The sequence below is a fragment of the Buchananella sp. 14KM1171 genome, from assembly GCF_041380365.1.
Classification (GTDB): domain Bacteria; phylum Actinomycetota; class Actinomycetes; order Actinomycetales; family Actinomycetaceae; genus Buchananella; species Buchananella felis.
The window spans coordinates 230,685-346,027 of the sequence record NZ_CP159981.1 but is presented as its reverse complement, the minus strand read 5'-3'; the positions used below and the strand labels follow the sequence as shown (position 1 = coordinate 346,027).

Here is a 115,343-nt window from a genome sequence, read left to right as displayed (position 1 = left end):
CTTCGTCATCATGAGCTACTACGCCGTGGTGATCGCCTGGGCCGGCTCATACGCCTGGTTCTCCTTCAAGCTGGCCTGGGGCAAGGACGCCGCCGGATTCTTCTTCGGCAAGTACCTGCACATCGCAGAAGCCCCCGGCATCTCCGCCAGCCCCGTCTGGCAGGTCCTGGTTCCGCTAGTGGCCGTGTGGGGCATCGCCCTGTTCATCATCGGCCGCGGCGTCGTCAGCGGACTGGAAAAGGCCAACAAGGTCTTCCTGCCGGTCCTGGTCATCCTGTTCGGCGCCCTGGTGGTGCGCGCCCTGTTCCTGCCCGGCGCGGTGCAGGGCCTGACCGCCTTCTTCACCCCCAACTGGTCCGCCCTGGCAGACCCCAACGTGTGGATGGCCGCCTTCGCGCAGATCTTCTACTCCCTGTCCATCGGCTTTGGCATCATGCTCACCTACGCCAGCTACCTCAAGCGCCGCTCCAACCTGGGCGGCACCGGCCTGGTGGCTGCCTTCGCCAACTCCTCCTTCGAGATCCTGGCCGGCGTGGGCGTGTTCGCCGCCCTCGGCTTCATGGCCCACCAGCAGGGCGTGGGCGTCGGTGACCTGGAGGGCATCGCCGGCGTGGGCCTGTCCTTCGTCACCTTCCCGACCATCATCGCCATGATGCCCGCAGGCGCCCTGTTCGGCGTGCTGTTCTTCTCCTCCCTGTTCCTGGCCGGCCTGACCTCCCTGGTCTCCCTAATCCAGGTGGTCGCCGCCGCGCTGCAGGAGAAGTTCGGCCTGAACAACGTCAAGGCCGCCTTCACCGCCGGCCTGCCCGCCGCGCTCCTGTCCGTCACCCTGTTCGCCACCACCACCGGCCTGTACTCCCTGGACATCGTGGACAAGCACATCAACGAGATCGGCATCGTGTTCATCGCGATCGTGGCGATGGTCTACATGAGCTTCTTCGCCCGCAAGCTGCCCGAGCTGCGCATGTCCATCAACGTGGTCTCCTCCGTCTCCATCGGCCGCTGGTGGCCGGTCCTGGTGGGCGGATTGATCCCCGCCGTGCTGGCCTACATGCTCTCCTCCACCCTGTGGGGCCTGATCACCGAGGCCTACGAGGGCTACCCGTGGTGGATGCTGGGCACCCTCGGCTTTGGCTGCATCGCCTTCGCGTTCGTGCTCACCGCAGTCTTCGCTAACCTGCCGTGGCGCAACGACGTCGACAGCTACAAGCCGCTTGACCTGCCCGGTACCGTGCCGCCGCGCCCGAACGGCAAGAACGGCACCCTGACCGCCGCTACCTCTAAGGAGAACTGACATGCCGGTTAACGCGATCCTGTTGATGCTGGCCGCCTTCGCCGTGGTGTGGGGAGGGCTCGTAGCCTCCATCGTGGTGCTGCTCTACAAGCCCCAGCCCATCGACGTCTACGAAGAGGACGGCGAGCAGGCCCACCTGCTGCCCGGCTACTAAACCAGCCGCCCCAACTGGGTGCCGCTGCGTGAAGCAGCCCTTTGACCGTGGCCGACGCTCCACCCGCCGCTCTTAACCGAGTAGGTGGGTGGAGCGTCGGCCGCCTTAACAAAAAAAGGGGCCGCGACTTTTGGAACTGGCGAGAGCGCTGGCTAGAGTTGGCGCGGACTAAAAGGAGAAAAAGTGACCAAGCTCGTTGCCTTCGACCTGGATGACACCCTGGCCCCCTCCAAGCAGGCGCTGCCCGCCCCGATGGGCAAAGCCCTGCAGGACCTGCTGGACGTGGCGGAGGTGTGCATCATCTCCGGCGGCCAGATGGGCCAGTTCGAGTCCCAGGTGCTGTCCAACCTGACGCTCTCCGACGCCCAGGCGCGTCGGCTCCACCTCATGCCCACCTGCGGCACCCGCTACTACACGTGGGACGGCACCGAGTTCGCGCTGCGCTACGCCCACGACCTCACCGAGGAAGAGAGCGCCAACGCCTGCCGCGCCCTGGAGGAGCAGGCCCGCGCCCTGGGGCTGTGGGAGGAACAGACCTGGGGAGACATCCTGGAAAACCGCGGCTCCCAGATCACCTTCTCCGCGCTGGGCCAGGAGGCCCCGCTAGAGGCCAAGAAGGCGTGGGACCCCACCGGTGAGAAGAAGGAGAAGCTGCGCGCCGCCGTGGCCAAGCTGCTGCCCACCCTGGAGGTGCGCTCCGGCGGCTCCACCAGCGTGGACATCACCAAGAAGGGCGTGGACAAGGCCTACGGCATGGAGCGCCTGGCCGCCGAGACCGGCATCGGGCTAGACGAAATGCTGTTCGTGGGCGACCGCCTGGACGAGGGCGGCAACGACTACCCGGTCAAGGCCCTGGGGGTGGACTGCGTCGCGGTCGAGGGCTGGGAGGACACCGTCAAGGTGGTGGGCGACTTCGTGGCCGCGCGCGCCTAGCCCGCAGCCGGCCGCCCCAGCGCGGCGAGCGCCTGGAGCCACCACGCCTGCGGGGGCACGGTCAGGGTCAGGCGCTCGACCACCACGCCGCGCCAATCCACCAGGAGCACGGTAGGGGTGCGCGCAACCCCGAAGACCTCGCCTACCGCGAGGGCACGGGACACGTCCACCTCCACCAGATCAGGCGCCCCCGCTGGGGTAGTGCCCAGGTGCTTCAGGGCCAGTTGCAGGCGCAGCTTGATCGCCCGGCACGGCGCGCACACGGGCGAGGTGAAAGCGAGCACGGTGCCGGCGGCGGGCCAGTCTCCCTGCGCGCCTATCCAGGCGCGCTGAAGCTGCGTCCCAACGGCGGGCGGGGTGGGCGGCAACGCGTTACTCACGCCGCGAGAGTCTACGGGCCGCGTCCATGCCTGGGCGCGGCCAGGTGGGAGACTATGGCAATGCTCATCACCCTGACCGACGCCAACGACCCGCGCCTGCACGACTACGTCGGCCTCACCGACGTCGCCCTGCGCACCAAGACTGAGGAACCCGCCGGGCTCTACATGGCGGAGTCCACCAACGTCATCCAGCGCGCCGTGGCCGCCGGCCACCGCCCCCGCTCCATCCTGATGGCGCCGCGCTGGCTAGAAACCATGCGCCCCACCCTGCAGGCCGTGGGCGGCGGAGACCCCGACGGCGGGGAGGTGCCGGTCTTCCTGGCAGAGGAGGACCTGCTGCAAAGAATCACCGGCTTCCACCTGCACCGCGGTGCTCTGGCCGCCATGCACCGCCCCGAGCTGCCCGACGTCGCCGAGCTGTTGGACGGCGTCGCGGACCGCGCGGCGGGCAGGCCGCTGCGCGTGGCGATCCTAGAGGCGCTGGTGGACCACACCAACGTCGGCGCCGCCTTCCGCTCCGCCGCCGCACTGGGGGTGGACGCCGTGCTGGTCACCCCCACCTGTGCAGACCCCCTCTACCGGCGCAGCGTGCGCGTCTCCATGGGCACCGTCTTCCAGGTGCCCTGGACCCGCATCCCGCACTGGCCGGACCTGGCCGCGCTGCACCAGCGCGGATACACCGTGGCCGCGCTGGCCCTGAGCGACGACTCCGTCAGCCTGGACGAGTTCGTCACCACCCCGGAGTGCGGACAGGGCAACGTGGCCCTGGTGTTGGGCGCGGAGGGAGACGGCCTGGCCCCGCGCACCATCGCCGCCTGCGACCGCGTGGTGCGCATCCCAATGGCCGGGGGAGTCGACTCCCTCAACGTGGCAGCCGCAGCGGCGGTGGCGTTCTGGGCCACGCGCGCAGCCCGGGGCTAGGTCGCCGCGCAGTTCGGGCTTAGGTCACCCGAGCGGCCCGGGGCTTGGCCACCGCGTAGGGCCGCCAGCCTAGGCCGCCTGGACGGACCGCCAGCCTAGGCCGCCAACTGCTGCGCCGCCGCGATCGAGAGGCAGGCAGCGCCGGTGAGAACCAGCCTGTCGCCTCCTGTTGGCCGGGTCGCCCTGCGGCGAATACTGGCGCCCGGCCCAGTCAGTCCCACCACAGGCGCCAGGCGGGGGTGTAGGGCGGCCAGGGCGGCAGCACCCGCGCGATCTCATCGGGTGGAGCCAGGGCGTCCAGCTCCAGGTCCCGGCTCAGGCGCCGCCACAGCGCGTTGCAGTCACACTCGCCCCGGTGGTCGCGGTGCACCGTGGCGTCGGTGTAGCCGGGCACCAGGATCGCGTCGATGCTGATGCGCTCGTCGCTGCGCTGCGGACCGATGCCGTAGCCGCACAGGCTCACCCCGTCGTGCTTCACCGCCGCCCGCAGTAACGCCCCCAGCGTGGGGGCCAGGTTCTGCCTGTCCGCCAGCTGGGCGGGCGGCAGGTTGGCCAAGAGGAAGGACGCGGCCGGCCCGCCCAGGCCCAGCAGGGGCACAAAGTCCGTGGTCGGGGCGCCGTCCTTCACCCACCGGTCGGGGGCGTCGTCCAAATGGGGCGCGGGCGTGAAGGCCGCCAGCTCCTCCCACAGGCCGGCGCGAACGCTCCACCCCGGCGGACCGTAGGGCCCCTCGGGCGCGGCGGGGGAGGGCACCTGGCCCGTCGAAGCAGCGGACGGGCAGTAGGCAAGCGTGGACATCTTCTCTCTCCTTTCGACCCACCCACCATCCCCGTGGGCCGCTGCACGCAGCCAGGGCCCGTGCGCAGGGGGCAGCACTCGGCGTTATGCACAGCTTGGCCGCCGCCGGGCAATCCCCAGGTCGCCACCTGCGCGCTCGCGGCGTGCCTGGTGCACCAAGCGCCAGGTGGTGGGGGAAGAAACGCCCCAAGTCCCACTAGGCTTGTCCTCATGATCTACCGGGCGCTTTTCAACCTAGTCTTTGCCAAGCAGGATCCGGAGGAGGTGCACGTCAGGGCCGTGAAGGCCTTGTCCATGGCGGGTAACTGCCGGGCCACTGCCGCCGTCATGCGGGCGCTGTTTGGCCGTCGCGTGGATAGCACCCTCACCCGCGCCCACCTGGAGCACAAGAGCCCCTTCGCCCGCCCCGTGCCCGGCATCCTGGGTCTGGCCGCCGGCATGGACAAGGACGCCACCGCCGTGCTGGGCATGGACGCCCTGGGCTTCGGTTTTGTGGAGGTAGGCACCTTCACCGCCCTGGCCCAGCCGGGCAACCCCAAGCCGCGCCTGTTCCGCCTCATTGAGGAGCGCGGGATCATCAACCGGATGGGCTTCAACAACCACGGTGCCGCCGCCGCCGGCGAGCGCCTGCGCAAGCTGCGCAGCACCAAGGCCGGGCGGGCCGTGTTCGTGGGGGCCAACATCGGTAAGTCCAAGGTGACCCCGCTTGAGGACGCCGTGGCCGACTACGTCACCTCCGCCCGCCACGTGGCCCGCTGGGCCGATTACCTGGTGGTCAACGTCTCCTCCCCGAACACCCCCGGCCTGCGCGACCTGCAGAACGTCGAATCGCTGCGGCCGATTCTCGCTGCGGTGCAGCAGGCCGCCGACGTTGCCGCCGGCCGCCACGTCCCGTTGTTTGTGAAGATCGCGCCGGATTTGGCTCCCGAGGACCTGGAGGCAGTGGCCCAGCTGGTGCTGGAGCTGGACCTGGCGGGCGTGGTGGCGACCAACACCACGATCGACCACGACCAGCGCCACGGCGCCGGTGGCCTGTCCGGGGCGCCGCTGACGGAGAAGTCCTTGGCGGTGGTGCGCTCGCTGCGTGCCGCGCTGGGGCCGGACAAGACCATCATCGGCGTGGGCGGGATCAGCACGGTGGCGCAGGCCGAGCGGATGCTGGAGGCCGGCTCCAACTACCTCCAGGCATACAGCGCCTTCATCTACGAAGGCCCGGCCTGGCCCGGCCGCATGAACCGCGCGCTGGCGCGCCTGGGCTACGCCGGCTGAGCGTTCCGGGGCCCGGGAGGGCCAGCAGGGCGGATCGAAGCGGCCCTAATGCTTCAAATTCGTACGGCCTAGACCTTATGCAGCCGACCTAGACCTTGCGTGGCGTTCTCCGGTCTAGGTCGGCTGCACAAGGTCTAGGTCGAGCGGTTTAGCTCAGGGGAGGGTGGCCGGCCTCGGGCCCGGGGGCCAGGAGTTTGTGGGCCCGATCAGTGGGGCGTGGATGGCCCCATGGGCGGGCTTGTAATCGGGGCCGGGGGCTATTTCAGGTAGTGGAGCTCTCCGCGCGTGGTGACTGCCACGCGGGTGCCCGCCGGCAAGGCCCGCGCCTCCCCGGCCCTACGCACCGTGACCGTGACGCGCGCACCGCTCGCGGGATGCGGCTGCGCCGCATCGGCTCGCTGCGCCGCCGCGCCGGCTTGCCGGCGCGGCTCCAGTTCCACAGTCACCAGCTGGGAGTGACCCAGGAACCGGGTGGAGACCACGTGCCCGGTGGCACCGGCAAGCCCAGCCGAACCGGCAAGGCCGAAAGCCGCAGTGGCGTCGGTGGCCCCGCAGGCGGCAGCCGCCTGGGCAGCGCCGGCTGCGGGGGACTCCTGCCGGCCCGCGCTCTCCCGCTCAGGGCCCGAAGCGCCTGCAGCCCCCGACGGGGCGAGCACGGTCAGTTCCAGCTGCTCCGGGCGCGCCACGACCAGCGGCGGGTTCGCGTCGTCCCCCGGGGCGGGCCGGCTCGCTCCCGTCTCGGCGAGGCCCGCTCCGCTGCGACCCGCGCAGCTCTGGCCCGCCTCTTCCCGGGCGGCCGCAGGCGTAGCGGAGGCGGGCGGAACGTCGGCCAACTGCCCAGCCGGCAGCACGTTCGCCTCACCCACAAATGCGGCCACCCACGCATCGGCAGGGGCGCAGTAAAGCTCGCGGGGAGTGCCCACCTGGACCAGGTGACCGTCGCGCAACACCGCCACAGTGTCGGAACAGGAAAGCGCCTCCTCCTGGTCGTGCGTGATCAGCAGCGTGGGCAGGTTCTGCTGGCGCAGGATCGCAAACACCTCCTCGCGCAGCCGCGACCGCAACGAGGGATCCAGCGCGCTAAAGGGCTCGTCCAACAACAGCAGTCGCGGCTGGGGCGCCAACGCCCGCGCGAGCGCCACCCGCTGCTGCTGCCCGCCAGAGAGCTGGTGCGGTAGGCGCCCCTCCAAACCCTCCAGGCCCATCAACCGCACCATCTCCAGCACACGCGGGTGGGAGGCGGCGCGGCGGCGGCTCACCCCCCTAAGCCCGTAGGCGATATTGGCCGCCACGGTCAGGTGGGAGAACAAGGCGCCCTCCTGCGGCACCAAGCCCACGCGGCGCTTGTCCACCGGCACCCCCGTGATGTCGGCGCCATCCATCAACACCTCGCCCGCGAAGGGCGTGTGCAGGCCCGCCAGCACACGCAACAGAGTCGTCTTGCCACTGCCGGAGGCGCCCAGCACCGTCGTGACCTGCCCGGAGGCGATCTCCAGGTCCAGGCCGTGCAAAACCGGCCTGCCCTGAACGTACTGGGCGCTGAGATTGCGAACTTGGACCGTCACGGCAGATCAATCCTCCGAGCGAGCATGAGGGACGGGATGATGCCCACCAGCATGAGGGCAAGACCGGCGGGGGCGGCGGCGCCGTACGCGCCAAGCGAGCTGGAGTTCCACAACTCCGTGGCCAGCGTGTGCGTCCCCGTCGGGCGCAACATGAGCGTGACCGGCAGCTCCTTCATCACCGCCGTCGCCACCAACAACCAGCCCGCGCCGATGGCGGGCAGGGCCTGCGGCAGGCAGACGCGCCGCCACACGCGCAGCTTGGAATCGCCCAGCGTGCGCGCGGCCTCCTCAGCGCCCACCGGCACCTGCTGGAAGCCCGCGCGCACGGCCCCCACCCCCTTGGGCAGGTAGAGCAGCACGTAGGCCACCACCAGCGCGCCCATGGTCTGGTACGCCCCCGGCGCCGCCTGCAGGGTCAGAGAGACCATCGCCAACGCCAGCACCACCCCGGGCAGGGCGTGCGCGGAGAACGTTGCCATCTCCAGGAACGTGACCGTGCGGGCCCGCACACGGGCCGCTATATAGGCCAGCGGCAGCCCCACCGCAGCGGCCAGCGTGGCCGCCGCGAAGCCGAAGACCAGGGTGGTCAGGGCGGCGTCGGCCAGCCGGGACCAATCCGTCTCATACCGCGTGTTCTTCAGAGAACGAAACAGCAGCGCACCGATCGGGGCGGCCACCGACGCCACCGCCACGGTAGACAGGCCGGCGCACGCCAGCGCCGTCAGCGGCCCAGACAGGCGCGAGCGCGCGGCAGCGTAACCCGCAGAGACGGCCCGGTGATGGCGGGTACGAAACAAGTTCTCCAGCAACACCAGGAGCGCGGCGATCAGCGTGATCACCACGCCCATCACAGCGGGAGCGAAGCGGGACGAGCCCGCCGTGATCAGCGCGAACACGCCCGTGGTGAGCGTGTCGTAACGCATCATCGCCGGCGCGCCGAAGTCCGCCAGCGTGTAGAGAGCCACGATCACGCTCCCGGCCGCCGTGGCGGGCAGCACCTGCGGGAGAGTGATGGTGAGGAACACGTAGGCGCGCGAACGGCCCAGCGAGCGGGCCACGTCGGCCAGGCCGTGGTCCGCCTGCGAAAACGCCGCCATGGTCGGCACGGTGACAAAGGGGGCGGAGGACGCGATCAACACGATCGCCAACGGCCAAAACCCGTGCTGGTGCGGGAACACCGAGCGCCACGCGAAAGTAGCCACGAAACTGGGCACTGCCAGCGGCAGGCACGCCAACACCACCCACAACCTCGGGGCGGGCAGGCGCAGGCGCGTCACCGCCCAGGCCGTCAGCACACCCAGCACCGCCGCGCCCGCGCACACCACCACAACCAGGTCCACCGTGTTGGTCAGCAGCATCCACATGCGCGGGCGCGCCAACACCGCCCAGGCGGCCTGCGGGCCGCCCGAAAACGCCCGGCGGATCAGGTAGTAGAGCGGCAGCACCGCGACGGCAGCAACAAGAAAGCACGCCACGACCAGGCCAGCGGGCAGATCCCGCAGCCGGCGCGAGCGCGCACTACTCAAATCGCGTGAAGACATCTCTCACCCGTAAACAAAGGGGCGTCGTGAGTGCGCGCGGCACCCACGACGCCCCTAAAGCTACCTAGCAGACGGTCAGATTAGCCCAACCTTGGTCAGCAGCTCGACGGTCTTGTCCAGGGAGGACAGGTCCGCCAGGGACACGTCCGGCTGGCCCAGGTCCTTCAGCGCCGGCACGTTCTTGGGGCCCTCCATGCCCGCCACCAGCGGGTACTCGAAGGTCTTGGTCAGGAAGTACTCCTGGCCCTTGGCCGAGAGCAGGTAGTTCACGAACTCCTTGGCCTGGGCGTTGTCAGCGGCGCCCTTCAGGATGCCGACACCGGTGACGTTCACCAGAGCGGAAACGGAGCCCGGCTCACCGAACTTCAGCTGCGCGCGCAGGGTGGTGGGGTCCTGCTCGGAGCGGGCCCAGTAGTAGTGGTTGATCAGACCCAGGGAGACGGTGCCGGCGTTGACGGCCTCCAGGATCTCACCGTTCTTCTCGAAGATCTGCGGCTCGTTGGCCAGCAGGTCGGTCAGCCACTTCTCGGCCTTCTCCTCACCCTCCATGACGCGCATGGCGGTGACGAAGGACTGGAAAGAAGCGTTAGTGGGGGCGATACCAACCTTGCCCTTCCACTTCGGGTCGGTCAGGTCGAAGACGCTGGCCGGCACCTCGTCAGCCTTCAGGGTCTGGCTGTCGTAGGCGATGACGCGGGCGCGGCCGGTCAGGCCCACCCAGGAGCCGTCCTTGGAGGTGTACTTCGGGTCCACCAGGGAGGTGACGTCAGCCGGCAGGGCGGCAAACATGTCAGCGCCGGCCACCAGGCCCAGCGCGCCAGCGTCCTGGGACAGGAAGACCTGAGCCGGGGTCTTGTCACCCTCCTCCAGCAGCTGGGCGGCCAACTCGGAGGTGCCAGCGTAGCGAACGTCCACGTCGATGCCGGTGTCAGCGGTGAACTGCTCCAGCAGCGGGCCGATCAGCTTCTCGTTACGGCCCGAGTAGACCACCAGTGGGCCGTCGGCCTCAGCGGTGGTCTCGGCGGGGGCGCTAGCGGTGGTCTCGGTAGCGGAGGGGGCAGCGGACTGCTGCGGCTTGGCCGCGTCGCCAGTGCTGCAGGCGCTCAGGCCAAGGGCGGCCGCAGCGGCAACGGCTGCAGTGGCAATCTTGCGGATATGCATGGAATTACTCCTCTGTTGTGGGCTGTGCCCAATGGAGATAGCGGCGTGAGGGGGAGCGCTAGGGGAGGCGCTCGCACGTCGCTATTAGCCGAGCCTTAAGTCCCGGCAAAATGAAAAGGGTAGCCTTGCCTAAAGCTGGGCGCAACGGGTGGGAGGGTTTTGTGGCCTTCTTCAAAGAAGGCGGGTGGATGGTCCCGAGGGGGGCGGGTGGATGGTCCCGAGGGGGCGCCGGCGCAGCGTCGTCCATCCCGGATTGGCGGCAGCAACGCGCGTCCAGGTTCTGCGCGTCGGGGTTGGTTCGGCGGCTCGTGCCGACCTGGCCGCTCCTCGATTCGCCGAAACTTGTCCAAACCTCACGAGACTTGTCCTTAGCGGGGTGGCTAATGACAAGTCTCAGCGCGGTTTGACAAGTTTCGGCGGGGGAACTGGGTGACGCGGCCCCTGCCCGGCAAAGCCGGGCCGAAGAATCAGGACGGGAACTCGCCGCGACCCACCTGCGGACGCGGAGAACGCAGCGGCCGCAGCAGGAAGGAACGCGAGAACGCGTAGAAGAACACGCGCTGCTTCTTCTCCGGACCGAACTTCTTCAACACCCGGCGGCCGGCCTGGATGCCAACGATGATCGAGTCCAGCAAAGCAAAGACGAAGATGCCGTAGATCGCGCCCAGGATGCTGACCGCCATGTTCGGGTTGGAGTTGCCGAGCACCAGCATCGCCACCATCAGGATCAGCATCAGCGGCAGGGAGAACTCGCCCAGGCACCAGCGGGCGTCAACGAAGTCACGCACGTAGCGCCTGACCGGGCCCTTGTCCCGCACCGGCAGGTAACGCTCGTCGCCGGAAAGCAGCGCCTCCTGCTGGCGCGCGTAAATCTCCCGGCGGGCCTGCTTGCTCGCGGCCTTGGCGGCCTTGCGGTCCTTGGGCACCAGCGGGCGGCGGTTGCGCGCCTCCTGCTCGCGACGCTTGGGCGTGGGGCGGCCCTTACCGACGGGCTTGGGGGAGTCGGCGGCCGGTTCGTGTGCGTTCTTGGACTTAACCACCGCACCAGATTAGACGATTCGTCAGGCGCGGGGCCGGGACGTTCGCCAGCGCGGCGCCGGCGTGGGGGAGGGCCGGGAGGGTAACCGGCGCCGGCGCGGGGGAGGGCCAGGCGGCCGCGTGGTCGAGCGTCGACCCAGCGGACAACCGGCCCGGGGCCGGGCACGCGGCGTGGGCGCGCACGGCCTGCCTGGGTCTAATCTGGCGGCATGGAGAAGTTGCTTGCCGCCGTTGACGCGCGTTTTGAGGAAAACCTGCAGGCGCTGGAGGATTTCATTCGGATTCCCTCGGTGTCTTCGCCCACTTTCGACCAGTCCACGCTGGATGAGTCCGCCGCGTGGGTGGCCGCCCGCCTGGAGGAGGCCGGGTTGAAGCCCACGGTGTCGCGCGGGAAGAACCCGGACGGCACCCCGGGGCGCCCGGCCGTGACCGCCAGCCTGCCCGCCGCGCCCGGTAAGCCCACCGTGCTGCTCTACGCCCACCACGACGTCCAGCCCGGCGGCGACCCGGCCACCTGGAGCCACGCCGGTGGCCCCTTCGAGCCGGAGCGTAGGAACGGGCGCCTGTACGGGCGCGGCAGTGCGGACGACGGCGCCGGGCTGCTGGCCCACATCGGCGCCCTGAAGGCCCTCAACGACGTCTATGGCACGGAGCACGGAGTGGGCATCCGCGTCTTCATCGAGGGGGAGGAGGAGTCCGGTTCGCCGTCCTTCGATGACTTCCTGGCGACCAACCGCGAGGAGCTATCTGCGGACGTGATCGTGGTGGCGGACTCCGCGAACTGGAAGACCGACGTGCCCGCCCTGACCACCACCCTGCGTGGCGTGGTGGACTGCGAGGTGGAGCTGCGCGTGGCCGGCGGGGCAATGCACTCCGGCATGTACGGCGGCCCGATCCTGGACGCGGTGACCCTGATGGCCCGCCTGATCGCCACGCTCCACGACGAGCAGGGCAACGTGGCGGTGCCCGGCATGGTGGCCAAGGAGGACTCCGACGTCGACTACACGGAGGCCGAGCTGCGTGAGGCCACCGGCCTGGTGGAGGGCTACCAGCTGGCCGGCACCGGCACCCTGGCGGCGCGCATCTGGACCAAGCCGGCCATCTCCGTGATCGGCCTGGACGCCACGAGCGTGGCCAACGCCTCCAACACGATCGCCCCCGTGTGCCGCGCGGCCATTTCCATGCGCGTGGCGCCCGGCCAGGACACGCAGGCCGCGATGGACGCCCTGACCGACCACCTGGTTTCTCACGCCCCCTTCGGCGCGCAGGTGACGGTTAAGCCGGGCGACCAGGGCGCGGCCTTTGACGCCTCCGCGTGCGCGGGCAAGGCCGGCGAGGTCAAGCGCTGGGCGCTGGAGCAGGCATTCGGCAAGGAGCCGGTCAACACCGGCATCGGCGGTTCCATCCCGTTCATCTCCACCTTCGCTGAGGTCTACCCGGAGGCGGAGATCCTGGTGACCGGCGTGGAGGACCCGTACTCCAAGGCCCACAGCGAGGACGAGTCGGTGGACATCGAGTCCCTGCGCAAGGTGATCGGCGCCGAGGTCCTGTTCCTGGCCCGCCTTGGCGGACTGGTCTGATGCGGGTTCACCTGCACGCCATTGCGAGCAGTGCGGCGGCGGCTGCCGAGGTAGCCGCCGCCGCAGCGCAGGGTTGGGGGAGCGTTGCACTGGATACGGTGACGACCTCTTGGGCGGCGGCCACCTGGCCTAGCCCCGCCCAGCCCGGCGCCTACCTGGCCGACGCCGGCTCCGGTGGCGGCCCCGCATTGGGCGGTGGCGGGCAGGCCATCTCGCTGACCCCGCGCGGCCCCGCCCCCGTCCCGCGCCTAGAGGAGGACGTGGAGCTGGTGGTGGCCGTGACCCCCCTGGTGGACCACAACACCGGCGGCCCCCTGGACCCGAGCAACCTCACCGCGCTCGCGGCCGCCGCTGCAGAGCTCGCGGTGCCGCTCGTGGTGATCGCCGGCAGGTGCGAGGCCGCCCGGCGCGAGTACGCCTCCGTGCCGATCCACCACGTCCTTTCGCTTTCGGTGGACGACGTTCGCCCCGCCGACGGCAAGGAGGACGACGTTTCGCCCGCCGCAGCGCTGCAAGCGGCCGCGCGCATTGCCCGCACCTGGTCCACCGGCGAGCGCGTTCAGGCGTGACCGGGCCGAGCGGGTGCCAGCAGATGCCCCCGCCAAGGTGAACGCGTAGGATTGCGGCGGGCTTAAACCCCAGCAGAATCTTCAGGAGAAAACATGACTACTTCCGGCGCCCCCGCGCACGACGTGACGCTCACCCCCGTGGCCACCGAGAAGGTGCGTTCCCTGCTGGAGCAGGAGGGCCGCGACGACCTGCGTCTGCGCGTGGCAGTTCAGCCGGGCGGCTGTTCTGGCCTGATCTACCAGCTCTACTTCGACGAGCGCGTCCAGGATGGCGACGCGATCGTGGACTTCGACGGCGTCGAGGTGGTTGTTGACCGGATGAGCGTGCCCTACCTGGCGGGCGCCACGATCGACTTCGCTGACACGATCGAGAAGCAGGGCTTCACCATCGACAACCCCAACGCCAAGGGTTCTTGCGCCTGCGGCGACTCCTTCAACTGATTCCGGCTCCCTCAGGCCATTACTCCCAGCCGCGCAACGTAGCGCATTCCTGAACGGAGAAGAACGTGCGTTCTCGCATTTCCATCGTGATGGCGGCGGCCGCCGCCCTGGCCCTCGGGGCCTGTTCGGCAGAAAAGCCTGCCGAGACTCCCGCTGCGGAGGCTTCCGCGCTGCCTGACACCGTCCTGTGCTCGACCTCCGAGGAGGTCCTTGACCTGAAGACGTGGCAGAAGGCCGAGCCGACCGTCGCCGATGCCCCGGTGGCCGGTGGCGCCGCCACCGTCTCTGGTGGCTCGGGCCAGTGCCCGATCATCAAGTACAACCAGGAGCAGGCCCCGGCCGAGCTCACGGTTGACGTGATCGCCAAGGGCGAGGGCCCCGAGGTGAAGGAAGGCGACTGGGTCACCGCCGACTACTACGGCCAGGTGTGGAACGGTGACGTGTTCGACACCTCCTTCGACCGCTCCGGCCCCTCTCGCTTCGAGCTGGTCAGCGGCGCCGGCCGTGGTGTTATCCAGGGCTGGGTGACCGGCCTGGCCGGCACCCACGTGGGTGACCGCGTGGTCGTGTCCATCCCGGCCGAGCTGGGCTACGGCGAGAGCTCCCCGAGCGAGAAGATCCCGCCGAACTCCACCCTGGTCTTCGTGGTGGACATCGTGCAGTCCCAGAACCCGGACGAGCTGCTGTCCGCCTCCAAGGGGGCCACCGAGTCCGGTAACACCGACGACCTGCCGGTGCACGTGGACGGCGAGCTGGGTGGCGAGCCTGCCCTGCGCTTCGACGAGGGCGCGCAGGCCCCGGCCGAGCCGCTGCTGCGCGTGCTGGCCGACGGTACTGGCGCCGAGGTGGGCGAGGCCGACACTGCGGTCCTGTCCATCGTGCAGGCCTCCTACGACGGCACCGAGCTGCACAACTCCTGGAAGCTGCGCGACCTGAGCGCCACCGTCCCGCTGGCGCAGAACCACCTGCTCAAGGACCTGGTGGGCAAGAAGGTGGGCACCCGCTTCCTCCTGCTGCAGCCCGACGACGGCGTGAACGGCCCGTCCGCTGCGGTGGCGGAGATCGCCGCGATCGTCACCACCAGCCGCTGAGCTGAGCTGACCGCAGTCCCCACGCCCGGCTAGGGGGTGGGCGGCTCGAAAGACCAGACGGGTGGCTCCCGGTTCTTTGAACCGGGAGCCACCCGTTCGCTTTCCCGGCGCGCACGCCGCCGGCCCTCCACAGATGAGGTGGTTGGACTGGAAGCGGGGGCGGGCCCACCGGCCCGCCCCCGCTTCCAGTCGCCTAAATCAGGCCACCACGAGGCGGGCCTCACGGGCGCGCTCGAAGCGGGCGGCAACGTCGTCCCAGTTGACGATGTTCCAGAAGGCGGCCACGTAGTCGGCCTTCACGTTGCGGTAGTCCAGGTAGAAGGCGTGCTCCCACATGTCCAGCATCAGCAGCGGCTGGGTGGCCACCGGGACGTTGCCCTGCTGGTCGGTCAGCTGGAACACCACCAGCTTGCCGGAGATCGCGTCCAGGGCCAGCACGCCCCAGCCCGAGCCCTGCAGGCCCAGCGCTGCGGCCGCGAAGTGCTTCTTGAACGCCTCGAAGGAGCCGAAGTCGGCCACGATCTGGTCGGCCAGCGCACCGGCCGGGGCGCCGGAGGACTCCGGGGTCAGGTTCTGCCAGAAGATGGAGTGGTTGGTGTGACCACCCAGGTGGAAGGCCAGGTTCTTGGAGTGCAGGTTCACGGCCGCGAAGTCGCCGGCGGCGCGCGCCTCCTCCAGCTTGGCCAGGGCCGCGTTCGCGCCATCCACGTAGGCCTGGTGGTGCTTGGTGTGGTGCAGCTCCATGATGGTGGCGGAGATGTGGGGCTCCAGCGCCGAGTAGTCGTAGGGCAGCGCGGGCAGGGTGTAGACAGACATGGCAATCCTTGTCACTAGTGAGGCGGACGAACGTCCTATGCCTGCCAACCTAGCAAGCCGCCAGTAGGCGCGCCGAGTTCAGCACGGCGTTTCGCTGTGGGAGAGGGCGGCCAAACCTGCCCGCCCCGGGCGGCGCGCGCAATCGCGTGGAGGGCCATTTAGGATAGGGCGGGTATGCCGCAACGGCGCTCGACGGAAGGACCACCATGACCACGCAGCCCGAGTCCGTGAACCTGCTGATCTTTAGCGACGACGTCACGGTGCGCGAAGCGATCATCACCGCTGTTGGTCGCCGCGCCGGCAAGGGCCTGCCCACGGTGGAGTGGACCCAGTGCGCCACCGCAGACGGCGTGCGCCTGGCGCTGGCGGAGAAGGAATTCGCCGTCCTGGTGCTGGACGCGGAGTCCCCGAAGCTGGGCGGCATGGGCCTGGCCAAGGAACTGAACCAGGAGCTGGACAACTGCCCGCCGGTGCTGCTGCTGGTGGCACGCCAGCAGGACGAGTGGCTGGGCCAGTGGTCCGGCGCGGCCGCAATCGTCTCTGAGCCTTTCGACTCCATCGAGATGCAGGAGACCATCGCCGCGTTGCTGCGCCAGCGCCTGGGCCTGTAATGGGGGCGGCCCCGGAGCCCACCACGTGGCCCCAGGTCCTCTCCACGCTTACCAGCGGCGGGGATCTGCCGGCCGGGCACGCCGCTTGGGCGATGGACCAGGTGATGAGCGGCTCCGCCTCCCCGGTGCAGCTGACGGCCTTCCTGATCTCCCACTTCGCCAAGGGCCCCACCTCCGCCGAGGTGCGGGAGATGGCCGACGTCATGCTGGATCACGCCATGACCCTGGACGTGGGCACCACCGAGGTCGTTGACCTAGTGGGCACGGGCGGTGACGGTGCTTTGTCCGTGAACATCTCCACGATGGCGGCGCTAGTGGTGGCTGGGCTTGGCATCCCAGTGATCAAACACGGCAACCGGGCCTCCACCTCCGCCTGTGGCAGCGCCGACGTGCTGGCCCACCTGGGCGTGGACCTGGCCGATTCCCCGCGCGAGGTGGCCAAGATTTTTGCCGCTACCGGCATGGGTTTCTGCTTCGCCAACGTATTCCATCCGGCGATGCGCCACGTGGCGCCCGTGCGCCGCGAGCTGGGCGTGCCCACCGTTTTCAACGTGCTGGGGCCGCTGACCAACCCGGCCCGGCCGCGCGCCGGCGCCGTGGGCTGCGCGCGCGAGTACTTCGCGCCGATCATGGCGGGCGTGTACGCCTCGCGCGGCCAGGACGTGATGGTCTTTAGGGCCCGCAACGGGCTGGACGAGCTCACCACCGCCGCCGTGAACGACATCTGGTTCGCCACCGGTGGCCGCGTGGAGCGGTACGAGCTGGACGCCGTGGCCGACCTCGGCCTGCGCCCCTGGACCGTGGCCGACCTGCGTGGCGGCGACCCCTCGGTGAACGCCGGCGTGATGCGCGCCCTGCTGGAGAACGCCGACGACGCCTCGCCGGCCGTCCACGAAACGGTACTGCTCAATGCTGCGGCCGCTGTGGTTGCCTTCGGCACCCTGCCCGGGACGCGCGCGCAGGACGGCGACCTGGTGGAGCGGATGCGCGCCGCCTACGCCCTGGCGCAGGAAGCCCTCAGCGCAGGCAAGGCCCTGGCGGTGCTGGAGAACTGGGTGCGCCTGAGCCAGGAGAGCTGAGCCCGGCGAGGCGGGTTTGGGTGACGTAGGCCCGCCGCACGGGCATGGCCGGCACGGGCCTGGGCGGAGTGGTCCCGCCGCAGTGGGGCCGGGCGGCGTGGGCGCGGCGCGCGCGGCTGCCCCGCTACTCGAGGTGCTCGGGGCGGTAGCTGACCAGCTCCGGGTAGCGCGTGGCCGCCTGCAGCGGCCACGCGAGGGGCACCTGCGCGTCGACCTCGAACAAACGGGTGCCGGGGGAGTGGAGCCAGTTGCTGATCAGCGTGGACTCCTCATCCGTTGCCGCCCCACCCAGCTTCGTGGGCGCCGGCACGTACTCCGCGCGGGCCAGCAGGTCCGCCACCGTCGGGCGCGGGTCCGCCCCCGGCTCGCTCACGGCCACCCCGGCCAGCCTGCCGTAGCGGATCACCGCGAGCTCCCAGCCCCCTGCCTGCCGTCTGGCCCCCGCCACGATCTGCGCGCTGGCCAGCAGCGGGCGCAGCCGCTGGGAGCGCTCGGTCCCGCGCACGAACGCCCCCAGGCGGCGCGCCACCAGTCCGGCCTCCTCGAAGCGCAGCTGCTCGCTCAACGCGCCGATCCTTTCCTGCAGCGGGGCCACGATCACGTCCATCTGGTCCGCGAGGGCCGCCGCGACCTGCGCCTCCACGCGCGCGGTCTCGCCCGCCGGGCCACCGGGCGGGCTCTGGCTCGGGGCGGGCGCGCACGGCGCCGTGCAGCGCCCCAGCTCGAACAGGGGGCACGGGCGCCGCTCCGGGGCGGCGGCCAGGGGCAGGCGCTCTGTGCAGCGGCGCAGGGGCAGAACGTCGTGCACTGCCTCCTGGGCGCGCGTCGCGGCGGCGCGGGAGGAGAACGGACCGATGCAAAGGCCGGCGCGCTCCGGTGGGACGGTGGTGGTCACCTTCAGGCGCGGGTGGGGCTCGTCGGTGAGGGCAAGCCAGGGGCGGGCGGCCGGCTGGCGCGAGCGCCTGTTGTAGGGCGGGTCCAGTTCCTTAATCAGGCGCAGCTCGCGCACCTGCGCCTCCAGCACCGTGGCGCACTCGATCGCCTCCACCCGCGCCGCGAGCTCCAGCATCTCTCCCATCCGGGAGCGGCCCTCCGCAGCCGTGAAGTAAGAGCGCACCCGCCTGGCCAGGTCCGTCGCCACCCCCACGTAGAGCGGGGCGTCCCGCTTGTCCCGAAAGACGTACACCCCGCTGGCGTGCGGCAGGCCGGCGGCCAGGCCGGCCTTGCGGCGCCGGCGCGGCTCCACCCGCTGGGCGGCGGTGGGCAGGTCGCACAGGTGGCTCACGCCCAGCGGGGCCAGGCGCTCCAGCAGGCCGTGCAGCACGTCCACGGTCGCGCGGGCGTCGTCCAATGCGCGGTGGGTGGGCTCCACCTGGGTGGAGAAGAACCGCGCCAGGGAGGCCAGGCGGTGGTTGGGCACCTCGCCAGGGGTGAAGGCACGCCGGGAGAGCGCCAGGGTGTCCACGATCAGCGGGGCGGGCCACTCGTAGCCGTGCGTCTGCGCAGCCGCCTTCAAAAAGCCGGCATCGAAGCTCGCGTTGTGCGCCACGAACACCGTCTCCCGCGCCCCGAAACCGGCGAACTCGAAGAAGGCCGGCAGCACCGACTCGATCCGGGGCGCGCCCACCACCATCGCGGTGGTGATGCCGGTGAGCACGGTGATCTGGGGCGGCACCGGCACCCCCGGGTTCACCAGCGTGCCGAACTCCCCGATCACCTGCCCGCCGCGCACCTTGACCGCGCCGATCTCCGTGATGCCCGCGCGCGCCGGCGAGGTGCCGGTGGTCTCCAGGTCCACCACCACGAAGGTGACCTCGCTCAACGGCACGTCCAGGTCAGTCAGCGCCAGCTGCTGCTCGCTGGCGCCGGGGGAGAAGCTCAGCTCGAAGGGGTCGCGCACCTAGACCACGGCGCCGTCGTTGTCAGGATCGTTGAGCCCGCGCGGGCGCCCGTCCGGCCCGAACGGGTCGCGATCCCCGCCCCCGGTTGCGCCCGCGCCGCTGCCGCCCCTGCGCCGCCCGCCGCCAAAGAGGCGCCTCAACCAGCCGGCCCCCTTGCTGCCGGCGCGGCGGCCCGGCCCGGCAGCGAGTTCGTCGTTGAACGCGTCGGTGAGCGAACCGGTGCGCGGATCGTAGCTGGAGGCGTCGAAATCGGGCTCCAGCGGCTCGGCCAGCGCGTAGTCGCGCGGACCGGCTACGGGCCGCCCGGCGGAACCAACCGCCCCCGCGCGGCCCGCCCCCACCCGGAAGTCGGGGTCGTCTCGCAACTGAGAGACGATGTCCTCAAACTCGCTATTACGTCCCTTGCTTCCCATACCTGCACCTTAGACTTGGGCACGTTCATTTGGAAAAGCTGGAAGGCCCGCGCCCGTGCTATACCGGATTTTGCGCTACACCCTTGGACCGATCCTGCGGCTGTGCTACCGCGTCGAGATCGAGGGGGCGAACAACGTTCCCCGCGAGGGGGCAGTGGTCCTGGCCTCCAACCACCTGGCCGTGGTGGACTCCTTCTTCACCCCGCTGGCGCTGCCGCGCAACGTCCACTTCCTGGGCAAGGCGGAGTACTTCACCGGCAAGGGAGTCAAGGGCGCGTTCGTGCGTTGGTTCATGAAGGGCGTGGGCACCATCCCCGTCAACCGCTCCGGTGGGCGGGCCGCAGAGGCCGCCCTGGAGGCCGGGCTGAAGACCCTGGACGAGGGCAAGATCTTCGGCATCTACCCCGAGGGCACGCGCAGCCCCGACGGCCGCCTCTACAAGGGCCGCACCGGCGCCGCCCGCCTCGCCATCATCTCGGGCGCCCCGCTGGTGCCGATGGCCGTGATCGACACCCACAAGGCCCAGCCCATGGGCAAGGTCATCCCCAAGCTCGGCGCCCGCATCGGGGTGAAGTTCGGTGAGCCGCTGGACTTCTCCCACCTGCGGGACAAGGCCAACGACCGCGACACGCTGCGCCAGGTCACCGACCAGATCATCACCGCCATCCAGGAACTCTCCGGCCAGGAGTACGTGGACGTCTACGCCTCCGTGGTCAAGGCCCAACTGGCCGCCGAACAGCGCCAGGCGCAGGAAGGCGAGCAGGCAGGCCAGTAAAGGGTCCGCCCCCGCTCGTCCCGTCTAGCCCCCACAGCCCTGGCCGGGCCGCCGCCCGGTGCGCCTACCGCGCGGCCGGGCGGAACGTCGTGCCTCCCACACCTCTTGATGGCCGACGCTGCCGCAGCGGCCGGGCGGAACGTCGGCCCCGAAAAGGCCAAGCGTCCCAAACGTCCCTCCCGCAAAGACCTAAGCACCCACTAAACTTGTGCGAGTATGCGTGCCTTCTTCCCCGAAGGCCCTCACCCCAACCATCGGAAGGTTTCCCATGACGGTTCGTCGTGTTGCCCTGCTGACCGCAGGCGGCTTTGCCCCGTGCCTGTCCTCCGCCGTCGGCTCGCTGATCGAGCGCTACAACGAGATCGCCCCCGAGGTGGAGATCATCGCCTACGAGTACGGCTACCACGGCCTGCTCACCGGCACCAAGATCGTCATCGACGAGGAAGGCCGCAAGAACGCCCGCGTGCTGCAGGAGTTCGGTGGCTCCCCGATCGGTAACTCCCGCGTCAAGCTCACCAACGCCAAGAACCTGGTTGAGCGCGGCCTGGTCAAGGAAGGCGAGAACCCGCTAGAGGTTGCCGCCGAGCAGCTGCGCCGCGACGGCGTGGACGTGCTCCACACCATCGGTGGCGACGACACCAACACCACCGCTGCGGACCTGGCCGCCTACCTGGCCGAGAACGACTACAAGCTCACCGTGGTCGGCCTGCCCAAGACCATCGACAACGACGTGGTGCCGATCCGCCAGTCCCTGGGTGCCTGGACCGCCGCCGAGGAGGCCGCGGACTACGCCAAGAACATCATCGGTGAGCACCGCTCCAACCCGCGCATGCTGATCGTGCACGAGGTCATGGGTCGCAACTGCGGCTGGCTCACCGCCGCCGCCTCCGCCGAGTACCGCCGCTGGCTGGACACCGTGGAGTGGGCGCCGTCCCTGGGCCTGTCCCGCGAGCGCTGGGACATCGACGCCGTGTTCGTCCCCGAGATGAAGATCGACCTGGAGGAGGAGGCCGTTCGCCTCAAGGCCGCCATGGACGCCAAGGGCAACGTCAACATCTTCCTGTCCGAGGGCGCCGGCGTCCGCGAGATCATCGCGGAGATGGAGGCCGCTGGTGAGGAGGTGCAGCGCGACCCGTTCGGTCACGTCAAGCTGGACACCATCAACCCCGGCCAGTGGTTCGCCAAGCAGTTCGCCGCCCGCATCGGCGCGGAGAAGGTCATGGTGCAGAAGTCCGGCTACTTCTCCCGCTCCGCCGCCGCCAACGTGCGCGACCGCCTGCTGATCAAGTCCATGTGTGACCTGGCCGTGCAGTGCGCCTTCGAGGGCGTGCCCGGCGTGATCGGCCACGACGAGGAGGACGGCGACCGCCTGAAGGCGATCCCGTTCCCGCGGATCGCCGGTGGCAAGCCCTTCGACATCGAGCAGGACTGGTTCAAGGCCATGATGGCTGAGATCGGTCAGCCGCTCGAGGCCGCCGACGAGCCCGCCGGTCACTGAGCCCGCTCCAAAAGGCTGGGAGGCCGCCCCCATTTCGTGTGGGGGCGGCCTCCCGCTCTGTTTGCGGCCGGGCAGAGGGCGGGGCCGCCTGGAGCGGAAGGCGGGTGGGGCGTCGGCGGTGCTGGTCCAAAGGGGAGGCGTTAGCGCGGCAGGGCGGCGGGCGGGGCGTCGGCTCCCCAAACCGGTCGGGCGAAGAGCGGCGGCGACGTTCGCAACGTGGGCGCGCCGGTGCCACGACTTGCGGTCTTTACTATGCTTGAAAAGGTGACTGAAGACGTGCTTTCCCCGATCCCGGACACCTGGCGAACCCTGCCCGCAGCGCAGCAGCCGGCCTATCCGGACGCGGCGCGCCTAGCGGAGGTGACCGCCGACCTGCGCTCGCGCCCGCCGCTGGTGTTCGCCGGCGAGGTGGACATGCTGCAAACGCGCCTGGCCGCCGCCGGGCGCGGGGAGGCGTTCGTGCTCACCGGTGGCGACTGCGCCGAAACCTTCGCCGAGTCCACCGCAGACCACCTGCGGCTCAAGATCCAGACGATCCTGCAGATGGCGGTCGTGCTCACCTACGGCGCGTCCGTGCCCGTGGTGAAGATGGGCCGCGTGGCGGGCCAGTACGCCAAGCCGCGCAGCGCGGACGACGAGACGCGCGACGGCGTGACCCTGCCGTCCTACCGGGGCGACGCCGTCAACGGACACCCCTTCACCGCAGACGCGCGCGTACCGGACCCGGCACGCCTGATGGAGGCCTACCAGCGCTCGGCCACGAGCTTCAACTTGATCCGCGCCTTCACCATGGGTGGATACGCTGACATGCGTCATGTGCACCAGTGGAACCGTGGCTTCATGGAAAACCCCGCCTACAAGCGCTACGAGGAACTGGCGGCGGAGATCGACCGGGCCATCCGCTTCATGGAGGCCGCCGGCGTGGACTTCGACGCCATGCGCACCGTGGACTTCTACTCCTCCCACGAGGCGCTGCTGCTGGAGTACGAGGCCGCGATGACCCGCATCGACTCGCGCTCCGGGGAGCCCTACAACACCTCCGCCCACTTCCTGTGGATCGGGGAGCGCACGCGCGACGTGAACGGGGCACACGTGGAGATGCTCTCCCACGTTCGCAACCCCGTGGGCGTGAAGATCGGCCCCACCGTCACCAAGGAAGAGCTGTTCGCCCTCATGGACAAGCTCAACCCGCGCGGCGAGGAGGGACGCCTGACCTTCATTACCCGCATGGGAGCAAGCAGGATCCGCGAGGCCCTGCCGCCGCTGATCGAGGCCGTGAAGGCCGATGGGCGTCCGGTGGTGTGGGTGACCGACCCGATGCACGGCAACACAATCAACTCCTCCTCCGGCTACAAGACCCGCAACTTCGACACGATTCTGGACGAGGTGGCCGGGTTCTTCGAATCCCACCGGGAGGCGGGCACCGTGCCTGCAGGCATCCACGTGGAGCTCACCGGCGACGACGTCACCGAGGTGATCGGCGGGGCGGAGGAGATCGACGACTCCACGCTGGCGCGTCGCTACGAGACCCTGGTTGACCCGCGGCTAAACCACCAGCAGAGCCTGGAGATGGCCTTCTCCGTGGCCCAGATGCTGCGCAAGGCCTAAGCGGCCTGGGCTTTCCTGGGGCCGGGGCTGGGCGCGCGGGAGGATCCCCCTCCCGCGCGCCCGACCTGCCCCGCACAGCCGCGTCACGATAGGCTTGATGAAGCTAAGGAGGTGTCCAAATGACTGCAAGGAACGACGCGCCGTCCTCGGCATACCTGCTTCGCAACCCGCGCAACGGCATCGACCTGAGTTCGGCGTTTCCGAAGAAGTCTGATGCCCGAGAGAGGTTCGTGGAGCTCCGCCTGAAGCGGATTGCGGCGATGCGCCCGGCCGCCGCCGACAATCGCGCGCGTTAGGCATTGTCGAATGCAGGGGGCGGAGAAGACCGCGTTCGTTCGCCTGGTGACCGAGCTGCAACAGACAGACGAGGTGGTCATCTACTGCGGTGCCGGCGTCACACTCTCGCACACCGGCGTGAGCTGGAACGACCTTCTGCTGCGAGTAGCGCAGCATGCCAGAGCGCAGATCCTGTCCGCCGCATGTGACGGCGACGAGGACTGTTTACGCGAGCTTGGCGAGGGCGTAGAAGAGTTCGTCTATAGCAGCTCGAACAGTGCCGAGGCCTCAGCGTCAGCAATCATGAACTTAGCTGCAGCGGACGAGGCCTCCGTTGGGCCCGCAGTCTCGCAGGCACTGTATTTCTCGACGGGGTGGCAGGTAGGACGCCTAGTTGATGACGTGTGCTTCCTGATCCTGAGCCTCCAGCAGCTTGGAAAAGCGGTGCGGATACTCACCACGAATTTCGACACCTTTATCGAAGACCGTCTGGGCAGCCTGATCGACGCGCTGCGAGCAAACGGGGTGGACCCGCTGCCGGCCGTGTGTAGACGCGTGTACGGCGCAAAGACGGCTGGGGGCGATTCCAGCCGTGAAGCCGTTCGAACCTGCCCTATGGGCCGGGCCAGTGACGGAGTCACGCCAATCGTGGTGGAGTACCTCCACGGTCGGGTAGACGAGGCCGGCTCGGTAGAAGGCGGGTTGGTACTCTCCGAACGTTCCTACCAGGCCACTCAGAGCCAGACGCAGGAGCTGCTCACCGGTGCGTTCGGTGACGCCGTCACGCTAATCCTTGGCTCCTCATTAACGGACGCCCCGTTGCTGCGCTCGCTTTGTAACGTGGAGCGCGACAGCGCATACGGAAGGTTCGCTGTAGTGCGGCGTGCCCCTAAGCCGGGCGCGCAGAAAATGGCCCAGGCCCGCGCCAGACACCTGGACTTGTCCCTTATCGAAGTCGCTACCTACGCCGACGTGGCTCGGGTTGTGCGTGACGCTGAGTACGCCTTGATGAATCTAGGGGCGGGCAGCGGCGAGAACTCCGAAAGGCAGTTGGCGCGTTGGCGCGCACTGGGGGAACCGAGCGAGGCTGCAAGAGCACGGCTGCTGGAACAGATGAGGGATGTGATTCGCTCCCTCAAGCAGTCCGGCGTGATCGGAAACGAGCTGCTAAAACTCGAGGCATGGGTGCTGCGCTCGTTCCGCGGCGAAGACGCGCTGGAGCGGGTGTTGGACACTGTTTCCGGGGATGTGGAGTGCGAGTACAGGCGCCTGGAGCCGATAGAAAACCCGCGTGAAGCCGTGGCAGCGGTGAGGGCTTTGCGCGACGGGCGCCCGCTGGTTGTGTCGCTTGACGATCTCGGGTTCGACGACGAGGGGGTGTCAAGATGGAGGTCCATTTGTGCAGTTCCTTGCTGGTACTCCCTAGACGAGACGAGCGATACCCCAATCACCGTGGTGGTGACCCTGGCCTCCACGGGGAAGAACAGCGAAGTTGATGACAGCGGGCTCTTTGACCGTGCCAACTCTGCTAACACTGCGGCCGAGCGCTTTCAGCAGGTCGCCCGTGCAGCCGCGAGTGAAGAAAATTCACAAACCTTACGAGAACGAGCGCTGGACACGGAGGCCGAATCCTTCCTGTGGCACCTGACGCCAGCTGGCAAGGCGGACCTCTACTACGCTCTCTTCGACCTGGGCGTGGAGATTGCAGGCGCCTACTGGGCAGGTGAGTAGCCCCGACCCAGCTTGGGCGATTGAGCTGCCGCAGGTAGATCCATGGGGGCTGCCCAAATTGGGGAGTGAGGCGCGCTGGAGGGCATGCGGGAGAGCGGATGGGAATACGACGCGGTATGAAGCGTGGCTATAGTCCCGGTTAAGCAGGCCTGAACCGTCGGGGCGATTGGCGGTGAATATCGCCACGATTCGCGGCGCGGTTTAGCTGGTTCCAACCAAGTGCGCCGCCGAGACTTGTTGGAATTTGAAGAAAAGTCGGGCTGGGTCGGTAAAGCCCCGGCCTTCGGGCAGTAAAGCCGGGGCGTGCCTAAACTGACCCGCCGGCTGTGGGGCCGGCAGGTTTGCCGACTATATGCGGCTTGGATGTTTGAACTTCATAAGGACTACACGACCCATGCGAACTGCTTCGAGTAGCAGAAAACTCCCGCGCGCTATTCTCTTAGCGCTGCTTTTGCCTCTCGTGCTTGTAGTACAGCTGATCCTGGTGCCCGCATTCGCTGCGGCGGAAGAAGCTGACGGCCCGGCGACTGGCACCGCCGATACCCAGGCCGGTGCCCAGGCCGGCGATCAGGCCGGCGATGAGGCCGGTACCCCGGCCGGTGATCAGACAGGTGCCCAGACCGGCGATCAGGCAGGTGCCCAGACCGGCGATCAGCCGGGTACTCAGGCGTTCACCCTTGCGATTACCACTCCGACCGCTCACGCAGAGGGCACCGCACCGGTGCTTGAGTACAAGAGTGGAGAGACCATCACCGGCCTGGCCGTGATGACGGTGTCTGGCCGGGAGGTGAATATCCCGGGCGGAAAGCTGACGCTCAAGCTGCCCAAGCAGGCCCCTTATATCTCCCTGACCGGGTTCACGGACTCCAACCTGGCGGCTAGCAATCGGCGCTACGAGGACGAGCAGAACTGGTACATGGAGTACACCTACGGCTCGCTAAACGGCGCCACGTGGCTAGAGGCGCCCTTCGTGTTTAAGTTCAACAACGGAACCACCCCGGACGGAACCAGTACCACGGCCACCCTCACCCTGAGCAGCGCGGACGGGCAGGAGCTGGCCACCACGCAGACGACGTTCGTGGCGCGGGCCAAGGCGGAGTACGGATTCGAAAAGATTTCGGTTGGCGGGCGCCAGTTGCAGACGCCGGACGGCAACACCGAGATGGTCGCCTACGCCGAGTTCTTTGCGGTGGACGCCTCCACCGCCACCCACACCCCGGCGCAGGGTACCCCCGTGCGCTTCTATTTCAACGTGCTCCGGCCGTCGAACATCGGAGGGTCGGAGGTGTTCGGCCGCATCGACCCGACCACGATCCGCCTAGAGGACACACTGGCCGAGGGCGTGGAGTTGGCTCCCAGCTCGATCGAGCGAGGCTGGGCGATGGAGGGTAGGACGGCCGTTTTCGAGGCTCCCATCTCGAAGTTCTACTCTAACTATCGCTCCTACTACACCTACGTGGACCTGCTCTACAAGAATGTCCCGGTGCGGGAGGCGGACGGCGCCCCCAAGTGGCACAAGAACGTGGCGCGCGGCATCGTCAATCCGGGGCTCGACGGGGAGGCCCAGGCGGGCAGCGACAACGGCTGGGTCGTCTTCGAACCCAAGACCGTGGACTACGGCAAACAGCTGCGGGTCTCTAAGAGCTCCCGCCCGTATTCGTTCGTATACGACGACGGCAACATCTGGCACCCCGGCATGGTTGCGGGTTCGACGGAGAAGAACCGGATCCAATTCCACCTGGAGTGGAGCCAGAACAACGACGGCGACCTTCTCACGGGAACCAGGAATGGTGGCGAGAAGACGATCGTCACTGAGGTCTCGGATTACGACCTGGATCCGCGCGCTTACTTCACGGGCTTCACCCTGGAAGGAGCGAGCAATGCTAAGTCGAATGTCTCTGAGTACCACCCCACCACAACCGAGCTGAAGAAGGCCGCGAAGATCCTGTACGGCGTGAAGGAGAGCGGGGAGCGGGTGGAGTTGGCCCGGGACTTCTCCACCTACCAGCGCATCGAGATCAACGACGTGGAACGCCAGTTCGTTCGACTGACGCTGGAGTTCCCCGATGGCCTCGCGTTCGACAACGGAAGAATAGATGCGAAGGTAACCGCAGACCTGCTTCCCTCCGAGCTGGAGAAGTGGGGCAGAGGCGAGTACAAGGAACGCCAGAGCTATGTGAACAGGGCAGAAATGGTTGGTCACAACCCCCTCACCAAGGGTATTGCCCGCTCCACCGATACATCAGTTGTGTACGTGGGACCGGTTTCCCCTGCGATCAACGGCTCCTCTGGGAACAGCTACCGCGGTATCACGTATCGCCGTTGCGACGGCTACGAGGCGGGGGTCAGTGACGTCAAGTCCTGCCCTATGGTGATGCGATTCCAAGACCTGTTCACCCCCATTGGGGATTGGCCGGTCGCCGGGCGCACGCTAAAGAACTTCAGGCGCGTGGTCATGCTGCCGGAAGGGGTCGAGTTCGATCGAATCCAATCGTTGACGATCGGGGGTGAACCCGCAGATAAGTCCGTGGTCAAGCCGCGCATGGACTACAACTACAACGACACCGGCAAGACCGCGCTGATCCTCGAGTTCGGTGACCTGCACGTGCCGATGCTGTGGCACTACAACAACGCCACCTACGTCTCTTACTTCTTGCGGGTCACGGACCAGATCAACCCCGGTAATCACCCGATCATGTCGTACGCGGTGTGGGATAACAACGACAAGGCAGGCGTGCTGGCCGGTGGGATGAATTACCGGTATTGGGACGCACTAGACGTGGATAGGGACGGCAACACGAACGAGGTGTTCTTGCAGACCTACCACGGGGTTAACGTCGTCCCGCCGGCGGAGGTTTCTTCCCGCAAGCACGTGTCGGTGGACGGGCGCGCGTGGACTAAGGCGTCACCGAACCTGGACCTGGGTTCTGATTTCTACTTCCGCCAGTCTGTGCGCAACGGCGGCCTGACTCCGTTGTCGCAGCTGACGGTGATCGACGTTTTGCCGCACCTGAACGATCACGCGATCGTGGCCAACGAGGACGGGCAATACCCGGCGCGGACCTGGAAGCGCACGAATGCGGCCGGCGAGGTGGAGGTCGTGGAGCACTCCGCATTCGCCACGCCGTTGGTGGAGCCGCTCAGCGCGGTGCCGGCGAACGCGGCGGTGTTGGAGCGCTTCGATGCGTTCTACTCTCTCACGCCGCAGGGCGCGGACCTGGCTTCGGTGCGGGACGCGCAGTGGCTGACCGAGCAGGAGGTTGGGGAGCGCTGGGAGCAGGTGACCGCCATCCGGTTGGTGATGAAGGCCGGCCAGAGGCTCGGCGCGAACGAGCAGGTGGAGTTTGTTTCCAAGCACAAGGTGCCCTACTCGGAGCAGACCAGGAAGCTCGCGGCGCAGTCGGCTGCGGTGAATTCGCTGGCGGCCTCGACGAATGGCACGAACTTTGCCGAGGGCAATCCGGCGGTCGTGAACGCGGCTACATACGTCGCCTCGGGTGTTCTGTTCGTGGACGATGACAAGGACGGTGTGATTGACCCCGGCGAGGGGCACGTCAAGGGCAAGACCGTGTCCCTGGTGAATTCCGACGGTAGCCCGGCCACGCACCCGGATGGAACGCCGGTGGCCCCGGTGACGCTCGCTGCGGACGGCTCCTATCGTTTCGAGGTCTACAAGCGTGGCTCCTACAAGGTGGAGTTCACCAGGCCCGCGTTGAAGGAGTTCGGCCCGGCGGGCGCGGGAGCTGACGCGAGCGTCTCTCACGTGGACAGGGCTCAGACCGAGAAGGCGTTGAGCGCCGAGTTCGTGCTCGATCCGTTCCACGCCACCGCAGTGCGCAACGCGGGCCTGGTCTCCCAGTCCCGTGAGGTCGTGGTGAGGAAGGTGGACGGAGCCGGTGCGCCGTTGGCGGGGGCGACGTTCACCCTGACGCCGTTGGATCGAGTGGGCGGGGAGTTGACTGCCCGCTCCGAGGCCGACGGCCGCGCCGTGTTTGCGGGCGTTGACTTTGGTCGCTATACGCTGACCGAGACGGTGGCGCCGCAGGGCTACCAGGCGGCCGCCCCGCAGGAGATCACTGTTTCCGCCGACTCTCCTTACGCGCCGGGCGCCCAGGCCGCGTACGTGGAGGTGGTCAACCAGCCGATCACTGGCACGGTGACGGTGAGGAAGACCGAGGCCGGTGACCAAGGGACCAGCTTGGCCGACGCTACCTTCGGCCTATTCGCCGTGGATGGCGCCGGTGTGGTGGCCGACGTTGCCGCTTACACCGCGCAGTCGCAGGCCGATGGCGTGGCTACCTTCACGGGTGTGCGTTTTGGGAAGTACGAGCTGCGTGAGACCGTGGCGCCGGTGGGTTACCAGCTTTCGACCGCGACCAAGGAGGTTGTGGTTTCCACGCAGGGTGAGACGGTTGCGGTGGGTGACTGGGAGAATGCCCCGATTACGAGCACGGTGACGGTGACCAAGGTGGATGCTGATGATGCGACTAAGAAGCTGGCTGGTGTGGTCTTTGCGTTGCGTCAGTCGGGGAAGAACGTTTACCGGGCCACCACGGATGGTGATGGTGTGGCCACGTTTGCGGGTGTGCGCTACGGCGTGTATGAGCTGGTGGAGGTCTCCACGCTGGAGAACTACGTGCTTGACACTGCGTTTAAGGAGAGTGTGAGGGTTTCTGCCCAGGGCCAGAGTGTGGATGTGGGTAGCGTGACCAACGCGGTTAAGCGGGCCGATGTGGTGGGGGTGAAGAAGGACCAGGCTGGTGTGCCGTTGTCGGGGGCGGTCTTTGAGCTGCGCCAGGCGGGCAAGGTGGTTGCTAGTGCGACTTCTGGTGTGGATGGTGTTGTGCGTTTTGGTGCGGTGCCGTGGGGGGAGTATGAGTTGGTGGAGACCAAGGCTCCTGCCGGGTACAAGCTCAACGCGCGTGCCGTTGTGGTCAGTGTGAAGCAAAGTGGTGGCCAGGTGAGCCTGGATGACATCGTTAACGTCAAGGAAGAGCCTGCCACCCCGCCCACGCCGACCCAGACCCCGTCGCTGACGCCGAGCCAGACTCCGTCGCAGACCCCGAGTGAAACTCCGTCCGAGACTCCGTCGGGCACGCCGACTCCGTCTGAGACGCCGTCGCAGACGCCGACGCCTTCGCAGCCGGGCCAGCCCACGGCACCGCCGGCGTCGTCGTCGCCGACTCCGTCTGCGGCTCCGGCCCCGGGGCGCACGGGCAAGCTGGCCAAGACCGGTAGCGACGCCGCCCAAGTCCTGCCCTGGGCCCTGGCGCTCCTGCTAGCCGGCGCGGCGCTGCAGGTTGCTCGCCGCCGCAGCTAACTCAAAAGCGAGCAGTGGGGCCGGGGGAGGCGGTGACGCCTCACCCGGCCCCGCACGTTGAGTAGCAGAGCCAGGCAGGGCGCCTTGGAGCAGCCAGCCTTCGCGAACCTCGACGTTTGGCTCTTCAACTCGACGAATGCGGTTGAAACTAGACGTTCGTGAAGCCCTAAACGTCTAGTTTCGGGTGCGAACGTCTAGATCCAAGAGCGTTCGTCTAGTTTCGGTTGCGAACGTCTAGATTCGGTACAGGCTGGTCTAGGGAGTATCCACTGCAACCCCTGAGAGAGGCGAACGTCGCGTCGGCAGCGGTAGTCCGATCCGCTCAGAGCCGGAGAAGCAGCCACTCGACCTACCGAAAGCCACCTGCCAGGCCAGCTTCGAGAAGCCACCGGCCGGGCTGCCCGACAAGGCCCACGGACAGCGAGAAAGCCCACGGACAGCGATCGCTTAGACCGCAGACGGCGAGCGCTTAGACCACGGAGAGCGTCACGGTGCTGCCCTGACTTTTGACACCGTTAGTGACCCATTTTGTTGGTGAGGCTGGCCAGGATGTTGGCGGCTTGGCCTTGGGGTTGGCTGGTGGCTGTGAGTTCGTGTCCGTTGATGTTGATGGTGACGTCAATGACGGGCCTGAGGGCCTGGATGATCTTCTTGATGGACAGGCCGGTTCGGGTCTGTAGGTGGCGGGCTATGGCCAGGGCAGCGGTTACCACGGTCAGGTGAGCCTGGATGGATTGGTGGGTGTGGTGGAAGACCGGGCGGGCGCGTAGATCGTGTTTGGACATGCGAAAGGACTGTTCCACCTTCCACAGATCGTGGTAGTCAGCCACAATTTCGGCCGCGCTCATGGCCTGGGCTGGGATGTTGGTGACATAGCCCTTAAGCCCGACTAGACGCCGCGCCCTGGCCAGGGCCTTTTCATCCAGGCCCCTTCCTTGGGAGCTAGTGGTGACGAACCTGGCTGAGCGCATAGCTTTTTCCCCAGCAACGATGGCTCTAGCCCGGTTCTCCTGGAGAGTAAGGGTCTTGTTGTCCCTGGCGGCACGCTTTGATGAGTAGACCCAGATCGCCCGCCACGAGCCCGGGTGTGTTTGTGGGTGCCAGACCGGTTCGGCCTTGAGGCGCTGATCGCGTTCTTGTTTGCCGGCGTGGCGTGGGGTGATGGTCTCAATGATCTGCCCATCAGTGAAGTAGTCCCCGTGCCAGAAGAAATGCGCTTGGAGGTCCAGGGGCGCTTTGGTCTGCCTGGCCCCGACAATGAAGCCGTAGCCAGCCTCGTTGAGGGCTTGCAAGTTAGCCCGAGAGAGCATGCCAGCATCAGCTACCACCACCAGGTTTTCCACCCCAGCGCGTTGCTTGAAGGCCTCGATGGTAGGGATGAGGGTATGGGTTTCGCACTTGTTGCCCTCCCAACAGGAGGCCTCTAGGGGAAAACCGTTGCGGTCTACCAGCAGGCCGACCAGGATCTGGGGATCGACGCGGCGTTCCTTGGAGTAACCGACCTTGCGTAGCGCGTCTTCTTCCTCGACTTCGAAGTACAAGGTAGTCACGTCGTACAACACCAAGGACACATCCCCATACGCCAGGCAATGCGCCAAAGCCGCGCGAGCCAAAGCGCAGCGGTAATCACGCTCCACACAACGGGCCAGGGCACGAAAGTGGGTGCGTGAGTCAAAGGATTCCAGCCCCAGGCTGGTCAACATTGCTGCTATAGCGCTCTTGCTGGTGGGTTCGATCAGCCGGGCCAGGACAATCTGTTTGAAGGCCTCATCGCCTACCGCTTGGTCAAAGCCAAGATCCCGCCAAGCATCGCAAAGGATCTGCCACAACAAGCCGCTACGGTGGCCAACCACGCGCGCTGCGCTACTGGCCGCCTGCCGGTAGTCCTCCAGGCCACCCGGCGCGGAGTCTGCCCACCCCGATGAAAGGTCCAGGTCTAGCTCGAGCTGGCCAGGATGGAGCTTTTCCCGTGCGATCTGGACCAAGGCAGCAAGCTCGCCAGGCGTACGAGCCGAACCAATGTGCTCAACAATCCTGTTACGCCGGCCTTCCTTGATCACGATCTGCACAGCCGTGGCCCCCGAGGCAGTACGCACTTGACGGATGAACGGGCTCACAAACCCTCATCATAGCCACCCCCTTAGTGACCCAAACCAACCCCCACACCCGCAGAAAATCAACGAAAACCCGACCCAAACCACCCAGCTCCATACCAAGTGTCAAAAGTCAGGTCAGAGCCGGAGAAGCAGCCACTCGACCTACCGAAAGCCACCTGCCAGGCCAGCTTCGAGAAGCCACCGGCCGGGCTGCCCGACAAGGCCCACGGACAGCGAGAAAGCCCACGGACAGCGATCGCTTAGACCGCAGACGGCGAGCGCTTAGACCACGGAGAGCGTCACGGTGCTGCCGATCGGCACCTCTGTGCCGGCCCCCGGGTTTGAGGAGCGCACGGTGCCGAAGTAGCCATCCAGCACGTTCTCGCGGACCGGGACCAGCCCGAGGCCGGTGAGGATCGCGGCGGCCTCGTGGTACTGCTTGCCGATCAACGCCGGGATGGCCACCATCTGCGGCCCCTTCGAGACCACTAGGGTGACGGTGGTGCCGGGCACCACGCGGGTGCCGGCCTCCACGGACTGGGAGATCACGTTTCCGGCCTCGACCTCGCTGGAGAACTCCTCCGTCACCTCCACGGTGAACCGGGCGTTCTCTAGCGCCTGCGTGGCCGCCTCCCGGGTGGTGCCAGCCACGGCGGGAACCGGGATCGGTTCGGGCCCCTTGGAGACCACTAGGTCTACCAGGGAGCTGTGGTCCACCTTTTCGCCTTGGGCGGGGGAGGTGGAGATGACGCTGCCGGCGTCCACGTCCTCTGAGAACTCTTCGGTCACCTGGCCCACTTCGAGGCGAGCTTGCCCCAGGGCGGCTATCGCGCCGTCCTTGGTCAACCCGGCCAGCTGGGGTACCACTACCTGTTCGATCCCCAGGGAGACCACTAGCTCGATCGCGGTGCCGCGTTTGATCCGTTCGCCCGCCGACGGTGCGGAGGAGATCACGTGATCGCGGGCAACGTCGTCGCTGTGCATTTCCTTGACGTTCACGGCGAAGCCCTCGAACTCGAGGGCGCTGCGCGCGTCAGTGACCGGGAGGTTCACCACCCGGGGCACCACGGAGTAGGAGCCTGGCCCCACCTTCATGTACCAGTTCCAGCCGATCGCGGTGCCGGCGGCCAGGAGGACCACCAGCAGCAGGGAGACCAGCCAGCCCCGGTTCTTCTTCTTTTGCACCTTGCCGGTGTTGGCGGCCAGTACGGCCGGGCTGGGGGACTCCACGTGGACGGTGATGGCGCCGGAGCGGCCGTCGTCGCTGGGCTCGCCGCTCGCGCCGCCGACGGGCGGCACCACGGTGGCCCGGCGCGCCAGGACGTCGGCGGGAAGACTCGCACGGACCGCACGCACCTTTTCCAGGGCCGTGGCGGCGTCGGCGGGCCGGTCGTCCAGGGAGCGGGCGGTGAACTCGGCCACCAGCGCGTCCACCTCGGCGGGGATCCACTCGACGGCGGCAGAGGGAGCCGGGATCCCCTCGTTGACGTGCTTGTACGCCACCGCCATCGGGGTCTCGCCGTGCAGCGGCTGGCGTCCCACTAGTAGCTCGTAGAGCATCACGCCTACCGCGTAGATGTCGGTGCGGGCGTCGGCAAAGCTGTTCGTGATGAGTTCCGGGGCCAGGTAGGCCACGGTCCCGAAGATGGAGCCGGTGGTGGCGCCGGTGGCCTCGGTGACCGCGCGGGCCAGCCCGAAGTCGGCCACCTTCACCCCGCCCTCGCGGGGCAGGAGCACGTTCTCCGGCTTCATGTCCCGGTGCACCAGCCCGACGCGGTGCGCGGCGGAGAGCGCCGCCAGCACGTGCTCGGTGATGATGAGCGCCTGGGAGACGGTGAGCGAGCCGCGCTGGCGCAGGTGGGCGCGCAGGTTGGGGCCGTGGATGTACTCCATCGCCAGGTAGGACAGCTGCGAAGTGCCGCCCTGGTCGTACACGGCCACGATGCCGGAGTGGGTGAGTTTGGCGGCCGCGCGCGCCTCGCGGCGGAAGCGCGCCAGGAAGTCCCCCTGCTCCGCCAGGTGGGGGTGCATGATCTTCAGCGCCACGATGCGGTCTAGGCGCTGATCCAGAGCCTGGTAGACGGTGGCCATGCCGCCGCGGTCGATGCGCCGCTGGATCACATAGCGGCCCTCGATCTCCTGCCCGATCAGCGGGTCCCGGGCGGCCTCCTGGCTGCCGGCTGCAGCGTCGGACAGCCCGGAGTACTTGCGGGTCTCGGAGACGGGAATAGTGCCCAACCGCCCTTCCAGGGCCACTCCGCCAGCACCGCCAGCACCTCCCGCACCGCCAGCGTCACCGGCGGCGCCCTGCTCTGCCCCGTCGCCCGGCGTGCTCTTGCCGAGGTGGTCGGCCCCATTTCCGAGCTCGGTGGCGCCGGGGCGCGTGGAGGCACCGCCGGCGGGGCGGGCCGCGTCTGCGGGCATGCCGCCGCCCGGAGCCTGCTCAGGAGTCGAACTGCTGTTGGACCTATTAACCACGGTCGCACTTTACCTAGAAGTATGAGAACTTCCGTGGAGGCGCTACGGTTACGGCATGGATTTTGCTCTCCTGACCGTGCCCGAGGTTGCCGATCTTTGCCAGGTTCGCCTGCGCGACGTTCATTCCGCCCTGCGTGACCGCAGCCTGGCCGTGGTGGTGGGGGAGGACCGCGTCAAGCGGGTCCCGCGAGTCTTCTTGGACGAGTCCGTCACCCCGCCGGTGCCGCACAAGGCGCTGCGCGGCACGATCATGCTGCTGCTGGATGGTGGCATGAGCGATGCGGAGGCGGTGGACTGGCTGCTGACGGACAACGAGAGCCTGGAGACCGCCCCGGCCCAGGCGCTGGCCGACGGTCGCGTGCACGAGGTGCGCCGAGTGGCCGCCGCCCTGGCGTTCTAGTTTCAGGTACGACGCTGCCGCCGGGCCGCCCCGATCTCGGTGGCGGGCTTGCGGCCGGCCCTTTTCCCCGGAGCGGGCGCCGGGCTGGCCGGTGGGGTGGCGGGCTGCCTTTAGGCCTCCCGGTCCACCAGTTCGTGCGCCAGCGCGGCGAGGGCCAGGCGCACCGGCTCCTGCGGCAGGGCCTCGATCGCGGCCTCGTACTGGCCGCGCAGCTGGGCGATGCGCGCCTCCACCTGCTCCGCCGCCCCGGAGGCGGCGATGAGCGCCGTCGCGGCTGCCGTGTCCGCCTCACCGAGGGGTGCGCGCGCCAGCAGGGCGGCCAGCTCGGCGGCGTTCGCGGGGGAGAGGCTGGCGTGGGCGAGCTCGGCCAGCACGGTGCGCTTGCCCACCCGGACGTCGTCCCCGGCGGGCTTGCCGGTCACGGCCGGGTCGCCGAACACGCCCAGCAGGTCGTCGCGCAGTTGGAAGGCGATGCCCAGGGGCCGGCCCACCGCGCCCAGGGCCGCCACCAGCTCGGGCCCCGCCCCGCCCAGCGCGGCGCCGATCCGCAGCGGGTGCTCCACGGAGTAGCGGGCGGACTTGAACGTCAGGGCCCGCTCCAGGCTGGCCAGCGCGTCGGGCGCGCCGAGCGGCTGGGTCTGTGCCCGGGTGTCCAGGTATTGCCCGGCCTGCAGCTCCACGCTCATCGCGCTGAAAGCGGCCAGGGCGCGCTGCCCGGCTCCGATTCCACGCGGGCCGGCGGCAACGTCGTCCCCCTGCCGGTCTGCTAGCGCGGCGGCCGCAGCGAAGGTGCGGTGGGACTGCGCCAGCAGCAGGTCCCCCAGCAGCACGGCTGCGCTCAACCCGAACTGGGCGGCGCTGCCCACCCAGCCGCGCGCCGCGTGATCGTGGGCGGCCTGCACGTGGGTGGTGGGGTGGGTGCGGCGGGTGGCGGAGTCGTCCATGAGGTCGTCGTGCGCAAGAGCGGCAGCCTGGAACAGCTCGAGGGCGGCGCCGGCCTGGGCGCACGCCTGGCTGGCCGGGTCCCCGCCTGCGGCCCAGTAGCCCAGGGCCGCCAGCTCCGCCCGCTTGCGTTTGCCGCCGGCGAGCAGCACGGCGGCGTAATCCAGGAGCTCGGCGGCCTCCACCAGGTCAGCCAGCTCGGCCCGCCACTGCTCCTGCACGGCCAGGAGCGCGCCATCCCACTGTGGGCGCAGCGCACTGCCGGGAAATTCTTGCAACATGGCCCCCACCTTAGTGAGGTGAATTGGGTGGCGAAAGCTGCGTTAAGCTACCCGGAACCGGAAAAGTTGGGAGCCACCGTGTCCATCCTCCTCGCCTACCACGGCACCGATGAGTCCAACGCCGCCCTGGAGTCTGCCATCGAGTTGGCGCAGGCGCTGGGCAAATCCCTGGTGGTGCTGGTGGCGCGGCGGGAGTCCGCTGACGACCCCCGCACCGTGGAGGGCGCCGAGGACAAGCTGTGGGACCGCCTGGAGTGCGCCGCCATCAGCTTCTCCGTGCGTCACGCCCGCGCCGACCTGCAGATCGGTGACGACATCCTGGCCGCCGCCCACGAGCTCAAGCCCTCGATGGTCGTGATCGGCCTGCGTGGCCGCGCCCACGGCTCCTCCCTGGGGATGGGCGTGAACGCGGCGAAGGTGCTGCTGGAGGCGCCCGTGCCGGTGCTGACCGTCACCTCCCACTGAGCGGGCAGTCGGGGCGTCAACCGGCGGCGGGGACGCGGCGGTAGGTGCGTCGGTCCCCCCTTGGTGGCCCGTGCGATCGGCGGCGCCCAAGATTTTGCTAGTGATGGACGACGCTGCCCAACCGCCCAGCGAATCATTCCTCGCACTGTTGACAGGCCGGGTTGGGGCGGCGTATTGTGCGCAGCCTTGTATAATGTCTTGGCGTAGCTGGCCGGACATTTCCGACTCCCAAGGATTTCTCCGGCAGTGACGCCGGGGTGCGTGGGTCACGCGCCATCGTTGCAGAGTCGAAAGGCCTCGATTGACTACCGCGAAGTCGTCCCGCACGCCCAAGTCCAAGACCGCCGAAGCCGCCGTGGAGGCAGAGCAGACAGCCCCGGTGAAGAAGACGGCGGCCAAGAAGGCCCCGGCCGAGAAGAAGACCACCACGCGCGCCACTGCGGCGCGTGCCAAGAAGGCCGCTGCGGAGGCCGAGGCCGCCGAGGTGGTCGCGGAGGAGGCGGCGCCGGCCAAGAAGACGGCCGCGCGCAAGAGCGCTCCCAAGGCGGCGTCGGCCACCGCGAGCGAGAAGAAGACCACCACGCGCACCACTGCGGCGCGTGCCAAGAAGGCCGCTGCGGAGGCTGAGGCTGCCGAGGTGGTCGCGGAGGAGGCGGCGCCGGTCAAGAAGGCGGCTCCGCGCAAGAGCGCTCCCAAGGCGGCGTCGTCCACTGCGGGCGAGAAGAAGGCCACCACGCGCACCACTGCGGCGCGTGCCAAGAAGGCCGCCGCGCAGGCCGAGGTCGCCGAGGCTGCTGAGGTGGTTGCCGAGGAGGCAGCGCAGGCCAAGAAGGCACCCACCAAGAAGACCACCACGCGCGGCAAGAAGGCCGCAGCGGCGGACGAGGCCGCCCCGAAGCGGGGCCGCAAGAGCGCCGCCAAGGAGGCCGTGGAGGACGACGAAGACGAGGCGATCGAGCTGGACGAAGAGCTCAACGTGGAGGACGTGGACCTGGACCTCGAGGACGACGTCGAGGAAGAGGTGGACGAGTCCGCCGACGGCGAGAGCGGGGACGAGGCCGGCAAGGCCACCGGGCGCGGTCGACGCGGCGGCAAGGAGGAGAAGGAAGACGAGAAGGGCGGATTCGTCCTGTCCGACTCCGAGGCCGACGAGCCGGTCCAGACCGTCGTCACCGCCGGTGCCACCGCCGACCCGGTTAAGGACTACCTCAAGCAGATCGGCAAGGTGGCCCTACTGACCGCCGAGCAAGAGGTGGAGCTCGCCAAGCGCATCGAGGCCGGCCTGTACGCCGAGGAGAAGCTGAACAAGGAGCAGGACGTCCTGCCCTCCAAGCTGCGCCGCGAACTGCACTGGATCGCCCAGGACGGCAAGCAGGCCAAGGACCACCTGCTGGAGGCCAACCTGCGTCTGGTGGTCTCCCTGGCCAAGCGCTACACCGGCCGCGGCATGCTGTTCCTGGACCTCATCCAGGAAGGCAACCTGGGCCTGATTCGCGCCGTGGAGAAGTTCGACTACACCAAGGGCTACAAGTTCTCCACCTACGCCACCTGGTGGATCCGCCAGGCCATCACCCGCGCCATGGCGGACCAGGCGCGCACCATCCGCATCCCCGTCCACATGGTCGAGGTCATCAACAAGCTCGCCCGCGTGCAGCGCCAGATGCTGCAGGACCTGGGCCGCGAACCCACCCCGGAGGAGCTGGGCCTGGAGCTCGACATGCCGCCGGAGAAGGTCATCGAGGTGCAGAAGTACGGGCGCGAGCCCATCTCCCTGCACACCCCGCTGGGCGAGGACGGCGACAGCGAGTTCGGTGACCTCATCGAGGACTCCGAGGCCGTGGTGCCCGCCGACGCGGTCAGCTTCACCATGCTGCAGGAGCAGCTCACCCAGGTGCTGGAGACGCTCTCCGAGCGCGAGTCCGGCGTGGTCGCCATGCGCTTCGGCCTGCAGGACGGCCAGCCCAAGACCCTGGACGAGATCGGCAAGGTCTACGGCGTCACCCGTGAGCGCATCCGCCAGATCGAATCCAAGACCATGTCCAAGCTGCGCCACCCCTCCCGCAGCCAGGTGTTGCGCGACTACCTGGACTGATCCGGGGGCTACGGCTCGGGGCGGGCGGGGGTTTCCCGCCCGCCCCGGACCCGTTTTGGGGCAGCCCGCAGGCTTGCCGGGGAACAAAAAGGGGCTGGGCGGCTCGTTCGAGCCGCCCAGCCCCTTGGCGCGTTTGCGCGGGAAGCTTGCGGTTAGGAGACGGAGGTGAGCGAGCGGCTCAGGCGCTCGGTTTCGTCAACCTCGATTGCGCCCAGCTCCTCGAGCTTGGCCCCGTGCTTGCGGGCGTGGTGGGCGCAAAACAGCAGCTCGCCCTGCCCGAAACGGGCGCGAACGTATGCCTGCGCGCCGCAGGCGTCGCAGCGGTCCTCAGCAGTCAGAACGTTTTCCATGCCTCTATCTGAACACGCCCCAACCCTGCTTTCCTGCCAAAACCGGCCTTCTTCGCCCGGGGCGCAACCGGTGTGTTGCGTCCCCTAGACGCACGCCACGAAATCGGCGGCGGCGTGGGGCAGCGTCGTGCCCCTGCAGGCGTCGCGTTGCGGGCCGGCTGGCGGGGCGGGAGCGAAATGTTGGTGGGCCCATCTAACATGTCGGACGTGCCCAATGATTACAACGCTCGCCATCTTTCCGTCCTGGAGGGGCTGGAGGCCGTCCGCAAGCGCCCGGCCATGTACATCGGCTCCACCGATGACCGTGGCCTGATGCACTGCATCTGGGAGATCATCGACAACGCGGTGGACGAGGCCCTGGAGGGCCACGCCAAGACCATCAAGGTCACCGTGCACAAGGACGCCTCCATCGAGGTGAGCGACGACGGGCGTGGCATCCCCGTGGACATCGTGCCGGGTGTGGGCCTGTCCGGCGTCGAGGTGGTCTACACCAAGCTGCACGCGGGCGGAAAGTTCGGTGGCGGCTCCTACGGCTCCACCGGCGGCCTGCACGGCGTGGGCGCCTCCGTGGTCAACGCCCTGTCCGTGCGCGTGGACGTGGAGGTCACGCGCGCCAGCAAGGCGCACGCGATGAGCTTCCACCGGGGCGAGCCCGGCGTCTACGACGACGCCGCCGGGGTGAGCCCGGACAACGCCTTCACCCCCTTCGTGGAGAACTCCGAGCTGCGCATCGTCGGCAAGGCCAAGCGTGGCGTGACCGGCACCCGGGTGCGGTTCTGGCCCGACCCGCAGATCTTTGCCCACCCGGAGGCTGTTGACCTCAAGCGCCTGCTGGACCGCGCCCGCCAGACCTCCTTCCTGGTGCCCGGCCTGACCATCGTGGTGCGCGACGAGCGGCCCGGCGCGGCGGCCAGCCTGCGCCCGGTGAAGGCCACCGCCCCGGTGGTGGCCGGCCCCGCCGAGGACGACGAGCTGCTGGACGACGCTGCCGACGAGGCCGAGGAGAGCCCGGCCGGCGAGGCGGAGCAGGAGGCGACCGGCGAGGCGGGAGAGGCGGTGGCCGACGTTGCGCCTGCGTCCTTGCAAAAGAGCGGCGACTTCCTGGCCGCCGGTTCGGGGCGCGGCGGCGCGCTGGGGGCGGACCTGGACGATGACGACGAGGAGGACCTGTTCGCCGCCTTCTCCCGCCCGGTCGGCTTCGCCGCCGGTCCCGACGTGGTGGCCCTGCCCGCCGAATCCGCCGAGCCCGCCGCCGGTGACGCGGACGCGGGCGAAGTGGGCGACGCGGGTGGAGCGGAGGCGGGCGCGGCGCCGACCACCGTGGCCGAGGTGGACGAGCCCTACGAGGAGACCTTCCGCAACGACGGCGGCGTGGTGGACTTCGTGGACTACCTGGCCCCCGACTCCGCCGTGAGCGACACGCTGCGCCTGAAGGGCAGCGGCACGTTCGTGGAGCAGGTCCAGCAGCTCCACGACGGCAAGCTGCGCGCCGTGGACGTGGAGCGCACCTGCGAGGTGGAGTGCGCGGTGCGCTGGGGCGTCGGCTATGAGACGCACGTGCAGTCCTTCGTCAACATCGTGGTCACCCCCAAGGGCGGCACGCACCTGACCGGATTCGAGGCCGGCCTGGTCAAGGCCGTGCGCAAGCAGATCGACGCCCAGCCGCGCCGCTTCGGCATCAAGCCGAAGGACCCGCGCGTGGAGAAGGACGACATGCTGGCCGGCCTGACCGCCGTGGTCACCGTGCGCCTGGAGGAGCCGCAGTTCGAAGGCCAGACCAAGGAGGTCCTGGGCACGCCGCAGGTACGCGCGATCGTGACCAAGGTGGTTGCCGACGGGCTCTCGGAGTTCTTCGCCTCCACCAAGGGCGCCGCCAAGGCGCAGGCCGGGTCGGTGCTGGAGAAGATCGTGGGGGAGATGCGGGCGCGCGTCTCCGCCCGCACCCAAAAGGAGATCTCCCGGCGCAAGAACGCCCTGGAGAACTCCTCGCTGCCCACCAAGCTGGCCGACTGCCGCTCCAACGACGTCGCCTCCTCCGAGCTGTTCATCGTGGAGGGAGACTCCGCGCTCGGCACCGCCAAGCTGGCGCGCTCCTCCGACTACCAGGCGCTCTTGCCGATCCGAGGCAAGATCCTCAACGTCCAAAAGTCCAGCCAGGCGGACATGCTCTCCAACGCCGAGTGCGCCGCGATCATCCAGGTGATCGGCGCCGGCTCGGGCCGCTCCTTCGACCTGAGCCAGGCCCGCTACGGCAAGGTGATCCTGATGACGGACGCCGACGTGGACGGCGCCCACATCCGCACCCTGCTGCTCACGCTGTTCTTCCGCTACATGCGGCCACTGATCGAGGCCGGGCGGGTGTACGCGGCCGTCCCGCCGCTGCACCGCATCGAGGTCAACGGCGCGGGGCGCCGCAAGGGGGAGGTCATCTACACCTACTCCGAGGCGGAGCTGCACCGGCACCTGACGCGCCTGCGCAAGGCCGGGCGCACCTACAAGGAGCCGATCCAGCGCTACAAGGGCCTGGGTGAGATGGACGCGCACCAGCTGGCCGAGACCACGATGGAACCCGCCCACCGCACCCTGCGCCGCATCACCATCAAGGACGAGGAAGCGGTGCTGGCCGCAGAAAAGACCTTCGACCTACTGATGGGCTCCGCCGTGCCGCCGCGCCGTGACTTCATCATCGAGGGCGCCGCCGTGCTGGACCGCGACAGCATCGACGCCTAGCGTCGGCCGCCGCCGGTTGGCGGCCCGGAAAGAGCTGGGGCGAAAGTCCCCTAGAATCGGGGGCATGAATAGCGGCCTGCTTTCGGCTTTGGCAGCCCCCACCGAGGTCCAGCTGCCCCCGGCCCACCTGGGTCTGTCCTGGCGTACCCCCGCCCGGGCCGATCGCGCCCAGATGACCCGCCTGCTGGTGACCGGCCAGCTGGCCGACGCCCCGGTCAGGCCCGAGCCGATCACCACCGTGGACACCCTGCTGGAGGACCTGGCTGCGGGCCGCGCCGACGCCGTGGCCGGCTTCGACGAGGCCGGCACCCTGCGCGCCCTGGGCCAGGTCAGGACCGTGCCGGTCGAGGCCGGGCGGGCCCGGGCAGAGATCTCCGCTACCGTCTCGCCCTGCTGGCGCGGGCGCGGCATCGGCCGCGAGCTGATCGGTTGGCAGGACCAGCGTGCCCGCCAGCTGCTGGCCGAGCAGATCAAGGAGCACGACGACGTCACCAGCGCCGTGGTGGCCGTGTTCGTGGACGAGCACCAGGTGGATCGCCGCCGCCTCTACGCTGCGGCCGGTTTCGCCCCGGCCCGCACCTACGTCCGGCTGAGCCGCTCCCTGGAGCAGCCCGTGCCGGTGGAGCCCACCCCCACTGGTTTGCGCCTGGTGGCGTGGGACGACGTTGCGCTCGAGCGGATCGAGGCGGCGCACCGGGTCGCGTTCGGCACCCCCGGGGTGCCCGACCGCAACTACACCTCCCTGTGGCAGCGGGCGATTAGGACGGTGGAGCCGTCGCTGTCCCGCGTGGCCGTGTGCGAGGAGAGCGGTGAGGTGGCCGGCTACATCCTGCAGTCCCTGCTGCCGTGGACATGGCACGCGCTGGGCCGGCCGGAGTGCTTCACCTCCCTGCTGGGAGTCATGCCCGACTTCCGCCACCTGGGCACCGCGCGCGCCCTGCTCACCGCGGGCCTGACGGAGGCCGCCAGGCAGGGATTCGTGCAGGCGGCGCTGAACGCGGACACCGAGAACCTGACGGGGGCCACGAGCTTCTACGAGCGGTTGGGTTACGTGACTGAGCGACGCCGTAGCCTTTATCTGCTTGACTTGACTCAATGAGAAAAGCGCCCTTCTTCCCGCTTTCTGCCGGCGTGCAGGCATACGGCCTGACCTGGCGGCTGCTTGGCGAACCCGACGCGGTGGCCGTATCGCGCGTCGTTTCCGCCTGCGAGGAGGCCGACGATCCCGCCTACCGCACCTCGATGGCGGAGACGGAGCTGCTTTTCCACGTCGACAAGCACTGGGTTGCCCTGGGTGGCTTCGACGAGGGCGGGGTGCTGCGGGCCTTCGGGCACGTGGCGCTGCGCGGTTCTGCCCCGGTGGAGGCGCTGTGCACCGGCGGGGTGGAGCCCGCCTGGCGCGAGCGCGGCATCGGCCTGGCCAACCTGCGCTGGCAGGTGGGCGCCGCCCGCGAGCTGCTGGAGCGCTTCGCGCCCAGGGACAGCCACCGCATCGCGGTGCACGTGGACGACAACCACGTCCCCCTGGCCCAGCACCTGCTGGAGCTCGGCTACGCGGAGAACAAGCGCTTCCAGGAGTGGCGCTTCGAGCTGACCCACTCCATCCCGACCATGGGGCTGGGCCACTACCTGAGCGTCCACCCGTGGAGCGCGGAACTGGACGACATGGTGCGCCTGGCCTACAACGAGCTGGTGGCCTCCATGCCTGGCTCCAGCGCGGTCAACCGGGAGGAATGGGAGGAACTGAAGGCCGACTTCGAGCCCAGCTGGTCCTTCATCGCCCTGGACAAGTCCACCGACCGCGCCAAGGTGGCCGGCTTCCTGTTCGCCTCCCGCTACGAGCAGGACTGGCAGGCGCTGGGCTGGCGCGAGGGCTACATCGACTTCTTCGCGGTGTTGGCACCGTGGCGTGGCAGCGGGGCCGGGATCGCCATGATCTCCGCCGCCCTGAATCGTTTCAAGGCCGACGGGATGGAGAAGGCCGCCCTGGAGCTGGGCGCCGACTCGGTGCAGATGGCCGGCGCGCTGGCGGACATGGGCTTTGAGATCACCACCTCATCCACCCTCTACGTGATGGACCTGTAGGGCCACCTCCCGCGCTCTTCACTATCCCTCCCGGGGCGATTAAACCCTCCCCGTCGAAAAGTCGATGCGCGCTCAGCCGTCCATTTGGCAAAAGCTCATAAGATGACTCCATGAGCGCCATTCATCGTCGAATCGTGTTATCCACCTCCCGCCTAGCCTTCGCCTCCGCCCTGGCCCTCGTTTCCGTGGCGGGCGTGGCGGCCGCAGTAGAGGTGGCGCCGCCGGGAACGTCGTCCACCCAGGAAACCGCTCCCGCAGGAGAGGACGCCGCGCGGATCGAGGTGGCGCCGTGGGAAAGCGGGCCAAACTGGGAGTCTCACCTCAACCACCCCGCCAGCGTCAAGCGCGGGGCGATGCTGGAGATGACCGGCTCGTGCGGGCCGATTCCCGACCGGGGCGTGAAGAATAGGCACCACATCACGATCATGCCCACGACCTCCGGCGGCAAGGAGGAATTCACCATCTACCCGGAGTACGACAAGCAAACCGGCAACTTCACGGTCTCGCTGCCCGTACCGAAGGACGCCGTGCCGGGCGCGTACGAGGTCGTTCTTTGGTGCAACGACTACGACGCCATCTACACCGCCTACAAGGGGGAGATGAGCATCGTCCTCAACGAGGGGGAGACCTTCACGCCCCCGCAGCCGGCCGCCCTCGCCGTTACCCTCTCCGCCCAGCAGGGGCAGCCCGGCCAGAGCGTGCAGGTGAGCGGCCGCTGCCGCCCCGAGCCGATGCGCAGGCTACAGGTCTGGGCCGGCTTGTCCGGTGAGAACTGGAGCACCGGCAAGAGGTTCGAAATGGACCCGGCCACCGGCGAGTTCAGCGGCAGCTTCACCATCCACAAGGCGACCTCGCCGGGCAAGTACAAGGCGGCCCTTAGTTGCGGGAGCGGGGCCACCAGCGGCCTGGTGAAGTTCACCGAGTTCACGGTGGAGCCACTGCCCGGACTCGAGCAGGTCGCCGGCCGCCTGGCGGGCGGTGACCGCTACGCCACGGCCAAGGAAATCGCCGCGCTGGGGCAGTGGGGCCAGACGGTCGTGCTGGCCAGCGGCGAGGTTGCGGCCGACGCCCTGGCGGCCACGCCCCTGGCCGCGGCTCTGCGCGCCCCGATCGTGCTCAGCCCCACCGCCGCGCTGGACGCCTCGGCGCGCCAGGCGCTCACCGACGCCAAGGCGAAGGGGGCGACCCACGTGGTGATCGCGGGCGGCGCGGGCACGCTGCGCGCGCAGGCGGAGGAACAAGTGCGCGCGCTGGGGTATGAGGTAGAGCGCGTGGCCGGGCCAAACCGCTTCGCCACCGCCATCCTGCTGGCGCAGCGCACCAAGGCCGCCTACGCGGCCAAGGGGCAGACGGTGGGCGGCGTGTTCTTTGCCGACGGCACCGCCTACGCCGACGCCCTGGCGGCCGGCCCGGCCGCAGCTGCCCAGCGCGGGGTGCTGCTGCTGACCGACGGAGCAGCCATGCCCGCGGCGGTGGCGCAGGCGGCCGCCTCCTTCGGGCAGGTGTACGACGTCGCCATCGGCGGGGCGGCCGCCAAGGCCGCCGCGAGCCTCGACGTGGACAAGTACGTGGGCACGGACAGGCACGACACCGCCAAGCGCGTCTCGCTCCGGTTCATCGGGGAGCCGGCCGGCGCGATCATAGCCAGCGGTCGCGACTTCCCCGACGCGCTGGCCGCCGGGGCGCTGGCCGCGAACCTGGGCGCCTCCCTGCTGCTGACGGACGTCAACCAGCTGCCCGCGACCACCGAGGACTACCTGGCCAACAAGCAGCTCAACTGGATCCGCGTGGCCGGTGGCGAGAAGTCCGTCAGCTCGGCGGTCTACGAGGCCATCAGGCGCGCGATGCGCAAGTAGCCGGACTAGGGAGCGGATCGAAAGCCACGGTAGGGGCGGGGCGTCACGAAAGACGCCCCGCCCCCAACCGGTTGCTTGGAGCCCGCCAGCCTCCGGGCGGGGGCTCAGCCGATCGAGGTCACCACGCCCTGCGTGAGCGTCCCGGAGGCGTCGCGCCGCTCGTCCTCCGCCGGCAGCTCCAGGGGCTGGCCGGCCTGCCCCACCGCGCGCGCCGGGGCCACGCCGGCCCAGCCGAGCACCAGGCGGTCCTGGCCCTGCAGCAGCCGCTGCACCCGCACGCCCTGCGTGCCGCGCCCCTTGGACGGGTAGCGGTCCAGGGGGGTGACCTTGGTGGACAGCGGCTCGTTGCCCAGGCTCGTGGCGCCCCCGGCGGCGGTGACCACGGCAGCCGCACTCAGCAGCTCGCCGGGCACCACGCCGCCACCGATCACGGTGGCGCCCTCGCGCAGCGCCAGGCCGGCCATGCCGCCGGCGCTGCGGCCCTGCACGCGCACCTTCGTCGCCTCGAAGCGCAGCAGCTGGGAGTCGGAGGAGATCAGCACGAACTGGCTCTGGTCGTCGCACGTCCTGGCGAAGGCCACCGAGTCGCCCTCCTCCAGCGCGATGATCTCGAAGTGGTCGCTGCGGGCCGGGCCGTCGGCGGTGGAGACACGCTTGACCTTGCCGGCGCGCGTCACCAGGCCCAGGGGAGCGGCGTCCTCCGCCAGGCTCGCCAACGCCACCACCTGGCCCGCTGCCCCCTCCGGGGCCAGCAGCTGGGCCGGCATACCCCCGGCCAGGGAAACCGCGCCCTCGGTGCGCGGCAGCGCCGGAATCTCCACCACGTCGATCCGGGCCATCGTTCCATCGCTCATCACCAGGCCAACCCGGCCGCGGGTGGTGGCGGCAACGTCGGCCAACAACGCGTCGTGGGCACTACGGCCGCCCTCCCGGGTCATCGCCTCGGCGCCACTGACCCGCGCCAACAGGCCGGTGGTGGAAAGCAGCACGCGGCAGGGCTCGTCGGCTACCTCCAGCGGCGCCGCAGCGGCCGCCGGCGCCCCGCCGGGCAGGCCGGCCGCCCCGGACTCCTCCAACAACACCGTGCGGCGCGGGGTGGAGAAACGCTCCGCGGTGGCCGCCATCTCCTTGCTCACGGTGGCGCGCAAAACCCCGTCGTCAGACAGGATCTCCTCCAGCTGGGCGATCTCCCTCGCCAACTGGTCCGCCTCCGCCTCCAGCTCTAGGCGGGAGAACTTGGTCAGGCGGCGCAGGCGCAGGGCCAGGATGTGCTCGGCCTGCACCTCGGTCAGGTCAAAGACCTTCATCAAGCGGTCGCGGGCGCTGGCCGCGTCGTCGCTGGTGCGGATCACCGCGATGCACTCGTCGATGTCCGCCATGATCAGCAGCAGGCCGGCGATCAGGTGGGCGCGCTCGCGCTTGCGCTCGATCCGGTACCGCGAGCGGCGGCGCACCACCTCCAGGCGGTGCTCCACGAACACGCGCAGCAGCTCCAGCAGCCCCAGCGTGCGCGGCTGACCGTCCACCAGCGCCACGTTGTTCACCGCGAAGTTGTCCTCCAGCGGCGTGTGCTTGTAGAGCTGGGCCAGCACCGCCTCCGGGTTGAAACCGGCCTTGATCTCGATGACCAGGCGCATGCCCTTGGAGCGGTCGGTGTGGTCCTCCACCTTCGAGATACCCTCGAGCTTGCGGGCCTGCACGCCGTCCTTGATCTTCTCGATCACCCGCTCCGTGCCGACCAGGTAGGGCAGCTCGGAGACCACGATGCCGTACTTGCGGGCCGTGATCCGCTCGATGCGGGCCTTGGCGCGGGTCTTGAAGGCCCCCCTGCCCGTGCGAGCGGCCTCCCGCACCCCGTCCAGGCCCACGATCATGCCGCCGCCGGGCAGGTCCGGGCCGGGCACGAAGCGCTCGATCTCCTCGATGGTGGCCTCCGGGTGGGCCACCAGGTGGCGGGCGGCGGCCAGGACCTCGCCCAGGTTGTGCGGTGCCATGTTCGTGGCCATGCCCACGGCGATGCCGCTGGCGCCGTTGACCAGCAGCGCCGGGATGGCGGCCGGCAGCACCTCCGGCTGCAGGAACTGGTTGTCGTAGTTGGGCACCATGTTGACCACGTCCTCGCCCAGGTCCGCGATCATCGCCAGCGCCGCCGGTGCCAGGCGCGCCTCGGTGTAGCGGGGGGCGGCCGGGCCGTCGTCCAGCGAACCGAAGTTGCCGTGCCCGTCGATCATCGGCAGGCGCAGCGTGAACGGCTGGGCCATGCGCACCAGGGCGTCGTAGATCGCCGCGTCGCCGTGCGGGTGGAGCTTACCCATCACCTCACCCACCACGCGGGCGGACTTCACGTGCCCCTTCTCCGGGGTCAGGCCCATCACGCCCATCTGGTGCAGGATGCGCCGCTGCACGGGCTTGAGGCCGTCGCGGGCATCCGGCAGCGCGCGGGCGTAGATCACCGAGTAGGCGTACTCCAGGAACGAGGTCTCCATCTCGGTCGAGACGTCAATGTCGATGATCGTGGAGGCCTCGTCTTCAATCAGCATGCGCCAATTATCCGGGATGGGCGGCTCGTGGTGCCCACGCCCACGCCGAGGTGCGAGAATGGCCAAATGACGTCACACCTGGGCAGGTATCTGGAGGCCTACGAGTACTTCCCGGCGGCTGCCGCGCGCTTGCTGGAGATGAGCTTGGGCGGGGCCGACCCGCTGGCGATGCTGGTGCAGCGCTCCACGGTTATCGATGAGGAGGCGGTGCGCCGCCACGTCAACGCGTTGGCGCTGACCAAGCGGCACCTGGTGTTGATGCACATTGACGAGATCGACGACGCCCCCGGCTCGCTGGCGATTTCCAGCGAGGTGGTGCCGCTTTCTAACGTGGTGGCCACGCGCTTCAACTACGAGCTCTCTGACGCCGTCACGGGGCCGGGCGATATCCGCGAGGTGCTGATCTCGCTGGGGTGGAAGTCCACGCGCCAGTTCGAGTTCGGGCCGAAGTCCTGCGGGGACCCGTCTTGCGAGGCCGAGCACGGCCAGGGCGGCGTGATTCACAACGAGGACCTGGCGGTGCGGGTGACCCGCGAGGCCGACGGCCCGGAGGAGCTGGAGCGCACCGTGCAGTTCGCTGCCGAGCTGGCGCGCCTGTTGGCGGCGGCGGAGTAGCGGCGTGAGCGAGTTGTTTGCGCGCCGCCCCGCCGGTCAGCCGGTTGCCGGGATGGACGACGCTGCCGCCCCGGCCACCTCGCTGGAGCGCGGCGCCCCCTCCTTCGCGCTGGGAGACGTGCTGCCGGCGGCGGCGCGCGCCGTTGGGGTGGATCTACCCGGGGCGGACCAACTGCCGGGGGCCGGCGCCGTAGCGGCGGCGCTGGGGGACCTGGGGCGGGCCGAGGCGGCGATCGTGGTGATGATCGACGGCCTGGGCAGCCAGCAGTTGGCCAAGTACTCCGGGCACGTGCCCTTCCTGCGCAACGTGGCCCGGCGGGCGACGCTGACCACGTGCGCGCCCTCCACCACGGCGGCGGCGTTGACCCTGCTGGGCACCGGGGCGGCCGGGGGCAGCACCGGGATGCTGGGCTACACGGTGCGGGCGCAGGCCCCCGAGGTGGCGGGGGCGGCGGCGCCGCCCGGGGAGGTCTTGAACCTGCTCACCTTCGCCGACAGCGCGGTGGCTCCCCAGGACTACCAGGACCAGCCCACCCACTTCGAGCGTTACCGGGGCGCCACGGGCCGGGGGCTGCCCAGCATCGGGCTCGCCCGCTTCGCGGGCTCCGGGCTGACGCTGGCGGCGCTGCGCGGCAGCGACCACCACGGCCAGAACATCATGGCCGAGCGCGGGCGCACCGCCGCCCGCCTGGTGCGGCAGGGAGAGCGCCTGATCTACCTCTACTTCGGGGAGGTGGACAAGGCCGGCCACTACTACGGCTGGGGCAGCCCGCAGTGGCTGCGCGAGCTGGAGAACGTGGACCGCGTGCTAGCCAACCTCTCCGCCCAGGCTCCCCAGGCACTGCTGCTCATCACCGCAGACCACGGCATGATCAACTCGGGTAGCGCCGATCACGTGTTCGTCACCCCCGCCATGCGCCGGGACCTGGAGTGCATGGCCGGCGAGCCGCGCGTGGTGCACGCCTACGCTGCGGCCGGGCGCGCGGCGGAGCTGGAACGCTGCTGGCGCGAGGAGCTGGGGGAGAACGCCTGGGTGCTGGGGCGCCACGAGGCCGTGGAGCTGGGCCTGTTCGGGCAGGTCAGCGCACGCCGCCTGCCGCTACTGGGAGACGTGATCGCCTTCGCGCGCGGCAACACCACCATCCACGCCGAGGTCGGGGCGCGCACCACCACGATGGTGGGAGTGCACGGCAGCCTCACGCGGGCAGAACTGGAAGTCCCCCTGCTGGCGGTCGATCCCCGCTAGCGGCGCGAGCCGAAGACGATCTCATCCCACGTGGGGATCGAGCGCCGCGCGCCCCGCTTGGGCTTCTCCGCCTCCTCGGGCGCCGGGACGCTCACTGCGGCGGCGTCGGCGCCGCCCGGTTCGTCTCCCTGCGCGCCCCCTGCGCTCGCCCCCTCCTCGAAGAGGGTCGGCTCGGCGCTCACCTGCCCGCGCTTGTGGCCTCGCCCGCCCCGGCCCTTGCCACGCTCGTCGCGCTCGGCCTCGCCCCCGGCGGCAGCCTCCGCCTGGACGCCAGGCTGGGGGGCGTGCGCCTCGGTCTTGTCGGTGCGGGCCGATACTCCGCCGGTCAGGTAGGAGGGCAGGCCAGCGGGCACGTCGGCCCCCAGTCGCGGCGCGGTGGACAGGGCGCTCTCCTCGGAGCGGCGCGGCAGGGACAGGACGCGGGCCGCATCGAGCGGCTCGGCCGGCGGTGGGGGCGGCGGCGGAGGCGTGGTCTCACCCGCGCGCCTGCCGCGCGCCTGGTCCAGTTGGTCCAACAGCTCCAGGGAGACCCCCTGGGCGGGGGAGTGCAGGTGAGAAACGGTGGCGTGCCCCGGCTCGGGCGAACCGGCAGCGCCCTGCGCGCGGGAAGACCCGCCCGGGGCCGCCAAGCCGGCGCCGCCGGGGGCGTGGGCCTGGGCGGCGTGGGCGCGCAGACCGGCGGGCAGCGGACCGGGCGTGGAGGTCTCGGTCAGCCAGCGCGCCTGATCGTTTAGGCCCCGCACCGAACCGGTGGAAAGGTCAACGCTCCAGCGGGCCTCGCGCTCCTCGGCGGCCTGCACGAAGGTCACGAACACCTCCCACGGCTCGTTGCCGCGCCGGATAGCGTCCCACTGCAGCGAGCTCGGGTCCACGGCGCGCGCCGCCAAGCGGTCCACCACCAGGTCGCCCAGCGTGGGGGCGTCGGCGTCGTGGCCCACCCGGCAGTTCTGCGCCCGCTCCACGGCCCAGGCCTGCTCGCCGCGCACGGGGGCGGCGAACTTCTCTACCATCTCCACCGCCATGCCGGAGGCCTCGGCGACCTCGGCGGGGGTGGCGCCGGCGCGCAGCAGCGCCTGAATCTCCTTGGGGCGCATGGCCGTCCCCTGCGCGGGGACCAGGGCGGGGCGGGACCTGCGCACGGTGGCCCGCAGGGAATCGTCGATCTCGAGGGTGAAGCGCTCGCCCTCGGCGTTCACGAGCACCAGACGGTCACCGGTGCTGTCTACTCCCAGCAGCTCCAGTTCGATCAAGATTGCTCCCTCCTGCTGTGCGCCCCCTCAGACTGCCACGCTTTGCGGGCCAAATCGGTGCGCCACGCGCGCCCACGCGCTCATTGCGCCAGGCGGGCCGCACCCCGCGCCGCCCTATCCACAGGGCGCGGCGCGGCAATATACACAAACGCTGCCCGCCGTGGCGGTATCGCCCGCATCGAGCCTCGCGTCAGTGCTACTATGCCCGCGCCTGGACTGGAAGGGATGATCATGGCCACTGATTACGACGCCCCCCGCAAGAACGAAGACGACGTTTCGGAAGACTCGCTCGAAGAACTCAAGGCGCGCCGCAACGAGGCCGGTTCCTCGTCAGTTGACGAGGACGAAACCGAGGCCGCCGAGGGCTTTGAACTGCCCGGCGCAGACCTCTCCAACGAAGAACTGACCGTGCGCGTTCTACCGCGCCAGGTGGACGAGTTCACCTGCTCCCAGTGCTTCTTGGTGCACCACCGCAGCCAGCTCGCCTTCGAGGAGAACGGCCAGCCGGTGTGCCAGGAGTGCGCAGAGTAATTCGAAGCGAAACGGAAAAAAGAGGCCGCAATGGGTTGGTTCACGCGCAAGAAGGACGCAGACGTCACGCTCCAAAAGGAGGTACTGCCTGAGGAGCTGCAGGAGCGCCGCGAAGTGGTGAACAAGCCCGCTGCGGACAAGAAGCACGGCCCCTACGACATCTCCGAGCGAAAGATTCGCCCCGGCTACCTGGACATGGGGCCGCTGAAGATCATGCAGCTGCCGGGGGTGGCGCTGCGCCTGGACGTGGCGCCGGACCGGCAGACCGTGCTGGGCGTGAGCTATCCGCTCGGCAGCAGCGACCTGAACCTGGCGGTCTTTGCCGCGCCGCGTTCCGGCGGGCTGTGGCGGGAGATCCGCGAGTCCATGGCCGACCAGATGGTGGCCGACGGCGGGCGTGCAGAGATCGTTACCTCCTGCTTCGGCAAGGAGATCCGCGCCCAGATCCCGGTGCAGTCCCCGGACGGCAAGCGGGCCGTGGTGCCTATCCGCGTGATTGGGGTGGAGGGGCCGCGCTGGTTCCTGCGCGCCATGATCCGCGGGCCCCTGGCGATGGCGCCGCACGACCCGAACAAGCTCAACCCGGCGGAGAACATCCTGTCTGCCACCATCGTGGATCGCGGCAGCGAGCCCATGCCGCCCCGGAAGGTGCTGGCCCTCCAGCCGCCCACGGCGCGCATCCCGGCCGCCGCCACCGCCGCCCTGTCGCTGGACCCGAACGACGCTCGGGGCCCGGAGATCACCGAGATTCGGTGACGGCCAGCGCGATCGGGCCGCGCACCTACGGGGAGGCCACGGCCCGCGTCTTCTCCGTCACGCACCCCGCCCATGGTGGCGATGTGCGATTCCGGGCCGTGCTCCTGGACGGCGAGCGGGCGTTGACCGTGGAGTGGATCGGGCGGGCCGACGTGCCCGGGGTGCGCCCCGGTGTGCTGATGCGAGTGCGCGGCATGGTGGTCAACCGCCCGGGCGGTCCGGCCATGCTCAACCCGAGTTACGACCTGCTGCGGGAGGACCAAGATGACTAGCAAGGTGAACGGTGGCCTGCTGGGGCAGGTGGGGCAGCAGTCCTTCTCCCTGAACGAGGCCGTGGGTGGACCGTTGGGGGTGCTGGAGTCCCTGGCCCCCGGCACGGCCTTCATTGCCTGCTTCCTGCTCACCGGGCGGATCGGGCTGGCCCTAGCCATCGCCGGCTCTATCACCGCCGTCTTCGTGGTGCTGCGCCTGGTGCGCCGCTCCACCCTCAAGGGCGTCTTCTCCGGCTTCATCGGCCTGGCGGTGGGCGTGGTGTGGGCCTACCGCACCGGCCGCGCCGAGGACGTCTACCTGCCCTCCATCCTCATCAACGCCGCCTACGGCAGTGTCGTGGCGATCTCCGCCCTGATCGGCTGGCCCATCCTGGGAATGTTCCTGGGTGTCATCCACGGCCGCCCGCTTTCCTGGTACCGCACGGCCTCCGCCGGTTTCAAGCGGGCCGCCCTGCTGGCCACCTGGCTGTGGGTGGCGGTCTTCGCGGTGCGCCTGGGCGTGAAGGTTCCCCTCTACCTGTCCGGCTCCACCGGGACGCTGGGCGTCTTCCACCTGCTGCTGGGCCTGCCGCTGTTCGCGCTGGCCGCGTGGGGCAGCTGGCTGCTACTGAGCGGCTGGGCGAAGGAGGCCGCGCAGGACGGCAAGGGCGTCGGGGCCGGCGGCCTTGCCGATGACCAGCAGCAGTGAGTCCCCGCTAGAGAGCACCTGGTCCGCCAGGGCGGGCACCGGGCGGCCCTCCTGCACTACGGCCGTGACGGCAACGTCGGCCGGCAGCTCCAGCTCGATCAGGCGCTTGCCCTCGCTGACCGCCCCCGGCAGCAGCGTGCCCTGATACACCTGCGCCCCGGACTGGAAGGCCCCCAGGCGCACCAGCTCGCCGGCGCTGACCGCCTCCTCCACGATCCTGGTCATGATCCGGGGGGTGGAGACGGGCACGTCCACGCCCCACGAGGAGTCGAACAGCCACTCGTTGCGCGGCTCGTTCACGCGCGCCACCACGCGCGGCACCCCGAACTCGGTCTTGGCCAGGAAAGAGATGACCAGGTTGGCCTTGTCGTCCCCGGTGGCGGCCACCAGCACGTCGCAGGAGGCCGTGTCCGCCTCGTCCAGCGCGTCGGGCGCGCACGCGTCGCCAAGCACCCACTCGGCGCTGGGCACCGTGGAGATCTGCATCTTCCCGGGCCGGTTCTCCACCAGGGTGACCTCGTGGCCGGCAGCGATCAGGTCTGCGGCGATGGTGCGGCCCACGGAGCCGGCCCCAGCAATCACTGCGCGCATTAGTCCTCCTGCGGCGGGGTACCCAGCAGGCGGGTGACCCTATCGATCTGGCTGGTGGGTATCAGGAAGAAGACGTCGTCGCTCTCCTGGAAGACGTCGCGGCCCCCGGGCAGGCGGGTCACGCCGGCGCGGGTCAGGTAGGCCACGCGGCCGCCCACCCGCTCCTCGATCTGCGCGTACGGCGTGCCGATCCAGGCGGAGGAGACGATCGGGTTGCACAGGCTGACCTCGCCGGAGGCGTCCTGGTGGATCACGCTCAGGTCGGTGGGCAGCAGCATGTGGGCCATGCGCTGGGTGGTCCAGCGCACGGTGCCGACGGTGGGGATGCCCAGGCGCGTGTAGAGGTCTGCGCGGCGCGGGTCGTAGATGCGGGCCACCACCCGCTCCACCTTGAAGGTCTCGCGGGCCACGCGCGCGGCCAGGATGTTTGAGTTGTCGCCGTTGGTCACTGCGGCCAGCCCGTAGGCGTGCTCGATTCCGGCGCGAATCAGGGTGTCGCGGTCAAAGCCCAGGCCCGTGATCCGCCGGCCCTCGAAGCTCTCCGGGAGCCGCTCGAAGGCCTCCGGGGCGCGGTCGATGATCGCAACGGAGTGGCCTTGTTCCTCTAGCCGGGTGGCCAGCGCGGTGCCTACGCGGCCCGCGCCCACAATGACGATGTGCACGCCGCCCAGTTTAACGGTCACGCGCCCACGCGGCCCCAAGGGCAGGTGGCGTAACATGCCCGCGTGGCAGAAAAAGAAGCATCCTCACCCGTGGGCGGCGCGATAAGGGCCGTGGCAGGCACGGTGCGGATCGTGAGCGCCGTGACGTTCGTGCCGGAGCTCATCTTGCTGGCCGCCCTGGCCACCCCGTTCTTCGCGGTGCGCCTGGGGATTTTTGGCGCGGTGCTCGCCGTGGTGGCGGCCGTGCTGGTGGCGGTGCGGAGAATGCGGCTGCCCGGCGGGGACGTGATGGCCGCGGCGATCTACCTGCCGCACTGGGCGCTGCGCATCGTCACCTCTGCCCGGGTGGTGGACTACGCCGCCGCCACCGCGCTGATCGCCGCCGTGGCGGGCATGTACGTGCGGGCGCTGTTCCCGCGCCTGCCGGAGGTGCTGATCTCCCTGGTGATCCTGGCTGCCGTGAGCCTGCTGCAGCTGCTCACCCCGCGCGGCATGGTGCGCCGCGCCTCGATAGCGGCCGTCGTGGTCGGTTTCGTCACCTCGGTGGTGCTGCTCTCCCTGGGCGTGCTGCAGGCCTACATGGCGGGGCGCGTGGACGTGGCGGTGCGCGCCGGCCTGCTGGAGCCGGGGGACAACGAGCCGCTGTTCGAGCGCCTGGCCCGGGTGGCCTTCGGCAACTCTCTGCCCGTGTGGATCATCATCGCCCTGGCGGTGGCCGTGCTGGTCTCGGCCGGTGTGGCCACGCTGGAGGGCCTGCCGGTGTTCATGCGCCGCCTTGGCCGCGAGTCGCTGGTGCCGCGCCAGCTGCGCCGCGCCGGCAATCGCCTGGCGGAGGTCTTTGGCGTGCTGGCCGCCTCCGGTGGCGCGGCGATCTTGCTGGTGGCGGCCCGCGCGGACGTGGGCACCATGGTGGCGGTGTTCCTGCTGTCCTGGTCCGTGTCCTTCTGCCTGGGCAAGTGGGCGCTGGTGCGCTTTGCCAGCCACACCCTTTCCGTCTCCGGGGTGGTGCGTGAGCGCCGCCGCGCCAAGTTCACCCGCCTGGTGGCGGGCGTCGCGGCCGTGCTCAGCGGCGTGCTGGCGGTGGCCTCGGTGGCCTGGAGCCCGCTGATCGCCCTGGCGGTGGTGGCGGTGATCGCGCTGCTGTGGGTGGCCCAGGGCATGGTGGCCCGCTCCTACCAGCTCACGGACGCGGAGCTGAAGCAGGCCAGTGCCGCCCCCGCGCGCGGCATCCCGCCCCGCACCCACGCCTTCGTGCTGCTGACGGACCTAACCCTGGCCACGCACCGCGCCATCGCCTACGCCCGTGCCGCCCGCCCGCACACGCTGCAGGCCCTGTGCGTGCTGACCGGCGGATTCGACGGGGCCCAGCTGCGCCGCCGTTGGGAGGCCCAGCAGCTGCCGGTGGACCTGACCTTCGTGGACGCCCCCGACGGCGAACTGGCCCGCGCCGTGCAAAAGCACGTGGACGTGGTGCGGGCCGGCAACCCCAACGACCTGGTGATGGTGTACGTGCCCGAGCTGCTGCCACGCACCCGCCTGGAGGCGCCGCTCTACAACTACACCACCGGAAAATTGCAGCGCGCCCTGGCCGGCCAAGAGGTGGTTATCGCCACCGTGCCCTGGCAGTTGGGGGCCGACGCTGCCGCGCCTACCTCCGGCGCAGAGCAGACCGCAGCGAGCGCAGCGCCCGGTCCCGACGCGACCAGCAAAGGCGAGAGCAAGTGAACGAAGAACTAGCCCTTGAGATCGGGCCGATCGCCCACGGCGGCCACTGCGTGGCCCACACCGAGGACGGCCAGCTGGTCTTTGTGCGCCACACCGCCCCGGGGGAACGGGTGCGCGCCCGCGTCACCAAGCGGGGACGCTACTGGCAGGCCGACGCCGTCGAGGTGCTGGAGCCCAGCGTCCACCGCGTCCCGAGCGTCTGGCCGGCCGCCGGCCCCGGCGGGGTAGGCGGAGCGGAGTTCGGTCACCTGGAGCCCGGCTACCAGCGCGAGCTGAAGGCCGAGGTGATCACCGACTGCCTGCGCCGCACCGGCTCCAGGGCCCTGGCCGAGCACGTGGCCCAGCGGGTGGGCGCCGTGACCGTCTCGGCAGTGGAGGCAGTGGAGGCTGCGGCCGGGCAGGACGGCCAGGGCGGGCAGCATCGGCAGGTTGGGCAGCAGCGTCAGGGTGGGCGCACCCGCATCGAGGCGGTGGTCAACGCCGAGGGCCGCCTGGCCATGCACCGGCACGCCAGCCACGAGCTGGTGGAGCTGACCGACATGCCCCTGGCCGTGCCCGAGCTGCGCGAGCTCGGCCTGTTCGGGCCCGACTCGCCGTGGCGCAAGCTGTGGCGCCCCGGCGACCGGGTGCGGGCCGTGGCCCCCTCCGCCAGCCCGGTGCTGGTGGGCATCGAGGGCAAGTTCTACACCGCGGACCGCCAGGAAGCCCCCGCCACCGTGGTCGAGCGCGTGGACAGCCCGGTGGGGGAACTGACCTACCAGCTGGACGCGGCCGGCTTCTGGCAGGTCCAGCGCGGCGCTCCCGCCGCCCTGGTGGCCGGGGTGATGGACCTGGCCCGTCCCCAGCCCGGAGAGCGGATCCTGGAGCTCTACTCCGGGGCCGGCCTGTTCTCCCAGGCCCTCGGGCGGGCCGTGGCCACCGGTAGCGGTGGGAGGAAGGCGGGCGGCGGCAGCGTCGTCACCGTAGAAGGCTCCCCGCGCGCCGTGCGGGCGGCCCGGCGCAACTGCCACGGCCTGCCCGTCACCGCGCTGTCGGGCAGCGTGGACCCGGCCGGAATCACGAAGGCCGCCGCCAAACTGGGCGGCCAGGTGGACCTCGTCGTCCTGGACCCGCCGCGGGCGGGCGCTCGCGGCCCCGTGATGAGGGCGGTTTGCCAGCTCGGTGCGCGCGCAATCGTGCTGGTCGCCTGCGACCCGGCCGCCCTGGCGCGGGACTGCGAGGCGGCCACCCAGGAGGGGTACTGGCCCACCCAACTGCGGGCGTGGGACCTTTTTCCTAACACGCATCATGTGGAATCCATGGTGCTGCTCCAACCGGTGGGCAAGTAACGCCCCAACAAAACCGCCCAAACGCGCCACTTTTCCCGAAATGAGCGTGAAAACACGGCCCTGCCGGTAACTTGTGGGCGGAAGTTGCCGAGCAAGGGAGCGTTAATGAGCGTTAACTCTTTTGGAGCCAAGTCCACCCTCACCGTAGGGGAGAAGGACTACCAGATCTTCCGGCTCGACGCGGTGCCGGGCCTTGACCAGCTCCCCTACAGCCTGAAGGTGCTCGCAGAGAACCTGCTGCGCACCGAGGACGGTGCCAACGTCACCCGCGCCCACGTCGAGGCCCTGGCCAACTGGGACCCGACCGCAGAGCCGGACACCGAAATCCAGTTCACCCCTGCCCGCGTGGTCATGCAGGACTTCACCGGCGTGCCCTGCATCGTCGACCTGGCCACCATGCGCGAGGCCGTGGCGGAACTGGGCGGCGACCCCACCCGCATCAACCCGCTCGCCCCGGCGGAGATGGTGATCGACCACTCCGTGCAGATCGACGTCTTCGGCACCGCCGACGCCTTCCAGCGCAACGTGGAGCGCGAATACGAGCGCAACGGCGAGCGCTACCAGTTCCTGCGCTGGGGCCAGGGCGCATTCGACAACTTCCGCGTGGTCCCGCCCGGCACCGGCATCGTGCACCAGGTCAACATCGAGTACCTGGCCCGCACCGTCTTCACCAAGCCCGAGGCCGACGGCACCGTGGTGGCCTACCCGGACACCTGCGTCGGCACCGACTCCCACACCACCATGGTCAACGGCCTGGGCGTGCTGGGCTGGGGCGTGGGCGGCATCGAGGCCGAGGCGGCCATGCTGGGCCAGCCCGTCTCCATGCTCATCCCCAAGGTGGTCGGTTTCAAGCTCTCCGGCGCCATCCCCGCCGGCGCCACCGCCACCGACGTGGTCCTCACCATCACCCAGAAGCTGCGCCAGCACGGCGTGGTGGGCAAGTTCGTGGAGTTCTACGGCGAGGGCGTCAGCGCCGTGCCGCTGGCCAACCGCGCCACCATCGGCAACATGAGCCCCGAGTTCGGCTCCACCGCCGCCATGTTCCCCATCGACGACGTCACCCTGGGCTACCTGCGCCTGACCGGGCGCTCCGAGGAGTCCATCGCCCTGGTGGAGGCCTACGCCAAGGCCCAGGGGCTGTGGCACGACCCGTCCCGCGAGCCCAAGTTCTCCGAGTACCTGGAGCTGGACCTGTCCACCGTGGTGCCCTCCATCGCCGGCCCCAAGCGCCCCCAGGACCGCATCGAGCTCTCCGCCGCCAAGGAGGCCTTTGCGCAGGCGATCGGCACCTACGCGCCGCAGGGCGAGCGCGGGGACGTGCCCGTCACGCTCGAAAACGGCACCGTCACGCGCCTGAACCACGGCGACGTGGCCATCGCCTCCATCACCTCCTGCACCAACACCTCCAACCCGTCCGTCATGCTGGCCGCCGGCCTGCTGGCCCGCAACGCCGTGGCGCGCGGCCTGAAGTCCAAGCCGTGGGTGAAGACCTCCATGGCCCCCGGCTCCAAGGTGGTCACCGACTACTACACCAAGGCCGGCCTGTGGGGTGACCTGGACGCGCTCGGCTTCAACCTGGTGGGATACGGCTGCGCCACCTGCATCGGCAACTCCGGCCCGCTGCCCGGCCCCGTCAGCGAGGCCGTGCGGGAGAACGACCTGGCCGTGTGCGCCGTGCTCTCCGGCAACCGCAACTTCGAGGGGCGCATCAACCCCGACGTGAAGATGAACTACCTGGCCTCCCCGCCGCTGGTGGTGGCCTACGCGCTGGCCGGCACCATGGACTTCGACTTCGCCACCCAGCCGCTGGGCCAAGACCCCGACGGCAACGACGTGTTCCTGGCGGACATCTGGCCCACTCCGCAGGAGGTGCAGCACACCATCGACACCGCCATCGACCGCGAGATGTTTGAGGACTCCTACTCAGACGTCTTCGCCGGCGACGAGCACTGGCAGGGCCTGGACACCCCCGAGGGAGACACCTTCGCGTGGGACGCCGCCTCCACCTACGTGCGCAAGCCCCCCTACTTCGAGGGCATGGGCATGCAGACCACGCCGGTACGGGACATCGAAGGTGCGCGTGTGCTGCTCAAGCTGGGCGACTCCGTCACCACCGACCACATCTCCCCGGCCGGCTCCTTCAAGCCGGAGACCCCGGCCGGCAAGTACCTGCTCGCCAACGGCGTGCAGCCGCGCGACTTCAACTCCTACGGCTCTCGCCGCGGCAACCACGAGGTCATGATTCGCGGCACGTTTGCCAACATCCGCATCCGCAACGAGGTGGTGCCCGGCGTCGAGGGTGGCTTCACCCGCGACTTCACCCAGGCCGAGGCCCCCGTCGCCACGGTGTACGACGCCGCCCAGAACTACCTGGCCGCTGGCACGCCCCTGGTGGTGCTGGGCGGCAAGGAGTACGGCTCGGGCTCCTCGCGCGACTGGGCCGCCAAGGGCACCGCCCTGCTGGGCGTCAAGGCCGTCATCGTGGAGTCCTTCGAGCGCATCCACCGCTCCAACCTGATCGGCATGGGCGTGCTGCCGCTGCAGTTCCCGGCCGGACAGACCCGCGACACCCTGGGCCTGACCGGTGAGGAGACCTTCACCATCACCGGCATCGAAGCGCTCAACGAGGGCGTCACCCCCAAGACCGTGCACGTGCGCGCGCAGCGCGAGGGCGGCCAGGCCATCGAGTTCGACGCGGTGGTGCGCATCGACACCCCCGGCGAGGCGGACTACTTCCGCCACGGCGGCATCCTGCAGTACGTGCTGCGCCAGCTGGCCTCCGCGTAGAAACCTGGGGTGCGCGAAGAGTGGCGGCCCGGCGGGAGAGATCCAGCCGGGCCGCCGCCTTGTGCCGGGAAAGCCCGGTGAGCCTCAGCGTCGGGCGCGCCGCCTGTCCAGGAAGCGCGATCCCCACGAGGACTGCTTGCCCTGCTCCAGGGCCCGCAGCTGGGCCCGGCGCATCTTGCCCACCAGGTCGGGCTGGGAGATCCAGCCGATCACGCACCCGGCGTCGTCCAGCACCGGCACGCCCTCCGGGCCGCCCGGCAAAAGCCGCTTGAGCACCTGCGAGGGCAGGCAGTGCGCGGGCACGCTCACGTGGTTGAGCGGCAGGGTGGCCAGGGTGGGGGCGGTGGGCGCAACGTCGGCGGCCAAGGCCAGATCCAGGGCGGTCACCACCCCCAGGAACTCGCCCTCCAGGGAGCCGCCCCGGCAGACCGGCAGGGCGCTCACTCCGGCCTGGCGCATGGTGCGGGCGGCCTCGTCGAGCGTGGTGGCGGGGGAGAGGACGGCGGGCACGGCCCCCATCAGCTGCTGGGCGCTGCGCCGGCCCAGCAGGGTGCGGTCCACCGGCTGGGTAAGCGCGTCGCCCCGGCGGCGCAGCTTCTCGGTGTAGATAGTGGCGCGGGTGAGGTAGCGGGAGGCGGCCGTGGCCAGCACCACCGCCAGCATGAGCGGAAGGATAAGCGAGTACTGCTCGGTCATCTCCACGATGATGAGCACGCCGGTCAGCGGGGCCCGGGCCGCGCCCGCGAAGGCCGCCCCCATGCCGATCACGCCGTAGACGGCCGGGGAGGCGTCAGTCAGGTAGGCGATCGCCTGCCCGAAGGCGCTACCGGCCAGCGCCCCCAGGAACAGGGTGGGGGCAAACACTCCACCCGACCCGCCCATGCCGATGGTCCAGGAGGTGTAGATGGCCCGGCCCAGCACCAGCAGGAGCAGCACGCCGATCGAGTACTGCCCGCTCAGGGCGGCCAGCTGCACCGAGCCGCCCGAGCCGTAGAGCACCGGCGCGGCCACCAACCCCGCCCCCAGCACCAGGCCGAGCACGGCGGGGCGGGACCACTCCGGCAGGCGCAGGAATCCCCACAGCCAGTCGATGGCGTCCTCTATCAGGTAGAGCAGCTTGGAAAAGCCCAGCCCCACCAGGCCGGCCCCGACGCCCACCAGGGCCACCCAGCCCATGTCGGTCAGGTCCGTCATGGTCAGGCTGGCCCCGATGTCCACCATCGTGTGCGAGCCCTGGATGGCGCGCGCCGTGACGGAGGCAGCGACGGAAGAAAGCACCACGTAGCCAAAGGACTCCGCAGAGAAGGCCGCCAGGATCACCTCCAGGGCGAACACGGCCCCGGCCAGCGGCGCGTGGAAGGTGGCGGCGATGCCACCGGCGGCGCCGGCTGCGGCCAGGAGCACCACGCGGGAGGTGGGTAGGCGCAGGCCCCCGGCGATCGAGGAGCCTAGGGCGGCGCCCACCTGCACGATCGGGCCCTCGCGGCCGGCCGAGCCACCGCCGCCGATGGTGAGGGAGGAGGCGATCAGCTTGACCACCGCCACGCGCCCGGGGATGCGCCCGCCGTTCTTGGCCACCGCCAGCATCACCTCGGGGATGCCGTGCCCGCGCGCGGAGGGCGCGAAGCGGGCCACCAGCGGGCCGTACAGGAGCGCGGAGATGACCGGCAGGAACAGCAGGAATACCCAGGCGGGCAGCCCCAGCCAGCTGTGGGCTGCCCCGGCGTGGCCGGCGTAGTCGGCGTAGCCCGTGCCCAGCCAGGACCAGCCCCGGATCATCAGGTCGAACAGGACGGAGGCCAGGCCCACCAGCACGCCGATGCCCACGGCCACCACGGCCAGGGCGGAGCGGTGAGCGGCCACCAGCTGGCGCACGCGGTCAGCGGGGGAGGGCGGCGCGGGGCTGGCCGCGCCCGGGGAGGCGGCAGGAGTGTGCTTGGCTGGGCGGGAGGGGCTGTGAGAGGCGCGCATGTTCGGCATGGAGGGAATCTGGTCGCGGGCAAAAGGTTGGGGCGGCCGGTTGCTCACCGGCCGCCCCATTTTCCCGCTAAGCGGAGATATTGACCAACTCCGGCTGCTCCACCGGCAGCCCGAAGACCTGCTGGTAGAAGCACAGCTCGGTGGCGATGGCGTCGCGGATGGAGGTGGCCAGGCGCAGCCCGTGGCCCTCTCCCTCGTAGATCTTCAGGGCGGTGGGCAGCCCGGCCGCCAGGCGGGCCTCGTAGAGCTGCTGGGCCTGCTTGAGCGGCACCACGGGGTCGGAGTCGCCCTGCAGCAGTAGCAGCGGGGCCGGGTTGGTGCCGACGTTGTTCAGCGGGGAGCGGCGGGCAAGCTCGGCTTGCCCGGCGGGGCTGGACCCGTCCACGCCCACCAGCCGGTCAACGTAGTAGCGCTCGAACTTGTGCGTCTCCGCCCGCAGCCCGGCCAGGTCGGTGACGCCGAAGGCGGAGGTGGCGGCGGAGAACACGTCGCTGCGCTCCACGGCGCGCAGCGCGGAGTAGCCGCCGGCGGAGGCGCCGCGCACGGCGACGCGCTCGGGGTCCACCAGGCCCTGCTCGGTCAGGTAGCGCACGCCGGAGGCGATGTCCTCCACCTCGGCGATGCCCCACAGGCCGTCCAGGGCCTCGCGGTAGGCGCGCCCGTAGGCGGTGGAACCCCGGTAGTTCACGTCCAGCACCGCAAATCCGCGCGAGGTCCAGAACTGCACGCGCAGGTCCAGGCCGGAGCGCGCGGCCGCAGTGGGGCCGCTGTGCACGCTGACCACCAGCGGGGGCAGCTCGCCCTCGGGACCCTGGTGGGTGGTGGAGTGGGGGGCGTAGTAGAAGCCGTACACGGTCTGGCCGTCGCCGGCCTCCCAGCTGATCTCCTTGGCCACGGAGACGTCCTGGTCGTCCATCCGCTCGTCGGAGGAACGTCGTAGGACCGTCACGTCGCCGCCGCTGACCTCGATGACGGCCGGGCGGTGGGTGTCGTTCTCCGCCAGCAGCACCACGCGCCCGGCGGAGGTGGCCACGTTGCCGGAGGGCTGCCAGCCGATCGGCCACTCCTCGCACTCGCCGTTGGCCAGGCGGATCGAGCCCAGGTGCCAGATGCCGTCCACGGCCCAGGAGCACACGATGTGGTCCTCGTCCAGGAAGTCGTAGGTGTGCAGGCCGATGATCCACATGGCCACGGAGAAGGTGCGGTCGGCGGGGTGCAGGGGGCGCACGCGCGGCTTGCCGTCCGCCAGGCCCTCCACGCGGTAGAGGTTCCAGTAGCCCGTCTGGTCGCACACGTAGACCAGGTCGCCGCCTGGGCTCCAGCGGGGCTCCACCACGGAGCAGTTCTCGCCGCCGCAGATCACCTGCTTGTCCACGGCGTGGCCCTCGAAGTCGAGGTTGGCCACGCACAGGCGGGAGGAGTTCCACGGCATGTGCGGGTGGTCCCACTCCATCCAGGACAGCATGGTGCCGGCGGGGTTCAGGTCGGGTGCCGCCACGAAGTCGGGGCCGGAGACGATCACGCGGATCTCGTCGGCCTCACGCCCGGCGCTGCCGTCCAGCGGGATGGCGACTAGGTCGTTGATGACGCCCTCGGGGGTGTGGCGCTCGCGCACCGCGTAGACCAGGCCGCGCACCGTGTCGATGGTGAAGTCGGCGTAGCGGTGGCCGATCGCGGGGGTGAGGGGGATCAGGGTACGGCGGGCGCCGGCCGGCTCGAGCTTGTAGACGCGCCCGTCCCCGCCGTGGGAGACCACCACGACGCCCTCGGCGACCGCGTAGGCCTTGCCGCCGTACTCGTGCACGCGCGTGCGCACGTCCACCAGCTCGTTCTCCGGCGTCATCGGCAGGATCTCTTGGGTGATGCCGTCGCTGCGGCGGTGCAGCAGCACCTGGCGTCCTCCCTGGGTGGCGCGTCCCTCCACCCAGTAGGTGTCCGCGCCGTCCACGCGAACCTGGGAGAGCTGCACGTTGCGACCGCTGATGAGCTCCGGCGTGATGGCGGAGGGCCAAGTGCCGTAGGGGGCGATAACGCGAGAAGTTGCCATGAATCACTCCTTTGGATCAGGTTCATCGTAGTGGTCTAGCCCGGTTTGCGGCAGGAACTAAGACAGCCTGTTTGGCGAGGCCACCCGGCGGGCCCGCCCTGGGGGCGCGGCGCTAATCCGGCGCCCGGATATGCCGTTGCCGTAAGATCGCCTCAATCCGCACGACCTTGACGGGACCCATGGCTCTTCTTACCGACATCTCCTCCCACGCCGATTTGCGGTGCCTGACTAGCGGTCAGTTGCGCCAGTTGGCGCAGGAAATCCGTGCTGGCTTGGTGGAGTCCGTCTCTCGCACGGGCGGTCACCTGGGGCCCAACCTGGGCGTGGTGGAGCTGACGATCGCGCTGCACCGGGTCTTCGATTCGCCCCGGGACACCCTGGTGTTTGACACCGGGCACCAGGCGTACGTGCACAAGCTGCTGACGGGGCGTCACGATTTTTCCACGCTGCGTCAACCCGGCGGCCTGTCCGGTTACCCGTCGCGCGCGGAGAGCGAGCATGACGTGGTGGAAAACTCCCACGCCTCCACCTCGCTCTCCTGGGCGGACGGTATCGCGATGGCCCGCCAGATGGCGGGGGAGGACGACCGCTGGACCGTGGCGGTGATCGGCGACGGCGCCCTGACCGGCGGGATGGCCTGGGAGGCGCTGAACAACATCGCGGAGCACCCGGACTCCAAGCTGGTGATCGTGGTCAACGACAACGGCCGCTCCTACGCCCCCACGATCGGGGGCCTGGCGCACCACCTGGACGCGCTGCGCACCCTCCAGGGCTACGAGTCCGTGATGGCGTGGGGGAAGGAGCGGCTGCAACGCTCTGGCCGGGTGGGGCGCGCCGCCTTCAGTGCGCTGCACGGCTTGAAGAAGGGCGTCAAGGACGTCTTCTCCCCGCAGGTGATGTTCGAGGACCTGGGTATCAAGTACCTGGGCCCGGTGGACGGGCACGACATCACGGAGATGGAGTTCGCCCTCACCCGTGCCCGCGAGTACGGCAAGCCGGTGATCGTGCACGTGATCACGGAGAAGGGCCGCGGCTACACGCCGGCGGAGGAGGACGTGGTGGACCGCTTCCACGCGGTCGGCGTGATTCACCCGGAGACGGGCCTGCCGGTGGCGCCGTCGCGCTTTGGTTGGACCAGCGTGTTCGCCGATGAGATCAGGCGCCTTGCCGACGAGCGCCCCGAGCTGGTGGGCGTCACCGCAGCCATGCTCGCCCCCGTCGGCTTGGCGCCCTTCGCTGAGGCGCACCCGACGCGCGTGAAGGACGTGGGTATCGCCGAGCAGCACGCCGTCACTGCGGCGGCCGGCATGGCCTACGCCGGCCTGACCCCGGTGGTGGCGTTGTACGCGACCTTCCTGAACCGGGGCCTGGACCAGGTGCTGCTGGATGTGGGATTGCACGGCGAGCACGTGGTCTTTGCCCTGGACCGCGCCGGCATCACCGGCGACGACGGTCCCTCCCACAACGGCGTGTGGGACATCGCCCTGTTGGGCCTGGTGCCCGGCATCACGATCGCCGCCCCCCGCGACGAGGCCACCTTGCGCGCCGCCCTGCGCGCCGCCGTGGATGGCAGCGGCCCCCAGGTGGTGCGCTACCCCAAGGGTGCGCTGCCCGAGCCCCTGCCTGCTATCGAGCGCCGCGAGGGCTACGACGTGTTGAAGCTGGCCGGCCAGGCGCGCCCGGCGATCGTTGAGGCCGACGCCGCCGCCCAGGTGCCGCCCACCGTCGGCGTGGAGGTGGGCGACGCTCCGCCCGCGCCCAGCAGCGACGGCGCCGAGCGCGGTGCGGCCGGCAATGGGCAGGGTGCGGCGGCGACGTCGGCCACCCAGGAGGGCCGAGCCAGGAGACTGCTCATAGTCGCGATGGGGCCGCTGTGCCAGGAGGCGCTTACGGCCGCCCATCAGCTGGAGGAATCCGGCGTGCGGGTGGAGGTGGTTGCCCCCACGGTGGTGGTGCCGATGCCGCCCGCCCTGGTGGAGCACGCGCGCGGCTTCGACGCTGTGGTCACCGTGGAGGATGGCCTGGCCGTGGGCGGTGCGGGCGACAAGCTGCGCGGCCAGCTGGTGGGGCTGCCGGTTGGCTGCGTGGGGGTGCGCTCGGTGTTCCCGGCCCACAACACGCGCGCCGCCCTGCTGGCGGAGATGGGCATGGACAGCGCCGGAATTGTGCAGACCTCTCACACCCTCCTCGATAGATAGGCTCAATTAATTCGGGGACGAAAGTCCCTGGTGGGCCGAGTCTCACTGGCGAGAAATAGCCAAAAACGCTGCGATTCTGCGGATTTGTGGGGCATGCCACGATTGGGGAAACGCCCGAAAATACGTGCCGGAGCGCTCCGGGGTACTACCTTGGGATGGAGTCAAGGGCGGCACGGGCGCCGCCACTAAAGGAGGACCATTTTCATGGTTGACGCGCAGGCGCAGCAGGAATCCGCTGCCTGGCAGACGTTCGTAGGCGGCCCCTGGCAGGAGTCGATTGACGTCCGCGACTTCATTCAGCGCAACTACACCCCGTACATGGGCGACGCGGCCTTCCTGGCCCCCGCCACGGCCAAGACCAAGGGCCTCTGGGAGACCCTCGAGCGCGACTACCTCTCCGTTGAGCGCAGCCGCCGCGTGTACGACGTTGACACCAAGACCCCCGCAGACATCGACGCCTTCCCGGCCGGCTACATCAGCGACCAGGACGACGTGGTGGTCGGCCTGCAGACCGACGTCCCGCTCAAGCGGGCCATGATGCCCAACGGCGGTTGGCGCATGGTGGAGACCGCCATCCGCGAGGCCGGCAAGGAGCCCGACCCCGAGGTGAAGAAGATCTTCACCCAGTACCGCAAGACCCACAACGACGCTGTCTTCGACATCTACACCCCGCGCATCCGCGCCGCCCGCTCCTCCCACATCATCACCGGCCTGCCGGACGCCTACGGTCGCGGCCGCATCATCGGTGACTACCGCCGCGTGGCCCTCTACGGCGTGGACGCCCTGATCGCCGCCAAGCAGCGCGACAAGGACTCCGTAGCCGACAAGCCCTTCACCGAGCACTGGGCGCGCTTCCGCGAGGAGCACTCCGAGCAGATCAAGGCCCTGCAGAAGCTGAAGAAGATGGCCGCCACCTACGGCTTCGACATCTCCGGCCCGGCCAAGACCGCCAAGGAGGCCGTGCAGTGGACCTACTTCGGCTACCTGGCCTCCATCAAGAGCCAGGACGGCGCCGCCATGTCGATCGGCCGCCTCTCCGCGTTCTTCGACATCTACTTCGAGCGCGACATGGCCGCCGGCATCCTCACCGAGGAAGAGGCCCAGGAGATCATCGACGCGCTGGTCATCAAGCTGCGCATCGTCCGCTTCCTGCGCACGATCGACTACGACCAGATCTTCTCCGGTGACCCCTACTGGGCCACCTGGTCCGACGGCGGCTTCGGCATGGACGGCCGCCCGCTGGTCACCAAGACCTCCTTCCGTCTGCTGCAGACCTTGATCAACCTGGGCCCGGCGCCGGAGCCGAACATCACGATCTTCTGGGACGAGAACCTGCCCGAGGGATACAAGAAGTTCTGCGCCTACATCTCCATCGAGACCTCCTCCATCCAGTACGAGGCAGACGAGCAGATCCGCTGCCACTGGGGCGACGACGCCGCCATCGCCTGCTGCGTCTCCCCGATGGAGATCGGCAAGCAGATGCAGTTCTTCGGTGCCCGCGTCAACGCCGCCAAGGCCCTGCTCTACGCCATCAACGGTGGCCGCGACGAGGTCTCCGGCAAGCAGGTAGTCACCGGCTACGAGCCCATCGAGGGCGATGGTCCGCTGGACTTCGACGACGTGTGGCGCCGCTACGAGGAGATGCTGGACTGGGTGGTGGGCACCTACGTCGAGGCCCTCAACATCATCCACTACTGCCACGACCGCTACGCCTACGAGTCTGTGGAGATGGCCCTGCACGACTCCGAGATCGTGCGCACCATGGGCTGCGGCATCGCCGGTCTGTCCATCGTGGCCGACTCGCTCTCCGCCATCAAGTACGCCAAGGTCACGCCCGTTCGTGACGAGACCGGCTTGGTGGTTGACTACGTGACCGAGGGCGACTTCCCGGTCTACGGCAACGACGACGACCGCGCCGACGACATCGCCGCGACCGTGGTCCACACCGTGATGGACAAGATCAAGCGCATCCCCATGTACCGCGACGCCATCCCGACGCAGTCCGTGCTTACCATCACCTCCAACGTCGTTTACGGCAAGGCCACCGGCGCCTTCCCCTCCGGCCACAAGGCCGGCACCCCGTTCGCGCCGGGCGCCAACCCCGAAAACGGCGCCGACACGCACGGCATGGTTGCCTCCATGCTGAGCGTGGGCAAGCTGGACTACGACGACGCGCTGGACGGCATCTCGCTGACCAACACCATCACCCCCTCGGGTCTGGGCCGCACCCTGGACGAGCAGGTCACCAACCTGGTCGGCATCCTGGACGCCGGCTTCATTCCGAAGGACTGACACCCCGGGCCACGCCCGTCCCCGAACAAACAAACTCGCCAACCCAGCAAAGAAAGAGCGATCAATGGCTACTCCCACCTTTGAAGAGCGCCTGGCTTCCATGAAGGCCAAGCGCGAGGAGCGCGGCGGCGTCAAGGGCCTGTACCACGCCAACATCAACGTCCTCAACCGCGACACCCTCTACGACGCGATGGAGAACCCGGAGAAGTACCCGCAGCTGACCATCCGCGTGTCCGGCTACGCCGTGAACTTCGTGCGCCTGACCCGCGAGCAGCAGCTCGACGTCATCTCCCGCACCTTCCACGAGGGCATGTGAGCATTCCCGAAGAGCACGGGGCGGGCACGGACGCGGACCTGCGCGTCGTAGTGCCCGCCCCGCGCGGCATTGCTGCGGCCGACGGCACCACCGGGGAATACGCCCCGCAGCCCGTCGAGCTCGACGTGCCCCGCGTGCGCCCGGCCGGGCGCGGCATCGCGGGGCTGGAGCGTGCCGCCTCAATGTCCCGTGCAGAGCACCTCGAGGCCGTTCGCGCCGGCGAGGTTGGCTCGATGCACTCCTGGGAACTGGTCACCGCAGTGGACGGCCCGGGCACGCGCATGACCGTGTTCCTGGCCGGCTGCCCGCTGCGCTGCCTCTACTGCCACAACCCCGACACGTGGAAGATGAAGGACGGCGAGGCCGTCACGGCCCAGGAGCTGCTGGCGCGCGTCAAACGCTACAAGCCGATCTTCCGCGCCACCGGCGGCGGCGTCACCTTCTCCGGCGGCGAGCCCATGATGCAGCCGGCCTTCCTCACCCGCATGTTGACGGGCGCCAAGGAACTGGGCGTGCACACCTGCATCGACACCTCCGGCTTCTACGGCGACCACGCCACCGACCAGATGCTCGACAACCTGGACCTGGTGCTGCTGGACCTCAAGAGCGGCGACGAGGAGACCTACCAGCGCACCACCAAGCGGCCGCTGGCCCCCACGCTGCGCTTCGCCAACGTGCTCTCGGAGCGCGGCATCGAGGTGTGGGTGCGCTTCGTGCTGGTGCCCGGCCTGACCGACGCGCCCGACAACGTGGCGCGGGTGGCCGACATCGCCGCGACCATCTCATCCCTCACCCGGGTAGAGGTGCTGCCCTTCCACCAGATGGGGCGCGACAAGTGGGACGAGCTGAAGATCCCCTACGAGCTGGAAAAGACCCCGGTGCCCACGCAGGAGCAGAGCGAGGCGGCCCGCGAGGTGTTCCGAGCGCGCGGCCTGACCACGTTCTAGACTATCCCGGTGCGTAAGACGACCCCCCTGGTGACCGTGTTGGCGGCTGCTGCCCTATTGGCGGGCTGCTCCCAGACGGGGCAGACGCAGCCGGCCCCCGTGCCGGACGCGCCGGCCCCGCAGGCCTCGCAGGACGCCGGTGGGCAGCCGCCCGTCCAGCAGCCCGCACCGGACTTCACCCCGGCGCCCGTGGACGAGAGCGTCTACTACGAGCCCATCGAGAAGCCGTACGACGCCGCCTACCTGGCCGGCTACTACGTGGGCAGCGTGGACCTGCCGGCGTCCCCGGAGGAGCTCGCCGCCTACATGGAGACCCAGACGGGCAAGGTGGCCCAGCCGCAGGAGCGCCTGGGTTGCAAGGTGGGAGGCTTCTCCGCCCGCCGCGTGGAGCTGGACTACGGCGACCTGGTGTTCGCCGGCGAGGCCTACAAGTCCGAAGACGAGCTGAAGATCACCGGCTGGCGCCTGACCGGCCCCGCCCCGGAGGGACTGTTCCCGCCCGGCGGCGTGCAGGTGGGTGACCCGCGCGACTCCCTGTTCTCCCGCGTGGGCAACCTCTACCTGGACAACTACTCCGAGGGCCGCTACTACGGCCAGGAGGTCTACCTGTCCTTCGACATGCGCGACGCCGAGGAGATCGGCTACGTCTCGGCAGACCCGGGCGCCGAGGTGCGCTGGGTGATCCGCGACGGCAAGATCGCCGAAATCCTCACCGGCTGGCCCGTCTGCCAGGACTGACGCAACACCGCAGCCGGCCGGTGGGTGCCAGCCGGGGCGCTACTTGGCGTCGCTGAAGGTGGCGCCGGCCAGGACGTCGGCCAACTCGGGGGCGAGCATGGCGGCCTGCCAGGCGCGGCCCCCAATCGCACCGATCAGCTCGGCGATCGCCTCCGCAGACAGGTCACCGCCCGCCTGGCGCTTCTCGTGGCACCGCCACGCCAACACGCGCTGCAGCTGCGGGCGCAGCAGGATCTCCTGCGGCAGGTGCAGGAACTCGGCGCGCTCCAGGATGGCGGCGCGCAGGGCGTCGTACATCTCGGTGGCCGCAGGGGAGTGGCGCTTCCAGTTGCGCGGGTCGCCCACGCCGCCGGGCAGCGAGGGGGCGCGGGTGGCAGGCAGGTCCTCCTCCGGGATCGCCCAGGCGGCCTCCAGCGCCGCCACGATGAAGTCCAGGTTCTCCTTCACCCGGCCGTTGCGGCAGGCCTTGAGGGAGAGCACGTCGGCGGCGGTCTTGGCCTCGCTCTCCGCGATAGCGATCAGCGAGTGGTGGGGGATCAGGCGACCGGGGGTGAGGTCCACGGCGGCAGCCATGTCCTCACGCACGCTCCACACCTCGCGCAGGATCGCCAGGCCACGGCGCGAACGCACCTTGTTCGCCTGCGGCACGCGGCGCCACGGGTCAGGCTTAGGCGGGGCGGGCGGGGCGGTGCGCAGGTGCTCGAACTCCTCCAGCGCCCACTCCAGCTTGCCGGTCTTCTCCAGGGCGGCCAGCTGGCGCTCGCGCAGCTCGATCAGCAACTCCACGTCCAGGGCGGCGTACGCCAGGAAGGACGGCGGCAGGGGCCGCTGCGACCAGTCGGCGGCAGAGTGCTCTTTGGCCAGGGCCAGCCCGAACTCGTCCTCGATGAGCGGGCCCAAGCCGATGCGCTCGTAGCCGAGGATGCGGGCCGCCAGCGCGGTGTCGAACAGCTTGGCGGGGTAGAGGCCCTCCAGCGCCAGGCAAGGCATGTCCTGGTCTGCGGCGTGCAAGATCCACTCCACGCCCTGCAGCGCCTGGGCGATCAGCCCCAGCCCGTCGAAGTGGGTGGGGTCGATCAGGAAGGAACCGGAGCCCTCGCGGCGCAGCTGCACCAGGTAGGCGCGCTGGTGGTACTTGAAACCGGCGGCGCGCTCGGTGTCGATCGCCACCGGGCCCGTGCCCTCCTTCAAGGCGGCGGCGCACTCCTCCAGTTCCTTCTGGGTGGTGATAAGGGCAGGGATGCCCTCACGCGGCTCCGTGAGCGGAAGAATCTCGAGGGGATTAGACATGCGCGGTTAACGATCCCTTTGCTAAGAGGCGTACCGGTGAAGACTAGCAACTCCATCGGGGGCAATGCCGCCGGCCTCGCGCACCGCGTCCAGCCAGGCGGACACGCAGGGGGCGAGGTCGGTGGAGTCGGGGGACCAGGAAGCGCGCAGCTCCACCCGGGTGTTACCGCCGCGCAGCCGCAGCCCACCGAACGTCTCAGACAGGACGCGCGTGACCGTGCCTGTGATCAAGTGCTCGGGCGCGCCGGCCTCCACCAGCGGCCGCGACAGCCAGGACCACGCCACGGCGCCCAGGAACGGGTCGTCCGCCATCTCGTGCTCCAGGCTGCCGGTTACCGTGGCGACCAGGCGCCAGGCGCCCTCCCATTCCTCGTGCCCGGCCGGGTCGTGCAGGATCACCAGCACGCCGGATGACAGCGGTACGCCGTCGCGCTCCTCCACGGTGTTGGCCTCCAGGGCGGCGGTGAAGGGAGCCAGCTTGGTGGGCGCGTCCACCTCCCGCAGTTGCATGGAACTGGGGACCTCAATTGAACGCAAGGACATCAGCGCGTCCACGAACTCTTGGGGTACCTGCACAAGCCAAGGCTAAGGCCGGCGCATTTGCTAGCGCGGCAGGGCACGCCGGGGTCTCGCCCAGCCGCCCGGTGGGGAGGCGGCGGCCCGGGCGGCGCGCGGAGACCCGCAGCACGGCGGCCCGGGAGCCAGCCGCGAGAACTGCCCCCGGCCGCTCTCAGGAAAAGCGCAGGGAAATGCGTTACTTTTCCTTGGGCTAAGCATCCCCCGGGCTAGAAGGAAGTAGGACAGCAATGACGCAGATTCAGCCGGTGATCCTGGGTGGGGACATCGGGGCCTACGCCATTGGTCGGTCTTTCCACGAGGCGTTCGGGGTGCAGAGCGTGTGCCTGGCGCCCGCGCCTACGGAGTTGATCACGCGCTCGGAGATTTTCCGGGTGCACCCGGTGGCGTCATCTTCGGACGCTGACACCCTGGCGGCGCTGCTGGAGGTGGCCGCGGCCAACCCGCACGCCCGCTGCGTGTTGATGGCGAACACGGACTTCCACGTGGACTTCATCATCCGGCACCGCGCCCAGTTGGAGGACCACTACGCCCTGCCCTTCCCGTCCGCCGAGGTGGTGGCGCAGGTGAGCGACAAGGTGGAGTTTGCCCGCGTGTGCGATTCGCTGGGGATCCGCACCCCGCGCACGGTGGTGGTGCCGCTGGCCGACCCAGCGCAGGGAAAGTGGGCGGCCCCGGCCCTGGATCTGACCTTCCCGGTGGTGGCCAAGACCGCTAAGGGCGCGCCCTACGACGCCGTGGATTTCCCGGGCAAGCGCAAGATCTATTTCTTCACCTCCCCGGAGGAGCTGGCCGAGCTGTGGGGCTCGCTGCGCCGCGCCGGCTTCCGGGATGACTTCCTGGTGCAGGAGCTCATTCCGGGCGATAACACCGCGATGCGTTCGATCACGGCCTACGTGGATTCCACGGGCGAGGTGACGCTGCTGGGCAGCGCGCGTGTGCTGCTGGAGGACCACGCCCCGACCATGGTGGGCAATCCCGTGGCGATGATCACAAAGGTGTTGCCGGAGCTGTGGGAGGACGCCAAGCGGTTCCTGCAGGCCACCGGTTATCGCGGCTTTGCGAACTTCGATGTGAAGATCGACCCGCGCGACGGTACGGCCTACTTCTTTGAGGTCAATCCGCGCATCGGCCGCAATTCTTACTACATGACGGCGGCGGGCCATAACCCGATGTCGGTGATGGTGGCGGACCTGGTCAACGGCGAGTCGGTTTCCCCGCGCACGGTGACGCGCGAGGTGCTCTACTCGCTGGTGCCGCTGGCGCTGCTGAAGCGTTACCTGGTTTCTGCCGCCCTGCGCCGCGAGGTGGCGGGCCTGGCGCGTGCCGGGCGAGTGGTGGATCCGTTGCGGTACAAGGCCGACCGTGGCCTGCGCCGCCGCCTGGTGGTGGAGGCCCAGCGCCTGAACCACTTCCGCAAGTTCGCGCGCTACTACCCCAAGCCCACGCAGTCTTCCTTCTGAGCGGCCTTTGCTGTCCGACGCCCCGCCTGCCGCCCGGTAGCGCTGGGCCGGTCGCCTGCCGGCCGGGTTTTACGGCCGGTGGGGAGGGACGACGTTCCGCCCGCCTGGCACTAGCGCCGGCGGGACCCGTTTGGCCCGCACGCGCCGCCGCTCGGCCCGGTGTCCCGGGGGAGTGGAAGTACCGGGTGGGCCGGTGCCCGGTTGCCACCGGCGCGAAGCGGGGCCGGAGTGGGGGAGCGGCGGGCGGGGCGTCGTCGGTGAAAGGGAAACGATCGCGGGCGTGCTTGAACCGGGCGGCCAAGCGTGAGTCAATGAATCAGACGCTCGAAGCGGGCGCCAAAGAGAGGTGAGGTTGTGCAGGCAGCAGACAGCGCAATGACCGTGACGGAGCTAACCGCCCAAGAATTCAAGGTGGCGTTGGCGGGGGTGCGGCCGATCCCGGTGGACCAGTCGGCGGCGTGGGAGGCCCTGGACGCCCGCCTGGAGGGCCGCCAGCCCTGGAAGCGGCTGCGCGTGGACGAGGATGGCAAGCCGGTGGCGTTCGTCTACCTGGCCGAATACAAGCTGCGCGGCGCCACCTACCTGTGGGCACGGTCGGGCCCGATCTACGTCAAGGAGCAGTCGCCGGCGCGCGAGGAGGCGATCCGTGCCGCTCTGGTGGCCTACGTGCGTGCCCACCACAAGAAAGCCGTGTTCCTGCGGCTGCACGCCCGCTACCGCGGGCCAGACACCCTGCGGCCGCTGCAGATCATCACCTACGACCGCACCGTGAAGATCCCGCTGGCCCCCCGCAGCGAAGAAGAGATCCTTGCCACAATGACCACCGACGGCAAGAGGTCCATCCGCCGGGCGCTCAAACGAATCGACGAGGGCGGGGCGGAGTTCTGCGAGGACACCGGGCTCAGCCGCGAGGCGTTCGGCGAGTATTACGCCGTGCTGCGCGAAACGGCGCGGCGCGACGGCTTTAGCCCCCACCCGGAGAGCTACTACTGGGCCATGCTGGAGGGGATGGGCCAGGACGTGGCGCGCCTCTTTGGGGTGCGGCGCGAGGGCAAGCTCCTGTGCTGGGACCTGGTGCTGGTGCACGACAAGCAGGCCGTGGCCTTCTTCGGCGCCTCCCTGACCGAGGCACGCGAGGTCTTGGGGCCCGACGCCCTGGACTGGCACGTGGCCCGCACGCTGGCCGCCGAGGGCGTGGAGAGCTTCGACCTGATGGGCATCGACTCTCCCACCACGCCCGAGCTCTACGGGGTGGGGCGCTACAAGCGCAAGTTCGCCCTAGCCCCCACCGACGTGGACGCGGCCTGGGACGTCCCGGTGCGTCCGGTGCTCTACAGGGCCCTGGCCGGGGCGCTGCGCATGAAGCGGGCGCTGCGCGGGTAGCCCCAGGAGCGCGAGAGGCAAGGCGGCGGGCGGGAACGGGCGGGGTTCCCGCCCGCCGCCGTCTCTTGCCCCGCGCGGTTGGGTGCGCGGTTAGTCGGTGCACGGCAGGGCTCGCCGCCTAACCACGCGGTTGGGCGCCCGGCCCGCCAGCCCCGGGCGGGGGCCGTGTCACCCGGTTCCCCCGCCGAAACTTGTCAAACCGCGCCGGGCCTTGTCCATAGACACCCCGCTAAGGACAAGTCTCGTGGGGTTTGGACAAGTTTCGGCGAGTCAAAGGGCGGTCAGGCACCCACTACGGCCCCGAAGGCGGTAACCGCAAACGATGCGGAATGGGCAGGCAGAAGCCACGAAACCAACCCCGAACACGTCGAGCCTGTACGCACATTTCTGCCGCTAACCCTTACGCGCCTGCGCGGGAGACGTTGCGAAGCCTGCGGGCGCGCCTGGATAGCCGACACTCCCTACGCGCATGCGCGGCAGGTGCGGTGGGGAAAGCAAAAGGCCGGATCCCGTGGGATCCGGCCTTAGCCTTGCTGGTGGGCGATACTGGGTTCGAACCAGTGACCTCTTCGGTGTGAACGAAGCGCGCTACCACTGCGCCAATCGCCCTTGCGGGATGGAACATTACATGAGGTGCGCGGCGAACGCAAAATTTGCGTTTTGCCCGGGAGGTGGTCTACAGTTCTCGAGTCGCAAGACGTTGCGGATGTAGCTCAGTTGGTAGAGCATCACCTTGCCAAGGTGAGGGTCGCGGGTTCGAGTCCCGTCATCCGCTCCACGAAGGCCAAGCCTTCACGGTGGGTTGGCCGAGAGGCGAGGCAGCGGCCTGCAAAGCCGTATACACGGGTTCGAATCCCGTACCCACCTCTCAGAGTCACTAGCACCCCGGCGGGGTGTTTTTTTCGTTTCCGCTCCCATGCGCCTGGGCCTGCCGCGCAGAGCGCGCGGGTGCCCGCGCTGCACGGGCAGGGGCGCAGGCTCACGCCCGGGGCTCGGGGCTATAGGACAAAATGTGTTGCTTTGGGGCTTGGTTTTCGTTGTGTTTGTTGGGCAAAGTGGGGTTTGAAGTTGGGGTGGGTCAACTTCAAGGTCGGACAGAATGTGTTGCTCTCGGGCCTGGTTTTCGTTGTGTTTGCAACGGATTGGCGGTGTTGAAGTTGGCGGGGGCAGTTTTGAGGGATGAACACTCCCAAATGCCCACTGTGTGCGGCGGTGATGACCCGGCATGGCAAGACCCGTGGCGGGGCCCAGCGGTGGCGTTGTCGTAGCTGTAACGTCTCCCGGGTTGGCCATATTGACTCAAGCGCCAAACAGTTACAGGCTTTCTTGGCCTGGTTGTTGGGTGCGGGCCGTCAGGTCGACATGCCTGGCGCTGGTAGGACCTTTCGGCGCCACTGCCAACAGTTTTGGTGTCTGTGGCCCTTGTCCCCGATCGTGGACGAGGTCCACGAAGTCATCTTCGTTGACGGTATCCATCTGGGACGCAAAGCAGTGGTCTTGATTGCCCGCAGTAGGCACCACGTGCTGGGCTGGTACGTGGCCCGCAACGAAAACTCCCGGGCCTGGGCAGCGCTCTTAGCCAGGATCGCCCCACCACAGATGGTGGTCACTGACGGGGGCAGTGGTTTTGAAAAGGCCCGCAGACAGCACTGGCCAGACACTATGGTCCAGCGCTGTACTTTCCACGTTTTTGGGCTGATCAAGACCGCTACCACCACCCGTCCCAAGCTGGAAGCCTCCCGCCAGCTCTACGCTCTCGGACTCGACCTGATCCGTCTACACACCCGTGACCAGGCCTTGGGCTGGGTCCAGGCCTATCAAGCCTGGACCACACGTTGGCAGGGATTTCTAAACGAGAAGACCACCGGGCCAGACGGCAAGCAGTTCTTCACCCACGCGCCCTTAGTCAAGGCGCGCAACAGTCTCAACCGCCTGTTGCGGGCAGGAGTGTTGTTCAGTTTTCTCGACCCGGGCTGGGAAACGGTGATGCCCGCGATGAACAACCAGATCGAAGGAGCAACTAACGCCCCGTTGCGTCAGATGCTGCGCGATCACCGCGGCCTGGGGCTAACCAGGCGGATCAAAGCGATCTTTTGGTGGTGCTACATGCACACCGAAGCCCCGCTACCGGCAGCCAAGATCCTTAAGACCATGCCCACCGACGCCCAGATCGAGGCCGCTTACCAAGCCGCTGCTCTCCACGCCAAACCCGATGACTTCCTGCCCCGCTGGGGAGACGCGATTACCTGGAGAGAACTCCACCACACAACCCCATACCACAACGACTGGGACTAAGCAACCCCACCCACCCCAGAGCAACACATTTTGTCCTATAACCCGGGGCTCGTTGGAGTCCGTCGGAGTCCGTCGGAGCCCATCGGCTTGGCTCGGCGCGGCCCAGCGCCGCTCGGCGTGGCTGAGCGGGCTCGGTGCCGACGGTCCTAGGTGCCGGCGAGTAGTGCGCCGGCGGGGCAGCATTCCGGTGGCGCGGCCTGGCCGGCGGTGGCCCGCTTAGCGCAGTGTGGCCAGCACCACCGCGTCGCTGGAGACGTCCTGGCGGGCGCGGGAGCGCTTGGGGCGCACCTTGACCCGGTCAATGTGGCCGGCGAAGTCGATCCGGTAGCCCAGCCGGGCCAGCTCTCCGGCCAGTTGGGTGGGCTCCCACAGCATCGCGGGATTCTTGGGTCCGGGCACGTCGCGAGTGAGGTTTCGCACAGCGTGACCCACCAGCACTAGCTGCCCGCCCGGCCGCAGCCAGGTGGTCATGTTGCCCAGGACCGAGGAGACGTGGAAGTCGGGGGAGTGCAGGTAGGCGGCCAGCACCAGGTCCACTGCGGCGGCGGGGCGCCAGTGGCCCGCGTCGCCGGCCACCCACGAGATGCCCGGCTCCGGCCTGCCCAGTGCCGCCTCGACCGCGACCGCAGAGCCCTCCAGCGCCGTCACCACGTATCCCCGCCCGGTCAGCTCGCGCGCGTGGCGCCCCTCCCCGGCCCCCACGTCGATCGCGGTGGGAGCCCCGGCCGGCGCGGGCGATAGCTTTTCCAGCATGTCCAGGGCCGCCACCACCCCCAGCGAGGCGTGGGCGGGAAAGAGCCTGCGCCCGCTGCGGATCGCCTCTGCGTAACGTTCGTCCCAATTTGCCATGTTCAGCTCCCGTGGAAGTGGCTACCTGTTGGCCCGATTCTGCCCTCTGCGCGTGGCGGCGGCAGGGCGAAGTGGGGCGGGTGGCCGACGTCGTCCACGTGCCATGCCGTGAAATCGCGCCGATTTCTGTCCTTGGCGGCGGGTAGAGGTGGCGCCCCAGCGCAGGGTGGGGCGAGCGTCACACCCGTTCGATTTCGTTTTTCGGCCGAGGTGCTGTTAAGGTTTCTTCTCGTTGCCGACGAGGTAACAAACGCGGATGTAGCTCAGTTGGTAGAGCATCACCTTGCCAAGGTGAGGGTCGCGGGTTCGAGTCCCGTCATCCGCTCGGGCGATTGGCGCAGTGGTAGCGCGCTTCCTTGACACGGAAGAGGTCACTGGTTCGAACCCAGTATCGCCCACGGTGAGAGCGACGCAAGAGGGCGTCGCTCTTTTGCTATATCCAGGCAAAGACTGAGCAGAACCGGTTGTGGGCAAAGCGCCGGAGAATCCCAAAACGCGCGGCGAATTCCCGTCCGGACACGTTCTTTCTGCAGCGGCTGACGCGCCCGGTTCTGGGGCAAACCGCACCCTGCCGCGCCTTTTGTCCACGAGCTTCGGTCGTCCGCAGGGGCAGCGTCGATCACGCCTCGTGGAATCGCGCCAGCCAAGGAGGGCGGGTTCACCCTACGGCGTACAGATCAAGGTTACGATTGGCCTAACTCACACATATTTGGTGTTTGGTGTGGGCTACGCCGATGAGGAGACGGAACATGAGGCCGGGAAATTTTGGAGTGACGGGGTTGCCGTGGGCGCAAAAGCTCACAGCCCTGGCAGCGACCGCAGCGGTGGCGCTAGCCGGTGCCGCTGCCGTTGGCATGACCGCCAACGCCGCTGAGCTAGATGACGCGCCGGGGGCGCAGGGGACTCTGGCCCCGGCTGAGGCCGAGCTCACCGCGCTTCCCGAGAGCAGCAAGGAGATGGGCGCTGGTGGCGGTGAAGGCTCGGCTACCGGTGTCGCTGACGTAGCGGCGAGCGAGAGCGCGGCCGAGGCCCTTGAGTCTGCTGCCTCGGAGGAGCCTGCTGCTGGGGAAGCCGCAGCTGCGGAGGGTGGCAGCAGCACGCTGACGCCCAGCATTCCACAAGCCACGGATGAGGCAACGGTCGCGGAGGATGCCCCGGCGATCTCCCCCTCCGCCTCTGAGAAGCCGAGCGCTCAGGCGGAGGTAACCGCGCAGGTGAGCGCCCCTGCCGAGCAGGCGCCACCGGCAGTTGCACTCAACACCCCGGAGGAGAGTACCTTCCAGGTGAAGGTGGTGGTGGAGGGCGGGCCGGCATCGGCCGCGACCCACAACTTCAAGATCGGCGCGGTCTGCAACACGCCGGGGGGCGAGACTAAGTATTGGAACCAGAACAAGGTGAAGGGCGATGGGGTGCCGGTAGGCATCGGTGGCAGCTTCCCGGTCGGCTCCAACTGCTGGGTGTGGGAGTGGGAGGACAAGGCCCAACTTCCGGGCTATGCCGTTGAATTCACCGGCCAGCAATCCCTAGTCATCAAGGCGGGCGAGACGCCGGTTGTTACCTTCACGAACAAGTACACCGACCAGTTTGGCACGCTGGAGGTGAAGAAGACCGTCTCTGGTGGCCCGGCGGGGGCCGTCAATGCCGAATACGGATTCGCGGTGGTGTGCGGGCAGGTCGTCCTTGAAGTCGAGGTTAAGGGGGACGGGGTTCCCGTGCCGGTGGGCTACAACCTCCCGGCCGGCACCAAGTGTGTGGTTAAGGAGTTCTTCACCAAACCGGTCGACGGCTTTCTGGCCGTACCGCCGCCGCCGCAGACCGTGACGATTGAGGCGGGCAAGACCACACTGGTGGAATTTGAAAACACGTTCACCAACCAGTACGGCTTTGTACAGCTAAAGAAGACCGTCCTGGGCGGTCCCAGCACGAGAGCGAGGGATTTCCTTGTCAAACTGAAGTGTGGGGACCTCTCCGCCAGCGTGCGTATGCCTCCTGGGCTGCTGCACATTCGGATCCCCGTCCCGGCGGGGATGCAGTGCACGCTCACAGAAGATCTGGACGACGCGCAGATCCCCGGCTACACGCTGATCCAGCCCAAGATGCCGACAGTGACGGTCGTGGCCGGAGAAACTGTGATCGCGGAGATCGTCAACGAGTACAAGGACATCGTGCCTCAGCCCTCGGCGACACCGAGCGAGACGGCCACGGTCAAGCCGAGCGAGACGGCCACGGTCAAGCCGAGCGAGACGGCCACGGTCAAGCCGAGCGAGACGGCCACGGCTTCCCCCGGCGTGAGCGCCTCTAGCCACCCAAAGGGCAAGGACGGGAAGTTCGCGAAGGGCACCAGCCTGGCCCGCACCGGAAGCGACGCGATCGTGGTGGGCAGCATCGCTGTTGCGCTGCTGGCCGGCGGTGTGCTGCTCATCCTGGTGCGCCGAAACAGGTCCAAGTGAGCCTGAGCGGTCCCTGACCGCAGGCACACAGGTAGGGGGCTCGCGCCGGTGGCGCGAGCCCCCGCCTCGTATTCCGGGCAACGGTGGCTGGGTCGAGGTGACTGGGTCGAGGCGGCTGGGTCGAGGTGGCTGGGGCGAGGCGCCTAGGGCGCTAGGCCCTGTTGGGCAAGCCACTGCTCCGCTATCTGCGCGGCGGGGGCCTGCGTGTCCACGCTGCGCTTGTTGAGCTCCAACAGCTCCGCAGTGGTCAGGCGCTCGTTCACGGCGTTGATCACGGCCACGGCCTGCTCAGGCAGGTCGTGGCGTGCCAGGGGAACCACGTTGGCCGCCAGGAACAGCCCCTTCGGATCGGCCAGGGTGGTGAGGGTCGGGTCCGCTAGGGCCGGATTGGCGGTGTACAGCACGGCCACCTGGATGTCGCCGTCGCGCAAAGCCTTGAGCGTGAGCGGGCCGCCGGAGTCCTCGATCGGGGTCAGGGTTGCCTCCACGCCGTAGGTGCGCGCCAGCCCGGCAGGTCCGTGCGGGCGCGCCACCGCCTCAGAGTTGGCCCCCAGCGTCACCGGGGCAGGCAGCCGCGCCAGGTCAGCGATCTGCTCCAAGCCGTGGGCGCGCGCCAACTCCGTGGTGACCACGTAGGAGTCCTGGTCGGCTGCGGGAGCGGCAGGCAGCAGCCGCAGCCCGGCCGGCAGTTGCAGGCGCAGCTGCGCCTCGACCTCTGCCGGGGTGCGCGCGGTGGTGGCCGGATCCCAGGCCTGCAGCAGCGGCCCGTTGTACTCCGGGAACAGCTCGATCGCCCCCGCCTCCACCTCCGGCAGGTACACCTCCCGCTGGCCGATGCGGAACTCGCGCCGCACGGTGAAGCCCGCCCCCTCCAGGCTCTGCGCCCAGATCTCCGCCACGATCTCGTTTGAGTAGTAATCCTGGGAGCCCACCACGATCGCGTCCGAGTCATCCGGCACGGGCGCCAGCGGGTCCGCCAGGGCGCAACCGCCCAGGCCCACGCTCAATGCGGTGGCAAACACCAGCGCCCGCAGCCTGCTCATACCTGCAACCTTCCGTTCATACGTCTGCCCGACGCCCCGGCGTGGCTGGGCGCTGCGCCGAGGCTGGGCGGGCCGCGTCGGCCTTGCCCGCCCTGGCGGCCGCGCCGGCCCAGCGGGAGACCGGCCAGGACAGCAAGGAGAGGACCGCGCCCGTCACCAGGGCCAGGGCGATCAGCAGCAGCGAGCCACCGGCCATCTGGGCGTAGTCGTGGGTCTTCAGGCCGGTGAAAATGAAGCGTCCGAGGCCGACGTCGGCCACGTAGGCCGCGATCGTAGCGGTGGCCACCACTTGCAGGGCGGCGTTGCGAATGCCACCCAGCAAAACCGGTAGGGACAGCGGCAGCTCCACCCGCCACCACACCTGCAAGGGGGTGTGCCCCAGCGCGCGGGCGGCCTCAACCACCACCGGGCTGACCGCGGCGGTGCCGGCGGCGGTGGCCAGCAGCACCGAGGGCAGCGCCAGCGCGGCCAACGCGATAAAGGGCGCCCGCAGCCCGATCCCCAGCCAGAGGGCACACAGCGAAACCAGTCCCAGCGTGGGCAGGGCGCGAGAGACGTTAGTCAGGGCCGCCAGCCACGTCTGCCCGCGCCGGGTGTGACCCACCCACGCCCCCAATGGCACGGCCAGCGCCACCACCACGGCCAGGACAGCGACGCTGAGCACCACGTGCTCACCCAATCGGGCCAGGATGCCCGCCGGTCCCAACCAGTTGGTGGGCTCCAGCAGCCAGGCCAGTACGGACTTCAGTGTGTTCACGCCCCGGCCCTCCCGGTGGTGGCGCGGCGCCACGGGGCAAGTCGGCGGCCCAGCCAGATCAGCGCCAGGTCCACCGCGCCGGCCAACGCCAAGGTGAGGATCACGCCCGCCCAGAGCTCACCGGCGATGCCGCGCTGAAAGCCGTCGGTAAACAGGGAACCCAGGGAGGGGATCCCCACAAGGGCACCGATCGTGGTCAGGCCGATCGTGCTCATCGCCGCCACCCGCACCCCGGCAAGCGCCACCGGCAAAGCCAGCGGCAGCTCCACCCGCAAAAAGGTGGCCAGACGGCCGTGACCGGTGGCGCGGGCCGCCTCCAGCTGGGCGGGCTCGACGCTGCCAAACGCATCGGCGGTGGAACGCAGCAAAAGGGCGATCGCGTAGATCGTCAGCATGATGACCAGCGTGAGCGGGTCGCGCAGCCGGACGCGGAAAAGCAAGGGGATGGCCACCAGCAGCGGCAGCGCCGGGATCGCGTACCACAGGCCCGTGAACTCGGTCACCAGCCTTCCCCAACGCGGGTGGCGGGCAGCCCACCAGCCCAGCGGCAGGCACACCGCCACGGCCAGCAGCAGCGCCGGCAGGCTCAACGCCACGTGCACCTGCAGGTAGTGCCACATGACCGAGGTGTTGGCGGCTATCCACTTCACGGGCGTAAGACCCCAACCTGGCGCCCGGTGGCGTCAAAGACTGCGCCGGAGGCGTCCGCGCGCAGCTCGCGGTCGGCCTCCTGCGACCGCAACAGGTCCGCCACATACGGCGTGGCCGGGCGCTCCAGCAGCTCTTTGGCGCTGCCCACCTGGGCGATCTGGCCGTCCTTGTTCAGCACCACGATCTGCTGGCCCAGCAGCAGGGCCTCCTCCACGTCGTGGGTGACGAACAGGATCGTGGCCCCCAGCTGCGAGTGCAGGCGCAGCACCTCCTGCTGCAGGGCACGGCGGTTGATCGGGTCAACCGCTCCGAAGGGCTCGTCCATCAGGTACAAGCCCGCCTGCGTGGCCAAAGCACGGGCCACGCCCACCCGCTGTTGCTGCCCGCCGGAGAGCTGGCCCGGATAGCGCCCGGCCAGCTCCGCCTCCAGCCCCACCGTCTCCAGGAGCCTGGCCGCCAGGGCGCCTGCCTGGCGGCGTGGCATTCCGTTCAGCAGCGGAACCGTGGCGATGTTCTGGGCCACCGTGCGGTGCGGGAACAGACCGCCAGCCTGCATCACGTAGCCGATGCGGCGGCGCAGCTTGACCGGGTCCTGCGCGGCGACGTCCTGCCCGTCCACCAACACCCGACCCGCCGCCGGGCTGACCAGGCGGTTGACGCACTTGAGCAGCGTGGTCTTGCCGCTGCCCGAGGGGCCGAGCAGCACCACCCGGCTGCCCGCAGCGATGCGCAGGTTCACCTGGGACAGCACGGGCCTACCCCCGTAGGAAACGGCGAGATCCTGGAACTCGACCGTGGGGGCGGCCGCTAGGGACAGTTCGGGTGCAGTGGCCACCCTTCGAGCCTAAGGGCAGCGGGCCTACTTGCGCACGCCAACACCTACGGCGAGCACCAGCTCCCGCTGAGGCTCGCAGCGCTTGCGTGAACCCACACGCCTGCGGTCCCACGAGCACGCAAGCCACCAGCGGCTTCCTAACGCGGCGGCTGCGTCTATCTCTGGCCCCCAAGCTCGCAAATGTGGCAACGGGGTACATGTGACCGCTTGGTGCCGTGGCACCGGTCGGTCGGATGTACCCCGAGCGCACGCTTGTGCGCTCGGGGTGGTGGCCACGGGGCGCGAGCGTCTTTTCGTGCGGCGGCTGCGCCTATCTCTGGCCCCCAAGCTCGCAAATGTGGCAACGGGGTACATGTGACCGCTTGGGGGCGTGGCACCGGTCGGTCGGATGTACCCCGAGCGCACGCTTGTGCGCTCGGGGGCGGTCACGGGAGGGCCGGTCAGGGGAGGGTTGGCGCGGATTCCGGGTGCTGGGTGGAGCGTCGGCCACCTCGGGCGGCAAGGCCGGGCGGCCAAGCATGGCGGCTGTCACGGGGCGCTGGCGCCTCCTGGTGCGGTCGCTGCGCCTATCTCTGGCCCCCAAGCTCGCAAATGTGGCAACGGGGTACATGTGACCGCTTGGGGGCGTGGCACCGGTCGGTCGGATGTACCCCGAGCGCACGCTTGTACGCTCGGGGTTGGTCAAGGGAGGGGTGGTCAAAGAAGGGCAGGTCAGGGGAGGGCCGGTGTGGATTCGGGGTGGTGGGTAGAGCGTCGGCCCGCACGGGTAGTCGCGGGAGGGCCGGCGCGGATTCCGGGTGGTGGGTGGAGCGTCGGCCGCCACGGGGCGCCGACCAGGCTGGCCTGCCAGCGCGGGCGCCGACGGGCCACCACCACCGCCGACGGGCCACCACCACCGCCCACCGCCCACCGCCCACCGCCCACCGCCCACCGCCACCGCCCACGAGCGCCCACCACGCGCATGCCACGGCAGCGGCAAGACGGTCGCCGCGCCAAGGGCGGCTAACATGTACCTGCCCGTAACACAGAAGCAAGGAGCTCACCGTGGCAGAGATTTCGGTAGTAGTTGAATCCGTCTCCCAGCAGTTGGCGGCCGGCACTACCGGCACTGAGCTCTTCCAGGACCGCGCAGAGGTCATCGCCATGCGCGTCAACGGGGAGGCCTGGGACCTGTCCCGCGAGCTGCCGGCCGACGCCGCCGTGGAGCCGATCCTCATCACCGAGCCGGACGGCCTGGACATCCTGCGCCACTCCGCCACGCACGTGATGGCCCAGGCCGTGCAGCAGCTCTTCCCGGACGTCAATCTGGGAATCGGCCCCTACATCACCGACGGCTTCTACTACGACTTCGGCAACATCGACGCGGTCACCCCGGAGCTGATGAAGGAGATCTCCAAGCGCATGGCCCGCATCGTTAAGGAGGGCCAGACCTTCTGCCGCCGCGTGGTGAGCGAGGAGGAGGCCCGCGTCGAGCTGGCCGACCAGCCCTACAAGCTGGAGCTGATCGGCTCCAAGGGGGCCGGCGCTGAGGGGGCCTCCGTGGAGGTGGGCGGCGGCGAGCTGACCATCTACGACAACGTGCGCCGCAACGGCGAGGTGGCCTGGAAGGACCTGTGCCGCGGCCCGCACGTGCCGAGCACGAAGCTGCTGGGGCAGGGCTTTGCCCTGACCAAGGCGAGCGCCGCCTACTGGAAGGGTGACCAGGCCAACGATGGCCTGCAGCGCATCTACGGCACCGCCTGGCCTACTAAGGAGGACCTGGTGGCCTACCAGGAGCGCATCGCGGAGGCCGAGCGCCGCGACCACCGCCGCCTGGGCACCGAGCTGGACCTGTTCTCCTTCCCGGAGGAGATCGGCTCCGGGCTGCCCGTCTTCCACCCCAAGGGCGCGCTGGTGAAGATGGAGATGGAGCAGTACTCCCGCCGCCGCCACCTGGAGGCCGGCTACTCCTTTGTCTCCACCCCGCACGTGACCAAGGCGGACCTGTTCAAGACCTCGGGTCACCTGGACTGGTACTCCGAGGGCATGTACCCGGCGATGCGCGTGGACCGCGAGGTCGCTGAGGACGGCACCGTGGTGCGCGAGGGCCACGACTACTACCTCAAGCCCATGAACTGCCCGATGCACAACCTGATCTTCGCCTCGCGGGGCCGCTCCTACCGGGAGCTGCCGCTGCGGCTGTTCGAGTTCGGCACGGTTTACCGTTACGAGAAGTCCGGCGTGGTGCACGGCCTGACTCGCGCGCGCGGCTTCACGCAGGACGACGCGCACATCTACTGCACGCGCGAGCAGATGAAGGACGAGCTGACCACGCTGCTGCAGTTCGTGCTGGGCCTGCTGAAGGACTACGGCCTGGACGACTTCTACCTGGAGCTGTCCACCAAGAACCCGAAGAAGTTCGTGGGTGACGACGCCGTTTGGGAGGAGGCCACCAACACGCTGGCCGAGGTGGCCGCCGCCTCCGGCCTGGAGCTGGTGCCGGACCCGGAGGGCGCCGCCTTCTATGGCCCCAAGATCTCCGTGCAGGCCAAGGACGCGATCGGCCGCACCTGGCAGATGTCCACGATCCAGCTGGACTTCAACCTGCCCGAGCGGTTCAACCTGGAGTACACCGCCCCGGATGGCTCGCGCCAGCGCCCGGTGATGATCCACCGCGCCCTGTTCGGTTCCATCGAGCGTTTCTTTGGTGTGCTGACCGAGCACTACGCGGGCGCGTTCCCGGCGTGGCTGGCCCCGGTCCAGGCGCTGCTGGTGCCGGTGGCCGAGCCGTTCTACGGCTACATGGAGCAGATCGCCGCCCGCCTGCGCGAGCGCGGTATCCGCGTGGAGGTGGACCTGAGCGACGACCGTTTCGGCAAGAAGATCCGCAACGCCTCGAAGTCCAAGGTGCCGTTCGTGCTGATCGCGGGTGGTGAGGATGCCGAGGCCGGCGCGGTCTCCTTCCGCTTCCGGGGCGGAGAGCAGGAGAACGGCGTGGCCGTGGAGGACGCCATCAAGCGGATCGTGCAGGCGGTGGCCCAGCGAGAGGCCGTGTGAGCATGACCCGGCCGGAGCAGTTCCCCGTCCCCGCCCGCAACGGTGGGGCGGACGGACTGAGCCAGCAGGCGCGCGTAGGTGAGCCGCGCACTTCCGACGTGCCGCAGGGCCCGGCGCGGGAGTGCGCGGCCGCCGCGTTTGCGGGCCAGCCTGACGGTTTCGAGCGCCTGTGGACCCCGCACCGCATCGCCTACATTAAGGGCGAGGCCAAGCCGCTGGACAAGAGCGAGGCGCAGTGCCCGTTTTGCTCCATGCGACACCGGGAGGACGCCGAGGCGCTGGTGGTGCGCCGCACCCCGCTGGCCTTCGTGGTGTTGAACCTGTTCCCGTACAACACGGGCCACCTGCTGGTGTGCCCGTGGCGGCACGTGGCCGACTACACCGAGCTGACCGACGCCGAGCGCACCGAGATCGCCGTGCTCACCCAGCAGGCGATGCGGGTCACGCGCGCGGTCTCCGGCCCGGACGGCTTCAACCTGGGCATGAATCAGGGCGAGGTGGCCGGCGCGGGGATCGCGGCCCACCTGCACCAGCACGTGGTGCCGCGCTGGCGGGGGGATGCCAACTTCCTCCCGATCATCGCCCAGACCAAGGCCCTGCCCGAGCTGCTTGCCGACACTCGCGAGCGGTTGGCGAGCGCGTGGGATCGCGTGGTGGGTGAGGTGGACGACGCTGCCGCCCCGGCCGCCCGGAGCGCTGGGGCCGCCCCCGCTGGTACTGCGCCCGCCGGGAGTGCCCCGGCTGGGGCCGGGCCGCGCGAGGCTGGCGCGGCGGGGGAGCGCGCCGGCGGCGAGGAGGACTGATGCTGGGACAGCACGGACGCGGCTTTACCCGCGCGATCTTCACGGCGCCCGCGCGCGCCCTGGCCCGCCTGGGTGTCAGCCCGGACGCGATCACCTGGACCGGTACCGCAGTCACCTGCGCCCTGGCGCTCACCCTGATCCCCACCGGACACGCCGTGCTGGCCCCGCCGCTGCTGGGTATCGTCACCCTGTTCGACTCGCTGGACGGCATCCTGGCCCGCCTGACGGGCAAGGTGAGCGCCTGGGGTGCCTTCCTGGACTCCACCCTGGACCGGGTCAGCGATGGCGCCATCTTCGCCGCCATCGCCCTCTACGCGCTTTGGCACATGGACGGCGCGGTGGGAACGTGGGCCGTGGTGGCCGCCCTGGCCTGCACCGTGTTGGGCTCAGTGGTGCCCTACGCTCGCGCCCGCGCCGAGGCGATCGGGGCCAGCGCCTCGATGGGTCTGACCGAGCGCACCGACCGGCTCATCATCTCCCTGGTGTCCCTGTTCCTGGTGGGCGTGGGCGCGCCGGGCTGGGTGCTGGCCGGGGCGCTCAGCGTCTTGGCGGTGCTGGCCGCCGTAACGGTGGGGCAGCGGATGGCAGCCGTGTACAGGCAGGTGGGGCCGGCAGCGTCGGCGACCGCTGCGCAGAGCCGGGCGGGCGAGGAAGCGAGCGCAGTTTGTCACCCCACCGGCGGCGGGGCGACGAATTGAGCGCCGTCTCCACCCTCATGCGGCTCTCCCCGCGCCTGCCCGAGTGGGTGACCCGAGCGGCGTTCGCGGCGGCCGGTGCGGCGCTGGGGGCGGCCCACCTGCTGGGCCTGAACGCGCCAGCCAGGCGCCTGGAGGCCAACTTGCAGCGGGTCAGCCCGCTCGAGTCCACCTGGCGGCGCAAGGCGCGCACCTGCCGTTCGCTTGGCCACTACATGCGCTACTTCGGGGAGGCCATGTACCTGCCCGCCGTGCCGCCGGCGCGTTTCGACGTGCGCGGCGGCATCAACGGGCCGGCCGAGCTGCGGGAGAAGGTGGCGCAGGGCAGCATCATCTTCGCCCTCACCCACACGGGGAACTGGGACCTGGCGGCGGCGTGGTCCGCCCGCAACTTCGCCCCCGTTCTCACCGTGGCGGAGCGCCTGGAGCCAGCCGAGGACTTCGAGGCGTTCCTGCGCCTGCGCGAGCAGCTGGGCATGACCGTGCTGCCCGTCTCCCGGCACGAACACCCCTTCCCGGAGCTGGTGCGCCGCTCCCGGGAACGCAACTACCTAGTGCCCCTACTGGCGGATCGCGACCTGTCCGCCGCCGGCGTGGAGGTAAACCTGGCCGGGCACAAGGCGTTGGTCGCCCCCGGCCCGGCCGCCCTGGCGCAGGTGCGCGGCATCCCCATCTACGCCGCCGCCATCCGCCACGTGCGGCTGCGCGGCGCCAAGCGCAGGGCCGCCCGCGCCAAGTGGGGGATCGTGGTGGACGTCTCCCCGCCCCTGCACACCACCAAGAAGGGCCGCGCGGGCGCGGCGGACCTCACGCAGCAGTGGGTGGACTGGTTTGGCGCCTGGCTCCGGGATAACGCAGAGCACTGGCACATGATGCAAAGCGTCTTCGTATCGGACCTGGACCCGGCTCGCCTGGCCCGGGCCCGCGCAAAGGAGCAGAGTTGAAAATCGGCATCGTGTGCCCCTACTCCTTCGCCAGCCCCGGCGGGGTGCAGGCCCACGTCCTGGACCTGGCCCGAGAGCTGATGCGGCGCGGGCACGCCGTGAGCGTGCTCGCCCCGCTGGACGGCGCTAAGGCCCCGGACTGGGTGGTGGACGCCGGGCGCACCGTGGCCTGGAGCTACAACGGCTCGGTGGCCCGCCTGAACATGGGGCCGCGCGCGCTGCGGGGCGTGCGCCGCTGGCTGCGGCGCGGCGACTTCGACGTGGTGCACGTCCACGAGCCCATCACCCCCTCCATCGGGCTGCTCACCCTGCTGAACGCCCGCTGCCCAGTGGTGGCCACCTTCCACACCGCCATGTCCCGCTCCATCGCGCGGCGACTAGTGGCGGGGCTGGCCAACCTGGCGATGCGAAAGCTCGCCGCACGCATCGCCGTCTCTGCGGAGGCCAAGCGCACGCTGGTGCGCTACCACGGCGGGGGCGCGCAGGTGATCCCCAACGGCGTGGTGGTGGCGGACTTCGCCACCGCCGCACCGGTCGAGGCGTGGCAGGAGGGTCCCGACTCGCCCGTGATCGTGTTCCTGGGCCGCCTGGACGAGCCCCGCAAGGGCCTGCCCGTCCTGGCCGGGACCGTGGGCGGCGTGCTGGAGCGCCACCCCGGCGCCCGCTTCCTCATAGCCGGGCGCGGGCAGGCCAGTCAGGCGCGCGCCGTCCTGGCCGGATTTGGCAGCAGCGTGGAGTTTCTGGGCGGGGTGAGCGACGCGGAGAAGAACAGCCTGCTCAAGGGCGCCACCATCTACGTCGCCCCGCAGCTGGGCGGTGAATCCTTCGGCATCGTGCTGGTGGAGGCGATGGCGGCCGGCGCCTACGTGCTGGCCTCCAACATCCCCGCCTTCCGCGCCGTCCTGGCGCAGGGGGAGTGCGGTGGCCTGTTCCCGGTGGGGGACAGCGCCGCCCTGACCGAGGCGATCTGCGCGGCATTGGACGACGCCGCCGCCCGCCGCACAGTCGCGCAGGCCGGGGCGCTCGCCGCCACGCAATACGATTGGGGCCGGGTCACCGACCGCATCGAGGCCGTCTACCAGGCGGCACTGGACACCTCGGCCCCGCAGAAGCGAACCGACGGCCGCGCATAGCGGCCTCACACTAGGGGCGGCCGCTGCGGCGGCGTCGGGCAAGGAAAGAAAAGACGTGAGCAACCAAACCAACACGCCCTACCTGACCGGGCAGAGCACCGCCTACGTGGCGGCCAACGCTGCCCAGCCCCAGCAGGCCCGCCCGGCACAGGTGTGGCAGGCCTACCAGGTCAGCCCCGCCCAGTGGTCCTACCAGGGGGCGCCGTTCGCGAGCCTGAACAAGGCCCACCGCATCTCGACCCAGGTGGGCGCCCTCGAGGTGATCCTGGTCATCATCTCGGTGTTCGGGATGTTCGCCAGCTTCCGGGCCATCTCGGACGGCGAGGTGGGTATCCTCGCCCCGACGGTGCTGGCGCTCATGCCGCTGGCCGTGGTCATCGCGGTGGTGCGCTGGGTGGACCGCTGGGAGCCCGAGCCCAGGCTGCTGCTGTGGCTGACCTTCCTGTGGGGAGCCGGGGTGGCCACGTTCGTCTCCGCGATCGTCAACACGATGGCGGCAGAGCACGTCTACGTCCTCACCGGTGACGTGGCCCAGGGAGACCTGGTCGCGGCCGTGGTCAGTGCCCCGCTCATCGAGGAGGCCTCCAAGGCCTTCATCCTGCTCATGCTGCTGTGGTGGCGACGCGGCGCGATCGGCGGGCCCGTGGACGGCGTGGTCTACGCGGCCACCACTGCGGCCGGCTTCGCCTTCGTGGAGAACATCTTCTACTTCGTCATGTTCCACGACGAGTTGGCCAGCGTGTTCGTGGTGCGCGGCGTGTTCTCCCCGTTCGCCCACATCCTCTTCACCGCCATGACCGGCCTGGCCATCGGCTTCGCCGCGAGGTCCGCCTCCCGCGTGGCCTGGCTCTGGTGGGCGCCGCTGGGCTACGCCGGGGCCGTGGCCCTGCACGCCGGCTGGAACATCTCCGCCTCCGCCGGGGCCACCACCGCGCTGTGGGCGCAGCTGCCGATGCTGGCCCTGCTGCTGGTGATCCTGGCCGTCCTGCAGCGCTCGGAGCTCTCCCTGGTGCAGTGGCACCTGCAGCCCTACGTGCGCGCCGGGCTGATGCAGAGCTGGGAACTGGCCATGGTGACCGTGCCCGCCGCCCGGCAAAACGCCTGCCGGTGGGCAAAGCGGGGCGGGCGCAAGCAGGCGCTGCGCGACTTCCAGGCCGGCGCGGTGCAGCTTGCCCTGGCCCGGCACCGTGCCGCCATCGGCAGGCACGCCTTCCACGCGGCGGAGGAACAGGCCCACCTCACCCAGCTCCACCAGGCCCGCCTAGCGCTCCTGCGCTGAAGTGGCTGGTGCGCTCGCCGCGCCGATAGCATGGCGCGCATGGCCAAAAGCACGGACCTCGAAAAGGCGGGCGTCAACTTCTCCCGGATGCTCAACACGGCGGTGCGCCTGCCGCTCATCCGCATCGACAGGGCGGAGTACCTGCGCGCGGCGTTGAAGAAGCACTGCACCCCGGCCCAGATCGAGGCCGCCGTGCTCACCACCCCGGCCCACGCGGGCATCCCGCTGGAGGTGATCGAGAAGGCCGCGCGCAGCTCGATCAAGTACGAGTCCACGCGGGTGACCGGGGCGTCGGCCGCTGCCGGGCTGCCGGGTGGGGTGGCCGCCTTCATCACTGCCCCCGGGGACGTGGTCCAGTTCCTGGGCCACGTGATTCGCATCGCGCAGAAGCTCGCCTACCTCTACTCCTGGCCGGACCTGTTCACCAGGGACGGGGAGATCGACGAGTCCACCGAGGGCGTGCTCACCCTGTTCATCGGCATCATGTACGGAGTGCACGTAGCCAGGGGAGGGGTGGCCAAGCTGGCGGAGATGCTGGCCAAGAACGTGGTGGCCACCCTGCCGAACAAGGCGCTCACGAACGGCGTGGTCTACCCGATCGTCAAGCGCGTGGCCGCCTCCATCGGGCTGACCATGACCAAGCGAGGCTTTGCCAACGGCATCGCCAAGGCCATCCCGATCGCCGGCGCTGTGGTCTCCGGCGGGCTCTCCCTGGCCGCGTTCCTGCCCATGTCCAAGCGCCTGCAAAAGCACCTGGCGAGCTACGAGCACGCCCGCCCTGCGGACCCCGCCGCTGCGGACGGCCCGGCCGAGGTGGTGGAGTGGGAGGAGGCGTACGCCACCGACGTGGAGGTAGCCCACTTCGAGTGGGAGGACGCCGAAGAAGTGGACGCCCACGAACACTAAAGCCCGGGGCGCAGCGGCAGCGCGCCAGGGCGTAGACTTGGAAAACCCAGACCTGACTATGCGGAGTGCATTGTGACTAACGAGAACCAGCCCGTGGTGGGAACCGACCGCGTCAAGCGCGGCATGGCGGAGATGCTCAAGGGCGGCGTCATCATGGACGTCGTCACCCCGGAGCAGGCCAAGATCGCCGAGGACGCCGGCGCCGTGGCCGTCATGGCCCTGGAGCGCGTCCCGGCGGACATCCGCGCGCAGGGCGGCGTGTCCCGCATGAGCGACCCGGACATGATCGAGGGCATCATCAACGCCGTCTCCATCCCGGTGATGGCCAAGGCCCGCATCGGCCACTTCGCTGAGGCCCAGGTGCTGCAGCACCTCGGCGTGGACTACATCGACGAGTCCGAGGTCCTCACCCCGGCCGACTACGCCAACCACATCGACAAGTGGGGCTTCACCGTTCCCTTCGTCTGCGGCGCCACCAACCTGGGCGAGGCCCTGCGCCGCATCAACGAGGGCGCGGCCATGATCCGCTCCAAGGGCGAGGCCGGCACCGGCGACGTCTCCAACGCCGTCACCCACATGCGCACCATCCGCGCCGAGATCAACCGCCTGCGCTCCATGAGCAAGGACGAGCTGTTCGTGGCCGCCAAGGAGCTGGCCGCCCCCTACGACCTGGTGGTAGAGGTCGCAGAGACCGGCAAGCTGCCCGTGGTGTTGTTCACCGCCGGCGGTATCGCCACCCCCGCAGACGCCGCCATGATGATGCAGCTCGGTGCTGAGGGCGTGTTCGTGGGCTCCGGCATTTTCAAGTCCGGTGACCCCGCCAAGCGCGCCGCCGCCATCGTGAAGGCCACCACCTTCTTCGACGACCCGGCCGTGGTGGCCGACGTCTCTCGCGGCCTGGGCGAGGCCATGGTGGGCATCAACGTGGACGGCATCCCCGTGCCGCACCGCCTGGCCGAGCGCGGCTGGTGAGCTACCGCCGCTGACTAACTGGTGAGGGCCGTCGCAAGGCGGCCCTCACTAATGCCCTCAACCCCACCTGGTTGAGCACTTTGAGCCTGCCCGGGAGGTGCCAGGGCAGTCGAGCAGTGAGCTAAGGAGTGACAGTGGACGACCTAGCAAACCGCCTGCAAAAACAGCAGATCAGCCCCGAGTTCAAGCCCGGTGCCGACGGCGTGCCCAGCCGGAGCGCGGCTCGCGTGGTGGTTATAGCCGCCGACGGTCGCGTGCTGCTGGCTCGCGGGCACGACGCCCTAGACACTGCCCGGGCCTGGTGGTTCACGATCGGCGGCGGCATGGAACCGGGGGAGGACACCCGCCAGGCTGCGGCCCGCGAGCTGGCCGAGGAGACCGGCATCCAAGTGACACCGGAGAGCCTGGAAGGCCCCGTGCTGACCCGCGACTCGGAGTTCGTGTTCTCCAGCATCACGGTGCGCCAACACGAGACTTTCTACCTACTGCGGGTCGAGCACGCCAGCGAGCTGGACGACTCGCGCTGGACCGAGCTGGAGCGCAGCGTGGTGGACGAGCTGGCCTGGATCACCCCGGCGGCACTCCAGGCCTCACCGGTGACCCAGTACCCCCGCGACCTGGCCAAGCGGCTGGAGGAGTGGGTCACCGGCTGGGACGGCACCTGCCCGCACCTCGTGGAGAACGGAGAATGAGCATGATCGAACAGGCCACCATCGGCGTCCTGGCCCTGCAAGGCGACTTCCGCGAGCACGCCGCCATGCTGGAGAGCCTGGGTGCCCGCGTAGTGAAGGTGCGCCGCCCGAGCGAGCTGGCCGGGCTGGACGGCATCGTGCTGCCCGGCGGGGAGTCCACCACCATGATCAAGCTGCTGGACGCCTTCGAGCTGGAGCAGCCGCTGCGTGAGGCGATCGCCGCCGGCCTGCCCGCCTACGGCTCCTGCGCCGGATTGATCCTGCTGGCCGACCGCCTGGAAGACGGCATCGAGGGCCAGCGCACCCTGGGCGGCCTGGACGTCACCGCCCGCCGCAACTCCTTTGGTCGCCAGGTGGATTCCTCAGAGGCCTGGCTCTCTGCCCCCGCCTTGGGGGCCGACGTTGCCGCCGGCCAGGCCCCTGTGCACGCCGTGTTTATTCGCGCCCCTTGGATCGAGCAAACCGGCCCCGCAGTCCAGGTGCTGGCCAGCGTGGACACCCCCGCCGGGCAGCGCGCCGTGGCGGTGCGTCAGGGCCACCTGCTGGCCACTTCCTTCCACCCGGAAGTAAGCAGCGACACGCGCGTACATGGCCTCTTTCTGGAGATGGTGCGGCAATCTGCACAGGCGGCCCGCTAAAATACCGCCAGTATTGGCCGCGCGGCCCGAGGGACGTCGGCTAACAAAAGATGCAACAAACGGAAGTGGGGCACAATGGCCGGGCACTCTAAGTGGGCGACCACCAAGCACAAGAAGGCCGCGATCGACGCCAAGCGAGGCAAGCTCTTTGCCCGCCTGATCAAGAACATCGAGGTCGCGGCGCGCACCGGCGGCGGCGACCCGGCCGGTAACCCCACCCTGTTCGACGCCATCCAGAAGGCCAAGAAGGCCTCCGTTCCCGCCGACAACATCGACCGCGCTGTCAAGCGCGGCTCCGGTGCCGAGGCCGGCGGCGCCGACTGGGAGACCATCATGTACGAGGGCTACGGCCCCGGCGGCATTGCCGTGCTGGTCGAGTGCCTCACCGACAACCGCAACCGCGCCGCCTCCGAGGTGCGCGTGGCGTTCTCCCGCAACGGCGGCTCCCTGGCCGAGCCCGGCAGCGTGGCCTACCTGTTCTCCCGCAAGGGCGTGGTGCTGGTCCCGGCCGCCGAGGGCGTGGACGAGGACCGCCTGATGGAGGTGGCCCTGGAGGCCGGTGCCGAGGAAATCGAGGCCGGCGACGAGCTCTTCGAGGTCACCAGCGAGGCCACCGACCTCATCCCGGTGCGCACCGCCCTGCTGGAGGCCGGCATCGAGTACGACTCCGCCGACGTGCAGTGGGTGCCCTCCACCGAGATCGAGGTGGACGTAGAGGGCGCCCGCAAGATCATGAAGCTGATCGACGCCCTGGAGGACAGCGACGACGTGCAGAACGTCTACGCCAACTTCGACGCCTCCGCAGAGGTCATGGCGGCGCTCGACGAGGACTGATCCTTGCGGATTTTGGGCGTTGACCCCGGGCTCACCAGGTGTGGGCTCGGGGTCGTCGACGTTGACGCCCGCCGGCAGGCGAAGCTGGTGGACGTGGGCGTGGTGCGCAGCGACCCGAACCTGGCCGCCCACTTCCGCCTCCTGGCCATCGAAAAGGGCATCGAGGAGTGGATCGACAAGTACCGCCCCGAGGTGATCGCGGTGGAGCGCGTCTTTGCGCAGGACAACCTGCGCTCCATCACCGGCACCTCCCAGGTGGCCGGGATCGCCATGCTCGCCGCCGCCAGGCGCGGGCTACCGCTGGCCCTGCACACCCCCAGCGAGGTCAAGGCCGCCGTGACCGGATCGGGCCGGGCCGACAAGGCGCAGGTGCAGGCGATGGTGGCGAGTATCTTGCGGCTGGATTCCCCGCCCAAGCCCGCCGACGCGGCCGACGCCGTTGCCCTGGCCATCTGCCACGGCTGGCGCGGCACCGGCATCCAGGGCCTGGGGGAGGACGGCGCGGTGACCGTCTCGCTGAGCGGCGGCGTGCAGTCCCGGGGCGAGCTCACCCCCGCCCAGCGGGCCTGGGCGCAGGCGGCCGCGGCCGCGCGCCGCACCGGCGCGGTGGACCCGCGCAGGCGCGGGCATAGATAAGGCGAGACCGGGCGAAAACAAAAACCGTTCTCAGATAAGGCGGTAGGGTACGGCCTTGGGTTATCTGGGAAGGAGATAACGTGCAAAAGGCCACCCTGGGCGCGCTCGGTGCATTCGTGTCGATGGCGCTTCTAACAACCGCAATTGCACCAGCTCTAGCTGCTGAAGACTCACCGACTCCGCAAGCCACAATCGCCCCAAATAGCGGGGCACTTCCAAACCAGACAGTGGTCCCGGTCGAAGGTGCGCAAGGAAATGTCAACAACGATGCGCAGGCAGAAGGCGACGTCGGCCAACCGGAAACGGACAAAGAAACTCCCACACAGCAGGCAACCGTAGCTGCGGAAGCCGCATCTGACGTCAACCCGCAAGTAGAGCAAAACCAGTCGCCGACGGCAGAACCGCTAGAGGAAGCAGCCACCGACGGCGCTGCCCAGACAAGCGAGGGCCCCACCGGTGCCGCGACGGCGCCGCAGGCGGCCCGGGAAGGTGACCAGGCCGAGCCCGCGCAGGTATTTCCCCAAGCACAAGGCGGCACAGTAGTGGCCGACAACCAGTACGGGGTGGGCGCGCTCAAGATCTACGACGCAGCAGGCAAACGACTCAACCTCTGCACCGGCATGCTTCTGACCAGGTCCCTGGAGTCAAAATGGGTGCTCACCGCCCGGCAATGCTTCTTGAACAAAGCCGACTACAACAAGACCAAGCCCACTGCGGCCGTCAGCCCCAAACAGGTGACCTTCCACCTCAACCAGAACGCGACCGGAACGGGCATCAGGGCAACAAAACTGATCCTCGACCCCAACAGCGACCTAGCGCTCGTAGTGCTGTCCCAACAGATCAGTACCATGAACTTTGGGGGTCCCTCCTTTGAGGAAATCGAACGAGGACACCAGGTTTCAACCTACGGATACGGCAACGATCCGCGCGACCCTTGGAAGAACCCCGTGCGCCGAAAGACAACCCACACGTTCACGGACTTCGCCACCCTGCAAGGGCAAAAGTGCGGATACAACCTGCTGGCGACCAGAGGAACGATGCAGCACCAGCCCGGTGACATCGGCGGCCCCGCGCTGGACAGTCAAGGAGGCATCCTTGGAATCCTCACCCACAGGCAGCTAAACGTCTTCACGTCCCCCGGCGGCAAAAGATACGCCGCTGATGCGCCCGACACTGGCACGTCCTACTGGATTCCCCCCAGCACCATCAGAATCTTCCTGCTCAATTCCCAAAAGGAAAGCGGACTGATCGACGGGTCGGATGTTGGCATCCTCAACCCGAGCTGCGACAAGGTACAAAAGCGCCAGGTGGTTTCTGTGCTGGCAAGCTCCGATTCGAGTCGCCTTTGGAGCGCATCAGTGCACAACGGCACGGTCCAGTACCACTACCCGGGCGGGGCGGAAAAGCGCGTGGCCGAGCTGGGCAAGCCGGTCGTGTTCAAGCTGCGCTCCTGCTACCAGTCCCAGACGAACTGCGTAATCGAACAGTCTTATCTGCTTCCAAAGGGCTGGAAGGTGCAAAACGCGCTCGAAAGCGGAGCGGCGATCCCGAAGGAAAAGATCACCGCCTCCTACAACACCGCCTGGGGCACAAACCTCAAGGCGATCAAGCTTCCCACCTACCACGAGCCGTGGGGTAACTACTTCACCCACCGGCTCAACGGCTTCAACCGTGTCGAGACGTCCGTGAGGGCATTCAAGGAAACCGAGTTCACCAAGAACGCGGTGCTGGTAAGCGGGGCAAACTTTGCCGACGCGGTGGTGGCCGGTCCGCTGGCAGCCAAATACGACACCGGTATCCTGCTGACCACCTCCAAGGGGAGCCTGGAAAGCCAAGTGCTCTCCGCCCTGACACAGGGCAAGGTCAAGAACGTCTTGATCGTGGGCGGCCCAGGCGCGGTAAACAAAGCCAAGGAAGACCAGCTAACCAAGCTCGGAATCGCCGTCACGCGACTGGGAGGAAACGACCGCTACCTCACTTCTAGCGCGGTTGCACAACACCTGCGCTCCAAGGGCGCCACCAGCCACGTCTTCGTGGCCGACGGCAGCGGATTTGCCGACGCCCTTGCCGCCGGTGCTGCAGCAGGCGCCCAGAACGGTTACATCCTGCTTTGCCGCACCAGCACTGTAGGCGGCAAGGTGGTCGACGCCACCAGCTCAGAGGTGAAGAAGTACTTCCGGGCTGACAAAACCACCGTGGCGGTGGGGCGCAAGGCAGCTGTGGCAACCGAGAGCTGGGGCAAGTCAGTCGCAGTGGTCGGTAACGACCGCTACGAAACCGCCGCGATCCTGGCCCTCGGCTATGGGAAACGGCAAAAGGTCATCGTGGCCTCCGGAGTGGATTTCGCAGACGCGCTCGTGGCCAGCGCCGTCGCCGTTAAGGAGAAGGGCAGCCTGATCCTGCTTCCCCAGGCAGGTCAATCCGTATACTCCCTGAACGCAATCCGCGCGTTGGACCCCGCCTCGATCACGATCGTGGGCGGATACAAAGCAGTCCCGAACGCCGTGATGGAGCTGCACAACTCCAGGGCCGGAAGGTACTACCCCTAAGGCCGGGGTTTCCCAGAGGCAGGCGGCGCGGGCCCACGTCATTTTGATGGCGTGGGCCCGCCCCTGTTGGAGCGAGGTCCTACCGAGGTGAATTTCTCGCAGATCGTCGGCTGTGGGCACACATCTGCTTAGTTGCGGCGCGTGTCCAAAACGTGGTGGACGTGCTGGCCCTGCGTTCAGCGGGGCTTGCCGCCGCGCTGCGGTGCGCTAGGATTCGTACAGTTGTTCGATAAGGGGGAGTGGTGATCGCATCTCTGGCAGGCGTGGTCCAGCACGTCGGGCTCGGCAAGGCCGTCATTAGCGTTGGGGGAGTGGGCTTCTCCTTCAGGGCCACCCCCACCACCCTGGCCGGGCTGGCCGCCGGGCGCGAGGCCGAGGTCTACACCTCCCTGGTGGTGCGGGAGGACTCCCTCACCCTGTTCGGCTTCGCCGAGGCCGAGGAACGCGACATCTTTGAGTCCATGCAGTCCGTCAGCGGCATCGGACCGTCCATCGCCCTGGCCATGCTGGCCGTGCACACCCCCAACGCGCTGCGCCGCGCCGTGGAGGGCGAGGACCTGGCCGCCCTGTGCCGCGTGCCCGGGGTGGGCAAGAAGTCCGCCCAGCGCATCGTGCTGGAACTCAAGGGCAAACTGGGCGCCCCCACCGGCGGGTTGGAGGCGCCTGCCCCGGCGCCCGCGCGTGGGGACGTGGAGGCCCAACTCACCCAGGCCCTGACCGGCCTGGGCTGGCAGGCCGCCACCGCCGCGAAGGCCGCCTCCGCCGCCATCGACGCCCAGCCGGAGGCGGACGTGGCCACCCTGTTGCGCGCCGCCCTGCAGAGCCTGGGAGGCGGCCGTGGCTGACGACTTTCGCGTCATCGCCCCGGACGCCGACGAGCTGGAGCGCGCCGCCGAGGCCGCCCTGCGGCCACGCCGCCTAGAGGAGTTCGTGGGCCAGGAGGTGGTGCGCAAGCAGCTCGGCCTGGTGCTGCGCGCCGCCCAGGAGCGCGGCGCGGCCCCCGACCACGTGCTGCTATCCGGCCCGCCCGGCCTGGGCAAGACCACCCTGGCCATGATCGTCGCCGCCGAGACCGGCGGCTCCCTGCGCCTGACCTCCGGGCCCGCCATCCAGCACGCAGGGGACCTGGCCGCGATCCTCTCCGGCCTGCAGGAAAACGACGTCCTCTTCATCGACGAGATCCACCGCCTGGCCCGCACCGCAGAAGAAATGCTCTACCTGGCCATGGAGGACCGGCGCGTGGACGTGGTGGTCGGCAAGGGGCCCGGCGCCACCTCCATCCCGCTCACCCTGCCCCCCTTCACGGCCGTGGGAGCCACCACGCGCGCCGGCCTGCTGCCCGCCCCGCTGCGAGACCGCTTCGGCTTCACCGGCCACCTGGACTACTACAAGCCCAGCGAGCTAGAGCAGGTGCTGGTGCGCTCCGCCCGCCTCCTGGGCGTCACCCTGGACCAGGACGCCGCCGCAGAACTCGCCTCCCGCTCCCGCGGCACCCCGCGCGTGGCCAACCGGCTGCTGCGCCGCGTGGTCGACTTCGCGCAGGTGCACGGCAGCGGCAAGTGCGACATCGAGGCCACGCGCGGTGCCCTGGAACTCTTCGAGGTCGACGCCCGGGGCCTGGACCGCCTAGACCGGCAGGTGCTGCTGGCCCTATGCACCCGCTTCGGGGGCGGCCCGGTGGGACTGAGCACCCTGGCCATCAGCGTCGGGGAAGAGCCCGAAACGGTAGAGACCGTCGCCGAGCCCTACCTGGTTCGCGAGGGACTGGTGGTACGCACTCCGCGCGGCCGGGCGGCAACGTCGTCCGCCTACCAGCACCTGGGCCTGCCCGTGCCCGGCCCCACCGTCGCGCCAGGTTTTGATTTGCCGGAATTCAACTAGACTGCCCAAGGATGCCCGCAAAACGCGGGCCCTAGACAGACTGGGAGAAAACCCGTGCCGCAGCAATACATGATCTGGCTCCTGCCTCTCTTCCTCATCCTCGCCATGTGGTGGATGGGCCGCAGCGCCAAGAAGCAGCAGGCGCGCCAGGAACAAGAGCGCGACGCCGCGCTGGTGCCCGGCAAGTGGGTAGTGACGATCGGGGGCTTCTACGGCCGCGTCGTCGAGGTGGACGGCCTCACCGTCACCCTCGAGTCCCCGGCAGGTGACGAGACCCTGTGGGCCCGCCGCGCCATCCGTGGTGCCGAAGAGCCCGTTTTCTCCTCGCTCGAAGTCACCTCGGACGAGCCGGAGTCCACCACGGACAAGGCCGCCGAGTAACAAACCGCGCTAGAAACGCTGGAAGAATGTCAATCTCAACGAATTCGCGCTCGTCGAAGCAGCCGAGCAAGAAGCCCGTGGTGGAACGCCCCTGGCGCTCCCTGTTCGGGCTATTCATCATCCTCGCCGCCCTGGTCGGCACGCTCGGGGTGGGGCAGTGGAAGTCCGACGCGGACTTCGTGCCCGACCTCGCGCTCGACCTGCAGGGAGGCACCCAGATCATCCTGACCCCCAAGACCACCGACGGCTCCGAGGTCTCGGAGTCCGACGTGGACCAGGCCATCGAGATCATCCGCAAGCGCGTGGACGCCTCCGGCGTCTCCGAGGCCGAGATCTCCAGCCAGGGCGGGCAGAACGTGGTCGTGGCGCTGGCCGGTAACCCCAGCAAGGAGACCCTGGACCTGGTGCGCACCCCCGCGCAGCTCTCTTTCCGTCCCGTGCTGGTGATGGGCGCCCCCCAGGCCACCGAGGTGGAGGCCGACGTCGACGGCGACGGCAAGATCTCTGACGAGCCGGCCACCACGCCTGCCAACGGCTCCGACTCCGCCTGGCTCACCGAGGCCGTGCAGCAGGAGTTCGGCAAGCTCGACTGCACCCTGCCGGAGAGCCTGAAGGGGCACGGCGCCGCCGACCCGGACAAGCCGATGGTCACCTGCTCCACCGACGGTGTGAGCAAGTACGTGCTCGGCCCGGTGGAGATGGCCGGCACCGACGTCAAGACCGCCGCCTCCGGCATGGGGCACGACCAGTTCGGTAACCCGGACGGCCAGTGGGGCGTTGACCTCACCCTGACCTCCGAGGGCGCCGCGAAGTTCCGCGACATCACCGCCCGCCTGGCGTCCTTCCGCGCCAGCGACCCGATGCGCAACCTGTTCGCGATCGTCCTGGACGGCCTGGTGGTCTCCTCCCCGGGCGTGGAGAACGCCATCCCCAACGGGCAGGCGCGCATCTCCGGCTCCTTCGACCCGCAGAGCGCCGCCACCCTGGCCAACCAGCTCAACTTCGGTGCGCTGCCCCTGAACTTCGAGGTGCAGAGCGAGGAGACGATCTCTGCCACCCTCGGTTCCGAGCAGCTGTCCAAGTCGATCCTGTTCGGCCTGGTGGGCCTGGGCCTGGTGGTCCTCTACCTGGCCAGCCAGTACCGGGGCCTGTCGCTGATCGCCACCGGCTCCCTGGTGGCCGCTGCGGCGCTGACCTACCTGATCATCGCCCTGTTCTCCTGGTCGATCGGCTACCGCCTCTCGCTGCCCGGCGTGGCGGGCATCATCGTGTCCGTCGGTGTCACGGCGGACTCCTTCATCGTCTACTTCGAGCGCATCCGTGACGAGATCCGCGACGGTCGCACCATCCCGCAGGCGGTCACGCACGCGTGGCGCGCGGCCCGCCGCACCATCCTGATCTCCGACGTGATCAACCTGCTCGCGGCCGTGGTGCTCTACTTCCTGGCCGTGGGTGGCGTGCGCGGCTTCGCCTTCACCCTGGGCCTGACCACCGTGGTGGACCTGATCGTGGTGTTCATGTTCACCCACCCGGCCATGCTGCTGGCGGTGCGCGGCAAGTTCTTCGCGGAGGGCCACAAGCTCTCCGGCCTCAACCCGGAGTGGCTGGGCGCTAAGGCGCCGCTCTACACCGGGCGCGGCACCACGCGCGCGGGCATCGCCCGCCGCAAGGCGGAGGCGAAGGCTGCCGCCGTGGCAGGCGAGGCAAAGTCGGCCGGTGCCGACGCGAAGACCCAGGCCGCTGACGGCGAGAAGGGGGAGAACTGATGTTCAGCTACCAGAAGTGGGGCAACGAGCTCTACACCGGTGAGCGCACCTACCAGATCGTCGGCAAGGGCCGCTTCCTCATGGGAATCGGCGGCGCCCTCATGGCCGCCTCGGTCCTGATCGTGGCGGTGTTCGGCTTCGCGCTCGGCATCGAGTTCCGGGGTGGTTCGCAGTTCACGATCACGGGCTCCGAGGTCACCTCGCAGCAGCCCGCCTACGACGTGCTGAAGAAGGCCGGCCACACGGAGGGCGTGCGCGTCTCCAACCTGGGCCAGTCCTCCCTGCGGGTGCAGACCTCGCAGCTGAGCGACGCCGACACCCGCGAGGTCCGCGAGGGCCTGGCGGGGGCCTACAAGGTGGACGAGTCCGCCGTGGCCTCCACGTTCGTGGGCCCGACCTGGGGCAAGGACGTTTCCACCAAGGCCCTGCAGGGTCTGGCCACGTTCCTGGCCCTGGTGGCGATCGTCATGGCGATCTACTTCCGCCGCTGGACCATGTCGGTGGCCGCGCTGTTCGCGCTGCTGCACGACATCCTGATCACGGTCGGCGTCTTCGCCGTCACGCGCGTGGAGGTCACCCCGGCTACCGTGATCGGTTTCCTCACGATCCTGGGCTACTCGCTCTACGACACCGTGGTGGTCTTCGACAAGGTCCGCGAGAACACGCGCGGCTTTGACCAGCAGCACCGCTACACCTTCGGTGAGCTGGTCAACCTGGCCGCGAACCAGACGATGGTGCGCTCCATCAACACCTCCATCGTGGCGATCCTGCCGGTGGGTTCGATCCTGCTGCTGGGTTCCCTGCTGCTGGGCGCGGGCACGCTGACGGACATCGCATTGGCGCTGTTCGTGGGCATGATCGTGGGCACGTTCTCCTCGATCTTCATCGCCTCCCCGATGCTGGTGGTGCTGGAGCAGGCCATCAAGGGCCGCGTGAAGGAGCACACCGCTGAGATCCGCGCCAAGCGGGGCCACAGCGACGCCGTCCAGGTGGTCGACCACAAGGTGGTGGCCAAGGAGGACGAGGAGCCGCGCCGCGCCAAGAAGCGCGCCGACGTGGTGGTGGAGCAGGAGCCCGAGTACCTGTCCGGTCCCGGCTGGGAGGAGCAGGAGCAGGCCCGCAGCGCCAAGGCGACGAAGGTGGAGCGCAAGGCCAAGAGTGCCAAGAAGGGTGGGGACGACGTTGCCGCCCAGGCCGACGAGCCGCACGTGGCCCGTCCTATGCAGGCCGGTGGGCACCGTGGCAATGCCGCGCAGCCGAAGAAGCGGAAGAAGGGCAAGCGATGAGCCTGCTGATTCGCCCGAAGGTGGCCCAGGAGCTGGAGGAGCTGGTGCGGGGCAACCTGCGCGAGATCCAGGACTTCCCGGAGCCCGGCGTGCTGTTTCGTGACATCACGCCGCTGCTGGCCAACGGCCCGGCCTTTCGCCGCCTGACCACGCTGCTTGCCCGCCTGGTGGGTGACGACGTGGACGCCGTGGCCGGCTTGGAGTCGCGCGGCTTCGTGCTGGCCGCCCCGCTGGCCAACGCCCTCGAGGTGGGCATGCTGACCGTGCGCAAGGCCGGCAAGCTGCCCGGCCCGGTGCTGGGCGTGGACTACGCGCTGGAGTACGGCACGGCCCGCATGGAGATCCGCCCGGAGTCCGTGCACGAGGGTGACCGTGTGCTGATCATCGACGACGTGCTGGCCACGGGTGGCACGGCGCGCGCGGCGATCGAGCTGGTCGAGAAGGCCGGTGGCGTGGTTGCGGGCGTGATGGTGCTGTTGGAGCTGGAGGAGCTCAAGGGGCGCGAGAAGCTGGAAGGCTACGAAGTGCACTCGATCCTGAAGTTCTGAGGTACCAGAAATTGGATGTGGCCGCCGCACCCGTCAGGGTGCGGCGGCCATTGCCGTAAGCGGTAGAATCCAAAAATGGCTGATGCAAGAGGGAGTAACTGGACCAGGAGCTGGCTTGAGAGCCTTGGGCTGGCGAGCGCTACGCGCCCTGTGCCGCCCTCGATCGCGGCGATCCCGGCGCTAGTTCCGATCGTCAACGCCCTGTTGGAGCACGCGGGCGACGAGCAGATCGACTTCGACCTGGTTGAGCACGCCTACCGGGTGGCTAATCGCGTACACAAGGGCCAGACCCGCAAGTCAGGCGAGCCCTACATCACCCACCCGGTTGCCGTGGCGACGATCCTGGCCGAGCTGGGGTTGACCGCGACCACGGTGGCGGGCGCGCTGCTGCACGACACGGTGGAGGACACCCCCTACTCGCTGGCGCAGCTGAAGATCGACTTCGGCCCGGAGATCGCGCTGCTGGTGGACGGCGTCACCAAGCTGGACAAGGTGGAGTTCGGGGCGGCCGCCAAGGGCGAGACGGTGCGCAAGATGGTCGTGGCGATGGCCAAGGACATCCGGGTGCTGATGATCAAGCTGGGCGATCGGCTGCACAACGCGCGCACCTGGAAGTACATGGACCCGGAGAAGGCCAAGTCCAAGGCGCAGGAGACGCTGGAGATCTACGCCCCGCTGGCGCACCGCTTCGGCATGAACGCGATCAAGTGGGAGCTGGAGGACCTCAGCTTCAAGGTGCTCTACCCGGGCCGTTACGAGGAGATCGAGCAGCTGGTCAAGCGCCGGGCCCCGGAGCGCGAGGCATACCTGGCCTCGATCTCTTCCAAGATCCAGGAGCAGCTGGACGGGCTGGGCATCAAGGGCGTGGTGACCGGCCGGCCCAAGCATTTCTACTCGATCTACCAGAAGATGGTGGTGCGCGGTCGGGAGTTCGACGACATTTACGACCTGGTGGCGCTGCGCATCCTGGTGGACACCGTGGGGGAGTGCTACGCGGTGCTGGGCAAGCTGCACGAGGTGTGGAAGCCCGTGGCCGGTCGCATTAAGGACTACATCGCCCTGCCGAAGTACGGCGTCTACCAGTCCCTGCACACCACGGTGGTGGGCCCGGGTGGCAAGCCGGTGGAGATTCAGATCCGCACCCACGAGATGCACCGGCGCGCCGAGTACGGCGTGGCGGCGCACTGGAAGTACAAGGCCGACCCGACCGCGAAGAAGCGCGAGGCGCTGCGCACCAAGGAGGGCACGGGCGAGCTGCCGCCGGGCGCCTCTGAGATGATCTGGCTCAAGGGCCTGTTCGAGTGGCAGCAGGAGACGGGTGACCCCAACGAGTTCCTGGACTCGCTGCGCTACGAGATGAGCGGCACCGAGGTTTACGTCTTCACCCCCAAGGGCGACGTGATCGCCCTGCCGGCGGGCTCCACGCCGGTGGACTTCGCCTTCGCGGTCCACACCGAGGTGGGCTTTAAGACGGTGGGCGCCAAGATCAACGGACGCCTGGTGACCCTGTCCACGAAGGTGGACAACGGGGACACGGTGGAGGTCATCACCTCCAAGGACCCGGACGCGGGCCCGAACGAGGACTGGCTGGCCTTCGTGGCCTCCCCGCGTGCCCGCTCCAAGATCAAGGCGTGGTTCACCAAGGAGCGCCGCGAGGAGGCGGTGGACGAGGGGCGTAACCGGGTGGCCAAGATGCTGCGCAAGCAGAACCTGCCCATCCAGCGCTTGATGAACCACCACTCGCTGCTGGCGGTGGCCCAGGAGATGGGCTACAAGGACGTCTCCAGCCTGTACGCGGCGGTGGGGGAGAACCACGTGTCCGCCGAATCGCTGTCCTCCAAGCTGGTGGCGGTGCTGGGCGGCGCGGACGGCACGGAGGAGACGCTGGCGGAGGCCACGATCCCCAAGCCGCGCAAGCGGCGCGGCCCGGCCACGGGCAGCGGCATCGTGGTGGAGGGCATGAAGCCCGGCGAGGTGTGGACCAAGATCGCCCAGTGCTGCACCCCCGCGCCCGGCGAGCCCATCACGGGTTTCATCACGCGTGGCAACGGCATCTCCATCCACCACGAGGACTGCGAGAACATCGAGGCGCTCTCCTCCCAGCCCGACCGGCTGGTCAAGGCCCACTGGGACATCGACCGCCCGGGCGGCTTTATTGTCCAGGTGGTCATCGAGGCACTCGACCGCTCCGGGCTGCTCATGGACATCACCCGGGTGATGGTGGAGCAGCGCGTGGACCTGCTTTCCACCACCTTCAGCTCGGACGGCGACCAGGTGGCGGTCGGCCGTGTCACCTTCGAGGTGAGCGACGAGACGCACCTGGAGGCCGTGATGAAGGCACTGCGCAAGCTCTCCGGCGTCTACGAGGTCTCCCGCGTCAACCGGCGCGGCCACGAGGGCTGAGCCCCGCCTAGGCGGCGTCGTCGTACAGGTCCCGCACCACCAGGTAGCGCTCCACGGTGCCGCGCCGGTCGGCCACGAAGCGGTCGCGCCACTCCTTGGCTGAGAACTCGCGCCTGGCCACGTAGGCCAGGGCGGTGAGCACGTCGGGCTCGGCCCGGCAGGAGAGCACCAGGTCCAGCAGCGTGCGCAGCGAGTCCGTGCAGGTGCCCTCCGCGGGGGTGTAAAGGTGCGAGCCGGGCACGTGCCAGCGGTGCACCACCCGGGCCTTGGACTGCCTGCTGCCGGCCGCGATCACGTGCGGCTGGTCCAGGTAGCCGATCCCCGTGTGCACCCACGCCGCAGCAGTGCAGCAGAAGGTCTGGCCCGGATGCAGGTCGTTCAGCGCCGCGATCCGGCACAGCCTGGAGTCCGCCAGGTCCCACGGCAGGGCGGCCAGCCCAAAGTCCATCGCCAGGCCGTCGCGGGCCAGCGAGACGCGTTCGCGCGGGTCCAGGTAGAGCTCCATGCCCCAAGCCTGGCGGCAAACGGGCGCCGGGCCAACGCGAAAGCGCCCGCCTGTGGACAGGCGGGCGCGGCGACACGGGCCCTCGGGGCGCCCGCCGGCACCGGATTTCCCCTGGGCCCGGGCAGAACGCCGGTGGGGCGGGACCTGGAAGGTCCCGCCCCACCGGGGGTGTTCACGCGCTACCCGCGCCTACCGGATCAGCCCTCGCTGCGCGAAAGCTGGTCCAGCCAGGACTTGCGGGCGGCCAGGGCCTCCTCGGCCTGACGCACGGCCTTCGCGTCGCCCTTGGCGGTGGCCTGGGCGAGCTCCTTCTCCAGGTTCTCGATGGCCTCCTCCAGCTGACCCACCAGGCCGGCGCGGCGCGCCTTCTTCTCCGGGTCGGTGCGGCGCCAGCGCTCGTTCTCGGCCTCGTTGATGGCACGCTCCACGGCGCGCATGCGCGCCTCGATGCGGTCCTTGGCCTCGCGCGGCACGCGCCCGGCCTCCTCCCACGCGTCCTGGATCGGGCGCAGCGCCTCGCGGGCCGCCTCCACGTCCGTGACGGGCAGCAGCGCCTCGGCGTGCTCCAGCAGGGCCTCCTTGGTGCGCAGGTTCTCCGCGTACTCGGCGTCGATCGCCTTGTTCGTGGAGGACCGGTTGTCGAAGAACACCTGCTGCGCGGCGCGGAAGCGGGCCCACAGGGCGTCGTCCTCCTTGCGGGACGTGCGGCCCGCGGCCTTCCACTGCTCCATCAGGTCGCGCATCTTGGCGCTGGTCTCGCGCCAGTCGGTGGAGGTAGACAGCTCCTCGGCGCGGGCGATCAGGGCCTCCTTGGTGGCCTTGGCCTTGGCCTGGACCTTGTCCAGCTCCGCGAAGTACTGGCGGCGGGCGCGGTCAAAGGCGCCACGGGCGGCGGCGAAGCGCTTCCACAGCGCGTCCTCCTCACCCTTGGGGATGCGCGGCCCAGAACGCTGGGCCTCCTTCCACTGGTCCAGCAGGGCCCGCATCTGCTCGCCGGAGGACTTCCACTGCACGCGCTGCGGGTCGCGCGCCGCGATCTCCTCGGCCTGCTCCACGATCTTGGTGCGCACGGCGATGGACTCCGCCTTGGCGGCCTCGCGGCGGGCCCGCTCTGCCACCTTGTGCTCCTCGGCGGCGGTCTTCAGGCCGGCCAGGCGCTCGCGCAGGCCGTCCAGGTCACCGACGGCCTTGGGGGCCTCCAGGGCCTCGGACAGGGAGGCCAGCGTGGAGTCGATCTCCTTGTCGGAGAGGTTGACCATGCGGGCGGAGAACAGCTCCACCTGGGCGGCGATGTCCAGGTAGCGGCGCACGTACATCTCCAGCGCGTCGGCCGGCACGCCCTCGGGGTACTGGCCGATCGCGCGCTCGCCACCGGCCTCGCGCACGTACACGGTGCCGTCGTCGGCCACGCGGCCGAACTGGGCGGCGCGCACCACGGCCGCGATGTCCAGCGGCTGCTCGCTGGGCGGGGCCGGGCGGTGCTTGCGCGGCTTGGCCGCAGCCGGGCTCGGCGCGGCGGGCGCGGCGGGCGCGGGAGCCTCCTTCGCCGCCTCCTCGGTCACCTCCGCGACCGGAGCCTCCTCGGCCTTCACCTCGGCCTCGGCCGCTTCAGCGGCGGGGACCTCTGCGGTCTCTACAGCCTCGGCCGCCTCAGCGGGGGCGGCCTCTACGGCGGGGGCGTCGGCGGCAACGTCGGCCACCCCTGCCGCCTCGACGGCCTCAACTTCGGCCTGGGCGGGCGCGGATTCTTCCACTTCCGCCGCGGGCTGCTCGATGGGGGTGACAACTTCCTCGGTGTCACGCGGTGCGCGTGCGTCGTCAGCGACGGTCACGGTTTCTCCTTCAGGTTGGGCGGGTAGGTCCCGCCGTGGCACGGCCAGGCGGCCGTGTGCGCGTATCGAGACAAGAGTCTAGGGAACTTTTGCGCCCCATAGGTCACATCCGAGTAACCTTCTAGCCATGCTGCTCTCCAGAATCGTCTCGCCGGTGTTCGGCGCCAACTGCTTCATCTACGCCACCGGGCGCGGCGGCAGCGCCGTGGTGATCGACCCGGGCGCGCACACGGCCGCCCCCGTCGCCGCCGAGCTGGAGCGGCTGGAGCTCACCTTGGAGGCGCTCATCGCCACCCACGGCCACCCCGACCACGTCTGGGACTGCGCCGCAGTGGCGGGGGACAAGCCGGTCTACGTGCCCGGCCCCGACATGTACCGCATGGAGGACCCCGACGCGCTGCTGGGCCCCCTGGCCGGCATCTTCACCCAGCAGGCCGGAGCGCCCTGGCAGAAGCCCGCCAATCTGGTGGAGTTCCCGGCGCAGTGGTTCGCCGGGGGCGGCCAGCTGGCCGGGCTGCCGTTCGTGGCCGTGGCCGCGCCGGGCCACTCCGAGGGCTCTACCTTCCTGCTCTCGGCCGGCGAGCTGGAGCCCACCGGCCTTTCCTCCCCCGACGGCGCCGAGCTGGCCGGGCCGGCCGAGTTCGCCTTCGGTGGCGACGTGATCTTTGCCGGCTCCGTGGGCCGCACCGACCTGCCCGGCAGCGACGAGCGCCAGATGCTCTCCACCCTGCGCACCCTGCAGCAGGTCATCAACCCCCAGACCTGGGTGCTGCCCGGCCACGGCCCGCTCACCCGCATGCGCATCGAGGCGGCCACCAACCCGCACCTGAAGTACGCCGCACGCGTCGGCTAAGTCGCGCCGCTCGGTCTTCTCGGCACAGGGGGACCGCGTCGCCCACCGGCCGCGCCGCTCGCGCCGCCGCACCTCTGTGGGGCGAGGATGCACGACGCCGCCCACCGGCCGCGCCGCTCGCGCCGCCGCGCCTCTGTGGGGCGAGGATGCACGACGCTGCCCACCGGCCGCGCCGCCGATCCCGGCCAGTCCCGCAGCGGCGGGAGGCGGCCGGTAGCACGGCGGGCGAGGCGATAAGGGGCGGCGGGAGGGACGTCGGCCAACTCCGCGCAAACCAGGCGGGCGGCAATTGCGCAAACCGGGCGGGCCATGCGCGGCCAAGCGCCTCCCGTGTGGGAAAATTGCGGCCATGGCAGCAATCACCGCATCTCTTTCTGGTTTCCCCGAGTGGCTCCCGGCCGGTCGCGTGGTAGAGAACCACGTGCTGGACACGCTTCGCCGCGAGTTCGAGCTGCATGGATTCGCCTCGATCGAGACGCGCGCGGTGGAGCCCCTGAAGGAGCTGCTGCGCAAGGGCGAGACCTCCAAGGAGGTCTACCTGCTCTCCCGCCTGGCGGACCTGGGTGCGGAGGGCGGCGAGGACGGCACCGACCCCAACCGCCTGGGCCTGCACTTCGACCTGACGGTGCCCTTTGCCCGCTACGTGGTGGAGAACGCCGGCCACCTGCACTTCCCCTTCCGGCGCTACCAGATCCAGAAGGTCTGGCGCGGCGAGCGCCCGCAGGACGGCCGCTTCCGCGAGTTCACGCAGGCCGACATCGACGTGGTGGGCGACGGCACCCTGGCCTTCCACCACGAGGTGGAGATCCCGCTGGTCATGGCCGCCGCGCTCACCAAGCTGGGCATCGGCGAGTTCGCCATCCACGTCAACAACCGCAAGGCGGCGCAGGGCGCCTACGAGTCCCTGGGCATCAGGGACGTGGAGGGCGCGCTGCGCGCCATCGACAAGCTGGCCAAGATCGGCCCGGCCGGCGTGCAGGCCGAACTGGAGGCGCTGGGCGACGTCAACCCGGCCGCCGCGCAGGCCGCCATCGAGCTGGCCGGCATCACGGGCACCGAGGGGATCAGCGCCGCCGCTCGCGCCGTGGTGGAAAAGGCAGGCGGCGTGGTCAGCGAGCTGATGGAGCAGGGCCTGGCCGAGCTGGAGGAGCTGCTGGCTGCGGCCAGCGAGCGGGCCCCGGGCGTGGTGGTCGCGGACCTGTCCGTGGCCCGTGGCCTGGACTACTACACCGGCAGCGTCTACGAGACCTTCCTGGTGGGGCACGAGTCGCTGGGTTCGATCTGCTCCGGCGGCCGCTACGACTCCCTGGCCAGCGACGGCAAGCGCACCTACCCGGGCGTGGGCATGTCCATCGGCGTCTCCCGCCTGGTCTCCCGCATGCTGAGCGCGGACCTGGCCAGCGCCTCCCGCCAGGTGCCCTCCGCCGTGCTGGTGGCGGTGACCGACGAGGCCGAGCGCGCCGCCTCCGACGCCGTGGCGGTCGAGCTGCGCAAGCGCGCCATCCCCTGCGAGGTCTCGCCCAGCGCCGCGAAATTCGGCAAGCAGATCCGCCACGCCGACAGGCGCGGCATCCCGTTCGTGTGGTTCCCCGGCACCGGCGAGGTAAAGGACATCCGCTCCGGCGAGCAGGTGGCCGCCGACCCGCGCACCTGGGAGCCGCCGGCCCAGGACTGGTGGCCCACCGTGGTGGCAAATGGCTAAACACGTGGAGGAACCAAAGGGCGCAGCCGAGGCGAGGCAGCTGCGCGAGGTGGAGCGCGACCTGGCTCGGCTCCGCCTGGTTTACCCCACGCGCGGCGCCGCGCAGGCCCGCCGCGACCGCGACTACTACCTGGATCAGCTGCGCAACTACCTGCTGCCGCGCTTCGAGCAGCTGGAGGCGCCGCTGATCGCCGTGATAGGTGGCTCCACCGGGGCCGGCAAGTCCACGCTGCTCAACTCCCTGGTGGGCCGCGAGATCTCTCCGGCCTCAGCGCTTCGCCCCACCACGCGCCGCCCGGTGCTGGTGCACGCGAGTGAGGACGCGCACTGGTTCGCCGGCAAGCGCCTTTTCCCGGGCCTGGAGAAGCTGGTGCGCGCCACCCAGGGGGAGGCGGGCACCGGTGTGGTGGCCGCAGCCGCCGGGGCGGGCGGTGCGCCCGCCGGTTCTGGACCGGTCAGGGACGACGCTGCGCCGACCGGTGTCGGGACCGGACGGGACGACGCTGCGCCGGCCGGTGCCGGGACCGGACGGGACGCAGCGACGTCGACCGGTGCCACCCCCCTGGTGGAGACCGTGGCGTGCGACGAGCTCCCCACGGGCCTGGCGCTGCTCGATTCCCCCGACTTCGATTCGGTGGTGGCCAGCAACCGCGCGGCCGCCGACCAGCTCCTGGCCGGGGCGGACCTGTGGGTGTTCGTCACCACGGCCGCCAGGTACGCGGACAAGGTGCCCTGGGAGTTCCTGCGTCAGGCCGCCGCCCGCAACGTGGTGATCGCGGTGGTCCTAGATCGCGTTCCGATCGGGGCGGGCTCCCAGGTGCGCGCAGACCTCGCCGGGCGCCTGGAGCAGGCCGGACTGGGCCACGCCCCGCTGTTCACCCTGACGGAACGCGAGCTGGAGGACGGGCTGCTGCCCGCCGCCGACGTCGCCTCGCTGCGCATGTGGCTGCAGGGGCTGGTGGAGAGCGAGGCCCTGCGGGCCGGCGTGGTACGCCAGACGCTGCGGGGGGCCGTGGGGGAGCTGGTGGCCGCCCTGCCCGCGCTGCGCGAGGAAGGCGAGAAACAGGAACGCACCCACGCCCAGGCTCGTGCCGTGCTGGAGGAGGAGCTGGCCACGGCTCTAGGCGAGTTCGCCGCCATCCTGGACGGCGGCGAGGTGCTGCGCGGCGAGGTGCTGGCCCGCTGGCACGAGTTCGTGGGAACCAGCCCGGTGTTCCGGCAGCTGGACGGCTGGCTGTCCCGGGCCCGCGACCGCGTCACCTCCCTGTGGCGGCGCAGCGACGCCACCCCTGCGGTGCGGGCGCTGGACGCGGCGCTGGTGGACGCGCTGATCGGCACCGCCCGCTCGGTGCGCCGCGAGAGCCTGCGCCGCTGGGAGGCAGAGCCGGTCACCGCCGAACTGGCCGAGCACGTGGCGCGGAGCGTGGCG

At 69.4% G+C, this 115,343-nt stretch carries 93 protein-coding genes and 5 tRNA genes (2 of these 98 cut by a window edge); 69 read left to right on the top strand and 29 right to left on the bottom strand.

Annotated features, from left to right (window positions below; translation table 11 throughout):
• The 3 genes from ABYF38_RS01395 to ABYF38_RS01385 all read left to right on the top strand — a co-directional run.
• On the top strand, positions 1-1,294 hold the 3' portion of the coding sequence (locus ABYF38_RS01395) for a sodium-dependent transporter (RefSeq protein ID WP_371152344.1). Its footprint begins 302 nt before the window's first position; only the last 1,294 of its 1,596 coding nucleotides appear in the window; the start codon falls outside the window, past its left edge; it ends in the stop codon at positions 1,292-1,294.
• Position 1,295: 1 nt separating this feature from the next.
• Positions 1,296-1,448, top strand: coding sequence for a MetS family NSS transporter small subunit (locus ABYF38_RS01390; protein WP_371152342.1), 153 nt, complete (start codon positions 1,296-1,298; stop codon positions 1,446-1,448).
• 183 nt (positions 1,449-1,631) lie between these two features.
• A complete protein-coding gene (locus ABYF38_RS01385) occupies positions 1,632-2,381 on the top strand; it encodes an HAD-IIB family hydrolase (protein WP_371152341.1) in 750 nt (249 codons plus the stop codon).
• Here ABYF38_RS01385 and ABYF38_RS01380 read toward each other — a convergent pair.
• Positions 2,378-2,761 (bottom strand): hypothetical protein, encoded by a 384-nt coding sequence (locus tag ABYF38_RS01380; protein ID WP_371152340.1) that lies wholly within the window; start codon positions 2,759-2,761, stop codon positions 2,378-2,380. The genes ABYF38_RS01385 and ABYF38_RS01380 overlap by 4 nt on opposite strands.
• Positions 2,762-2,821: 60 nt before the next feature.
• On the opposite strand from ABYF38_RS01380, the gene ABYF38_RS01375 reads away from it, so the two are divergent.
• The gene (locus tag ABYF38_RS01375) at positions 2,822-3,682 is read left to right on the top strand and encodes a TrmH family RNA methyltransferase (RefSeq protein WP_371152339.1); all 861 of its coding nucleotides are present in this window, start codon (positions 2,822-2,824) and stop codon (positions 3,680-3,682) included.
• A gap of 211 nt (positions 3,683-3,893) precedes the next feature.
• Here the strand turns inward: ABYF38_RS01375 and ABYF38_RS01370 are convergent, their stop codons facing one another.
• Positions 3,894-4,481 (bottom strand): hypothetical protein, encoded by a 588-nt coding sequence (locus ABYF38_RS01370; RefSeq protein WP_371152338.1) that lies wholly within the window; start codon positions 4,479-4,481, stop codon positions 3,894-3,896.
• 210 nt (positions 4,482-4,691) lie between these two features.
• On the opposite strand from ABYF38_RS01370, the gene ABYF38_RS01365 reads away from it, so the two are divergent.
• Complete coding sequence (locus ABYF38_RS01365; protein WP_371152337.1) at positions 4,692-5,750, top strand: quinone-dependent dihydroorotate dehydrogenase; 1,059 nt, start codon at positions 4,692-4,694, stop codon at positions 5,748-5,750.
• Between the two features lie 257 nt (positions 5,751-6,007).
• Here ABYF38_RS01365 and ABYF38_RS01360 read toward each other — a convergent pair whose 3' ends face one another.
• From ABYF38_RS01360 to ABYF38_RS01345, 4 genes are all read right to left on the bottom strand, one after another.
• A complete protein-coding gene (locus ABYF38_RS01360) occupies positions 6,008-7,315 on the bottom strand; it encodes an ABC transporter ATP-binding protein (protein ID WP_371152336.1) in 1,308 nt (435 codons plus the stop codon).
• A complete protein-coding gene (locus tag ABYF38_RS01355; RefSeq protein WP_371152335.1) occupies positions 7,312-8,856 on the bottom strand; it encodes an ABC transporter permease in 1,545 nt (514 codons plus the stop codon). Before ABYF38_RS01355 ends, ABYF38_RS01360 begins: the two co-directional genes overlap by 4 nt.
• A 75-nt stretch (positions 8,857-8,931) precedes the next feature.
• Entirely contained in the window at positions 8,932-10,017 is a 1,086-nt protein-coding gene (locus ABYF38_RS01350) for an iron ABC transporter substrate-binding protein (protein ID WP_371152334.1), read from the bottom strand.
• 467 nt (positions 10,018-10,484) lie between these two features.
• Entirely contained in the window at positions 10,485-11,057 is a 573-nt protein-coding gene (locus tag ABYF38_RS01345) for a DUF3043 domain-containing protein (RefSeq protein ID WP_371152333.1), read from the bottom strand.
• A 207-nt stretch (positions 11,058-11,264) separates the two neighbouring features.
• Here ABYF38_RS01345 and ABYF38_RS01340 point away from each other — a divergent pair, with 207 nt between their 5' ends.
• From ABYF38_RS01340 to ABYF38_RS01325, 4 genes are all read left to right on the top strand, one after another.
• Positions 11,265-12,635: a dipeptidase gene (locus tag ABYF38_RS01340; protein WP_371152332.1), complete on the top strand. Its 1,371-nt coding sequence runs from the start codon at positions 11,265-11,267 to the stop codon at positions 12,633-12,635.
• On the top strand, positions 12,635-13,204 hold the full coding sequence (locus ABYF38_RS01335; protein ID WP_371152331.1) for a hypothetical protein: 570 nt from the start codon (positions 12,635-12,637) through the stop codon (positions 13,202-13,204). The genes ABYF38_RS01340 and ABYF38_RS01335 overlap by 1 nt, the downstream gene beginning before the upstream one ends.
• 93 nt (positions 13,205-13,297) lie before the next feature.
• Entirely contained in the window at positions 13,298-13,645 is a 348-nt protein-coding gene (gene erpA, locus ABYF38_RS01330) for an iron-sulfur cluster insertion protein ErpA (RefSeq protein WP_371152330.1), read from the top strand.
• Positions 13,646-13,710: 65 nt separating this feature from the next.
• Positions 13,711-14,736, top strand: coding sequence for an FKBP-type peptidyl-prolyl cis-trans isomerase (locus tag ABYF38_RS01325; protein WP_371152329.1), 1,026 nt, complete (start codon positions 13,711-13,713; stop codon positions 14,734-14,736).
• Between the two features lie 198 nt (positions 14,737-14,934).
• Here the strand turns inward: ABYF38_RS01325 and ABYF38_RS01320 are convergent, their stop codons facing one another.
• Positions 14,935-15,552 carry a superoxide dismutase gene (locus ABYF38_RS01320; protein WP_371152327.1) on the bottom strand — a complete coding sequence of 206 codons (618 nt, stop codon included), beginning with the start codon at positions 15,550-15,552 and terminating at the stop codon, positions 14,935-14,937.
• A gap of 206 nt (positions 15,553-15,758) precedes the next feature.
• Here ABYF38_RS01320 and ABYF38_RS01315 point away from each other — a divergent pair, with 206 nt between their 5' ends.
• Positions 15,759-16,163 carry a hypothetical protein gene (locus tag ABYF38_RS01315; protein ID WP_371152326.1) on the top strand — a complete coding sequence of 135 codons (405 nt, stop codon included), beginning with the start codon at positions 15,759-15,761 and terminating at the stop codon, positions 16,161-16,163.
• On the top strand, positions 16,163-17,242 hold the full coding sequence (gene trpD, locus ABYF38_RS01310; RefSeq protein ID WP_371152325.1) for an anthranilate phosphoribosyltransferase: 1,080 nt from the start codon (positions 16,163-16,165) through the stop codon (positions 17,240-17,242). Before ABYF38_RS01315 ends, trpD begins: the two co-directional genes overlap by 1 nt.
• Positions 17,243-17,366: 124 nt before the next feature.
• Here trpD and ABYF38_RS01305 read toward each other — a convergent pair whose 3' ends face one another.
• Positions 17,367-19,142, bottom strand: a complete 1,776-nt coding sequence (locus ABYF38_RS01305) for a DEDD exonuclease domain-containing protein (protein ID WP_371152324.1) — start codon at positions 19,140-19,142, stop codon at positions 17,367-17,369.
• Positions 19,143-19,556: a hypothetical protein gene (locus tag ABYF38_RS01300; protein ID WP_371152323.1), complete on the bottom strand. Its 414-nt coding sequence runs from the start codon at positions 19,554-19,556 to the stop codon at positions 19,143-19,145.
• 55 nt (positions 19,557-19,611) lie between these two features.
• On the opposite strand from ABYF38_RS01300, the gene ABYF38_RS01295 reads away from it, so the two are divergent.
• The 6 genes from ABYF38_RS01295 to ABYF38_RS01270 all read left to right on the top strand — a co-directional run bounded on the left by ABYF38_RS01295 (position 19,612) and on the right by ABYF38_RS01270 (position 30,764).
• Positions 19,612-20,331, top strand: coding sequence for a lysophospholipid acyltransferase family protein (locus ABYF38_RS01295; protein WP_371152322.1), 720 nt, complete (start codon positions 19,612-19,614; stop codon positions 20,329-20,331).
• A 268-nt stretch (positions 20,332-20,599) separates the two neighbouring features.
• Complete coding sequence (locus ABYF38_RS01290; protein ID WP_371152321.1) at positions 20,600-21,829, top strand: pyrophosphate--fructose-6-phosphate 1-phosphotransferase; 1,230 nt, start codon at positions 20,600-20,602, stop codon at positions 21,827-21,829.
• 264 nt (positions 21,830-22,093) lie between these two features.
• Positions 22,094-23,437 (top strand): class II 3-deoxy-7-phosphoheptulonate synthase, encoded by a 1,344-nt coding sequence (locus ABYF38_RS01285; protein ID WP_371152320.1) that lies wholly within the window; start codon positions 22,094-22,096, stop codon positions 23,435-23,437.
• A gap of 119 nt (positions 23,438-23,556) precedes the next feature.
• On the top strand, positions 23,557-23,733 hold the full coding sequence (locus ABYF38_RS01280) for a hypothetical protein (protein WP_371152319.1): 177 nt from the start codon (positions 23,557-23,559) through the stop codon (positions 23,731-23,733).
• A gap of 10 nt (positions 23,734-23,743) precedes the next feature.
• Positions 23,744-25,444, top strand: a complete 1,701-nt coding sequence (locus ABYF38_RS01275; protein ID WP_371152318.1) for an SIR2 family protein — start codon at positions 23,744-23,746, stop codon at positions 25,442-25,444.
• Between the two features lie 460 nt (positions 25,445-25,904).
• Complete coding sequence (locus ABYF38_RS01270) at positions 25,905-30,764, top strand: SpaA isopeptide-forming pilin-related protein (protein ID WP_371152317.1); 4,860 nt, start codon at positions 25,905-25,907, stop codon at positions 30,762-30,764.
• A gap of 515 nt (positions 30,765-31,279) precedes the next feature.
• Here the strand turns inward: ABYF38_RS01270 and ABYF38_RS01265 are convergent.
• Together ABYF38_RS01265 and pknB are read right to left on the bottom strand one after the other, a co-directional pair.
• The gene (locus tag ABYF38_RS01265; RefSeq protein WP_420492504.1) at positions 31,280-32,881 is read right to left on the bottom strand and encodes an IS1634 family transposase; all 1,602 of its coding nucleotides are present in this window, start codon (positions 32,879-32,881) and stop codon (positions 31,280-31,282) included.
• A gap of 261 nt (positions 32,882-33,142) precedes the next feature.
• Complete coding sequence (gene pknB / locus ABYF38_RS01260) at positions 33,143-35,338, bottom strand: Stk1 family PASTA domain-containing Ser/Thr kinase (protein ID WP_371152316.1); 2,196 nt, start codon at positions 35,336-35,338, stop codon at positions 33,143-33,145.
• A 55-nt stretch (positions 35,339-35,393) separates the two neighbouring features.
• Between pknB and ABYF38_RS01255 the strand changes: the two genes are divergently transcribed.
• Entirely contained in the window at positions 35,394-35,738 is a 345-nt protein-coding gene (locus tag ABYF38_RS01255; protein ID WP_371152315.1) for an Rv2175c family DNA-binding protein, read from the top strand.
• 110 nt (positions 35,739-35,848) lie between these two features.
• Here ABYF38_RS01255 and ABYF38_RS01250 read toward each other — a convergent pair whose 3' ends face one another.
• Positions 35,849-36,961, bottom strand: coding sequence for a polyprenyl synthetase family protein (locus ABYF38_RS01250; RefSeq protein ID WP_371152314.1), 1,113 nt, complete (start codon positions 36,959-36,961; stop codon positions 35,849-35,851).
• A gap of 78 nt (positions 36,962-37,039) precedes the next feature.
• On the opposite strand from ABYF38_RS01250, the gene ABYF38_RS01245 reads away from it, so the two are divergent.
• On the top strand, positions 37,040-37,426 hold the full coding sequence (locus ABYF38_RS01245; protein ID WP_371152313.1) for a universal stress protein: 387 nt from the start codon (positions 37,040-37,042) through the stop codon (positions 37,424-37,426).
• 301 nt (positions 37,427-37,727) lie between these two features.
• Positions 37,728-39,518, top strand: a complete 1,791-nt coding sequence (locus ABYF38_RS01240; protein ID WP_371152312.1) for an RNA polymerase sigma factor — start codon at positions 37,728-37,730, stop codon at positions 39,516-39,518.
• A gap of 152 nt (positions 39,519-39,670) precedes the next feature.
• On the opposite strand, the gene ABYF38_RS01235 is transcribed toward ABYF38_RS01240, so the two are convergent.
• Entirely contained in the window at positions 39,671-39,868 is a 198-nt protein-coding gene (locus ABYF38_RS01235; RefSeq protein ID WP_371152311.1) for a DUF7455 domain-containing protein, read from the bottom strand.
• A 198-nt stretch (positions 39,869-40,066) separates the two neighbouring features.
• Here ABYF38_RS01235 and ABYF38_RS01230 point away from each other — a divergent pair, with 198 nt between their 5' ends.
• The 4 genes from ABYF38_RS01230 (at position 40,067) to ABYF38_RS01215 (ending at position 46,539) form a co-directional block, all read left to right on the top strand.
• Positions 40,067-42,598 carry a DNA gyrase/topoisomerase IV subunit B gene (locus ABYF38_RS01230; RefSeq protein WP_371152310.1) on the top strand — a complete coding sequence of 844 codons (2,532 nt, stop codon included), beginning with the start codon at positions 40,067-40,069 and terminating at the stop codon, positions 42,596-42,598.
• Positions 42,599-42,662: 64 nt separating this feature from the next.
• Positions 42,663-43,697, top strand: coding sequence for a GNAT family N-acetyltransferase (locus ABYF38_RS01225; RefSeq protein WP_371152309.1), 1,035 nt, complete (start codon positions 42,663-42,665; stop codon positions 43,695-43,697).
• A complete protein-coding gene (locus ABYF38_RS01220; RefSeq protein WP_371152308.1) occupies positions 43,694-44,683 on the top strand; it encodes a GNAT family N-acetyltransferase in 990 nt (329 codons plus the stop codon). The genes ABYF38_RS01225 and ABYF38_RS01220 overlap by 4 nt, the downstream gene beginning before the upstream one ends.
• Positions 44,684-44,793: 110 nt before the next feature.
• Positions 44,794-46,539 carry a cell wall-binding repeat-containing protein gene (locus ABYF38_RS01215; protein WP_371152307.1) on the top strand — a complete coding sequence of 582 codons (1,746 nt, stop codon included), beginning with the start codon at positions 44,794-44,796 and terminating at the stop codon, positions 46,537-46,539.
• 104 nt (positions 46,540-46,643) lie between these two features.
• Here ABYF38_RS01215 and ABYF38_RS01210 read toward each other — a convergent pair whose 3' ends face one another.
• A complete protein-coding gene (locus ABYF38_RS01210; RefSeq protein ID WP_371152306.1) occupies positions 46,644-49,079 on the bottom strand; it encodes a DNA gyrase/topoisomerase IV subunit A in 2,436 nt (811 codons plus the stop codon).
• Between the two features lie 66 nt (positions 49,080-49,145).
• Here ABYF38_RS01210 and ABYF38_RS01205 point away from each other — a divergent pair, with 66 nt between their 5' ends.
• Together ABYF38_RS01205 and ABYF38_RS01200 are read left to right on the top strand one after the other, a co-directional pair.
• On the top strand, positions 49,146-49,694 hold the full coding sequence (locus tag ABYF38_RS01205; RefSeq protein WP_371152305.1) for a DUF5998 family protein: 549 nt from the start codon (positions 49,146-49,148) through the stop codon (positions 49,692-49,694).
• 4 nt (positions 49,695-49,698) lie between these two features.
• Positions 49,699-50,940 (top strand): alkaline phosphatase family protein, encoded by a 1,242-nt coding sequence (locus ABYF38_RS01200; RefSeq protein ID WP_371152304.1) that lies wholly within the window; start codon positions 49,699-49,701, stop codon positions 50,938-50,940.
• Here the strand turns inward: ABYF38_RS01200 and sepH are convergent.
• Entirely contained in the window at positions 50,937-52,190 is a 1,254-nt protein-coding gene (sepH, locus tag ABYF38_RS01195) for a septation protein SepH (protein ID WP_371152303.1), read from the bottom strand. The two genes, ABYF38_RS01200 and sepH, sit on opposite strands and share 4 nt — an antisense overlap.
• Positions 52,191-52,421: 231 nt before the next feature.
• Here sepH and ABYF38_RS01190 point away from each other — a divergent pair, with 231 nt between their 5' ends.
• The 4 genes from ABYF38_RS01190 to ABYF38_RS01175 are packed head-to-tail and all read left to right on the top strand — an operon-like array spanning position 52,422 to position 54,437.
• Positions 52,422-52,721 (top strand): DUF4193 domain-containing protein, encoded by a 300-nt coding sequence (locus ABYF38_RS01190; protein WP_371152302.1) that lies wholly within the window; start codon positions 52,422-52,424, stop codon positions 52,719-52,721.
• Between the two features lie 30 nt (positions 52,722-52,751).
• Positions 52,752-53,477 carry a DUF3710 domain-containing protein gene (locus ABYF38_RS01185; RefSeq protein ID WP_371152301.1) on the top strand — a complete coding sequence of 242 codons (726 nt, stop codon included), beginning with the start codon at positions 52,752-52,754 and terminating at the stop codon, positions 53,475-53,477.
• Complete coding sequence (locus tag ABYF38_RS01180) at positions 53,474-53,749, top strand: hypothetical protein (RefSeq protein WP_371152300.1); 276 nt, start codon at positions 53,474-53,476, stop codon at positions 53,747-53,749. The genes ABYF38_RS01185 and ABYF38_RS01180 overlap by 4 nt, the downstream gene beginning before the upstream one ends.
• Positions 53,742-54,437 (top strand): DUF3159 domain-containing protein, encoded by a 696-nt coding sequence (locus tag ABYF38_RS01175; protein ID WP_371152299.1) that lies wholly within the window; start codon positions 53,742-53,744, stop codon positions 54,435-54,437. The genes ABYF38_RS01180 and ABYF38_RS01175 overlap by 8 nt, the downstream gene beginning before the upstream one ends.
• Here the strand turns inward: ABYF38_RS01175 and ABYF38_RS01170 are convergent.
• Entirely contained in the window at positions 54,354-55,028 is a 675-nt protein-coding gene (locus tag ABYF38_RS01170; protein WP_371152298.1) for a potassium channel family protein, read from the bottom strand. The two genes, ABYF38_RS01175 and ABYF38_RS01170, sit on opposite strands and share 84 nt — an antisense overlap.
• Positions 55,028-55,690, bottom strand: a complete 663-nt coding sequence (locus ABYF38_RS01165; protein ID WP_371152297.1) for a potassium channel family protein — start codon at positions 55,688-55,690, stop codon at positions 55,028-55,030. The genes ABYF38_RS01170 and ABYF38_RS01165 overlap by 1 nt, the downstream gene beginning before the upstream one ends.
• Before the next feature lie 63 nt (positions 55,691-55,753).
• Between ABYF38_RS01165 and ABYF38_RS01160 the strand changes: the two genes are divergently transcribed.
• The 3 genes from ABYF38_RS01160 (at position 55,754) to acnA (ending at position 61,530) form a co-directional block, all read left to right on the top strand.
• Positions 55,754-57,415: a hypothetical protein gene (locus ABYF38_RS01160; protein ID WP_371152296.1), complete on the top strand. Its 1,662-nt coding sequence runs from the start codon at positions 55,754-55,756 to the stop codon at positions 57,413-57,415.
• Entirely contained in the window at positions 57,412-58,743 is a 1,332-nt protein-coding gene (locus tag ABYF38_RS01155) for a class I SAM-dependent RNA methyltransferase (protein ID WP_371152295.1), read from the top strand. Before ABYF38_RS01160 ends, ABYF38_RS01155 begins: the two co-directional genes overlap by 4 nt.
• 105 nt (positions 58,744-58,848) lie before the next feature.
• Complete coding sequence (acnA, locus tag ABYF38_RS01150) at positions 58,849-61,530, top strand: aconitate hydratase AcnA (protein ID WP_371152294.1); 2,682 nt, start codon at positions 58,849-58,851, stop codon at positions 61,528-61,530.
• A gap of 84 nt (positions 61,531-61,614) precedes the next feature.
• Here the strand turns inward: acnA and ABYF38_RS01145 are convergent, their stop codons facing one another.
• Entirely contained in the window at positions 61,615-63,501 is a 1,887-nt protein-coding gene (locus ABYF38_RS01145; protein WP_371152972.1) for a chloride channel protein, read from the bottom strand.
• Between the two features lie 76 nt (positions 63,502-63,577).
• Entirely contained in the window at positions 63,578-65,557 is a 1,980-nt protein-coding gene (locus ABYF38_RS01140) for a prolyl oligopeptidase family serine peptidase (RefSeq protein ID WP_371152293.1), read from the bottom strand.
• A 179-nt stretch (positions 65,558-65,736) separates the two neighbouring features.
• Here ABYF38_RS01140 and dxs point away from each other — a divergent pair, with 179 nt between their 5' ends.
• From dxs to ABYF38_RS01115, 5 genes are all read left to right on the top strand, one after another.
• Positions 65,737-67,755, top strand: a complete 2,019-nt coding sequence (gene dxs, locus ABYF38_RS01135; RefSeq protein WP_371152292.1) for a 1-deoxy-D-xylulose-5-phosphate synthase — start codon at positions 65,737-65,739, stop codon at positions 67,753-67,755.
• A 204-nt stretch (positions 67,756-67,959) separates the two neighbouring features.
• On the top strand, positions 67,960-70,047 hold the full coding sequence (locus ABYF38_RS01130; protein WP_371152291.1) for a pyruvate formate lyase family protein: 2,088 nt from the start codon (positions 67,960-67,962) through the stop codon (positions 70,045-70,047).
• A gap of 64 nt (positions 70,048-70,111) precedes the next feature.
• Entirely contained in the window at positions 70,112-70,363 is a 252-nt protein-coding gene (gene grcA2 / locus ABYF38_RS01125) for an autonomous glycyl radical cofactor GrcA2 (protein WP_371152290.1), read from the top strand.
• Positions 70,364-70,431: 68 nt separating this feature from the next.
• The gene (gene pflA, locus ABYF38_RS01120) at positions 70,432-71,310 is read left to right on the top strand and encodes a pyruvate formate-lyase-activating protein (protein ID WP_371152971.1); all 879 of its coding nucleotides are present in this window, start codon (positions 70,432-70,434) and stop codon (positions 71,308-71,310) included.
• A 9-nt stretch (positions 71,311-71,319) separates the two neighbouring features.
• Positions 71,320-72,048, top strand: a complete 729-nt coding sequence (locus ABYF38_RS01115; protein WP_371152289.1) for a hypothetical protein — start codon at positions 71,320-71,322, stop codon at positions 72,046-72,048.
• A 39-nt stretch (positions 72,049-72,087) separates the two neighbouring features.
• Here ABYF38_RS01115 and ABYF38_RS01110 read toward each other — a convergent pair whose 3' ends face one another.
• Both ABYF38_RS01110 and ABYF38_RS01105 read right to left on the bottom strand, forming a co-directional pair.
• Positions 72,088-73,338, bottom strand: a complete 1,251-nt coding sequence (locus ABYF38_RS01110) for a ribonuclease D (RefSeq protein ID WP_371152288.1) — start codon at positions 73,336-73,338, stop codon at positions 72,088-72,090.
• 21 nt (positions 73,339-73,359) lie between these two features.
• Entirely contained in the window at positions 73,360-73,914 is a 555-nt protein-coding gene (locus ABYF38_RS01105; protein ID WP_371152287.1) for a DUF3000 family protein, read from the bottom strand.
• A gap of 230 nt (positions 73,915-74,144) precedes the next feature.
• Here ABYF38_RS01105 and ABYF38_RS01100 point away from each other — a divergent pair, with 230 nt between their 5' ends.
• Both ABYF38_RS01100 and ABYF38_RS01095 read left to right on the top strand, forming a co-directional pair.
• On the top strand, positions 74,145-75,377 hold the full coding sequence (locus ABYF38_RS01100; RefSeq protein WP_371152286.1) for a carboxylate--amine ligase: 1,233 nt from the start codon (positions 74,145-74,147) through the stop codon (positions 75,375-75,377).
• A 354-nt stretch (positions 75,378-75,731) separates the two neighbouring features.
• On the top strand, positions 75,732-76,760 hold the full coding sequence (locus ABYF38_RS01095; protein WP_371152285.1) for a lipid II:glycine glycyltransferase FemX: 1,029 nt from the start codon (positions 75,732-75,734) through the stop codon (positions 76,758-76,760).
• Between the two features lie 534 nt (positions 76,761-77,294).
• Here ABYF38_RS01095 and ABYF38_RS01090 read toward each other — a convergent pair.
• Positions 77,295-77,369 (bottom strand) — tRNA-Val (locus ABYF38_RS01090).
• Positions 77,370-77,462: 93 nt separating this feature from the next.
• Here ABYF38_RS01090 and ABYF38_RS01085 point away from each other — a divergent pair.
• The 3 genes from ABYF38_RS01085 (at position 77,463) to ABYF38_RS01075 (ending at position 79,055) form a co-directional block, all read left to right on the top strand.
• Positions 77,463-77,538 (top strand) — tRNA-Gly (locus ABYF38_RS01085).
• 18 nt (positions 77,539-77,556) lie between these two features.
• Positions 77,557-77,627 (top strand) — tRNA-Cys (locus ABYF38_RS01080).
• Positions 77,628-77,939: 312 nt separating this feature from the next.
• On the top strand, positions 77,940-79,055 hold the full coding sequence (locus ABYF38_RS01075; protein WP_371151736.1) for an IS1249 family transposase: 1,116 nt from the start codon (positions 77,940-77,942) through the stop codon (positions 79,053-79,055).
• Positions 79,056-79,271: 216 nt separating this feature from the next.
• Here ABYF38_RS01075 and ABYF38_RS01070 read toward each other — a convergent pair whose 3' ends face one another.
• Positions 79,272-79,904: a class I SAM-dependent methyltransferase gene (locus ABYF38_RS01070; protein WP_371152284.1), complete on the bottom strand. Its 633-nt coding sequence runs from the start codon at positions 79,902-79,904 to the stop codon at positions 79,272-79,274.
• 252 nt (positions 79,905-80,156) lie between these two features.
• Here ABYF38_RS01070 and ABYF38_RS01065 point away from each other — a divergent pair.
• The 3 genes from ABYF38_RS01065 (at position 80,157) to ABYF38_RS01055 (ending at position 82,354) form a co-directional block, all read left to right on the top strand.
• Positions 80,157-80,229: transfer RNA gene (locus tag ABYF38_RS01065), tRNA-Gly, on the top strand.
• Between the two features lies 1 nt (position 80,230).
• Positions 80,231-80,302 (top strand) — tRNA-Val (locus ABYF38_RS01060).
• Between the two features lie 351 nt (positions 80,303-80,653).
• A complete protein-coding gene (locus ABYF38_RS01055) occupies positions 80,654-82,354 on the top strand; it encodes a DUF5979 domain-containing protein (protein ID WP_371152283.1) in 1,701 nt (566 codons plus the stop codon).
• Between the two features lie 143 nt (positions 82,355-82,497).
• Here ABYF38_RS01055 and ABYF38_RS01050 read toward each other — a convergent pair whose 3' ends face one another.
• Genes ABYF38_RS01050 through ABYF38_RS01035 form a run of 4 tightly spaced genes read right to left on the bottom strand, consistent with a single transcriptional unit; the run spans position 82,498 to position 85,640 of the window.
• A complete protein-coding gene (locus ABYF38_RS01050; RefSeq protein ID WP_371152282.1) occupies positions 82,498-83,397 on the bottom strand; it encodes an ABC transporter substrate-binding protein in 900 nt (299 codons plus the stop codon).
• 16 nt (positions 83,398-83,413) lie between these two features.
• A complete protein-coding gene (locus tag ABYF38_RS01045) occupies positions 83,414-84,154 on the bottom strand; it encodes an ABC transporter permease (RefSeq protein ID WP_371152281.1) in 741 nt (246 codons plus the stop codon).
• Entirely contained in the window at positions 84,151-84,804 is a 654-nt protein-coding gene (locus ABYF38_RS01040) for an ABC transporter permease (protein WP_371152280.1), read from the bottom strand. The genes ABYF38_RS01045 and ABYF38_RS01040 overlap by 4 nt, the downstream gene beginning before the upstream one ends.
• Positions 84,801-85,640 carry an ATP-binding cassette domain-containing protein gene (locus tag ABYF38_RS01035; protein ID WP_371152279.1) on the bottom strand — a complete coding sequence of 280 codons (840 nt, stop codon included), beginning with the start codon at positions 85,638-85,640 and terminating at the stop codon, positions 84,801-84,803. Before ABYF38_RS01035 ends, ABYF38_RS01040 begins: the two co-directional genes overlap by 4 nt.
• Positions 85,641-86,684: 1,044 nt before the next feature.
• Between ABYF38_RS01035 and thrS the strand changes: the two genes are divergently transcribed.
• The 20 genes from thrS to ABYF38_RS00935 all read left to right on the top strand — a co-directional run bounded on the left by thrS (position 86,685) and on the right by ABYF38_RS00935 (position 109,022).
• On the top strand, positions 86,685-88,676 hold the full coding sequence (gene thrS / locus ABYF38_RS01030; protein WP_371152278.1) for a threonine--tRNA ligase: 1,992 nt from the start codon (positions 86,685-86,687) through the stop codon (positions 88,674-88,676).
• Between the two features lie 98 nt (positions 88,677-88,774).
• A complete protein-coding gene (locus ABYF38_RS01025) occupies positions 88,775-89,479 on the top strand; it encodes an HIT family protein (protein WP_371152970.1) in 705 nt (234 codons plus the stop codon).
• A complete protein-coding gene (gene pgsA / locus ABYF38_RS01020; protein WP_371152277.1) occupies positions 89,479-90,177 on the top strand; it encodes a phosphatidylinositol phosphate synthase in 699 nt (232 codons plus the stop codon). Before ABYF38_RS01025 ends, pgsA begins: the two co-directional genes overlap by 1 nt.
• A complete protein-coding gene (locus ABYF38_RS01015; RefSeq protein WP_371152276.1) occupies positions 90,174-91,118 on the top strand; it encodes a phosphatidylinositol mannoside acyltransferase in 945 nt (314 codons plus the stop codon). The genes pgsA and ABYF38_RS01015 overlap by 4 nt, the downstream gene beginning before the upstream one ends.
• Entirely contained in the window at positions 91,115-92,251 is a 1,137-nt protein-coding gene (locus ABYF38_RS01010) for a glycosyltransferase family 4 protein (RefSeq protein ID WP_371152275.1), read from the top strand. The genes ABYF38_RS01015 and ABYF38_RS01010 overlap by 4 nt, the downstream gene beginning before the upstream one ends.
• A 55-nt stretch (positions 92,252-92,306) precedes the next feature.
• Complete coding sequence (locus tag ABYF38_RS01005; RefSeq protein WP_371152274.1) at positions 92,307-93,530, top strand: PrsW family intramembrane metalloprotease; 1,224 nt, start codon at positions 92,307-92,309, stop codon at positions 93,528-93,530.
• A gap of 39 nt (positions 93,531-93,569) precedes the next feature.
• A complete protein-coding gene (locus ABYF38_RS01000) occupies positions 93,570-94,436 on the top strand; it encodes a hypothetical protein (RefSeq protein ID WP_371152273.1) in 867 nt (288 codons plus the stop codon).
• A 72-nt stretch (positions 94,437-94,508) separates the two neighbouring features.
• Complete coding sequence (gene pdxS / locus ABYF38_RS00995) at positions 94,509-95,408, top strand: pyridoxal 5'-phosphate synthase lyase subunit PdxS (protein ID WP_371152272.1); 900 nt, start codon at positions 94,509-94,511, stop codon at positions 95,406-95,408.
• A gap of 134 nt (positions 95,409-95,542) precedes the next feature.
• Complete coding sequence (locus ABYF38_RS00990) at positions 95,543-96,100, top strand: NUDIX hydrolase (RefSeq protein WP_371152271.1); 558 nt, start codon at positions 95,543-95,545, stop codon at positions 96,098-96,100.
• A complete protein-coding gene (pdxT, locus tag ABYF38_RS00985) occupies positions 96,097-96,738 on the top strand; it encodes a pyridoxal 5'-phosphate synthase glutaminase subunit PdxT (RefSeq protein ID WP_371152270.1) in 642 nt (213 codons plus the stop codon). The genes ABYF38_RS00990 and pdxT overlap by 4 nt, the downstream gene beginning before the upstream one ends.
• A 75-nt stretch (positions 96,739-96,813) precedes the next feature.
• Positions 96,814-97,572, top strand: coding sequence for a YebC/PmpR family DNA-binding transcriptional regulator (locus ABYF38_RS00980; RefSeq protein WP_371152269.1), 759 nt, complete (start codon positions 96,814-96,816; stop codon positions 97,570-97,572).
• 3 nt (positions 97,573-97,575) lie between these two features.
• The gene (gene ruvC / locus ABYF38_RS00975) at positions 97,576-98,208 is read left to right on the top strand and encodes a crossover junction endodeoxyribonuclease RuvC (protein WP_371152268.1); all 633 of its coding nucleotides are present in this window, start codon (positions 97,576-97,578) and stop codon (positions 98,206-98,208) included.
• A gap of 80 nt (positions 98,209-98,288) precedes the next feature.
• On the top strand, positions 98,289-100,757 hold the full coding sequence (locus tag ABYF38_RS00970; protein WP_371152267.1) for a cell wall-binding repeat-containing protein: 2,469 nt from the start codon (positions 98,289-98,291) through the stop codon (positions 100,755-100,757).
• A 242-nt stretch (positions 100,758-100,999) separates the two neighbouring features.
• A complete protein-coding gene (ruvA, locus tag ABYF38_RS00965) occupies positions 101,000-101,602 on the top strand; it encodes a Holliday junction branch migration protein RuvA (RefSeq protein ID WP_371152266.1) in 603 nt (200 codons plus the stop codon).
• Positions 101,595-102,638 (top strand): Holliday junction branch migration DNA helicase RuvB, encoded by a 1,044-nt coding sequence (gene ruvB / locus ABYF38_RS00960; RefSeq protein WP_371152265.1) that lies wholly within the window; start codon positions 101,595-101,597, stop codon positions 102,636-102,638. The genes ruvA and ruvB overlap by 8 nt, the downstream gene beginning before the upstream one ends.
• A gap of 54 nt (positions 102,639-102,692) precedes the next feature.
• Positions 102,693-103,019 carry a preprotein translocase subunit YajC gene (locus tag ABYF38_RS00955; RefSeq protein ID WP_371152264.1) on the top strand — a complete coding sequence of 109 codons (327 nt, stop codon included), beginning with the start codon at positions 102,693-102,695 and terminating at the stop codon, positions 103,017-103,019.
• 80 nt (positions 103,020-103,099) lie between these two features.
• The gene (gene secD / locus ABYF38_RS00950; protein WP_371152263.1) at positions 103,100-104,785 is read left to right on the top strand and encodes a protein translocase subunit SecD; all 1,686 of its coding nucleotides are present in this window, start codon (positions 103,100-103,102) and stop codon (positions 104,783-104,785) included.
• Positions 104,785-106,071 carry a protein translocase subunit SecF gene (gene secF, locus ABYF38_RS00945; RefSeq protein WP_371152262.1) on the top strand — a complete coding sequence of 429 codons (1,287 nt, stop codon included), beginning with the start codon at positions 104,785-104,787 and terminating at the stop codon, positions 106,069-106,071. Before secD ends, secF begins: the two co-directional genes overlap by 1 nt.
• Entirely contained in the window at positions 106,068-106,619 is a 552-nt protein-coding gene (locus ABYF38_RS00940; protein WP_371152261.1) for an adenine phosphoribosyltransferase, read from the top strand. The genes secF and ABYF38_RS00940 overlap by 4 nt, the downstream gene beginning before the upstream one ends.
• Before the next feature lie 75 nt (positions 106,620-106,694).
• Positions 106,695-109,022, top strand: a complete 2,328-nt coding sequence (locus tag ABYF38_RS00935) for a RelA/SpoT family protein (RefSeq protein WP_371152260.1) — start codon at positions 106,695-106,697, stop codon at positions 109,020-109,022.
• A 7-nt stretch (positions 109,023-109,029) separates the two neighbouring features.
• Here the strand turns inward: ABYF38_RS00935 and ABYF38_RS00930 are convergent, their stop codons facing one another.
• The gene (locus ABYF38_RS00930) at positions 109,030-109,527 is read right to left on the bottom strand and encodes a hypothetical protein (RefSeq protein ID WP_371152259.1); all 498 of its coding nucleotides are present in this window, start codon (positions 109,525-109,527) and stop codon (positions 109,030-109,032) included.
• 197 nt (positions 109,528-109,724) lie between these two features.
• The gene (locus ABYF38_RS00925; RefSeq protein WP_371152258.1) at positions 109,725-111,359 is read right to left on the bottom strand and encodes a DUF349 domain-containing protein; all 1,635 of its coding nucleotides are present in this window, start codon (positions 111,357-111,359) and stop codon (positions 109,725-109,727) included.
• A 127-nt stretch (positions 111,360-111,486) separates the two neighbouring features.
• Between ABYF38_RS00925 and ABYF38_RS00920 the strand changes: the two genes are divergently transcribed.
• From ABYF38_RS00920 to ABYF38_RS00910, 3 genes are all read left to right on the top strand, one after another.
• Positions 111,487-112,212, top strand: coding sequence for an MBL fold metallo-hydrolase (locus tag ABYF38_RS00920; RefSeq protein ID WP_371152257.1), 726 nt, complete (start codon positions 111,487-111,489; stop codon positions 112,210-112,212).
• A gap of 349 nt (positions 112,213-112,561) precedes the next feature.
• The gene (gene hisS / locus ABYF38_RS00915) at positions 112,562-113,914 is read left to right on the top strand and encodes a histidine--tRNA ligase (protein WP_371152256.1); all 1,353 of its coding nucleotides are present in this window, start codon (positions 112,562-112,564) and stop codon (positions 113,912-113,914) included.
• Positions 113,907-115,343: the 5' portion of a dynamin family protein gene (locus ABYF38_RS00910; RefSeq protein ID WP_371152255.1), read on the top strand. 381 nt of this gene lie beyond the right edge of the window; 1,437 of the gene's 1,818 nt are visible here — the first part of the coding sequence; it begins with the start codon at positions 113,907-113,909; its stop codon lies beyond the right edge, outside the window. Before hisS ends, ABYF38_RS00910 begins: the two co-directional genes overlap by 8 nt.

What these genes read in the sequence shown, in the direction of transcription:
- ABYF38_RS01390 (WP_371152342.1), top strand. Translation starts at nt 1,296, where the DNA reads ATGCCGGTTAACGCGATCCTGTTGATGCTGGCCGCCTTCGCCGTGGTG.
- ABYF38_RS01375 (WP_371152339.1), top strand. Translation starts at nt 2,822, where the DNA reads ATGCTCATCACCCTGACCGACGCCAACGACCCGCGCCTGCACGACTAC.
- ABYF38_RS01370 (WP_371152338.1), bottom strand. Translation starts at nt 4,481, where the DNA reads ATGTCCACGCTTGCCTACTGCCCGTCCGCTGCTTCGACGGGCCAGGTG.
- ABYF38_RS01365 (WP_371152337.1), top strand. Translation starts at nt 4,692, where the DNA reads ATGATCTACCGGGCGCTTTTCAACCTAGTCTTTGCCAAGCAGGATCCG.
- ABYF38_RS01355 (WP_371152335.1), bottom strand. Translation starts at nt 8,856, where the DNA reads ATGTCTTCACGCGATTTGAGTAGTGCGCGCTCGCGCCGGCTGCGGGAT.
- ABYF38_RS01350 (WP_371152334.1), bottom strand. Translation starts at nt 10,017, where the DNA reads ATGCATATCCGCAAGATTGCCACTGCAGCCGTTGCCGCTGCGGCCGCC.
- ABYF38_RS01340 (WP_371152332.1), top strand. Translation starts at nt 11,265, where the DNA reads ATGGAGAAGTTGCTTGCCGCCGTTGACGCGCGTTTTGAGGAAAACCTG.
- ABYF38_RS01335 (WP_371152331.1), top strand. Translation starts at nt 12,635, where the DNA reads ATGCGGGTTCACCTGCACGCCATTGCGAGCAGTGCGGCGGCGGCTGCC.
- erpA (WP_371152330.1), top strand. Translation starts at nt 13,298, where the DNA reads ATGACTACTTCCGGCGCCCCCGCGCACGACGTGACGCTCACCCCCGTG.
- ABYF38_RS01320 (WP_371152327.1), bottom strand. Translation starts at nt 15,552, where the DNA reads ATGTCTGTCTACACCCTGCCCGCGCTGCCCTACGACTACTCGGCGCTG.
- ABYF38_RS01315 (WP_371152326.1), top strand. Translation starts at nt 15,759, where the DNA reads ATGACCACGCAGCCCGAGTCCGTGAACCTGCTGATCTTTAGCGACGAC.
- trpD (WP_371152325.1), top strand. Translation starts at nt 16,163, where the DNA reads ATGGGGGCGGCCCCGGAGCCCACCACGTGGCCCCAGGTCCTCTCCACG.
- ABYF38_RS01300 (WP_371152323.1), bottom strand. Translation starts at nt 19,556, where the DNA reads ATGGGAAGCAAGGGACGTAATAGCGAGTTTGAGGACATCGTCTCTCAG.
- ABYF38_RS01290 (WP_371152321.1), top strand. Translation starts at nt 20,600, where the DNA reads ATGACGGTTCGTCGTGTTGCCCTGCTGACCGCAGGCGGCTTTGCCCCG.
- ABYF38_RS01280 (WP_371152319.1), top strand. Translation starts at nt 23,557, where the DNA reads ATGACTGCAAGGAACGACGCGCCGTCCTCGGCATACCTGCTTCGCAAC.
- ABYF38_RS01275 (WP_371152318.1), top strand. Translation starts at nt 23,744, where the DNA reads ATGCAGGGGGCGGAGAAGACCGCGTTCGTTCGCCTGGTGACCGAGCTG.
- ABYF38_RS01255 (WP_371152315.1), top strand. Translation starts at nt 35,394, where the DNA reads ATGGATTTTGCTCTCCTGACCGTGCCCGAGGTTGCCGATCTTTGCCAG.
- ABYF38_RS01250 (WP_371152314.1), bottom strand. Translation starts at nt 36,961, where the DNA reads ATGTTGCAAGAATTTCCCGGCAGTGCGCTGCGCCCACAGTGGGATGGC.
- ABYF38_RS01235 (WP_371152311.1), bottom strand. Translation starts at nt 39,868, where the DNA reads ATGGAAAACGTTCTGACTGCTGAGGACCGCTGCGACGCCTGCGGCGCG.
- ABYF38_RS01230 (WP_371152310.1), top strand. Translation starts at nt 40,067, where the DNA reads ATGTCGGACGTGCCCAATGATTACAACGCTCGCCATCTTTCCGTCCTG.
- ABYF38_RS01225 (WP_371152309.1), top strand. Translation starts at nt 42,663, where the DNA reads ATGAATAGCGGCCTGCTTTCGGCTTTGGCAGCCCCCACCGAGGTCCAG.
- ABYF38_RS01220 (WP_371152308.1), top strand. Translation starts at nt 43,694, where the DNA reads ATGAGAAAAGCGCCCTTCTTCCCGCTTTCTGCCGGCGTGCAGGCATAC.
- ABYF38_RS01215 (WP_371152307.1), top strand. Translation starts at nt 44,794, where the DNA reads ATGAGCGCCATTCATCGTCGAATCGTGTTATCCACCTCCCGCCTAGCC.
- ABYF38_RS01210 (WP_371152306.1), bottom strand. Translation starts at nt 49,079, where the DNA reads ATGCTGATTGAAGACGAGGCCTCCACGATCATCGACATTGACGTCTCG.
- ABYF38_RS01205 (WP_371152305.1), top strand. Translation starts at nt 49,146, where the DNA reads ATGACGTCACACCTGGGCAGGTATCTGGAGGCCTACGAGTACTTCCCG.
- ABYF38_RS01190 (WP_371152302.1), top strand. Translation starts at nt 52,422, where the DNA reads ATGGCCACTGATTACGACGCCCCCCGCAAGAACGAAGACGACGTTTCG.
- ABYF38_RS01185 (WP_371152301.1), top strand. Translation starts at nt 52,752, where the DNA reads ATGGGTTGGTTCACGCGCAAGAAGGACGCAGACGTCACGCTCCAAAAG.
- ABYF38_RS01175 (WP_371152299.1), top strand. Translation starts at nt 53,742, where the DNA reads ATGACTAGCAAGGTGAACGGTGGCCTGCTGGGGCAGGTGGGGCAGCAG.
- ABYF38_RS01170 (WP_371152298.1), bottom strand. Translation starts at nt 55,028, where the DNA reads ATGCGCGCAGTGATTGCTGGGGCCGGCTCCGTGGGCCGCACCATCGCC.
- acnA (WP_371152294.1), top strand. Translation starts at nt 58,849, where the DNA reads ATGAGCGTTAACTCTTTTGGAGCCAAGTCCACCCTCACCGTAGGGGAG.
- ABYF38_RS01145 (WP_371152972.1), bottom strand. Translation starts at nt 63,501, where the DNA reads ATGCGCGCCTCTCACAGCCCCTCCCGCCCAGCCAAGCACACTCCTGCC.
- ABYF38_RS01140 (WP_371152293.1), bottom strand. Translation starts at nt 65,557, where the DNA reads ATGGCAACTTCTCGCGTTATCGCCCCCTACGGCACTTGGCCCTCCGCC.
- dxs (WP_371152292.1), top strand. Translation starts at nt 65,737, where the DNA reads ATGGCTCTTCTTACCGACATCTCCTCCCACGCCGATTTGCGGTGCCTG.
- ABYF38_RS01130 (WP_371152291.1), top strand. Translation starts at nt 67,960, where the DNA reads ATGGTTGACGCGCAGGCGCAGCAGGAATCCGCTGCCTGGCAGACGTTC.
- grcA2 (WP_371152290.1), top strand. Translation starts at nt 70,112, where the DNA reads ATGGCTACTCCCACCTTTGAAGAGCGCCTGGCTTCCATGAAGGCCAAG.
- ABYF38_RS01110 (WP_371152288.1), bottom strand. Translation starts at nt 73,338, where the DNA reads ATGTCTAATCCCCTCGAGATTCTTCCGCTCACGGAGCCGCGTGAGGGC.
- ABYF38_RS01100 (WP_371152286.1), top strand. Translation starts at nt 74,145, where the DNA reads ATGACGCAGATTCAGCCGGTGATCCTGGGTGGGGACATCGGGGCCTAC.
- ABYF38_RS01075 (WP_371151736.1), top strand. Translation starts at nt 77,940, where the DNA reads ATGAACACTCCCAAATGCCCACTGTGTGCGGCGGTGATGACCCGGCAT.
- ABYF38_RS01070 (WP_371152284.1), bottom strand. Translation starts at nt 79,904, where the DNA reads ATGGCAAATTGGGACGAACGTTACGCAGAGGCGATCCGCAGCGGGCGC.
- ABYF38_RS01055 (WP_371152283.1), top strand. Translation starts at nt 80,654, where the DNA reads ATGAGGCCGGGAAATTTTGGAGTGACGGGGTTGCCGTGGGCGCAAAAG.
- ABYF38_RS01050 (WP_371152282.1), bottom strand. Translation starts at nt 83,397, where the DNA reads ATGAGCAGGCTGCGGGCGCTGGTGTTTGCCACCGCATTGAGCGTGGGC.
- pgsA (WP_371152277.1), top strand. Translation starts at nt 89,479, where the DNA reads ATGCTGGGACAGCACGGACGCGGCTTTACCCGCGCGATCTTCACGGCG.
- ABYF38_RS01000 (WP_371152273.1), top strand. Translation starts at nt 93,570, where the DNA reads ATGGCCAAAAGCACGGACCTCGAAAAGGCGGGCGTCAACTTCTCCCGG.
- pdxT (WP_371152270.1), top strand. Translation starts at nt 96,097, where the DNA reads ATGAGCATGATCGAACAGGCCACCATCGGCGTCCTGGCCCTGCAAGGC.
- ABYF38_RS00980 (WP_371152269.1), top strand. Translation starts at nt 96,814, where the DNA reads ATGGCCGGGCACTCTAAGTGGGCGACCACCAAGCACAAGAAGGCCGCG.
- secF (WP_371152262.1), top strand. Translation starts at nt 104,785, where the DNA reads ATGTTCAGCTACCAGAAGTGGGGCAACGAGCTCTACACCGGTGAGCGC.
- ABYF38_RS00940 (WP_371152261.1), top strand. Translation starts at nt 106,068, where the DNA reads ATGAGCCTGCTGATTCGCCCGAAGGTGGCCCAGGAGCTGGAGGAGCTG.
- ABYF38_RS00935 (WP_371152260.1), top strand. Translation starts at nt 106,695, where the DNA reads ATGGCTGATGCAAGAGGGAGTAACTGGACCAGGAGCTGGCTTGAGAGC.
- ABYF38_RS00930 (WP_371152259.1), bottom strand. Translation starts at nt 109,527, where the DNA reads ATGGAGCTCTACCTGGACCCGCGCGAACGCGTCTCGCTGGCCCGCGAC.
- ABYF38_RS00920 (WP_371152257.1), top strand. Translation starts at nt 111,487, where the DNA reads ATGCTGCTCTCCAGAATCGTCTCGCCGGTGTTCGGCGCCAACTGCTTC.
- hisS (WP_371152256.1), top strand. Translation starts at nt 112,562, where the DNA reads ATGGCAGCAATCACCGCATCTCTTTCTGGTTTCCCCGAGTGGCTCCCG.